At 32.8% G+C, this 103787-nt stretch carries 86 protein-coding genes (1 of these 86 only partly in view); 50 read left to right on the forward strand and 36 right to left on the reverse strand.

Annotation, left to right across the window (positions count from 1 at the left end; all coding sequences use genetic code 11):
- The 3 genes from ABD816_RS11490 to ABD816_RS11500 form a co-directional block, all read right to left on the reverse strand.
- Positions 1–454: the beginning of an Nramp family divalent metal transporter gene (locus ABD816_RS11490; RefSeq protein WP_344927473.1), read on the reverse strand. It extends 764 nt beyond the left edge of the window; 454 of the gene's 1218 nt are visible here — the first part of the coding sequence; its start codon is at positions 452–454; its stop codon lies beyond the left edge, outside the window.
- On the reverse strand, positions 451–1587 hold the full coding sequence (locus tag ABD816_RS11495; protein ID WP_344927475.1) for a DUF2891 domain-containing protein: 1137 nt from the start codon (positions 1585–1587) through the stop codon (positions 451–453). The genes ABD816_RS11490 and ABD816_RS11495 overlap by 4 nt, the downstream gene beginning before the upstream one ends.
- A 236-nt stretch (positions 1588–1823) precedes the next feature.
- Positions 1824–2642 (reverse strand): peptidoglycan-binding protein, encoded by an 819-nt coding sequence (locus tag ABD816_RS11500; RefSeq protein ID WP_344927476.1) that lies wholly within the window; start codon positions 2640–2642, stop codon positions 1824–1826.
- A gap of 178 nt (positions 2643–2820) precedes the next feature.
- On the opposite strand from ABD816_RS11500, the gene ABD816_RS11505 reads away from it, so the two are divergent.
- From ABD816_RS11505 to ABD816_RS11515, 3 genes are all read left to right on the forward strand, one after another.
- On the forward strand, positions 2821–3885 hold the full coding sequence (locus ABD816_RS11505; RefSeq protein WP_344927477.1) for a hypothetical protein: 1065 nt from the start codon (positions 2821–2823) through the stop codon (positions 3883–3885).
- 241 nt (positions 3886–4126) lie between these two features.
- Positions 4127–4699 (forward strand): toxin-antitoxin system YwqK family antitoxin, encoded by a 573-nt coding sequence (locus tag ABD816_RS11510; RefSeq protein ID WP_344927478.1) that lies wholly within the window; start codon positions 4127–4129, stop codon positions 4697–4699.
- Positions 4700–4777: 78 nt separating this feature from the next.
- Positions 4778–5326: a pyridoxamine 5'-phosphate oxidase family protein gene (locus ABD816_RS11515; protein WP_344927480.1), complete on the forward strand. Its 549-nt coding sequence runs from the start codon at positions 4778–4780 to the stop codon at positions 5324–5326.
- A gap of 52 nt (positions 5327–5378) precedes the next feature.
- Here ABD816_RS11515 and ABD816_RS11520 read toward each other — a convergent pair whose 3' ends face one another.
- From ABD816_RS11520 to ABD816_RS11535, 4 genes are all read right to left on the reverse strand, one after another.
- Positions 5379–6005 (reverse strand): DUF6702 family protein, encoded by a 627-nt coding sequence (locus tag ABD816_RS11520; RefSeq protein WP_344927482.1) that lies wholly within the window; start codon positions 6003–6005, stop codon positions 5379–5381.
- Between the two features lie 216 nt (positions 6006–6221).
- Complete coding sequence (locus ABD816_RS11525; RefSeq protein WP_344927483.1) at positions 6222–7223, reverse strand: YHYH protein; 1002 nt, start codon at positions 7221–7223, stop codon at positions 6222–6224.
- A 220-nt stretch (positions 7224–7443) separates the two neighbouring features.
- Positions 7444–8982 carry a YifB family Mg chelatase-like AAA ATPase gene (locus ABD816_RS11530; RefSeq protein WP_344927485.1) on the reverse strand — a complete coding sequence of 513 codons (1539 nt, stop codon included), beginning with the start codon at positions 8980–8982 and terminating at the stop codon, positions 7444–7446.
- A gap of 269 nt (positions 8983–9251) precedes the next feature.
- Positions 9252–10586 carry an aspartate kinase gene (locus tag ABD816_RS11535; RefSeq protein ID WP_344927487.1) on the reverse strand — a complete coding sequence of 445 codons (1335 nt, stop codon included), beginning with the start codon at positions 10584–10586 and terminating at the stop codon, positions 9252–9254.
- Between the two features lie 104 nt (positions 10587–10690).
- Here ABD816_RS11535 and ABD816_RS11540 point away from each other — a divergent pair, with 104 nt between their 5' ends.
- Entirely contained in the window at positions 10691–11335 is a 645-nt protein-coding gene (locus ABD816_RS11540) for a hypothetical protein (RefSeq protein ID WP_344927489.1), read from the forward strand.
- Between the two features lie 76 nt (positions 11336–11411).
- Here ABD816_RS11540 and ABD816_RS11545 read toward each other — a convergent pair whose 3' ends face one another.
- From ABD816_RS11545 to ABD816_RS11565, 5 genes are all read right to left on the reverse strand, one after another.
- Positions 11412–15722, reverse strand: a complete 4311-nt coding sequence (locus tag ABD816_RS11545; protein WP_344927490.1) for a reprolysin-like metallopeptidase — start codon at positions 15720–15722, stop codon at positions 11412–11414.
- 273 nt (positions 15723–15995) lie between these two features.
- Positions 15996–18074 (reverse strand): M13 family metallopeptidase, encoded by a 2079-nt coding sequence (locus ABD816_RS11550; protein ID WP_344927491.1) that lies wholly within the window; start codon positions 18072–18074, stop codon positions 15996–15998.
- 218 nt (positions 18075–18292) lie between these two features.
- Entirely contained in the window at positions 18293–18748 is a 456-nt protein-coding gene (locus tag ABD816_RS11555; RefSeq protein ID WP_344927492.1) for an RES family NAD+ phosphorylase, read from the reverse strand.
- On the reverse strand, positions 18748–19200 hold the full coding sequence (parS, locus tag ABD816_RS11560) for a type II RES/Xre toxin-antitoxin system antitoxin (protein WP_344927493.1): 453 nt from the start codon (positions 19198–19200) through the stop codon (positions 18748–18750). Before parS ends, ABD816_RS11555 begins: the two co-directional genes overlap by 1 nt.
- Before the next feature lie 50 nt (positions 19201–19250).
- Positions 19251–21569, reverse strand: a complete 2319-nt coding sequence (locus tag ABD816_RS11565) for a patatin-like phospholipase family protein (RefSeq protein WP_344927495.1) — start codon at positions 21567–21569, stop codon at positions 19251–19253.
- A 332-nt stretch (positions 21570–21901) separates the two neighbouring features.
- Between ABD816_RS11565 and ABD816_RS11570 the strand changes: the two genes are divergently transcribed.
- The 13 genes from ABD816_RS11570 (at position 21902) to ABD816_RS11630 (ending at position 33376) form a co-directional block, all read left to right on the forward strand.
- Complete coding sequence (locus tag ABD816_RS11570; RefSeq protein WP_344927497.1) at positions 21902–22435, forward strand: hypothetical protein; 534 nt, start codon at positions 21902–21904, stop codon at positions 22433–22435.
- Positions 22436–22825: 390 nt separating this feature from the next.
- Positions 22826–23362: a hypothetical protein gene (locus ABD816_RS11575; RefSeq protein WP_344927499.1), complete on the forward strand. Its 537-nt coding sequence runs from the start codon at positions 22826–22828 to the stop codon at positions 23360–23362.
- A 181-nt stretch (positions 23363–23543) separates the two neighbouring features.
- Positions 23544–24716: a molybdopterin molybdotransferase MoeA gene (locus tag ABD816_RS11580; protein ID WP_344927501.1), complete on the forward strand. Its 1173-nt coding sequence runs from the start codon at positions 23544–23546 to the stop codon at positions 24714–24716.
- 145 nt (positions 24717–24861) lie between these two features.
- The gene (locus tag ABD816_RS11585) at positions 24862–25194 is read left to right on the forward strand and encodes a winged helix-turn-helix domain-containing protein (protein WP_344927502.1); all 333 of its coding nucleotides are present in this window, start codon (positions 24862–24864) and stop codon (positions 25192–25194) included.
- Complete coding sequence (gene mobA / locus ABD816_RS11590) at positions 25191–25763, forward strand: molybdenum cofactor guanylyltransferase (protein WP_344927504.1); 573 nt, start codon at positions 25191–25193, stop codon at positions 25761–25763. Before ABD816_RS11585 ends, mobA begins: the two co-directional genes overlap by 4 nt.
- Positions 25754–25993 (forward strand): MoaD/ThiS family protein, encoded by a 240-nt coding sequence (locus tag ABD816_RS11595; protein ID WP_344927505.1) that lies wholly within the window; start codon positions 25754–25756, stop codon positions 25991–25993. Before mobA ends, ABD816_RS11595 begins: the two co-directional genes overlap by 10 nt.
- 10 nt (positions 25994–26003) lie before the next feature.
- A complete protein-coding gene (locus tag ABD816_RS11600; protein WP_344927506.1) occupies positions 26004–26441 on the forward strand; it encodes a molybdenum cofactor biosynthesis protein MoaE in 438 nt (145 codons plus the stop codon).
- An 83-nt stretch (positions 26442–26524) separates the two neighbouring features.
- Positions 26525–27439 (forward strand): bifunctional molybdenum cofactor biosynthesis protein MoaC/MoaB, encoded by a 915-nt coding sequence (gene moaCB, locus ABD816_RS11605; RefSeq protein ID WP_344927509.1) that lies wholly within the window; start codon positions 26525–26527, stop codon positions 27437–27439.
- 51 nt (positions 27440–27490) lie between these two features.
- On the forward strand, positions 27491–28498 hold the full coding sequence (gene moaA, locus ABD816_RS11610) for a GTP 3',8-cyclase MoaA (RefSeq protein ID WP_344927512.1): 1008 nt from the start codon (positions 27491–27493) through the stop codon (positions 28496–28498).
- A gap of 115 nt (positions 28499–28613) precedes the next feature.
- Positions 28614–30017, forward strand: coding sequence for a response regulator (locus ABD816_RS11615; RefSeq protein ID WP_344927514.1), 1404 nt, complete (start codon positions 28614–28616; stop codon positions 30015–30017).
- A gap of 134 nt (positions 30018–30151) precedes the next feature.
- The gene (locus ABD816_RS11620) at positions 30152–31468 is read left to right on the forward strand and encodes a carboxypeptidase-like regulatory domain-containing protein (protein WP_344927515.1); all 1317 of its coding nucleotides are present in this window, start codon (positions 30152–30154) and stop codon (positions 31466–31468) included.
- Positions 31469–31476: 8 nt separating this feature from the next.
- On the forward strand, positions 31477–31749 hold the full coding sequence (locus tag ABD816_RS11625; protein ID WP_344927516.1) for an immunity 17 family protein: 273 nt from the start codon (positions 31477–31479) through the stop codon (positions 31747–31749).
- 157 nt (positions 31750–31906) lie between these two features.
- Positions 31907–33376, forward strand: a complete 1470-nt coding sequence (locus ABD816_RS11630) for a S41 family peptidase (protein WP_344927517.1) — start codon at positions 31907–31909, stop codon at positions 33374–33376.
- A gap of 52 nt (positions 33377–33428) precedes the next feature.
- Here ABD816_RS11630 and ABD816_RS11635 read toward each other — a convergent pair whose 3' ends face one another.
- A complete protein-coding gene (locus ABD816_RS11635; RefSeq protein WP_344927518.1) occupies positions 33429–33902 on the reverse strand; it encodes a hypothetical protein in 474 nt (157 codons plus the stop codon).
- A 64-nt stretch (positions 33903–33966) separates the two neighbouring features.
- Positions 33967–34185 (reverse strand): VF530 family protein, encoded by a 219-nt coding sequence (locus ABD816_RS11640; protein WP_344927519.1) that lies wholly within the window; start codon positions 34183–34185, stop codon positions 33967–33969.
- 558 nt (positions 34186–34743) lie between these two features.
- Between ABD816_RS11640 and ABD816_RS11645 the strand changes: the two genes are divergently transcribed.
- The 3 genes from ABD816_RS11645 (at position 34744) to ABD816_RS11655 (ending at position 36203) form a co-directional block, all read left to right on the forward strand.
- Positions 34744–35469, forward strand: a complete 726-nt coding sequence (locus tag ABD816_RS11645) for a pirin family protein (RefSeq protein WP_344927521.1) — start codon at positions 34744–34746, stop codon at positions 35467–35469.
- A gap of 118 nt (positions 35470–35587) precedes the next feature.
- Positions 35588–35893: a phosphoribosylpyrophosphate synthetase gene (locus ABD816_RS11650; protein ID WP_344927522.1), complete on the forward strand. Its 306-nt coding sequence runs from the start codon at positions 35588–35590 to the stop codon at positions 35891–35893.
- A 28-nt stretch (positions 35894–35921) separates the two neighbouring features.
- Positions 35922–36203 (forward strand): GNAT family N-acetyltransferase, encoded by a 282-nt coding sequence (locus ABD816_RS11655; protein WP_344927524.1) that lies wholly within the window; start codon positions 35922–35924, stop codon positions 36201–36203.
- A 370-nt stretch (positions 36204–36573) separates the two neighbouring features.
- Here ABD816_RS11655 and ABD816_RS11660 read toward each other — a convergent pair whose 3' ends face one another.
- The 3 genes from ABD816_RS11660 to ABD816_RS11670 all read right to left on the reverse strand — a co-directional run bounded on the left by ABD816_RS11660 (position 36574) and on the right by ABD816_RS11670 (position 42524).
- Positions 36574–37188, reverse strand: a complete 615-nt coding sequence (locus ABD816_RS11660) for a fumarylacetoacetate hydrolase family protein (protein WP_344927525.1) — start codon at positions 37186–37188, stop codon at positions 36574–36576.
- A gap of 378 nt (positions 37189–37566) precedes the next feature.
- On the reverse strand, positions 37567–39003 hold the full coding sequence (locus ABD816_RS11665) for a rubredoxin (RefSeq protein WP_344927527.1): 1437 nt from the start codon (positions 39001–39003) through the stop codon (positions 37567–37569).
- A 2-nt stretch (positions 39004–39005) separates the two neighbouring features.
- Positions 39006–42524, reverse strand: coding sequence for a molybdopterin-dependent oxidoreductase (locus ABD816_RS11670; RefSeq protein WP_344927529.1), 3519 nt, complete (start codon positions 42522–42524; stop codon positions 39006–39008).
- 570 nt (positions 42525–43094) lie between these two features.
- Here ABD816_RS11670 and ABD816_RS11675 point away from each other — a divergent pair.
- The 8 genes from ABD816_RS11675 to ABD816_RS11710 all read left to right on the forward strand — a co-directional run bounded on the left by ABD816_RS11675 (position 43095) and on the right by ABD816_RS11710 (position 50360).
- Positions 43095–43523: a globin family protein gene (locus ABD816_RS11675; protein WP_344927531.1), complete on the forward strand. Its 429-nt coding sequence runs from the start codon at positions 43095–43097 to the stop codon at positions 43521–43523.
- A 41-nt stretch (positions 43524–43564) separates the two neighbouring features.
- On the forward strand, positions 43565–44425 hold the full coding sequence (locus ABD816_RS11680) for a c-type heme family protein (RefSeq protein WP_344927533.1): 861 nt from the start codon (positions 43565–43567) through the stop codon (positions 44423–44425).
- A gap of 19 nt (positions 44426–44444) precedes the next feature.
- Positions 44445–44924 carry a hypothetical protein gene (locus tag ABD816_RS11685; RefSeq protein WP_344927534.1) on the forward strand — a complete coding sequence of 160 codons (480 nt, stop codon included), beginning with the start codon at positions 44445–44447 and terminating at the stop codon, positions 44922–44924.
- Positions 44925–44937: 13 nt separating this feature from the next.
- Complete coding sequence (locus ABD816_RS11690; RefSeq protein WP_344927536.1) at positions 44938–45978, forward strand: 2Fe-2S iron-sulfur cluster-binding protein; 1041 nt, start codon at positions 44938–44940, stop codon at positions 45976–45978.
- Between the two features lie 3 nt (positions 45979–45981).
- A complete protein-coding gene (locus ABD816_RS11695; RefSeq protein ID WP_344927538.1) occupies positions 45982–46704 on the forward strand; it encodes a cytochrome c3 family protein in 723 nt (240 codons plus the stop codon).
- Positions 46705–46743: 39 nt separating this feature from the next.
- A complete protein-coding gene (locus tag ABD816_RS11700; RefSeq protein ID WP_344927540.1) occupies positions 46744–47106 on the forward strand; it encodes a hypothetical protein in 363 nt (120 codons plus the stop codon).
- A 99-nt stretch (positions 47107–47205) separates the two neighbouring features.
- Positions 47206–48591: a cytochrome c biogenesis ResB family protein gene (locus tag ABD816_RS11705; RefSeq protein ID WP_344927542.1), complete on the forward strand. Its 1386-nt coding sequence runs from the start codon at positions 47206–47208 to the stop codon at positions 48589–48591.
- Positions 48588–50360, forward strand: a complete 1773-nt coding sequence (locus ABD816_RS11710) for a cytochrome c biogenesis protein (protein ID WP_344927543.1) — start codon at positions 48588–48590, stop codon at positions 50358–50360. Before ABD816_RS11705 ends, ABD816_RS11710 begins: the two co-directional genes overlap by 4 nt.
- Positions 50361–50441: 81 nt before the next feature.
- On the opposite strand, the gene ABD816_RS11715 is transcribed toward ABD816_RS11710, so the two are convergent.
- From ABD816_RS11715 to ABD816_RS11745, 7 genes are all read right to left on the reverse strand, one after another.
- Entirely contained in the window at positions 50442–51842 is a 1401-nt protein-coding gene (locus tag ABD816_RS11715) for an MFS transporter (RefSeq protein WP_344927546.1), read from the reverse strand.
- A gap of 557 nt (positions 51843–52399) precedes the next feature.
- Entirely contained in the window at positions 52400–52726 is a 327-nt protein-coding gene (locus ABD816_RS11720) for a hypothetical protein (protein WP_344927548.1), read from the reverse strand.
- Between the two features lie 131 nt (positions 52727–52857).
- Entirely contained in the window at positions 52858–53181 is a 324-nt protein-coding gene (locus tag ABD816_RS11725) for a hypothetical protein (protein WP_344927550.1), read from the reverse strand.
- Positions 53182–53669: 488 nt separating this feature from the next.
- Positions 53670–54491 carry an ABC transporter ATP-binding protein gene (locus ABD816_RS11730; protein WP_344927552.1) on the reverse strand — a complete coding sequence of 274 codons (822 nt, stop codon included), beginning with the start codon at positions 54489–54491 and terminating at the stop codon, positions 53670–53672.
- 13 nt (positions 54492–54504) lie between these two features.
- Positions 54505–55368 (reverse strand): ABC transporter ATP-binding protein, encoded by an 864-nt coding sequence (locus ABD816_RS11735; protein WP_344927555.1) that lies wholly within the window; start codon positions 55366–55368, stop codon positions 54505–54507.
- 11 nt (positions 55369–55379) lie between these two features.
- Complete coding sequence (locus ABD816_RS11740) at positions 55380–56474, reverse strand: ABC transporter permease (RefSeq protein ID WP_344927558.1); 1095 nt, start codon at positions 56472–56474, stop codon at positions 55380–55382.
- A gap of 251 nt (positions 56475–56725) precedes the next feature.
- The gene (locus ABD816_RS11745) at positions 56726–58132 is read right to left on the reverse strand and encodes a CmpA/NrtA family ABC transporter substrate-binding protein (RefSeq protein WP_344927560.1); all 1407 of its coding nucleotides are present in this window, start codon (positions 58130–58132) and stop codon (positions 56726–56728) included.
- A gap of 560 nt (positions 58133–58692) precedes the next feature.
- On the opposite strand from ABD816_RS11745, the gene ABD816_RS11750 reads away from it, so the two are divergent.
- Positions 58693–59541, forward strand: coding sequence for a type IV pili methyl-accepting chemotaxis transducer N-terminal domain-containing protein (locus ABD816_RS11750; RefSeq protein ID WP_344927563.1), 849 nt, complete (start codon positions 58693–58695; stop codon positions 59539–59541).
- A gap of 95 nt (positions 59542–59636) precedes the next feature.
- Here the strand turns inward: ABD816_RS11750 and ABD816_RS11755 are convergent, their stop codons facing one another.
- Together ABD816_RS11755 and ABD816_RS11760 are read right to left on the reverse strand one after the other, a co-directional pair.
- The gene (locus ABD816_RS11755) at positions 59637–60434 is read right to left on the reverse strand and encodes a glycosyltransferase family A protein (RefSeq protein WP_344927565.1); all 798 of its coding nucleotides are present in this window, start codon (positions 60432–60434) and stop codon (positions 59637–59639) included.
- Positions 60435–60756: 322 nt separating this feature from the next.
- The gene (locus tag ABD816_RS11760; RefSeq protein ID WP_344927566.1) at positions 60757–61446 is read right to left on the reverse strand and encodes a response regulator; all 690 of its coding nucleotides are present in this window, start codon (positions 61444–61446) and stop codon (positions 60757–60759) included.
- Positions 61447–61714: 268 nt separating this feature from the next.
- Here ABD816_RS11760 and ABD816_RS11765 point away from each other — a divergent pair, with 268 nt between their 5' ends.
- The 8 genes from ABD816_RS11765 to ABD816_RS11800 all read left to right on the forward strand — a co-directional run bounded on the left by ABD816_RS11765 (position 61715) and on the right by ABD816_RS11800 (position 73095).
- Positions 61715–63022: an alginate export family protein gene (locus ABD816_RS11765; RefSeq protein ID WP_344927568.1), complete on the forward strand. Its 1308-nt coding sequence runs from the start codon at positions 61715–61717 to the stop codon at positions 63020–63022.
- A gap of 183 nt (positions 63023–63205) precedes the next feature.
- Positions 63206–65725, forward strand: coding sequence for a nitrite reductase large subunit NirB (nirB, locus tag ABD816_RS11770; protein ID WP_344927570.1), 2520 nt, complete (start codon positions 63206–63208; stop codon positions 65723–65725).
- A gap of 94 nt (positions 65726–65819) precedes the next feature.
- Positions 65820–66197 carry a nitrite reductase small subunit NirD gene (gene nirD / locus ABD816_RS11775; protein ID WP_344927571.1) on the forward strand — a complete coding sequence of 126 codons (378 nt, stop codon included), beginning with the start codon at positions 65820–65822 and terminating at the stop codon, positions 66195–66197.
- Between the two features lie 269 nt (positions 66198–66466).
- A complete protein-coding gene (locus ABD816_RS11780) occupies positions 66467–68335 on the forward strand; it encodes a type VI secretion system Vgr family protein (protein WP_344927573.1) in 1869 nt (622 codons plus the stop codon).
- 2 nt (positions 68336–68337) lie between these two features.
- Complete coding sequence (locus tag ABD816_RS11785; protein ID WP_344927575.1) at positions 68338–69189, forward strand: hypothetical protein; 852 nt, start codon at positions 68338–68340, stop codon at positions 69187–69189.
- A 1-nt stretch (position 69190) separates the two neighbouring features.
- Complete coding sequence (locus ABD816_RS11790; protein WP_344927577.1) at positions 69191–70858, forward strand: PAAR-like protein; 1668 nt, start codon at positions 69191–69193, stop codon at positions 70856–70858.
- A 29-nt stretch (positions 70859–70887) separates the two neighbouring features.
- Positions 70888–72231 carry a hypothetical protein gene (locus ABD816_RS11795; RefSeq protein ID WP_344927579.1) on the forward strand — a complete coding sequence of 448 codons (1344 nt, stop codon included), beginning with the start codon at positions 70888–70890 and terminating at the stop codon, positions 72229–72231.
- A gap of 45 nt (positions 72232–72276) precedes the next feature.
- Positions 72277–73095: a hypothetical protein gene (locus ABD816_RS11800; RefSeq protein ID WP_344927581.1), complete on the forward strand. Its 819-nt coding sequence runs from the start codon at positions 72277–72279 to the stop codon at positions 73093–73095.
- A gap of 276 nt (positions 73096–73371) precedes the next feature.
- Here the strand turns inward: ABD816_RS11800 and ABD816_RS11805 are convergent, their stop codons facing one another.
- Positions 73372–75399, reverse strand: a complete 2028-nt coding sequence (locus ABD816_RS11805) for an immunoglobulin-like domain-containing protein (RefSeq protein WP_344927583.1) — start codon at positions 75397–75399, stop codon at positions 73372–73374.
- 360 nt (positions 75400–75759) lie between these two features.
- On the opposite strand from ABD816_RS11805, the gene ABD816_RS11810 reads away from it, so the two are divergent.
- The 3 genes from ABD816_RS11810 to ABD816_RS11820 all read left to right on the forward strand — a co-directional run bounded on the left by ABD816_RS11810 (position 75760) and on the right by ABD816_RS11820 (position 78622).
- Positions 75760–76344: a DUF4202 domain-containing protein gene (locus ABD816_RS11810; protein WP_344927584.1), complete on the forward strand. Its 585-nt coding sequence runs from the start codon at positions 75760–75762 to the stop codon at positions 76342–76344.
- A gap of 11 nt (positions 76345–76355) precedes the next feature.
- Entirely contained in the window at positions 76356–78170 is a 1815-nt protein-coding gene (locus ABD816_RS11815) for an ATP-binding protein (protein WP_344927586.1), read from the forward strand.
- 77 nt (positions 78171–78247) lie between these two features.
- Positions 78248–78622, forward strand: a complete 375-nt coding sequence (locus ABD816_RS11820; protein ID WP_344927587.1) for a hypothetical protein — start codon at positions 78248–78250, stop codon at positions 78620–78622.
- On the opposite strand, the gene ABD816_RS11825 is transcribed toward ABD816_RS11820, so the two are convergent.
- The 3 genes from ABD816_RS11825 to pfkA all read right to left on the reverse strand — a co-directional run bounded on the left by ABD816_RS11825 (position 78619) and on the right by pfkA (position 81607).
- Positions 78619–79491, reverse strand: coding sequence for a BadF/BadG/BcrA/BcrD ATPase family protein (locus ABD816_RS11825; protein ID WP_344927588.1), 873 nt, complete (start codon positions 79489–79491; stop codon positions 78619–78621). The genes ABD816_RS11820 and ABD816_RS11825 overlap by 4 nt on opposite strands.
- 89 nt (positions 79492–79580) lie before the next feature.
- Complete coding sequence (gene gap, locus ABD816_RS11830) at positions 79581–80582, reverse strand: type I glyceraldehyde-3-phosphate dehydrogenase (protein WP_344927590.1); 1002 nt, start codon at positions 80580–80582, stop codon at positions 79581–79583.
- Between the two features lie 38 nt (positions 80583–80620).
- Positions 80621–81607, reverse strand: a complete 987-nt coding sequence (gene pfkA, locus ABD816_RS11835; RefSeq protein ID WP_344927621.1) for a 6-phosphofructokinase — start codon at positions 81605–81607, stop codon at positions 80621–80623.
- Between the two features lie 269 nt (positions 81608–81876).
- On the opposite strand from pfkA, the gene ABD816_RS11840 reads away from it, so the two are divergent.
- The 3 genes from ABD816_RS11840 to ABD816_RS11850 all read left to right on the forward strand — a co-directional run bounded on the left by ABD816_RS11840 (position 81877) and on the right by ABD816_RS11850 (position 88382).
- Positions 81877–82344: an energy transducer TonB gene (locus ABD816_RS11840; RefSeq protein ID WP_344927592.1), complete on the forward strand. Its 468-nt coding sequence runs from the start codon at positions 81877–81879 to the stop codon at positions 82342–82344.
- A 912-nt stretch (positions 82345–83256) separates the two neighbouring features.
- Positions 83257–85881, forward strand: a complete 2625-nt coding sequence (locus ABD816_RS11845) for a beta-1,3-glucanase family protein (protein WP_344927593.1) — start codon at positions 83257–83259, stop codon at positions 85879–85881.
- A gap of 284 nt (positions 85882–86165) precedes the next feature.
- Positions 86166–88382, forward strand: coding sequence for a ricin-type beta-trefoil lectin domain protein (locus ABD816_RS11850; RefSeq protein WP_344927595.1), 2217 nt, complete (start codon positions 86166–86168; stop codon positions 88380–88382).
- Positions 88383–88453: 71 nt separating this feature from the next.
- Here ABD816_RS11850 and ABD816_RS11855 read toward each other — a convergent pair whose 3' ends face one another.
- The 4 genes from ABD816_RS11855 to tilS all read right to left on the reverse strand — a co-directional run bounded on the left by ABD816_RS11855 (position 88454) and on the right by tilS (position 95670).
- The gene (locus tag ABD816_RS11855) at positions 88454–90298 is read right to left on the reverse strand and encodes a DUF885 domain-containing protein (RefSeq protein WP_344927596.1); all 1845 of its coding nucleotides are present in this window, start codon (positions 90296–90298) and stop codon (positions 88454–88456) included.
- Positions 90299–90400: 102 nt separating this feature from the next.
- Positions 90401–92251 (reverse strand): CocE/NonD family hydrolase, encoded by a 1851-nt coding sequence (locus ABD816_RS11860; protein ID WP_344927598.1) that lies wholly within the window; start codon positions 92249–92251, stop codon positions 90401–90403.
- An 84-nt stretch (positions 92252–92335) separates the two neighbouring features.
- Positions 92336–94357: a protein-disulfide reductase DsbD family protein gene (locus ABD816_RS11865; RefSeq protein WP_344927600.1), complete on the reverse strand. Its 2022-nt coding sequence runs from the start codon at positions 94355–94357 to the stop codon at positions 92336–92338.
- Positions 94357–95670, reverse strand: coding sequence for a tRNA lysidine(34) synthetase TilS (gene tilS, locus ABD816_RS11870; RefSeq protein WP_344927602.1), 1314 nt, complete (start codon positions 95668–95670; stop codon positions 94357–94359). The genes ABD816_RS11865 and tilS overlap by 1 nt, the downstream gene beginning before the upstream one ends.
- A gap of 158 nt (positions 95671–95828) precedes the next feature.
- Here tilS and ABD816_RS11875 point away from each other — a divergent pair, with 158 nt between their 5' ends.
- Positions 95829–96533 carry a hypothetical protein gene (locus ABD816_RS11875; protein ID WP_344927604.1) on the forward strand — a complete coding sequence of 235 codons (705 nt, stop codon included), beginning with the start codon at positions 95829–95831 and terminating at the stop codon, positions 96531–96533.
- Between the two features lie 91 nt (positions 96534–96624).
- Here ABD816_RS11875 and ABD816_RS11880 read toward each other — a convergent pair whose 3' ends face one another.
- Positions 96625–97938, reverse strand: coding sequence for an anthranilate synthase component I family protein (locus ABD816_RS11880; RefSeq protein ID WP_344927624.1), 1314 nt, complete (start codon positions 97936–97938; stop codon positions 96625–96627).
- Positions 97939–98478, reverse strand: coding sequence for an NADPH-dependent FMN reductase (locus ABD816_RS11885; RefSeq protein WP_344927606.1), 540 nt, complete (start codon positions 98476–98478; stop codon positions 97939–97941). It abuts the gene before it with no gap.
- 85 nt (positions 98479–98563) lie between these two features.
- On the opposite strand from ABD816_RS11885, the gene ABD816_RS11890 reads away from it, so the two are divergent.
- From ABD816_RS11890 to ABD816_RS11915, 6 genes are all read left to right on the forward strand, one after another.
- Complete coding sequence (locus ABD816_RS11890) at positions 98564–99922, forward strand: DEAD/DEAH box helicase (protein ID WP_344927607.1); 1359 nt, start codon at positions 98564–98566, stop codon at positions 99920–99922.
- Between the two features lie 97 nt (positions 99923–100019).
- A complete protein-coding gene (locus tag ABD816_RS11895; protein WP_344927609.1) occupies positions 100020–100382 on the forward strand; it encodes a hypothetical protein in 363 nt (120 codons plus the stop codon).
- A gap of 38 nt (positions 100383–100420) precedes the next feature.
- Positions 100421–100963, forward strand: a complete 543-nt coding sequence (locus ABD816_RS11900) for a metal-dependent hydrolase (protein ID WP_344927611.1) — start codon at positions 100421–100423, stop codon at positions 100961–100963.
- Positions 100950–101291 (forward strand): avidin-fold protein, encoded by a 342-nt coding sequence (locus ABD816_RS11905; protein WP_344927612.1) that lies wholly within the window; start codon positions 100950–100952, stop codon positions 101289–101291. The genes ABD816_RS11900 and ABD816_RS11905 overlap by 14 nt, the downstream gene beginning before the upstream one ends.
- Before the next feature lie 24 nt (positions 101292–101315).
- Positions 101316–103091 (forward strand): ABC transporter ATP-binding protein, encoded by a 1776-nt coding sequence (locus ABD816_RS11910; protein ID WP_344927614.1) that lies wholly within the window; start codon positions 101316–101318, stop codon positions 103089–103091.
- Positions 103092–103256: 165 nt separating this feature from the next.
- Positions 103257–103493: a CDGSH iron-sulfur domain-containing protein gene (locus ABD816_RS11915; protein ID WP_344927616.1), complete on the forward strand. Its 237-nt coding sequence runs from the start codon at positions 103257–103259 to the stop codon at positions 103491–103493.
- The last annotated feature ends 294 nt before the right edge of the window (positions 103494–103787 follow it).

A 103787-nucleotide genomic window follows, 5' to 3' on the forward strand; every position in this document is an offset into this window, starting at 1 on the left:
TACGTTCTAACACTTTATAACTCCCTATATATAAGAGAAAAAATGCAATCAAGCCTATACAAAGAGGTACATAATTGACAGACATACCTCCCACATGAATCTGGGTAGCCCCTAATATGGTTGACAATCCCAATGCACCTCCACTTATGTTTCCTGCTTCATATGCTGCATTGCCAATAAAAATTGCTGATAAAATGATGACTATCAAAAAACGCCTCACAACTCGATTAGAAATTTGTGAAGTGATGACTTCACTAAGGCCTTTTTGGGTTACTACACCTAATCGAGCCGCCATTTCCTGTAATACTATACAAATTAATATAGATAATACCATAGCCCATAATAGGGTATATCCAAAAGTTACTCCCGCCATTGTGCAAACTGTAACAGTTCCTGGACCTATAAATGCAGCAGCGACGAGTGTACCTGGACCTATACGTAGTATTTTTTTCATGATTCCGGACTACTATCAAGTGCGTAGATAGCAAAAGACCCTAACCAATGTCCACCTTCATAACCATCTCCAATCAAATTAGGTAATGAATAATTAATATGTGTATTACCCACATTAAACAGATGTTCGAATTCAGGATATTGATTCGCTAAACCATATAACACCCATGCCCTACTAAAATTGAGTCCATCCAGATGTACTAATTTACCATCTGTGCGATCAGAAACCTCACCTACGGCTATAGTAAACTGTTTTGTTTGTAATGTTGGTAGAAAATTAGTGACCCAAGCCATGAACTCTTTTTTAGGTAATATTCTTCGCATTAGATCAACCTCTTCTAAGCAAGGTGATAAAAAATCATACCCACTAGGCTCCCAGTTAATAGGACACTGCTCATCATTTATATAAAAGTCTCTCGCTCGTTTTTCGATTGCAATTTTTAACTCATCTTGTTGCACCGCTTTCGCATAATCCCAGGCAAATGATAATCCAAATGCCGTATTAGTATGCTCTCCTACCCTGATTGGATAGTTTAATCTTGGCAAAAAATCAATATATCGTTTTACAATTAAATCTGTTAAAGGCCGTAAGTTTTCTTCTAACTCTCTTGCCATCGGATCCTCCCAGGTATGTAATTCTTCTGATAGTTTCAGTAACCATGCCCAACCGTAGGTGCGCTCATACGATTGATTATATCTCTTTTCAAAATAACTAACCTCTTCTACTATATTTTCTTTAGTTATATGAGTTAATAAAACAGTTCTTGCCAGCGTTGCTTTTTCTAAGGAAGGAAATTTCTTAAGCAACTTAACCATTGACCAATATCCATGTACAGAAGAATGCCAGTCAAAACACCCATAAAAAGCAGGATGTAATTCTTTTGGGGTTCCGATATCGTCTGCCCCACCTATCGTTTGACCTAATTTATTAGGGTATTCGGTTTGAAGACAGTGTAATGGTAATGTTAACAGACGATTGGCTTCTTCTATACTTAAAGCCAATGGCTTTTCTACGGTGTTTCCCTGCTGTACCGTTTTTGTAATATCTGAGTTATTTTCTTTTTCTGTAGCTGTATAGTTAGTACAACTTATACTACTTATAGAAAGTATGATTACTATAAAAAATCTGTTCATCATCAATAGTTAAATAAGTAAACTGTTTATGTTTTCTATTTAAAAATATTGATTTCTACAGGTATAGCTACATCTTTGTTGATAACACTAACAAATAGTTTATAAGTTTGAAATACCTAAAAACGTACTTCAGAAATTACTTTGCAGATATTACTCTTGAACCAAGAAGCTATATTCATCAAAAAACAACTCTGGTTTTTATTTTAAATATCTCTTTTGATAGTTAATAACATATATCAAACCAAGGGTTCAATGGAAAAAACATCTATTTTAGACTTCATAAGATTACGTGTTCTTTTCATCACTGCAATTCCGTTTCTTGATCCCTGAAAGTTCGTATTTCCTTCTATTGTTTCTATCACTCCTTGATCAACTGCTGTTACAATGCCAGTATGTGTCCAATCAAAAGTGGATTTCTGAATTAAAAAAAAATCTCCTTTCTTAACAATAGAGGGGTCTTTTCTTATTTTTTGATACCTGGTAAGCAAACCTTTTTGTAAACCAATTGTACCTACGGTATCACAGCTATACGTCAATGGCATTAACGTTTCAAATTTTTTACCCAAAACACTTACAGCCTGATCTAATATCATCTGAACGAATCCCATACACCAAAACCAGATAGCACCATCTTTTCCATCCATATAACTACGCACCCAAGGACCACTATTAGACTGCGTATTAATCGTTAACTCAAAAGGATGATTATCTAAGTGATTCTGTGCAACCTCCACGATCAAGTCACGTACATTTGTGGATTGTAATGGTTTTTCAAATGCTTCTTTTAAATTAAAAGAGAGTGCATCAAAAACAGTTTTATCAACAATCCCATCTTCAGGAAGCTTCTTTATTTTTTGAAAATTTCTTATAGCACGCTCTGTTGCAGGTCCAAAATCTCCATCGATCTTGATTGCTGTTCCACTGTTAGGATTCCAAATCGAAAATAATACTAACCATGATTGAATTTTGATTACATCTTTTTTAATATTTGCAGCTCCTTTTCTTTTTTGTGTTGTCCTTATGGTTAATTCTTTTTTATATGCAGTTTTTCTCATGACGCTTATAGGTTTAATTAGCTTCTTAAAGTTACTAATACTCTCTTGGGTTTTAGAGGGGAAAAAGACTATTTTTAAAAACCACACCCTGTTTTCAGTGTAATCATTTTCACTGTTTCTTGTGTATTTCTAAAAACACACTTTATCGAGTTTTACAAGCTATTTAAAAAATCATTTAATGAAAAAATATATCACTCTATTAATATGCACTTTATTTATAAGTACCAGTACTTTTAGTCAAAACTTAAGTAATATTACATCTGAGGAATTAGAGCAGGTTGAAAGCTTTATGTATAAAATGAATCATGAAGTTTTTAAAAAATCGCCACTTTTATCTAAAACAATAAAAGATTATAAAACTCCGTGGGAGTACCACATACCTAAAACTAAAGAAGAACTGTCCATAATTTTAGACACTATCACAGACTCTCATCAAAAAAAAGTAGGCAGTTTTTTTTCTAATGTAGAAATTGATGTAATTGTTCCTTTTCCTGCAATTAAAAATTATGATAACAAATTCAAAATAGAATTAGTATCCAGTAATGTTATCAACTCAGATGGTAATGTAGTAGAAATAGCCGCAAAAGGAACTACATATTTCGACACCGTAAAAACCAGCGTGGATAATGTTTCTTTAGAAAAAATAATCGCAAAAACTTCCTTCAAAACAGTATCAGAAGAAAAGGAAGATCAACTTAAGGGATCTATACGATTGATCGCTAAATTTATTACAGATTATAAAATCATAAAAATTGCACCTGATGATATTGGAAAGAAATTTATATTCAAAAATTTTAACTGTGAAATTATTGATATTTTTCGTAATAAAATATTCATAAAAACAGATGCTCCAACTTCTATTAACCCGTTTGACCTTGATAACTTTGTCAACCTTAATGATTCAGGTGAAAAACTAGATATGTTAGCTCAGTCAGAATTGATTGCATTACAAAAGGAAGATGAGACCATCGATCTTTATCATAGTTCAGCTATAGAGACTTCGGGAATACAAGAAAAATTGTATACTTTATTCAAAGCTAATCCTACAATATCTGAACCCGTTTTTAAAGCAATTCTACATAATGACCTTATTAGCATCTTAAACTCTGAAGATAAAGAGGCTGGAATTAAGAAATATTTTGAAAACAATTATGATATCATAAGAACAGCTGTAGAAATTCAGAACTTTTATCTTTTTGAACCAATTTATGGCGCAGAAAAAGAATTTGAGGTAAAGTTATAAATGATCGTGAGGTATGATCAATACTTTATGGTTCTATTTACTATGCCGACTACTAAGAAAAAACTGCACTTTACAATCTAGTTTTTAGTCGGTAAAATTTGATGAATTACAGCTATCTAATGAACTAATTTATTTTCTACAATCAATAACCCTGAAAACAGGGATATCAATTTCACTGGATTAGGGATACCGAAAATTATTTCGTATCTTATCTTTGTATTGCACTAAAGCACAAACTATTATGAAAACTATCCAACTCTCTATTTTTATCTCTTTATATTTAATCTCAATAAGTAATCTTACATCACAAGAAACTCATACCATTCTGGTAAACACGATAGAAGCTACTATTAAATCTGACAACTCTCATCCTCAAAATATAATTGAAAAACTATACTATAAAAATGGAGAACTTAAAGAAGTAAGAACATCTCGAGAAGGGGTATTAGATGGTGCGTGGAAATTGTATTATATGAATGGTAATCTGAAAAAAGAAGGTTTTTTTAGTAAAAACAAAGTACAAGGAACCTGGAAGATATATGATGCACAACAAAACCTTTCTCGCATTGAAAACTATCACAATGGTATCGAACATGGTGTGTGGAAAGAATATTATGCTAACGGAATACTTAAAACCGAAGGAGAATTTATCGATGGAAAACGACAAGGAACCTGGAAAATATATGAAAACTCTGGAAAACTGTCACAGATCCTGGCTTTTGAAGATGATTTGAAAACTAATGAAACATTTCTAAATCAAGAGATGACCCAACCAGAAAAATTTTCTACAACAAAATCATTAAGTGATTTTTAAGATATTCATCAATTAAATCACCATCTTCATACTTTGGAAAATTAAAGTTTACAATATTATTTTAAATATTAAACAGAGATGGCAAAAAAGATACCAGAATTAACATCAGAATTGACTGATTTTATTCGTAGTCAACACGTATTTTTTGTAGGAACGGCAGCAAACGAAGGACGTGTGAATATTTCTCCAAAAGGGATGGATACTTTTCGGGTGGTTAGTCCTACTAAAATTATTTGGTTGAATTTAACAGGTAGTGGAAATGAAACAGCCGCCCATTTACTTAGAAATAACAGAATGACGATTATGTTCTGTGCTTTTGAAAATAAACCAATGATTTTGCGTTTATATGGAGAGGCAAAAATTTTTCATAATCAGGATACAGAGTTTCATGATCACATACATCTGTTTCCGAATATCCCGGGATCTCGTCAGATCATAGAAATGGATCTCGATTTAGTACAGACATCCTGCGGATATGCAGTACCTTTTATGGATTTTAATGAAGAAAGAACAGAATTGAAATCTTGGGCTGAAAAACAAGGAGAAAAGCGATTGATAGCATATCGACAAGAAAAGAATGCAATAAGTATTGATAATTATGATACTGGAATACACAAAGCCAATTAATCAATTCATTTTAGTCCCAATTTTCATTATTAAATTTTTATAAAAACTTTCTTCAACTGAATCTCACCTTTTTTACGCTTGTTAATTTATAATAAATAAGAATACTAATAACTCCTATCACAACTACCAAAATACCAAAATAATAAAGAATACCTCCACCTTGTCTCGCAGTAGATTGTAAGAAAAGTTTATTACCTTCAATATATAATTCTGCTGTGTGCGTGTTCGCATTATTAAGAACAAATTGCTTTTTATTTAGTCCATCTTTCAATATGATTAGTGCATTTTGATTCCTGCCAATATCCTTAAAAGAACTATTTTTTACAACGATACTTTTGATTTCTTCCGGAACCCCGGAAATTTCAAAAATAACGTGAGTCTCATGTCCAAGCTGTACATAAGCTTTATTAATAATAGCAGGATAATCTTCATTAAAAATAATACTCACATTTTTTTTAACGTGAGTAATTACCATTTCTTTAAATTCTTCTGGAGTAGTATACTCAGGAAAATTTGTTTTTATCTCATGCTGAAATGCTGTGAGAGAAGTTTTTATTTGCACCATCCAGGAACCATCTTCCTGCTCCCATATCATGGTTGTTGAAATATCTGTCTGATGAGCTTTTACACATATCGAGAAGAGTAGTACAGTTAAAAAAATAAAACTTCGATATATCATACTATTATATTTCTAAAAATATTGTATTTGTAATTAATAACATCCATCATTATTTTAGGATCCCCAGATGCTATGTGATCGAAAAGTATAAACTACACATATGGGTACTTAGCATAAGCTTGATATCTCAACCTATGAATCAGATTCAAATAAGATATATCAATTCTAATTCCTTTTCAGGATTACTATAACCTATAGCAAGAACTTTAACTATTTTTAATTCATAACTGCATAAGCACCTGCCAGACAATTGATGAAATTATTATTCCCGGGATTATCTACGTGATAATGATATCCTCTGGTATCATCAGCATGTCCTCTACATTCATCTAAATCATCAGGTTCTGATCCATCTGTATCCAACTGGGAATAAATTCCATGACCATCCATTGCATATCCTATCATAGCAGCATGTCCATCATCCTGTGACAGCTGGGTTGATACTCCAGTAGCAGCGTGATAATGATATCCTGCACCTGTATTAATATGTCCACCAGCATCATCAAATGGTGCTATAGTATACGCCCCTAAGATTGCATCTGTAGGTGCTGGAGCATCAAAAATTACCCCATTAAATGCTAGACCCCTTTGTGAAGGAGCTCCATCTCCCCCTCCTGGTCCCATACCACCAAAACTAATTGAAGTATCTAATTTAACAGGAGTAACAGGAATGAAATACGTTTGCGTAAGATCTGTTACATAAGATGGCAGACATTCCACACAGAAATTTTTATACTCTTCTCCAACGTTTGGATTTGCCGCATTTATGCAATCCTCTAATGTTTCTGTTTTAAAGATATCCCCATTATCATCATACATTAACCACTCTTCATCTCCATAAAAGGCAGCCATATTCTGTATAAATTCTCCGGAGACATCATATACATTTCCATTTTCTAACCATATCCCTCCTTTTTCGTCTCCATCTGTAATATTATCCGGGCACCAAGGCCCTTGTTCATGATCAGAAGGAATACTAGAAGTAAGGATCTCCCAGCAATCCGTTTCTGTACCATCAGATAATGTGCAAGGAACCATTGTAATGGTAAGATCCCCTTGAGAAAACAAGCTGGCATCTACACTTACTACTATATCTTCGCTATCACCTCCATTGCTACCATCATCTCCATCATCATCACTATTACAAGAAAAACACATCATCGCTCCTAATGACATTAGCAACAATGCCTTTAAACTAAATTTTAGATCATTTTTCATTTTATTAGATATTTAAGATTATTTTCAGTTATACAAGGCCTTCAGATTTTTCTTTATCAAGATTGCTTTAATCCACTAACCTACCTTGGAAACAATAAAACTAATTAATTAGTATACAGTAAATTTAGGTTTTCAACTAATGCCTTAGACTTTTCTGTGAATAGTATATTCTGAACTAAAGATTCATTCACTGAATACAAAAATATCTTTGTGAAAAATTTTACCCTAACCATCCATCACGATCCAGACTTCGATATTGAATCGCTTCAGAGATGTGATTACCCTGTATAGATACCGCTCCTTCTAAATCTGCAATGGTTCTGGATACTTTTAGAATTCTGTCATAGGCTCTGGCAGAAAGATTTAATCTCTCCATGGCGGTTTTCAACAATTCCTTTGAAGCATCTTCTAATGTACAATATTCGCGAATTTGTTGTACTCCCATTTGTGCATTGTAATGTATCTTATCTAAAGATTCAAATCGCTTAGTCTGAATATCTCTGGCTTCAATCACCCTATTTCTTATATCCACACTGGATTCTCCTCTTTGTTCATCGCTTAATTTATCAAAAGGAACAGGAGTTACCTCAATATGAATATCGATTCGGTCCAGTAGAGGACCGGATATTTTACTCAGATATCGTTGCATTTCTGCGGGTGACGATGTTACGGGAGCATCGGGATCATTAAAATACCCTCCAGGACTGGGATTCATACTTGCGACCAACATAAAACTGGAAGGATAGGTTACTGTAAATTTAGCTCGTGAAATTGTAACTTCTCTATCCTCTAGTGGTTGGCGCATTACTTCTAATACATCTCTCTTAAATTCTGGCAATTCATCTAAAAAAAGTACTCCATTATGAGATAATGAAATTTCTCCAGGCTGCGGATAACTTCCACCTCCTACCAGAGCAACATTACTAATCGTATGGTGAGGGCTACGAAAAGGACGTTGTGCCATTAACCCTATATTCTCTTTAATACGACCTACTACACTATGAATTTTTGTCGTTTCTAAAGCTTCTTGTAAAGACATAGGTGGTAAAATACTAGGTAATCGTTTACTTAACATGGTTTTACCGCTACCCGGTGGTCCTACCAAAATAATATTGTGACCGCCTGCAGCTGCAATCTCCATGCATCTTTTAATACTCTCCTGCCCTTTAACGTCTGCAAAATCAAACTCAGGGTTATCTAATTCTTTATAGAATTCCTCTCGGGTATCTACAATGGTTTGTTCCAATTCGCCTTTCCCATCAAAAAAATCAATAACTTCTTTTATGTTCTCTACGCCATATACCTGAAGATCATTTACAATAGCAGCTTCTTTTGCATTTTGTTTTGGTAAGATAAACCCTTTAAACCCTTCTTCTCTGGCTTTAATCGCAATAGGTAATGCTCCTTTTATTGGCTGAAGACTTCCGTCTAATGAAATTTCACCCATAATCAGGTAGTCTGATATATTTTCTCCTTTAATCTGAGAACTCGCTGCCAGAATCCCTAATGCCAACGTAAGGTCATACGCTGAACCTTCTTTGCGTAGATCTGCTGGCGCCATATTGATGGTAATTTTTTTTCCGGGAAGTTTATATCCATTATTCTGTAAAGCGGCAGCGATACGAAAACTACTTTCTTTTATAGCGTTATCTGGTAATCCTACCAGATGATACCCTATCCCTTTATCTATATTTACTTCTACTGTAATGGTGGTAGCTTCAACACCAAAAACAGCGCTCCCAAAAACTTTAATAAGCATATTTTGTATTTTTTCTAAATGTAGAAGAAATATGTTAAAATGGGGAGAAAATTTTTTGAAATATTATTAATTTATGGAGTATTACTCTTAGTGTGAATCCAAATAAACAGATATTTATAACAAATATTTTGTTATGTTAATTATGATTACAAATAACCAATCGACTAATTGTAAAAAATAAAATCCCAACCGGGTTAGGTGCTGGGATTTTATAAACAATAATTATATAAAAATAGTTGGTTTACAATATATCTAGTATTCAAACAATCTTATACAACTGCATGAGATGGTGTTAAAAATAATTTCTTATTTAAAAACTGAAGGGTTGGTATCTTATCATTAGTATCTACGAGAATAGAAATATTATTATTACTTCCTCCGTAAGAAATCATACGAACAGGGATATGATTTAAAATTTCAAAAAGTTTATATGAATTCTTATCATCAATAACAGATTCTCCAACTATACAAATAATACTATGATTCTCTTCTATAGTTACATCAGCATATCCTTCCAATTCTTTTAAAATTTGTTCCAGATTACGGGTGTCATCAATTGTTAGTGATATTGCAACCTCAGAAGTAGTAATCATATCAATAGAAGTATGATAATTATCAAAAACCTCAAAAATTCTTCTTAAGTACCCATGAGCCATGAGCATTCTATTTGACTTTATCTTGATAGCTGTAATACCGTCTTTTGCAGAAATTGCCTTTAATCCTTTATTATGAATTCTATTAGAAATAACTGTACCGGTAGCTTCAGGATCAAATGTATTCTTTAACAAAACAGGAATATCCTTATCTACGATAGGAGAAACTGTTTGTGGATGCAGAATTTTAGCTCCAAAATATGCTAATTCTGCTGCTTCATTATATGTAAGGTGTGCTATTGGATTTGTTCCTTCAACATATCGAGGATCATTATTATGTAATCCATCAATATCTGTCCAAATCTGTACTTCTTGTGCATCAATTGCAGATCCAATAATCGTTGCTGTATAATCACTTCCTCCTCTCTTCAATGTACTGATTTGACCTAAATGATTTTTACAAACAAATCCCTGAGTTATGTACAGGTTAGTCTGTGCTCTATTTTCTTTCACCTCATTCAATTTTATTCCGACTTTTTGAATGTTAGGATTATCTGTATTATCTACATGCATAAATTCCTTAGCATCAAGCAATTCATTATATACTCCAACAGTATTTAAAAAATTAGAAAAAATATACGTTAATAAGGTTTCTCCATAGGTTACAATTTTAGCATCCACAATCTCAGAGTAAGATTGGTTACATAGGTCGAACATTTCTGTCATCATAAAAGATAATCTTTCCTTAAGCTCGCCTTTCAACTTCTGATCATCAATCAATTCATCAATCACAATACTATGCTTATTTTCAAGCTGATGAAGAATTCCGTTAATTGCATCTGCATCCTTTAGTTTTACAGATCCTATTAGCTTCACCAATTGATTAGTAACTCCTGACATCGCAGAGCATACAACAATCTTTTCCTCAGTATCTTTAGTAAGGATTTCTTTAACCTTATGCAAATTCTCAACAGATCCAACGGAGGTACCTCCAAACTTTAAAATTTTCATGGTATTATAATTTTTAACGTTGCATAATTAATCAATCAAAAAGAAAAATTAAAGATTTTAATCAAAAAAGTGTATATTTACACAATGTGTTAAATATATAACAAATGAAAACCATCACTGATTGTGTTCACAATATATTAAGGCATCAGCCTTTTCTGGAAGATGCTTTATCCAGAGATATTATTAATTTTAGTTCACTAGCTACCGACTTGTTACCTCAGGTAGAACGAGAAATGAGAAAACCTGTAAAACCTGGTTCTATTGTCATGGCACTTAGAAGATATCACCCCAGACGGATTAAACATTCTGACAATCTTGGTAATCTGGGTGATATCGTTGTACGGTCAGGAATCACTGAATATTCATTTCTGAATTCTAATACTATCCTGACTAGTCAAACTAATTTATTAGAAACCGTAAAGGAGAAGGCTAATACCTATTTCACTTTTTCCAGTAATTTTCAGGAAAGTAATATTCTAGTATCTTCTCCTTTAAAAGAAATTGTAGAAGATCATTTTAGAGATGAAACCTGTCTTTCTATTACCGACAACTTATCATCTATGTCTATTGCCCTGCCTGATGACAGCTCAAAAACTATAGGACTATACTTTTACATTTTTAAACTTTTAGCATATGAAGGCATTCCAATTTTTGAAATCATCTCGACTTCTAATTATTTTACCTTATTTCTGGAAAAAGAATATGTAAATGATGCCTTTTTATTAATGAATGAAATTAAAGAAAATTAAATTAGACGGGCTTTTAAAAATAAAAGCCTGCTTAGAGAAACTAAGCAAGCTTTATTACGCTGGTTTTACTTCTGTTTTATTTGACACTAATCTTTTTAGTAACCGATCCTTTAGAAGAAATAAAGTTTACAAAATATATCCCAGCTTCAGGATCAAGTAATCCAATTTGTTGCTGTTTATTAAGTGGGGATAATTCTATATTTTGAATTAATTTACCAGTAATATCATAGACTAAAGCTTGTTTCAATTGATTTTCTCCCTGGTACGTAAGCATAAAACTTCCGTTATTAGGATTAGGAGCTATAACTATGTTATCTTCTAATAGCTTATTATCCTCTGTAGAGAGTACTAAAACTTCTTCAATAGTTAAAGATACATTATCTAACATCGCACTAGCTGGTCCTGTATAGGATTCTGGAATATATGCTGCAAATCGTATGGTAATTAACTCACCAGCATATGCTATAATCTCTTGACTTACATCTGAAGTAATAGTCAAATCCAGTGTTCCTTCATTATTTTCTAATCCAAATGATTGAACATCTATAACTTTTATTGTATTATTATCTGAATCTACTAACGATGCTGTAAAAGTTCTATCTGCATTGACATCAGCAAGACCCATATTATATGAAACCTTAAAATCATAAGATATCATAGCTAATATGTTATTAGAAACCTCATCAGGTACACTAATGCTTTGTTCTATCGTAAATTCGTCGCCAGCGTTTCCATCAAATGAAGTATATGCGGCATAAGCTCCATCAGAAGGAAGTATTTCATTAGTAAAACAAGTCTGAGATGAATCTTCGTAAACGTCAAAATTGGATGGACATAATGAATTATCAGGACCATTGATTCTCCATGCACCTATATCTCCACATTCAAAACTTTGGTTTATCAAATATTCATTAGGGTTATCAGATACTAGATTACAAGCTGTCATAAATCTTAATGGTCCTCTAACATTGCTAAATCCTCCTTCATCGCAAACTGTTTTAATATAAACATCATAAGATGTACTTGATTCTAGATTAATTAAATTATAAGAATTGGACGATATTGTATTTACAATTCCAGTACCCAATGTAAAGCCTCTTACACCATATTCTAACTCCCATACGGACGCATCTGGTTGCTGCCACGAAACTGTAGCTTCATCAGTTGTTATTTCAGACACCAAAAACTGCTCAGGCTCTTCACAATTTGGTTTAGACTCACATATCACCTGCGCGTCCCATCCGGAACTTGTAACTGAAATATCTGAAAAAAACATAAAAGTCAAGCTACCCGAAACATCTGTTGATGTAAAAGTAGTTGGTATATCAGACCCCGTATAACCATTACCCACAAATAACTGAGGATATGTATTATCCGGACCATCAAAAACCTGCAAAAAATCGTATCCAGATTCTACATTAAAAGAATTAAAAACTACACGTACTCGTTCTCCTAAAACATCTGGACTAATTACTGTAGTTGAAACCGTATTATTTGGATAATCACCATCGGGTCCTCCTTGATCATAAAAATAATCTCCAGCGCAATAATCCGGTGTAGTTGTAATAGATAATGGACCTATCCAAATACCAGCACCTCCTATGGAACAATTAGATTTTAAGTAAAAATCATACGTTGTAGATGAGTCCAATCCGGTAACTTCGGTAGGACTTTCTGTTGTCGAAATTGATATTCCTTTTCCTAGCTCAAAGCCTGTTAGTCCATATTCTATATCCCATGAAGATGAAAATTCATCAACCCAACTCAATGCTACCGTGGATGACCTTACTAAAACTGATTGAAAATCTAACGGATCTGCACATTGTGTACTAAATGTTGATACTTCAGAATACAGGTCTACTCCACAAGGGTTTTTACTATTAATTCTCCAAAAATAAGTTGTATTATACTCTAAATTAGATGCAGTATATTGGTTTTCTTGAATGGTAGCTGACTCTATTAGTGTCATAAAAAATTCATCTGTAGCTATTTCTATCGTAAAATCCTCAACATTTGGATCTTCTGACCACTCAAAAGAACCATTGATATTAACTCCGGTTTCTGTATCTGCTGGTATTGACAAAGTTGATAAATTAACTGTATCTTCATAAATTTCTAATGTTAGATTCAACACTTTTTCTACTCCGGAAGCACTATTTCCTTTAACAATAAATTCATAAGAACCGGATGTAAGGTTTTCTGTTCCGCTGATCTCTAAGGTAACGGCTATACCGTCAGTTTGAGAACCTGATACAGATACCGGGTCAAAATCAGCTTGTAGATTTAATGGTAAGTTTTCTGTAGAAAACGTAGTTTCATCATCAAAATCTAAAAACGTTTTATAATCGATATTATAAATCACATTATCAGATTGACAAACTGATATTGCACTGTTAGCAGTTGTAATAATAAACTCTGATTGTTGTATTTGTAAGTTTGCACTATTCACAGCAAAGAAAATATTATCAGAAGCTTTTACCATAATTCTAGCAGCAACTGTGGTTTCTATATTTGGCAAAATAAAAGTTTCTGTGCCATCGTTTGTTGTATTATCCTGTAATACAACTGGATATGTATATCCTCCATCTAGTGAAAGTAAAATATCAACGGTTGAACAATTGATTGGAGCTATATCTGTATTCGCAACATCCCAACTAATGGTTACTAATTCTCCTACATTCAAAGTTTCACTAGTATTTTGTGAAATCATTACAAAAGGACCCGCATTATTATTTACTGTTATATCAATTCCATCTGTATTAGATTGACCCCCATTTAGTGTATTATCTCTTACGGTTAGTTCAAAACGCATCGATCGATCTACAGCAGGTAAGACCTCCCAGGTAGGTGTTAAATTACCTGTCAACACATCTTCCAATTGAGGCATATATCTCTTATTCGATGAGGTTGGCAGCTTAGATCTGAATAGTGGTCCAAATCTCCAATCAGATTGAGGAGAATTAGAAGAACCCGGATTCTCTGGGTCATTTTGCTCCCAGCAATAGGTCAAGGAAGAATCACCATTAATATCTGATGCATTTCCTTCTAAAACAAAAGGAGTGGATACAGGAATAATATAATCATTACCCGCATCTACCTGAGGAGCAGTATTACCTGTATCAAGTATCTCTGCACAATCACTATTATCAATGGTCCATATTGAGATATCTCTGATATCAACATAATTAAAATAATCATCCGGACTGTTCTGAACATTTGTTGGACAAATACCAGCATATCCCATTATAGAACTTCCACTGCCAGGTTCTACTTCGCTATTAAATCCACTTCTACAATTAGAACTACTTTGTACGTGATAACCACCAAATTGATGCCCAAATTCATGAGCTACAATCATATTAAAGTTATCAGAACTAGGATCTACGTGTGCAGTAAATGCACTTCCCTTTGCCCCATCAATACATACACACGCTATACATCCGGCATTACCAAAGGTAGAACTTTCCTTTTGAAACAAATGTCCTACATCATATGCATCAGATCCTACAAGCGGATCATTATCTATGGTTGACTGCAGTTCACTATTTAGTGATTGACTGCCCGTAGCATACGGATCCGTATTCTGATCTAAAAAAATAAGAGAATCATTTTCTGGAATTATCTGCATAGTAACAGAAAAATCTCTCTCAAAAATTCCATTAACTCTATTGATAGATGCTACCATGGCTGTCATTATTTTTGTTCTTCTTTCTTCATCATTCGCTTCTGTACCATCAAGAAAATACTGAGAATACTCTCCAGTTACTGATAAAGCCAATCGATACCTTCTTAAATTACCATCATTTGCATTCTCAAACAGGAAAGAGTTTTTGGACTTGACACTTTTACGACCAGTCTCCTCTAGCTGACATTCAAATGCTGATAAAGCTACTTCTGATTCAGTATTATACATTCCGAAAGATGTAGTTCCAGAAGGCTTAATGATAACGGTATGACTCCCTGATTTTACAATACTACCTTGCAATCCAACCTGTTGGCTATACGTAATATGTATAATCTCTGATGGATCGTCTTCAGCATATCCTATATATGAAAAAATACCTTGATATTTTGCCGCAAGATATGGATGCATTACTGCGGTTCTTTTTAACACATAGTTTTTATACTTATTTTTTTTATCAGGAAAATTGATTATATGTTTACTTTCTTGTCCAGAAAACCTAAAAGGAACTTCTTTTAATAAGTCTTTAAGATCATTTGTATTAAAATGATACACCGAATAATCTCCTGTTATTTCGGTTTTAATATTAGTAGATTCTTCATAAGAATTGCTCCACCAGAAATTTTGATCCTGTGCCCGAACATTCTTACTACATACTAACATAAGAAAAATGATACAAATAAGTGATAATGTAATTTTACTCATACTCAAGTTGAATTAGTGTTTAAAAAATAATGTTAAAAGCAGTTGTATGAATATTCAAGAAAATTATTGACTTAACTAAGCTCCCAAAAAATCTAAATGAATAAACAAGATATGCTTACTTAATAGTATCATAACGTTAGCAAATGTTACCCCATAAAATTCGAAAATTATTGTTTTTTTAAGATTTTATATATAAACACCTATAAATCAAAAGCATAAAAAAACTGCCTAAAAATAAATTCTCAGACAGTTTTTATGTAACTATATTATTTCTTACCAGATTTGCACGCGTTCTTCTTCCGGTAAATACATCTTATCATTTTCCTTTATATCAAACGCATCATAAAACGCTTGAATATTTAGTAAAGGTTGTATAGCCCTAATAGCTCCGGGCGAATGAGGATCCGTTTTGATTTGAGATCTTAAAGCATCTTCCCTCATTTTAGTTCTCCAAACTGTTGCCCAAGACATAAAAAATCGTTGTTCTGCTGTAAATCCATCAATATCCTCTGGTCTTCCGTTCTCTTTTATATGCATTTGTAACCCATCATAACCAGCAAGAACACCTCCTAGATCTCCAATATTCTCTCCTAGTGTAAATTTACCATTAACAAACACACTATCTAGTACTTCAATAGCATCATACTGTTCTGCTAATGCTCCTCCTCTTTCTGTAAATTTGGCTAAATCATCTTCTGTCCACCAATTAGCAAGGTTACCATTAGCATCATATCGAGCCCCAGAATCATCAAATGCGTGTGAAATCTCATGCCCAATTACAGCTCCTATTCCTCCATAATTTACAGCCTCATCAGCAGTATAGTTATAAAAAGGAGGTTGTAAGATAGCTGCAGGAAAAACGATTTCATTATTTAATGGATTAAAATAAGCGTTAACCGTTTGTGGTGACATTCCCCATTCTGTTTTATCAACGGGTTCTTTAATTTCTGACATATTCTTTTTAAAATTCCATTGATCAACAGCGGTTACATTGTCAAAAAGTGAATTTCCTTCCTTTACTGCTAATGTTGAATAATCTTCCCAAGTATCAGGATACCCTATTTTTACAGTAAATTTATCTAATTTCTCAATAGCCTTAACCTTGGTACTATCGCTCATCCAGTCTAATACTTCAATTCTTTTTTGATATGCCTTAATGATATTTGCAATCATTTTTTCAGCTTTTTCTTTTGCTTCCGGAGGAAATTTAGCGTCCACATATAGTTGTCCTATTGCTTCTCCTACAGATCTGTTAACTCTGGCAAGTGCGCGCTCTTCTATAGGTCGCTGTTTGATAGCACCATCTAAGGTTTTACTATAAAAATCCCAATCTGCTTTTTCTATTTCCATAGATAATCTTCCTGCAGCACTATTAAAAGTATCCCAGCGCATTACCGTCTTAAGATCTTCAATACTCGTTTCCTTCATTATTTTCTGTAAAGCTTTCATATATGCAGGCTGCATAACAGTAACGGTATCTAATTGTTTTGTAACCCCTACATCTTTTATGAATTTACTCCAATCTACAATAGAAGTCATTGCTGAAAGTTCTTTTATCGATCTTGGATTGTTAAAGTTTCTACTATCTCTTCGTTGTACTTTATCCAATCTTGGAGATGCTAATTTTGTTTCAATTGCTAAAATTGTTTTAGCACTTTTACGAGCTTCTTCTTCTGAATCTCCCAGATATTGAAGCATTCTTACAATATGATCTACATACTGCTGTCTTATTTCTACCGACTTCTTATCCGTATCCAGGTAATAATCTCTTTCTGGAAGTCCTAGTCCACTAGGGGCTATATATGCAGCATTCATCGCACTATTACCAAAATCTGCAAAGGAAACTATACTAAAAAAGGGAGAAGAAACAGCAGTTTCTTTAGCCAGTACTGTCTGTAGATCTTCTATATTTTTAATCCCTGCTATTTTCTCTAAAGAAGGCATTAATGGAGTGATCCCTGCCTCATTTCTTGCCACTGTATCTAATATAGACTCATAAATTAATATAGCTTTATGCTGGTCAGTTCCAGCAGCGTATTTACCATTTGCTTTAGCTTCTGCAATAATATCCAGAACATCCTTATCTGTTGTTTTTCTTAAAACGCTAAAACCTCCCCAACGTGTTCGATCTTCAGGGATTTCAGTAGTTTTCATCCAGCTACCGTTTACATAATTATAGAAGTCTTCTTTTGGACTGATACTTTTATCCATATTCTCCAAAATAATCCCCGGTATTTTTTCTACCGTTGCTACTGGCTCTGAAGTTTCTGTTTTCTTTACTTCTTTTTTACAACTTGATAACAGGATACAAGAAGCTGTTATCGCATATACTAATTTTAATTTCACTTTCATTTTATTACACGTTTATGATGATTGATTTTATTGTATTTTTTAGATCTAAACAAACAAATGTTCTCACTAACAAATGTTAGCAAGATATATAAAATGAAAATATGTAAGAAATTTCGTGGTAAAATTTAACGTAACACAAAAATAAACAAGAATAAGTTACTGAAAATCAATTATTTGAAATCAAATCAAACAAACACTAATTAACATATCATTAGTAGTTATTTTAACAATCTTGTATCAAAACTAAAAGGTGTTATTTCAGTTAATTTTACAGAATTAAAATCAGGATGTAATGGATTAATTAGAAGATTATATTCTGTGGGAACTATAATACTGGGAACTTTTAATCCTAAAGACGTATTTTCTGAAATCCAATTCATTGCGAAATGTTGAATTCCTGTAGATGGAGGAATTTTATCCCAATCTCTGGGTAGCTCACTCGTGTCTATAAAAGAAATCAATTCATCTGGAATTTCTATGGATGCCTTTGCCATATTATCTGGAAAATAAGCAGCGGGTAAATGTGCTAATACTTCTAAGACGGAAAGCGCAGCAGAAGTACTTGTATATAAAACGGCAACACCTTTAGGATTCCATCGACCACCTACAGTTTTTGCTCCAATTCCGGTAAGATCTTTAATGTATTTTTGTTTGGCTATTCTATACACCTGCATTATGCAAAAATTCCGTGTTCAATGCGTACCAATTCTTCTACTAATAATTGAAAACCAAATGTTGTATCTAAAAGTTCTTTTGGTTTTTTTGTTGCTAAAGCCATGTTAGGGTGTTCCATCCAATTTTTAAAACGATCCAAATCTCCAAAAATATTTTCACCTTTAGCGTATAGTTTAGCTAATTGTAAAGCCTTTGCACTGGCTTCAGTACTCAATTTTTTATTTAATTCATAACGCTGAATAGTACGCTCTGATAAATGAAGTACATGTGCAAGTTCATTTAAATCAAAATCAATAGTTTTTGCTAGGTGCAATAATGATTTTTTATCAATACCATTTCTGGACAGCTCGATAAAATCATACATATTGCGCAGAGGAATATCTATATTAAGGTATCGTAAAAGTCCTTTATTTTCAAAATCATCAAAATCCAAGGGGGTTACTGCACTCATAACTATATCTTTTGCTTTTGACAAAAATACAAAAAATAATGACAAATGTCTTAATTTATATTTAAAATTGCATCTAATTCTGAACTCACTTCTTTCAATCTCGCCTCCATAGACCTTATTGCAATCGTAGATAAATACCTCCCCAGGGGTAAAACAGGTTTAATCATTAATTCTTCATTTTTATTTTTAGTATTGATTAAGGATGAAGGAACTATAATAGAAGTTCTTTTTAATGTGATTTTGTCTTTCTCTCCCAATCTGCCCATTACTTCTTTCGTATGACCATATCGTACATTTCTTAATGTAGTCAGCGGTGCCAACAACTGTGTTGCTGTTTTTGTAATTTTTCTATTATCTTCATTAGCAATAATCAAATGTTTGATCTCTATTTTTTCTTTTAGAGAAGGAAATGAATCATTTAATACTTTTTTAAAAGCTTCTTCTATACCAATAGATACCCTCCCTCCTACATTATCATAATATCCAGCATCGGCATATTGGTCAGTCTTTATTTTGACAGCGTCCTTTATTGTTGAAACCTCTCCTACAGGAGTTATAAAAGGAAAACTAGCATTAATACGTATTGCTGTCGCTAAACTTATTGATGAACCGGGGTGATTAACCTGTAATGTATCCAGAAAATCATTCATTCCTACCAGTGGTCTTACATTAGCATAACTAACCGGACTGATCATATTATAATTACCAGTTTGAGTATGAGTTGTATTTACTAATAGCAAGGGCGGTAACCATTGATTTTCTAACTTTTTATCTGTTGCGCTTCTGTAATGAGATAAAAACTCTTTATGTAGCATACGCTCTCCTTTTATATTAGAAAAATATTTTCTATGAGCATCACTCCATTGTTCTTCTAATAATTGTCCTCTATTCTTAAAGTCAAAAAAACCTGTTATCTCTTTAAACAAATCTCTACCCAATAATGACAATAATGCTACTGACAAATAATTTTCTTTATAAATAACACTTGCTTTATATTGCAAATCAGGAAATTCAGAGTTCTGAGGCATTGTAAACTTTGATATCCTGTTTTCTACATTTGCATTTTGTGCCTCGGCAAAAAACATTCCATTACCTACTCCTCCACCAGAAGCTCCTGTAATGGATAATAAATTTTCTTTAAAGTAGGCTCCATTAGATTTTTCATAGAGATAACTATGAACCAAAAATGACCAAAGTCCTGCACGCGACCCGCCTCCTTCTGCAGAAACCAGAATTACAGGAAAGGCAACACCTTTATTATTTATAATTGTTTCCCTCTCTTTTATCCAATCATATATATATTCATCTAACGACAACCTATTTATCTTAGCAGGCTCTAAATTAAGAAGATAATGATCAGAAGCATCAGAAGTGCATCTGGCCATAAAAATACAGCCTATTGTTACGATTGTTAAGATGGGTAATCTTATTTTTTTACCTATAAGGATCAGTATAAAACAAATCATAAAAAGACTAAGCAGAGAAAAAATCAATATGGACAATGGATTGATCTTACTAGTTATTTCTGGAACAAAATTTACTATTAAAAACGTGATCAATATGATAAATCCAGAAGATAGAATAGTTCCATAAAACATTTTTTTTGGAAATTCTTTTAAAAACTTATAACTATTAAAAGATAAAGTAAAAAACAAAAAAACTAATGAACAATTAGATAAGAATAATTTACCTAAATCTTTTTCTGCCTGTGTATTAAGTGTTCCTAAAGATATAATCAAAAACAATAACCCAAATGCGATCCCAAAGAGAATAGTATTGAGCTTAGTAGTGCGATGTAAAAAAGTACTGAGTACTTTATAAAACTTAGGTTCAGACAACAACAATAAAAAAAACACCACCTTAAAAAAAACTCCTGATGGACTTAACAATCGGGTATAGATATTGTCTAACCCAAATAATTCCATTGCATTTAATATACTGAGGGCAGATATCGTTAATAAAAGTACTCCCAAGATTCTTGGCACTGTCTTTCTCATGTGAATTTTTGTCATATGAGCATATGAAGCAGTCTGGCTTCTATCCTGAAATTTATAATGTTGATTAGGAATAAAACCGATAAGATTAGAGAACTTAATATCTTTATAATTGTGAAAGTAAAAATATTTAGGAGCATTCCATATAATAAATGCCGATATCATAAGCACACTAAAATATAAAGGCACTTCCAGAAAAAAGGTATCCGCTTGATTAAGTATTAACAATAAATCTAGAGTCTGCGGAAAATGCCAAAGAGCCAGATACACGAAAAAAATAAAAAATAAACTAATTACATTATTCACTAATTCTCTGGCCAAGGTTTTAAACCAAATACCGAAACGGTAAGAAAATAAGAGTAGTTTATTGCGCATTAGTACCAAATTTAAAACTAAATATCTTTAAACAAATAAGGAAATCAAAAAAAGCCAATATACCCAGTACTATAAGCTTTTCGTAATAATGATACAAATTAGACCATACATATTAATAAAATCATAAAAATTAACATTTATGGTTACACTAGTATTTACGAGGGTAATGACATTATTGGACAATAATCATCAAAAAAACAACAACTAAAAGCATTGTTTTATTATATAATAATTGTATCTTGTCGATGATTATAAGTTTTATATCGATAAAACAACCAAAAAAGTAAGTTAAAACTTACTTTGTTTACAGTTTAATTTTAAAGCTGACTATTATGAAAACAACTTTACACGTATTAGCATTTCTTTTTACTACTATGGCATTTGCCAATGTAAAAATTGATATTTCAAGCAAATTAATGTCTGTGACAGAAAATACTGTCATTAACGGTTTGGATGAAAACACTGAGGAAGGTGTCATTTTTATTACAGAAAGTTTACACATAGAGAATGGAGTTCGTATTATGGTACGGAATGCTTGCCTAATTATTCTTGGAGACATTTCAGGATCTGGAATTCTTGATGTAGATGATACTGCTACGGTTACTTTAGAAGGAGAAAAGAAAGGGCGTATCACATTTATAAATAATTTATTGGCTGACGCTACCTGTCAACAATCAATGGGTCTTCAAACTTTTAAAGACATTAAGGATGTTCCATTAGGACTCAACTATAGTTTATACACTTTAACAGGAAGATTATTAGATAAAAGTAAAGTAGATGAGTATATCCATAACTATATGGATCCTAAAACTTACTTAATAAAAATCGAAGGATATAAATTAAGAAAAATTCAGTTTAAAGGTTAATTCAATCATAAAAAGTAAGGTTTATTATGATAGCCACGACATGTATTTGTCGTGGTTTTTTTTATTATTAATACTACCAAAAAATCAAATATTCTTAAGTGTCTTAAGAATTCAAAAACAAGGTTGCAAAATCTCAAGATAGGTGCATACTACATTATTTTATATAAACAACACATCGTTTGTTAAATAAATTTTAAAATTTAACACATCTCTCTCATAACACTATTTATAAGGCTTCCCATACTGTTCATATGCATAATAAAAAAAAGTAAACATTATATTTACGGTAAAACCGTAAATTAATATGTATATTGCCGATGATTTCATAGATTACATCGATAAAAAATCAAATGAAATGAAGAATTTACTTTTAAAATTAACCTATTTATTATGAAAATAACTTTACAAATATTGATGTGTTTTTTTTCGATTACAGCATTTGCTAATGTTAAAATTGACATCTCAAACAGGTTGACCTCTGTAACAGAAAATATAGTTATCAATGGCCTGGACGAAAACACCGAGGAAGGTGTTATTTTTATTACTGAAAGTCTACATTTAGAAGGTGGAGCAAGAATTATGTTGAGAAATGCCTGCCTTATTATTCTTGGAGATATTTCTGGCACAGGAATAATTGATGTAGATGATACAGCCACGGTTACACTAGAAGGTGAAAAAAGAGGACGAATAACTTTTACCACAAATTTATTGGCAGATGCTACTTGTCAGCAATCTCTGGGTGTTGAAACTTTTAAAGATATTACGGATGTACCAGAAGGGCTTACCTATAGTTTATATACATTATCCGGAAGATTATTAGATAAAAGCAAAGTAGATGATTATATTAAGTACAACTTTATAGATTCTAAAACATACCTTATAAAGATTGAAGGTTATAAATTAAGAAAAATTCAATTTAAAGATTGATTCAATCATAAAAAGTCAGATTATTGTAATATCCACGGCATTCATATGTTGTGGATATTAGTTTTATAGACATCCTACTTTAAAATTATTCTGAAAAAAATAGTTTTTTTAGCAATTTCAAAATACAATTGAATTAGGTTTCTTCATATCAAAGCAATATTTTTGGGTAAAATAATCACACATGATTTCTGTATCTGAAGCACTATCTATTATTTCTAAAATCTCTTATATTCCAGAACAAAAAATAATATTACTAAAAGATGCACATGAATTAATTCTTAGCGAAGACATCTTTTCTCCTATTGATATGCCTCCTTTTAGGCAATCTGCCATGGATGGTTATGCTTTATGTATGAACTCAGGTAATTCCTATGAAATTATTGAAGAAATTCAGGCTGGCACAGATAAAAACCCCAAATTACTTCCAGGGCAGGGAGCTAGAATATTTACAGGAGCAAGAGTACCTGATGCTGCTGATACTATCGTAATTCAAGAAAAAGTAACACGAATAGAAAATAACATTACCATACTTGATACTATAAGTGCTAATCAAAATATCCGACCAACTAGTGAACAAATCCAAAAAGGACAAGTAGCGCTTACCGAAGGAACAAAACTGACTCCGGCTGCTATAGGATTTATTGCAGGGCTAGGTATTGATAAGGTTGCCGTATATACTCCTCCAAAGATTGCAGTAATTACAACAGGAAATGAGTTACTAAAACCTGGAACAAAATTAACTGATGGTAAAGTGTACGAAAGTAATTCTATTCAACTAGATGCTGCATTACAACAATTACAGATTAAAGAAATCACACATTATAAAGTGCAGGATGAATATCAAAGTACTAAGAATATAATAAACCAAGCAATACAAAATCATGACATAGTACTTATTAGTGGTGGAATTTCTGTGGGTGATTATGATTTTGTACAACAAGCTTTATCAGAATTAGGGACAGAGCAATTATTTTATAAAATCAAACAAAAACCCGGCAAACCTTTATTCTTTGGTAAAAATAAAAAAACATTCATTTTTGCCCTTCCGGGTAATCCAGCCTCTTCATTAACTTGCTTTTATATCTACGTATTACCTTTTGTATTAAAGACTATGGGAGCTAGAAGTAATGGATTGAGAAGAACAACTAAACTCTTGACCACCACCTTCACAAAAAAAGGAGATCGAGCACAATTTCTAAAGGCAAACGTATCAGATGATGCAGTAACAATTCTAGAAGGACAAAGTTCTTCAATGTTATATACCTATGCCATTGCTAATGCATTAGTATATGTTCCAGAAAACAAAAATACTATTTCTCCCGGAGAGAAAGTAGAAACTATTTTACTTCCTTAAAACTGATACACATCTCGTAATAATAGTACGCTTCTTTTTGAATCCCAATAGTCTAATCCTTTGTTTTTTGAAAAAATCATAAAAGTTCTTAAAAGAGTTTATTATTTATTTTTTTCGTTATATCTTTCAGGAAATAACGAGAGCTATGTATACTATAAAAAGTAGAATCTGGATCGAAGGAGAAGAAGGCGTTTTTCTTGGAGAAGGAAGGATAAAAATCTTAAAAGCTATCATAAAAGAAGGCTCGTTATCTAAAGCCGCTAAAAAAGCTGGAATGTCTTATAAAAAAGCTTGGAATTTAGTTAACTCTATAAATAAAAATGCCGCTCAACCTATTATCATTACCAATACCGGAGGTACAGGAGGAGGAGGTACTGTTATTACAGAGTATGGTATGAACATGATTACTGCTTTTGAAAAAATAAATAAAAATTGCTGGAATTTCCTGGATCAACAATTAAAAGAAAATCAGTTATGAGCTCAATAAAAAGATCAGATATCACCGGTATTATATTAGCTGGAGGCAAAAGTAGCAGGATGGGACAAGAAAAAGGGCTGGTAAAACATAATGGCATTCCGTTTATTGAGCATATTATACGAGCAATGGAAACAGTTACTGATCAGATCTTAATCATTACAAGTCAAAAAGCATATCAAAAATACGGATACAAGTGTATCCCAGATATTTTCACAGAATGTGGTCCTATAGGTGGTATATACTCTGGGTTATCAAAAACCTCAACAACTCATAATTTAATACTTAGCTGTGATATCCCTTTTATTACTTCTTTTGTATTAGAAAACCTGATCCATAAACATCGTATTAAATATGATATTACTTACTACGATAACAATCCGCTTATAGGCTTATATAATCAATCAGTAACCCACAAGTTCCTACAAAGTATAGAACAAAAACAGTTACGACTCATGCAGTTACTATTTAACCTGAAAGTACAGGTATTAGAAGTTACAGAGCAAATTACACCTTTAGTAAGAAATATAAATACGCCAGAGCAATATAATAAAGCAAACATATGGATATAAAAGTGCGTTACTTTGGGATGATTGCAGAAACCGCAAATTGTACAGAAGAAATACTTTCTGTTGATAAAGAATGTAATGTAGATGAATTAAAAAAAATCTTAAAAAGTAAATATCAAAAATTACAAAACTCATCCTTTACGATAGCAATTGATAAACAAATTGCGTCAGATACTAATAAACTAAACAGCAATCATGAGATTGCATTATTACCTCCTTTTTCCGGAGGATAAAAAAAATTTTATGAAAAAAAGAAAAACTGTATTTCAAGAAGGTCCAATACGCCCTGCATTTATCGCCAATGCTATTGAAAAACATCAAACCAAAACCACCATTGGTGCACATGATATATTTCTAGGTCAGGTACGCGCCGATGAAATAGATGGTAAGGTTGTAAAATCAATAGAGTATACGGCATACGAGGAAATGGCAGAAAATAAGTTTCAAGAAATCAGAGAAGCTACCTTTTCTAAATTCGAACTTACCTGCATGCATATTTATCATAGTTTGGGTAATGTAAACGCAGGAGAGATTTGTCTTTTTGTTTTTGTCTCTGCCCCTCATAGAAAAACTGCTTTTAATGCTTTAGAATTTTTAGTAGAAGAAATAAAAAAAGAAGTTCCTGTGTTTGGAAAAGAAATTTTTGAAGATGAAACACATATTTGGAAAGTTAATAATTAAAAAACTTTTGTAAGGCTATGGTTAAAAAAACAAATCAAAAGAAATAATAGTTACATAAATAATCTAATAGGCATAGAACAAAAATGGTAGACATCACACATAAAAATAATACGCTGCGTACTGCCACTGCACAAGCAATAGTGCAAGTAGGTACTAAGGAAACTATAGAGGCGATTATTACTAAAAATATTCCTAAAGGAGATGTTTTTGAAATGGCAAAGACAGCAGGACTTTTTGCCGCAAAAAGAACTAGTGATATGATTCCGGATTGTCATCCGCTTCCTATTGAATATACCAGTGTTAATTATGCAATTAACAATTTGGAAATCACCATTGAGATGACAGTAAAAACCATTTATAAAACCGGTGTAGAAGTAGAAGCGATGCATGGCGCTTCTGTCGTGGCGCTAACCATGTATGACATGCTCAAACCTATTGATAAAAATGTAGAAATTAAGCATATAAAACTTCTGAATAAAAGAGGCGGAAAATCTACATATAAGGACAATGGTGCTCCATATACTGCTGGAGTTATTGTATGCTCTGATTCTATATCTGCTGGTCATAAAAAAGATAAGGCGGGTAAAGAAATCGTAAAAAAACTCGAAACTTGTGCTGTTAAAGTTAACAGGTATACCATAATTCCGGATGAAAAGGATCAAATCAGGAATCAAGTAAAAGAACTTATAAAAGAGGGTAATGATTTAGTAATTTTTACAGGAGGAACTGGATTATCTCCAAGAGATAATACTCCAGAAGCTTTATTACCCTTAATAGATCGTCGTATCCCGGGAATTGAAGAAACAATTCGGGCGTATGGACAAGACAGGATGCCTTATGCTATGCTATCCAGAAGTGTTGCAGGAGTTATAGGAGATACGCTTGTATTAGCATTACCTGGCTCCACTAATGGAGCTAAGGAATCCATGGAAGCTATTTTTCCTTCTGTACTACACGTCTTTAGGATTTTACAAGGAGGTAAACATGATGGTAAATAAATATAAATATTCCGGAATTGAAAAAACTAATCTTTAGATTAAAATAATAGTTTGAAAAATACAGACCAAAACATATTAACTGACACATTTGGACGCACTCATACGTATCTTAGAGTTTCTTTGACGGAGCGATGCAATCTGCGGTGTACCTATTGTATGCCTGCTAACGGAATCCCTTTAAGTCCTAAAGAAAGTTTGATGACTGCAGATGAGATCTTTACCATTTCTCAAGAGTTTGTAGCTCTGGGAGTTACTAAAATAAGGCTCACCGGTGGCGAACCCATGGTTCGAAAAGATTTCCCTCAAATTTTAGAGAAATTAGCAAGTTTACCTATAGAAATCGGAATTACTACAAATGGTATTTTGGCAGATCGTTATCTTTTACTTCTACAAAAAAATAACATTAAAACCATTACGATTAGTATTGATTCCATGCAACAAGATAAATTCGAGCAAATAACTAGACGAGATGAATTTAAACGTGTTTGGAAAACAATTCAGCTTTATCAGGATAACGGTTTTTTAGTAAAATTAAATATTGTATTGATTAAGGGATTTAATGATAATGAGATTATTAATTTCATACAACTTACGCAACATCGTAATCTAACCATTCGTTTTATAGAATTCATGCCTTTTGATGGAAATCAATGGAATATGGATAAGCTTGTAACACAACAAGAAATTTTGGATAAAGTAAACTACACTTTCCCCCTACAGGTAAAACGCATGAAAGATGCACCTCATGATACATCCAGAAATTACAAAATAGAGGGGTTCTCTGGCAGTTTTTCTATCATTAGCTCCGTTACCAATCCTTTTTGTGATACTTGTAACAGGATACGTCTTACCGCAGATGGTAAATTAAAAAATTGTTTATTTTCTGGTCATGAATTTTCTCTTTTAAAACCATTACGAGAGAGCCAATCTATACAAACTGTAATTAAAAAAGCATTACAAAGTAAATTTGCTACCAGGGGTGGAATGGATACTCCAGAAAAAATACAGAATCCAAATCTTCATTCCAGAAATCGTAGTATGATTGCTATTGGTGGTTAGTTAAAAAAAAGGTTTTTATTTATCAAAAAAATAGTACTTTAGTCGCATTCTTATAAGACCCCGATTACTTATCAGATGATTCGCTATTTGTAAAAAAGATATAGAAACATTATTAATGACTAAAGAATCGTGGTTACAATCCGAAGCAGCCAAATATACACTATACGGAATTCTATTTGGATCCATATTTCCGATAATTGCCACAAGTCTGGATATAGTGAGACTCAATAGGGAGTTTTCCTGGGCATCAGTCGTGATAACTCAAAAGGAGCATCCGATTCATTACATTATTGATACAGCTCCTGTATTTCTTGGTTTATTTGCCTGGTTAGGTGGTCGCACCTTAGATAAATTAAAAGAAACAAATAGACAAATCATAAAAACTTCAAAATTTAAACAAGATTTCCTAGCCAATATGAGCCATGAAATCAGAACCCCTATGGTTGGTGTTATTGGTATGATTGATTTACTTTTTAAAAACACAAAATTAGATGAGTTACAAAAAGAATATGTAACTATAGTTCATCAATCTTCCTTAAATTTATTAAATATCTTAAATCAGGTTCTTGATATTTCAAAAATAGAATCAGGTCAGTATACCTTAACCCCTAAACCATTAAATCTAAATAATATAATTAATCAAAATATTGATTTATTTCTTGCCAATAGTAAAGCTAAAGAAATCCAACTAATTAATGAATATGCTGATGATCTGCCTGAATATATTTATGCTGACAAGAATAGACTTACTCAAATATTATCTAACCTCATAGGGAATGCGATAAAATTCACCGATCATGGATCCATTACTGTAAAATCCACGTTGGTATCCCAAAAAAACACCAACCTCCTCATAAAAATAGAAGTAATCGACACCGGAATAGGCATTTCTACTATTGATCAAAAAGCATTATTTAATAGATTTACACAAATTCATACTGATCATATCTCTTTTAAAAAAGGAAGTGGGCTTGGATTACCCATTTGTAAAAAGCTCGTTGATTTAATGCAGGGGCAGCTAGGAGTTCAGAGTGAGTTGAATAAAGGAAGTAATTTTTGGTTCACATTTACATCTCAATTATCTGATGAACCCGCTCTTACTAACACTAAAGTATTACATCAAAACGACAAAGAAGAATACAATCTTCATGTTTTATTAGTCGAAGATTCTGAAATCAACATTATTGTTCTTAAACAAATTCTCAAATATCTGGGATGTTCATCAAAGGTTGCTAAAACAGGCAAAGAAGCAATAGAAATGTTTGCAGAAGGTACATACGATCTTATTTTAATGGATATCAATCTCCCTGATATAGACGGAGTAAAAACCATGAAAGAAATCCGAAAAAAACATAAAAACCCACCTCCTATTATTGCTATTACCTCTAATGCATTGCCTGGTGATGCAGAGCGATATATAGCGACAGGCATGGATGATTATATTACAAAACCATTTACAACAGAAATCTTAAATATTAAATTAAAAAACTGGTTTGGTGATTATGATATACAACATTAATTAGTAGCTCCCATTTGTCCTCCTCCTGATTATTTAACGATTAAAAAGCATATTTCTTCATTAAATTTAACTATATTGTTTGTACACATATAAACGAATAAAAAATTGTATAATACACTACTAAACAAAACATTATGCATAAAAAAAACAGCACTTCATATTATAAAAAACTGACTTTTCTATTATACGTATTTTTAATTGCAGGATATCACAATAGTGCATCTGCTTTTTTTCAGGATACACAAATTCAAAGTGATTCGACGTATAATGAATATAAAGGAACGGTAGTTGATATCGCTACAAATACTCCTTTAGCTCCAGCGACTATATCATTAGATGGCACCAATATTTCTACAATTACAAATGATGATGGAAAGTTTCTTATCAAAGTACCTACATCAATTAAAGATGGAAAACTAACTGTTTCATTTCTGGGATATTCTGATAAGACAATTTCACTTTCTTCTTTTGGTGATACTACTTCCAAAAATGGTAACATAAAAATAAAGCTGGAGCTGTCAGTTACAGAGTTATCAGAAATAACCATTGACCCTACGAATCCTGAAACCATTATAAAAGCGGTAATGAAAAATCGTGGAGCAAACTATCTAGACGATCATACTATCATGACTGCCTTCTATAGGGAGACCATAAAAAAACGTAGAACCTATGTCTCTTTATCCGAAGCGGTAGTAGATGTTTATAAAAACCCGTATATTTCTAGTAAAAATGATGTAATTAAGCTTTATAGAGCAAGGAAAAGTACTGACTATAAAAAACTGGACACATTGACATTAAAATTGCAAGGAGGACCATCAAGCACCTTGTATATTGATGTAATGAAAAATCCAGAACTACTGTTCACAGAAAATATGTTAAAAACATATCAATTTAGTTTTGCTAAATCCACTAGGATTAATGACCGCTATATTTATGTTTTAGATTTTAAACAACGTCCATTTATAGATGAGCTTCTATATTATGGTAAAGTATATATTGATTCAGAAACATTAGCTATGACAAAGGCTGTTTTTAGTCTCAATTTAACCAATAAGGAAAAAGCCAGCAAATTATTCGTTCGTAAAAAACCAGCAAGAGCAACAGTATATCCCACGGTAGCTACTTACAACATAGATTACAGAGAAAAAAATGGTAAATGGTATTATGGATATGGGAGAATTGATTTGGCTTTCAAAGTAAACTGGAAAAAGAAATTGTTTAACTCTACCTATAAGCTTAATATCGAAATGGCAGTTACTGATTGGAAAAAGAATATAGAAGACAGTAATCTTAAGTTCAGAGATCAGTTAAAATCATCCGTTGTAATTAGTGATGAAGCTTCCGGATTTTCTGACCCTTCATTTTGGGGACAGTACAATGTAATTGAGCCAGAAAAATCTATAGAATCTGCTATACAAAAAATACAGAAACAGTTAAAGAAGATGAATTAAATCAACGCATGCTAGATACTATATTTGAGCAATTTAACACTTTTATTGAACTTAATCCTCATTACGGAAATTTAATAGGGGTTGTCCTTTTTGGCCTTCTTTTGATAGGATATATTAAAAATTGGGATTGGGTTATGGAGCCCGTGGGTGGATGGATGAATATTGCTTATTGGGAAAACAGATTAGGTAATAAAACCGTCCGATGGTTTATGGGGTCTTTGTGTTTTTTAGGTATGCTTTCTTCCTTCAGTCTTTTCTTATTTTATGAATATTCTATATAGAAAAAAAATTGTAACGACACAGAGGTAATAACTATGACATTTATGAACCTAAAACCATATACAAAATCGGGTATCTTCTAAAAAAAATCTAAATTTGCACTTTGATTGTAGTTATCGCAACAGTAAATTATTTTACACGTCTTTTAAAGAAAATTTTATGACCAAACGGATACTGTTTATAGTATTTCTTTTTGTTTCTTCCATTTCTGTTTTTGCACAAAAATTCTTGGACGTCAGTAAAGCTTCTGAAGACTTTAAAATTTTTGAAAAAATCTTAAAAGACGGGCACCCTTCTCTTTATGATTATATAGATAAAGAAGAATTAGATACTGCTTTTAATATGGCAAGAGCATCCCTTATAGAAGACACCTTAGATATCAGTTTATTTAAAAAAATGCAAAAAATTACTGAACGTGTTAAAGATGGGCATTTATTACTATTCCCTCCCTCTACTCTTAATACTAATCAATACTATTTTCCACTTATTCTAAAAATTATTAAAACAGATTTTTTTATAGATACTGATGACTTTGGAATACCTATCGGATCAAAGATATTGGCTGTCAATGGAAAAGAAATCTCTCACATACTCGAAGCTTTAAAAAAATATGCTGTAAGTGATGGATACAATCTCACCAGAAAATATCGTGATATAGAATTAAAATTTGGCTTGTATTACGCCTGTGAATATGGTGTTACCAAAGAATTTGACATAAAATATAGCACTCCAGAAGGAATAGAAAAAACAATAGTCTTACCTTCAGAATCTTTTGTCATCGTAAAACACCGCAACACCAAACGAAATTCTTATTTTGCTAAATATCATTCACAAAAAGATGGGATTGATTTTTTTGCTGAACACATAAATAAAAAAGAACCTTTTATTTATTATAAACACCATTTAAAAACTGCTGTACTAGTGGTCAACTCTTTTAGCGGAGATATCAATGCCTTTAAATCATCTTTAATCAGATTATTTAAAGAAATACGAAAAAACAAAATAAAACATCTTGTCATTGATATACGCTATAATGATGGAGGCTATAGGCCTAATGCTATCAACTTATTTTCATTTGTAACCGATACCATTTTCAAGCAGAGAACGAGCTCATTTGTATCTTCATTAACTATTCCTGAAAAAGAATATAGTACTCGTTCTTATGATGAAAAACAATTCTTGAAAGATAAATTTTATAACCATCCTGTCTACGACGGATGGAAACTTAATTTTGACGACCTTGAGACGATGATGATTCCTAATAGAGAGCGGTTTACAGGTAATGTATATGTTTTAGCTGGTGGAGCAACGTTTTCTGCTGGTTCTTCTTTTGCTTTATTAGCTAAAAATGATCCTGATATACTTTTAGTAGGTGAAGAAACCGGAGGAGGTTATTATACTCATACAGGACAATTTCCTGTGCATTACAAGCTCCCTAACTCTAAAATTATTATGGTAATGTCTATGGAAAAAATCCTTCATTATGTAAAAGACACATCCATACCTAAAGGATCTGGTGTGTCTCCAGATAGAACAGTATCTTTAACAAAAGAGGACCTTATTAAAGGAAAAGATACGCAACTGGATTATATTTTTAAAGTCATTCACGGTCATACAAAAAGTAAATAAATAAATGCACTAATCATTTTTGATTCAAACCAAAGTCATTTTTTAGCTATTATCATTGCATTTCTTGCAATTCCATCTCAAAATCATATTGCAGGTCTTCGTGTAATGTTGAGATCGCTTTCCTGATTCCACCTATTTGTCGTATATATAAATTCTGTAGTGTAGTATTCCTCTGTATAGAAGGTCTCATCTTTTTTAATGCTTTACAGAAATAGATAAGCAAAACTGCTTCTGTTTCTTTACTTCCAGAATAACGAATATACTTTTTAGTAATCCTCAGAATTTTACGGACACTCTTTTTAATATAATAATAACTACTGGTATTAATCTGCAAAAACTCTTTATCTATTTCTTGTTTTACCTGCTCAATATATGCATCCTCACTAGAAGCATTATATAGAAGATAAGTTAACAATTCTTTGTTTTCTTTTTTAAACTTAGACAATCGTAAACAGAGTGTTATCAATTCCTGATGCGTACAATCATTTAATTCTTGTTTCAATTCTTTAACGGTAGCAGCTTTCATAATAAAGTTGATGATTTACAACCGTATTTATTGTTACAAAATACAAATTGGAAATAGATTCATTTTATTTTTTGATCGAACGTAAGTATAGTTTCTCTACCTTTTCTCTAGCCCATGGCGTCCTTCTCAAAAATTTAAGACTCGACTTTATAGAAGGGTCATTCTTAAAACACTTAATCTGTATTTTATCTCCTAATTGATCCCAATCATATTCTGTTACCAGATACTCTAAAATATCTGCAAGTTTTACTCCGTGAAGTGGATTATTAGATTGTTCTTTCATATTATAAAACTCAATTATTCTCAAATAAGGCAAGTTAAAAAATCTTCTAGTTTTAAACAGTCTTTAGCTAAGGAAATATAATAAATACATAACCTACTCTATGTAAGTACTTACAAAATTAATTTTTTATAGCAATCCCTATTTATCCGTCTTTAGTATATAAATTAAAAGGACTGGATACCCGCACCTATCGTATATTTTAGCTCTGATTCTTATAATACCAATTATAAGACCTCTAAAACTTTCATTTAATTATAGCCCTTTTATTCTCTTTAATTTAATAAAAGTATAAGAAAAAGATGCTTTTTATAATAATGAATTTTCAATATCTTTATAGCTAATGGTTAAAAAGAGAATTAATGCAACATATTGAAAATATGGGCTAAACTCTTTTTTTAATCTTTGAGAAAATTTCTCAAAAAAATAATTCAAAATTTTAAAGAATCCCCTTTAGTATTTGTGATCAATTACCTTAGTGATTTAGTTTAAAATATTCTTGTAAACAATTACAATCAAGGTGGCATATTTACACCTAATACTATTTAATATATTAATAAAATGAATATAAATACAAGAACAACAGTATTACACAAGGCAGAAACGAGAGGAAATGCAAACCATGGTTGGTTACATTCGAGACATACTTTTAGTTTTGCGAACTATCATAACCCAGAAAGAATGGCATTTGGTGTCTTACGTGTATTAAACGATGATATTGTTGCAGGAGGCAGAGGCTTCGGTCAACATCCTCATCAAAATATGGAAATTATATCGATTCCATTATCCGGTGACCTCAAACATATGGATAGTACAGGTCGAAGCGAAATTATTAAAGAAGGTGATATACAAGTAATGAGTGCAGGATCAGGCTTAATGCATAGCGAAATGAATGCTAACGCTAATAAGGAAGTTAAATTTCTTCAGATCTGGATAATTCCAAATGCTACCAATGTAACACCTAGATATGATCAAATTACACTAAAAGCAGAAGATAGAATCAATAGATTACAACAAATTGTTTCTCCCAATAGAGAGGATGATGGTGTATGGATACATCAAGATGCTTGGTTTCACTTAGGTACCATACAAGAAAATACTGAACTTTCTTATAGGTTAAAAAACACAAATAATGGAGTATATGCTTTTGTAATCAAAGGTACTATTACGATTAATGGTCAGGAATTAAATCATCGGGATGGACTCGGTATTTGGGATATTGATATTCTGAATATCAAAGCGAATAAAGATGCTGAATTACTAATTATGGAGGTTCCTATGAAATGAAAAAAGTATTGAATATTAAAAAAACAACAAGTAGTAATTAACTGTTATTACTATGTAATGAGTTAACTTTCATAAAGTATAAATCCTAAACATTATTAATTGCATATACATTCCACACATGAAATCTTACGACACTTTATCACAAGCTATAACTGGTCTACAAAAGGAAGGGTATACTGAAGATTTAAACCTTCAAAAAAATCATATAGAGTGTAAATCTCTGGAATATCAAATTTTGCCAAATGAATTTGAAGTTGACCTCATATATCGTTTTGAAGGAGACTCTAATCCAGATGACTCTTCTATTCTTTTTGCTATTTCTTCTAAAAAATACAAGATCAAAGGAATTCTTATAGATGCCTATGGTCTATATTCTGATCCGTTAAATGCAGAAATGATAAACAAATTAAAATATAAACCTTGATACTAACTTACTTATTGAACTCAAGATAATGGAAATAACACTTAAAGAATTAAATAACAAAGGATATGCAATTGCCAAAGATGATGGTAACAAAATGGGCATGATGACCTATTCTACACCTGGGAAAGATTTTATTATCATAGACCATACAGAAGTTGAAGAAGCCGGAAAAGGAAAGGGTATCGGAAAACTTCTACTCTACAAGATTGTAGAGATGGCAAGAGATAAAAATATTAAAATTCTACCTCTATGTCCTTTTGCAAAAGCTATGTTCAAAAAAATTGAAGAGATTAGAGACGTGCTTAAGTAATGTATATCTTATTATTTGATACTCACAAAAATATTAAAAAGATTACTTTAGATATCTCCAGATATCATCTAAATTTTGAATATCGTATCGTAAAATTTTTATTTCTGTTTTAGATAAACCGACGAGGATTGTAGTTTTTGAAACTAAAAACAATACAATGGAAAAATATTATATTCTAAATTAATTAAGAAGTAAAAATTTGAGTAAACAATACAAAGCTTTAAGATAAATGAGAATATCCTCTAAAAGCTATATTCTATATATATTTGTTTATAAAAAATCCTGACAGCTTATTAAAACTATCAGGATTTTTACTTTCGATCAGATAAAATATATGATCTAAATCTGATTGTATTTTGTATTACAGTATTTATATCATCTTAAAATCTAACAATAGTTCACCTTCAATAGAGGCTTGTAGATGATCCCCTTTAAAAATTTGACCTACACCACTCGCTGGTGTACCGGTAAAAATTAAATCTCCTGGTTCTAATGTCATAAAAGTAGAAATATAAGCAATGATTTCACTAAAATTATAAATCATCAGATCCGTATTACCTTCTTGTTTCTGCGTTCCATTTATTTTTAGATCAAAATTAATGTTAGCAAGATTGGTAAATTCTGAAATATTTTTAAACCCTGAAATGGGTGCTGCACCATCAAATCCTTTTGCTAAATCCCAAGGTCCTTTTGTTTCTCTATATTTTGTTAAAATATCTTTTGCCGTATAATCGATACCTACTGCAATCTCAGCAATGTAAGAAGATGCTTCATTCTCTGCTATATCTTTACCTTCTTTGCCTATCTTAATGACCAATTCTACTTCATAAGCTACATTATCCGAACATGCAGGAAAGACAACATCTTTACTATCGGTTACCAAACTGGATTCAGGTTTAGAAAAAATTACTTGCTTTCCATCTTTGATAGCAGCTATTTCTTCTTTGTTATTTACATAATTTTTACCTATCCCTAGTATTTTCATGGTGTATTATTTAGTTTCTGTATTTATTTAAAATTAAAGAATCAAAAGTACTATTTTTAAAAAAATTAAGAGAATTAATGTCTGTAAAATATCTTTTGTTTTTCAGTGAAGGTTTTTCATCAAAGAGTTAGAAAAAACAAAACAAATACGGTTTACTTTTATTTCATTTTACTTTATTTTGACATAAAAAGATCTCTCCAAATAAACTTGTTAGCCTTCAACCAATACTTTCAATGATTATTAAATAACCATCAATAAATAAGAAATGAAAGGTGAATTTTTTTTGTAGAAGTTCACAAGAAAAATAGCCTTCAAAAAGTAAAGTTTTTCTAATCCTTCGATGAATTTTGATTTAACACTAATCAATTAAATATGCAGCTAGATTACTTCTAAGATCATTTTCTCAAAACTATCTTTTGGTGATTCGCATAATGGACATTGATAATCTTCTGGGATATCAGTAAACTCTGTACCTGCTTCAATCTCTGCTACAACATCACCTACTGATGGATCATAAATCGTTTGACATTCAGCACACTGGAATACCTCGATCTCGGTAATTTCTTTTTTACTTGGAGTTCCTTCATAATTTTCAGTATCGCCTTCTCCTAAATTCTGAAAATATGTTTTAGTAAGCTCTAATAAAACACCTGGTAAATCCATTTGATCAATATCTTGCGCATACACAATGTAACTGCGTGTATTGGGGTCAAACGTCTTAGCATATAACACATTATAGGTAGGCCTAACTACAAAATCCTTTACCGCTTCCGGTATTTTATTTTCCTCTATAACCACTGATGTGAAATATCGTTTTTGATCACGTCTCATACTGATGGTAAAAGTCATCCCGTATGTACTAATATCATTCTGATCAAAATTCATGACCAAAAACTTTTTTAAGTCTAAAGCTCTTTGATTTCCTACTGGCAAATGCCAGTTTAGTTCTAATGCAGAATGACGTACATTAATCCCGAATTGACCTAATAACTTTTCTAATGCCAGTTTACAATCCTGTGGAATACCTTTTATAATAAAAGATTTCCAAGGGGTGAGACAGATTTTACCAATCCTATATTCTATACAAAACTCACACAATGCTTTTAGAAAAACCAAATCGTATTGATTATTACGCCAATAGAGACCTAACCAATATTGATTGATTCCCATTTTATTCATTCCTTCATAGTATGGAAAGGGTTTAAAGGGAACCTTTAAAGGTTTTTCAATAACCCGATTATTTGTATCAATGCTATCATTCAGATAGTGAAAAAGTTCATCTACATTGTTTACTTTTTTATAAATTTTCTCTATTTCCTCTGCAACTTTAGAGATATCCCAAGTAAATATTAGTACTGGATAAAAAACCTCATCCCAACCTGGTAATTTTAAAAATAAATACCAATAATCTTCATGAGAAGATGCTATAAAATTAATATCTCCAGAAAATAAGGATACCATTTGTTGCTTAGGATCGGTGATATTAATTTTTAATTGTGGTTCATATCTAAATTGTTCCAGAATATATAAATAAGTAGTTCCACGAAGCCATACGGTAGAATTAAAGATATCTATAGAAACATAAGAGCAACTTATATTTTGTTGTGTCCTTGGTGCAAAAAATGAAGGATCAAAAGATTCATGAGTATCCAGAAGAGTTCCTTTGGCATTCTTAGCAGGAAAAATAATATCCTGTCTCGATCCAAAATGAAAAGCTTCTAACCCTAATTCTTCTGCTTTTACAATAATACTTTGTAATTCACTTGGAGATAAAATACCTCCTTTTAAATTGACACTATGCATTAATTCTTCCATAACTACGCTAATTGCAAGACACTATTCAACACCTCTTTTACTTCTGGTTTACAGCTACCACAACCTAAGCCAGCTCCCGTCTTAGTACAAAGCTCTGAGAAATCGTCACATCCTGATTTAATTGCTTCTATTAGATTACCTTCTCCTACCTGACTACAAGAGCAAATAAGTTTTCCTATCACTGGCTCATCTGGTTGAGATGATCTTAGCAGCTCTTCTCTACGCTCAGACAACTCAATTTTTTCTTCTATCAATCGTTTAAAATCAGCAAACTCACTTTTATCTCCCATCAAAATAGCACCTACGAGCCAATCATTTTTCACAATACACTTTTTATAAAAACGTTTGCCTACATCCATAAAAACAACTTCTTCGTAAGATGGATCATTTTGTGGCATATCAATATTACCAATACTACAGAGATCTAAATCTTCAAATTTTAGAATATTCATAAACACAGATCCTTTATAAATTGCACTAAAATCTCCTAAAATATACTTTGCTACAATATCCGCTTGTTGCTCTGCAGCAGCGGTGATGCCAAACAAGTTACCCTCAAATTCTGCAATTTCACCTACCGCAAATATGGAAGGATCACTCGATTGTAAGTACTGATTCACTACGATACCTCTTCTACAAGTAATCCCTATTACTTTAGCTAAATCTATATTAGGAATCGTTCCGATAGAATACACAATAGCATTACAATTAAACGATTTCCCAGATTTCAAATTAACCAATAATGAACCGCTATCCTGATTGAATACAGTATCCACTTCATTATCAAAATGAATTTGTATTCCTTTTTCGCGAACATCATCCGCTAATAAACGACTGGCAATTGGATCTAGCTGACGTTCCATCAATCGATTACCTCGTTGGATAATCGTTATTTTCACATCTTTTTTACGCAATGCAGCTGCAAGTTCTAAGCCTAGCAACCCACCTCCTACAATAGTGACATGTTGCTCGTGATCTGCTAAACCAGTCTCTGTAAGATACGTTTTTAGTTTATCAGCATCTCCCCGATCTCTCATAGTAAATCTTCCTGGCAGATGAATAGGTACTTCTTTTGGCACAAAAGCACGACTTCCAGTTGCCATTAAGACAATATCATACTCATGTCGCTCTCCTTTACTATCTATTATATATTTTTCTTCTCTGTTTATTTCTTCAATTGGATTACTAGTAGACAATGTAACCCTCAGAGATTCCATACTACCTTCTCGCATCTTCTGTAATTGTTCCCAAGTCAATTCTTCACTCACATATTCTGGTAGTAATACTCTGTTATAAAATGGATAAGGCTCTTTAGAAAAAACAATAATATCATCTTCTATATTGTGTTCTCTATATGTTTGTATAAATCTATATGCAGCCGTTCCTGCTCCGATAATACATATCTTTTGCTTAGGTTTAACGAATTTTGTTACTTCTACAGCAGAAAACTTAAAATCAGGTTCTTTAGAAATAGGATCCACAATACTGGTGGTTAGATTATTTGCTCTCCCATAGTCATTTCCTAATACTTTACCCCAATGCATTGGTAGAAATACAACACCCTTACCAATAGTATCGCTTACCTTTACCTTAACCTGTACTTTTCCTCGTTTACTTTTAATAACGGCAATATCTCCATCTTTTATTTTCCGTAGAAAAGCATCTACTTGATTCATCTCTAAAAAAGGATGTGGAATATGCGTTAATAAACGATTTACTTTTCCTGTTTTTGTTCTGGTATGCCATTGATCTCTAACTCTACCAGTAGTAAGAATTAACGGATGTTTTTCTGTTACTAATTCTGAAGTAGGCTTGGTAAACTTTGGAATTATAAATTTAGCATTTCCTGTATCTGTATAAAACTTCTTATCTTCAAACAAACGAGCTGTTCCTGAATGACCATTCTCCGGGACTGGCCATTGAAAACTACCTTCCGTCTTCAGACGATCATAATTTAATCCAGTGATATCAATATTAGTACCCTTTGTCATTTGACAATATTCTTTATAAACTTCTTCTGCAGAGGTAAAATTAAATCCCTGATACCCCATTCGTTGTGCAAATTTCCATATGATCTCTGCATCTGGCAATGCTTCTCCGGGTGGAGCTACAACTTTATTAAGATATGTGATGCGTCGCTCACTATTTGTCATAGTACCATCTTTTTCAGCCCAACCTGCAGCAGGTAAAACTAAATCAGCATATTCTAAAGTCTCTGAACGGTGGGAAATATCCTGTACGATAACAAATTTGGCATTTTTTAAAGCTTTTTCTACTTTATTGACATTGGGCAAACTCACCAATGGATTAGTACAAATAATCCAAACTGCTTTTAGTTGACCACTCTCTAATGCATCAAACATTTCTGTTGCTGTTAGTCCTGGTTTTGGAGAAATTTCTTTTCCACCCCAGAAATTAGCAACTTCTCTTCTGTGCTCTTCATTTCCTAAATCCCGATGTGTTGCCAGTAGATTAGCCATCCCTCCTACTTCTCTGCCTCCCATAGCATTAGGCTGCCCTGTTAATGAAAACGGTCCAGACCCGGGTTTACCAATATGTCCTGTTAATAATGATAAATTGAGTAATGCATTATTTTTGTTTACACCTATAGAACTTTGATTTAGCCCCATTGCCCATAATGTAAGAAAGCCTTTTGCATTGCTTATAAACAATGCTGCTTTCTTAATATCTGCAACAGTGACTCCACAAATCTTTGCTGACTCTGTAAGAGAAGTTTTACTTAACACCTCTTTGAGTGATTCATAATTATCAGTATGATTAGCTATAAAGTTTTTATCAATCTTTTTTCTATCAATTAAACGTTTCGCTATAGCGTTATATAACACTACATCTGTACCAGGAATAATTTGTAAATGTAAATCTGCAATATCACAAGACTGGGTTCTTCTTGGGTCTACTACAATGATTTTAACATCTGGATTTTGTTCTTTATGCGCTTCAATTCTTCTATATAAAATTGGATGACACCAAGCTGGATTAGCACCAGCAATCATAAAACAATCAGCCAATTCGATATCCTCATATGCAATAGGAACACTATCTTCTCCCAATGCCTGCTTGTATCCAACAACTGCAGAACTCATACACAATCTAGAATTCGTATCTATATTATTAGTACCTATAAACCCTTTCGTTAATTTATTAACCAAATAATATTCTTCTGTTAAACACTGACCTGACACATAAAAACCTACACTATCAGGTCCATGCTTTTTAATAATCGTATTAAAAACTGCAGCTGCTCTGTCAAAAGCCTGATCCCAGGATACACGTTGACGTTCATGACCTTTACTCCATCTCATTTCTGGGTATAATATCCGATCACTTTTATCTTGTACAACGTGATGAAGGTTCATGCCTTTAGAACATAAAAGCCCCTTATTGACAGGGTGGTCCTGATCTCCTTCTACAGTTATCACCCCTTTTGCATTCTTTCTTGCTATGATTCCGCAACCAACACCACAGTAAGAACACGTCGTTTTATAAGATTTAGATGCCATAAAAGAATTTTATTAAAATTAAATCAAACAACAAAATTAAGTATAATTACGTAAATAGAGATCAAAAATACGTAAGAAGTAACAAAACAAGCTTGTTAATTATCATATCCATAAAAGAATAGTTGTAAAAAATGATTTTAAAAAAAATGCAGGAGTTTGATTCATCAATATTCAAAAACAAAATTAACAATGAAGCTATTAACGACATTACACAAGAGATTCAATGGTATAATAAAAAGAAAAGGATACTAATTCTTATCATCATACTCAATTATTAGTTTCTTAAAAAAAATTGAAAATATTATCAGAATGGCAAAATCTACTAATTAGAGTCAAATACTTATTTTTACGACCTTGATATTTATCAAATTCTTAATTTACAATATCCTTACTAAATAAGTTAAAAATAAAAATATACATCAAAATATATCAAATTTACATCATTTAAAATGTTAAAAAAACATGATAAATTGAATATTTCGCATTTGTGGTTTACAAGTAATTAAAATATATTTGAATCAAAATTAAGTATTAATACTTAATAAATGTTTCACATTTAAAAATTGTAATATGGAAAAAAGGACAATCGAATTGGTACAAGCTTCTTTTAGTAAAGTTGCTCCTATAGCAGAAACAGCTGCTGAAATTTTTTATAATAAACTTTTTGAATTAGATCCGGAACTAAAAAAAATATTTCCTTCTGACAATGCTGAGGCGATGAAAGGACAGGGAAATAAATTAATGACTATGCTTTCCTCTGCTGTAGCTGGTCTTAATAACCTAGATAAACTAGTACCTATATTACAAGATTTAGGAAAAAGACATGTGGCATATAAAGTTACACCCTCTCATTATGACACGGTAGGTGCTGCATTACTAAGCACACTTGCTGCCGGATTAGGAGATGATTTTACCTCAGAAGTGGAAACGGCTTGGACAGATACATATGGTATTATGGCATCCGTCATGAAGACCGCTGCATACGGTGAGGCAGCTTAGCATGCAATAAAACACAAATTAGTAACAAAAAACTATATCAAATGAATTATCTAAAAATAAAAGGAATATGTGTATCACTGGTTCTTATTGGTATACAATCCTGTGGTGGGGTTCCTGAAGAAACTTCTGCAAGTAGCACTTCTGACAAAGTTTTTGCAGTTGCAGATATCATGACATTAGTTGCCGAAGAAAATGATATTACCAGAACACTCTACACAAAAGGAATTGTTGGTGCTGGAAAGAAACAAGGATTAAAATTTGATGAAGACTGGCAAGATGATGATGTAGAAGCAGGGCCACTTCCTGCGCTATTCTTAAGAGGTGTTTCTGCTGATATCAGAAAAAGTGATGTACCATTAGGTTTATATCTTGGTTCTGATTTCCCCATTAATGCTTCTAACAAATTTCAGGGAAAACAAGCTGATCTGTTTAAAAAAATAAAAACAGATCAGAAGCCTCAACATTTCTATGAAGAAGATCAGAAATTATACACCTCTATGTTTGCAGATCTAGCTGTAGCCGCCCCTTGTGTGAATTGTCATAATGATCACGAAAGCACTACAAAAACAGATTGGAAACTAGGCGATGTTATGGGAGCAACAACATGGCAATACCCATCAGACTCTCTTTCTTATAAAGAGGCAATAGGAGTTATTAATGCTTATAGAAATGGCACAAAAGCAGTATATAACTCATATTTGGAAGAAATCGCAGCTTTCAAAATAGACAGTACAAAACCAACTATAGGTAAAGCCTGGCCTTCATCAGGGTTCTATTTACCAACTGCTGAAGTTTTTATTGATAGTGTCAGAAAATTAGCATCTTACCATAGTCTGGAAAAATTATTATTAGCCGACAATCATAAGAAAGTAAAAGAGACAACAGACTTAGCTTCTAACTAAAATAAACAGTGCTAGTATAGTGAAGAAATCATATAGCTTTTTATGTATTGGATTAGGATTATTCACGGCATATATCTTACAATACATACTGGATCTAAAATGGCAATGGCTCTATAACCTACAATTAGATGAGGAGTACAAAAGATGGTCAGGAGTATTTGTTGGAATATTCATACTATTTCAATGGATACTCACATTGACCAGAGTTTCTAAAAAGCTAAGGAAACATACAATGCTTTTTACCAGGCTGCATAAATGGATTGGTATTATATCTCCATTATTTTTTTACATACATGCTATGGAGTTTGGCTATGGATATCTAGCATTACTATCATATATATTTTTCATCAACATGATTTTAGGAACCATCAATCTGGATATTTTAAAAAGTAAAAAAGAATGGGTTTTTCAATCCTGGATGATTACTCATGTAGCGTTATCTATAGTCATTACTTTTTTAGCCATTTTTCATATTGGAATTGTATTTTATTATAAATAAAACTAAGTATCTAATGCTATTAACTGTCAAAGAAATAATTAACGAAACCGAAGATGCTGTAAGCATTGTACTTAATAAAGGTGGATTTTTTAATCCTGTAAAATATAAAGCTGGTCAATTTCTAATTGTCAAAATTCTTGTAAAAAACAAAATTCAAAAAAGGGCATACTCATTTAGCAGTAGCCCTGTCAAAGATAAATTTTTAAGAATTACAGTAAAAAAAGTAGAAAAGGGACTAGTGTCTAATTACTTGTGTGATTCCCTAAAAGTTGGGGATAAGCTAGAAATTGAAAAGCCTGCCGGTAGTTTTTTTGTAGTTCCAGATAAAAAAGTCAAATCAACATATGTATTATTTGCAGGCGGAAGTGGTATCACACCAATATTCTCTATAATCAGAACTGTTTTAGACAAAGAACCTTTATCTAAAATCTTATTAATCTATGCTAACAGAAATAAAGCTTCTATAATTTTTAAAGACGAAATTGAAAAATTGGAAACCGTCTATCCTACTGCTTTTTCTGTGGAGCATCTTTTAGAAAAGACTCAGGAAGACAAAGCAAATTATCATCAGGATTTACTTCATGAAGATCTGATAGCCGAAATTTTCCAAAAACACCAAATTACCTATGATAATCACTCTTACATGATGTGTGGGCCTGCAGGATTTATGGAAAAAGCTAAAGAGATATTAGCCAAAAACGGAGTTTCCAGAGAAAAGATCAAGCTAGAGGCTTTTACTACTGATGTAATATCTTCTGATGAGGCAAAGGATTTAATAAGTACTTTAACTATTTATCAGGAAGATAAAAAACTTACACTGGATGTCCCCGGAGACAAAACCATCCTGCAAACTGCTATGAAAAATAATATTATACTTCCTTACTCATGTAGAGCAGGCATGTGTAGCAGCTGTAAAGCAAGATGTATATCTGGCAAAATACATATGACTGATGGACATTTTTTGTCAGAAGAAGAAGTAGCTCAAGGAAATATTCTTACCTGCATAAGTTACCCAAAGAGTGACACAGTTAGTATTAGTTTTCTAAACGACTAGCGTATGTTTAATAAAAACCCATTGCGGAGAAGGCAATATATTGGCTCCCTAATTGGAATAGCTATAGGAATTATTACTTATATCGTACTCCCTTTAAAGCAAACTGAAAGTTTTCTTAGTTTAGGACCACTTAATACCGGACATGAAGGATTATCCTGTAATGCTTGTCATACCGATGCTAAAGGTAATTTGTTACAACAACTTCAATCCAATATTTCGTATACATTTGGGTTTAGAAAAACAAAAGTTGATTTTGGAACAGAGAATGTGGATAACAAAAAATGCTTAGAATGCCATGACAGACCCAATGACAGACATCCCACACATCGTTTCCTAGAGCCTAGATTTAAGGATGCTATTGCAAAAATCAACACAACAGCTTGCGAGACATGCCATAGGGAACATAACGACACCAGAGTAGTTCTTAAAGACGCTACGTTTTGTATAAACTGTCATTATGATCTTGAAGTAAAGAATGATCCTATTGATGTACCACACGATAAACTAATCGCAAACAAGCAATGGAGCACTTGTTTACAATGTCACGATTTTCATGGAAATCACATCTATCAGGTAGCTGAGAAAATAGAAGATACTATTCCGTTAAAAAAAATACAAGCATATCTAAAAGGTGGTGAAGATCCTTTTTCGTCAAAAAAGAAACACCTCCCTCTTAGTGAAGAAGAATGGATAAAAATGAAAAAAAAGTATAAAAACGCGAAATAAAAGTTTTCATTTTAAAGTAATTCTAAAAAGTATGATACTATGAATCAGATAACTAAACTTACTGTAATTCTATTTTCCTTATTTATTGTTCTTTCGTGTAAAGACAATACTAAAGAAATCTGTAATATCACTGACGATGTTAACTATACAAATCATATAGCCTCCCTTGTAGAAACCCATTGTTTTACCTGCCACGCTCCAGATGTATATAAGAAAAAGGCTTCTCGAAATAAAATTTTTGACTATGCCAGCTTAAAAAAAATGGCAGAAAGCGGACAATTAATTGGATCAATTACACATGCTCCGGGATTTATTGCTATGCCCTATCGTAAGGGAGTAAAAATAGACAGTTGCGCAATTGAAGTTATGAAAAAATGGGTAGTCACAGGAATGAAAGAATAAGATAAGTCAAAAACCAAAAAAACAAGAGTTTCTGAAATGTAAGCAGCTAATTACGCAGGAAAGTGAATCATTAATCTTTTTAATTAAAATATAGTACAATTGCACTATTTACTACAAATTATTTTTTCTAACCGTACCAGCGGATTGTTGTTACTCATTTTCGCTACTGCTATGGCAATTGCCACATTTATTGAGAATGATTATGGTACTGAAACTGCAAAAGCACTGGTTTATGGTGCAAAATGGTTTGAAATCGTTATCCTACTCCTCGGAATTAATTTTGCTGGAAATATCGCTAAATACAACCTTATAAGTTGGGAAAAAGCACCTGTTTTTTTATTCCATATCGCATTTATCATCATCATTCTAGGTGCAGGAGTTACCAGATATAGAGGATATGAAGCACTAATGACTATAAAAGAAAATGAAGCCAGCGATAGAATGATCTCTATTGATAGTTATTTACAAGTTAGAGCGGGCAACGGCGCTACACAAGAAAATTTCATTAGTGACAGGCTCTTGATGAGTCAACTAGGATTCAACTATATTAATGAAGCGGTAGATTTTGAAAATACTGAAATCAACCTTAAATTAAAACGTTATATTCCTCGGGCTCAATTTATTTTAACCGACTCTATAGGAGGAAAAACTTACCTTCAGGTAGTAATTGCCGATAATGATGAACGAAAAGATTTCTATATTGAAAAAGGAACAAGAGAGAATATATACGGCATCTCTATAGCTTTTGACACAGCTAATAAACTAAAGAATGATGTATTCATTACTAAGAAGAATGAGACTTGGTCGGTATCTTTCCCTGAGGTGACTGACTACTTTTCTATGATTCTAAATAAAGCAGGATCATATCCTAAGGATAGTTTGGTTCCCCTAAAACTTAAAGCTTTGAGTCAGATTCGTAATATTCCTGTAGTTTTTAATGAGATCCATGAGGACAAATACAAGGAAATCGTTTCTACAGAAAAAAAAACTGACAAGAAAAATGAGGAGTCTGCTATTATCCTCGAAGTAACTTCTGGTGATGAAATCAAAGAAATCACCTTGTTTGGTGGACCTGGATACATGAACCCTTACAGCACCTTATTCATAAACAATATTCATTTAGATATACGTTATGGATCTAAACCGATTCAACTCCCTTTTTCTTTATTTTTAAAAGACTTTATCTTAGAAAGGTATCCTGGCTCTGAGAGTCCCTCTGCCTTCTATAGCAAGCTACAAGTACAAGAGAAAAACAACTTTTTTAACTACACTATTTTCATGAATAATGTAATGAATCATAAAGGATACCGTTTTTTTCAATCTGCCTATCTTCCTGATGAAAGCGGCACCATCCTTTCTGTAAATCGAGATTTTTGGGGTACTACAATTACATATATAGGGTATGCACTATTGGCTTTAGGAATGTTGTTAAGCTTATTTTGGAAAACATCTCATTTTGGAATCTTATTAAAATCATTGAAATGAGAATAAAAAAAATACGATATAGCTTCTTTTTTTTTCTAATCATATGTGTTCCTTCTATAGAAGCACAACAGCTACATCACCTCAAAACTCATGAACTTATAGAAAGGCAATGGATAGATCCTGATCACGCAGAAAATTTTGCAACCATCCAAGTACAGGATTTTCAAGGTAGGATTAAACCTATCCACACCTTAGCAATAGACTTACTGCGTAAAATACATGGAAAAAGCACTTTTAAGTATTTAGACAAAAATAACGAAGACAAAATCCTCTCTGCTACTCAGGTTTTCCTTGGAATGCAATATAGACCAGATTCATGGCAGTTGTTAGAGTTCATTAAAATTGAAAAAAAGGCAATCCCAGAATTACAGAAATATATATCTATTAATGCACTGGGCTATACGAGTGCTGCTCAATTTTTCGACTTTCAGGGAAATTACAAATTAAAAGAAATTGTTGCTGCCGCCTTTGCTAAAGCACCCGGTAAAAGAACCGTCTTTGACAAAGATATTATCAAAATCGATGAGCGTATTAACATTGTCTGGAGTATATTTAATGGACAATTTCTTAAAATATTTCCAAAAACAGGAGATCAAAACCAGACATGGTATACTCCTGCTCAGGTTGATATAAAATTTGTTGGTGATGATCAACTTCTTTTTAATAAAATTATACCTACATATCTGGAGCAGTTAGAAAAAGGGCAAAAATCAAAAAACTGGACTACAGCAAATGAAACTGTTTCAATTATAAAAAATTTCCAATTGAAACAGGGAGGTGCCATCGTTTTATCTACAAAAAAAGTACGTTGGGAGATCTGGTTCAACAAGAATATGGTTTTTCTTAAAACCTTGATCGCGTACACATTATTAGGTATTATCCTATTAATTTTCAACTTTATAAAAGTTTTTACTAAAGTAAATTTTTATGTTTCAAAAATTATAATTGTTACCATCATACTACTATCCTTAGTTTTTCTTTTCCATGGATTTGGTATTGTCATGCGCTGGTATATCTCAGGACATGCCCCTTGGAGTAACGGATATGAAGCAACTATATTTATTAGTTGGGTAGGCATGTTTGCAGGATTACTTTTTTCCAAAAAAAACACATTCACACCTGCTGTAGCTGCTATATTAGCCATGTGCTTACTTGGCATTGCTCAAGGCAGCCTTATGAACCCAGAAATTACCAATCTGGTTCCTGTACTAAAATCATATTGGTTATTAATTCATGTAGCCATCATAACCGGAAGCTATGGCTTTTTGGCATTAGGGTCATTACTGGCTTTAATCGTTTTGATTCTCATGTCTACAAATACTTATAGCAAAACAACCAAAACACATAATACTATACAGGAATTAACTAATATCAACCAATTAACCAGTACTATTGGGTTATTTATGCTTACTATAGGAACTTTTCTGGGTGGTATTTGGGCAAATGAATCCTGGGGTCGATATTGGGGATGGGACCCTAAAGAAACATGGGCATTGATCAGCATCATCATATACTCTTTTGTATTGCATATAAGAATTATCTTGCCTAAAAACTATATGTACTTCTATAATGTATGTAGCTTTTTCTCATTAGGAAGCCTGATTATGACATTTTTTGGCGTAAACTATTATCTATCAGGATTACATTCATATGCAAAAGGTGATCCTTTTCCCATACCAACCTGGATTTACATAGCTATTCCGATTGCAGTTATCATTAGTATTTTTCCTAAAATCAAACAAAAAAACAAAACTTTGAATACATTTTAATAACAAAAAACCGGCTACAAAAAATTGTAACCGGCAAACAAATAAACAATATATACTTACTTATGTATAAACAATTTTGATTTAACTATAAGAAGGAATATTTTTCATTTCGCTGGCAACTGCTTGTTCATCTTCTGTTGAGAATTTAATCGCTAACGATACAATTGCTGTAAAAATCACAAATATTCCAATTAATAAATATCCACTAGACACTGCTTCTGCAGATGCTAAAGCCTGTGCTGTTTCTACTGCTTCTTGTCCTAAATGTTGGTTCTCTGCAATTGCTATTTTTTCAGCTACTGCAGATTTTGATTTTAAGACCATTGCCGCAACAAAGGCGCCGACATTACCTCCTGCTCCTACAATTCCTGAAATAGATCCGATTGCTTTTTTATTAATAAAAGGCACTACAGAGAACGTTGCCCCTTCTGCCATCTGGACAGAAAGACTAAATCCTACCAGAAATACAATGCCAAAAGCAAGTCCTGTCATACCAGAAAATGTTGCCAGCATAATCCCCTGTACTCCCAGAATAACAGCTAAGAACAATACTCTACCTCGTAATCCCTTTAACTTTCCAAATTTATCTCCAAAAAAACCACCGAGCGTTCTAGCAAAAATATTCATTAATGCAAAAGACAAAACTAGATTACCTGCCGTACTTCTCTCCAGTTGAAATGCATTCTGAAGATAATCATCCATGGTACCATATACAGTAAGTTCCATCCCAAAACAAGCTGCATATACTAAGAAAAGAATCCAAACTCTATAATCCTTTATAGCATTTACAAAACTTATTTCATCTTTTTTTGCTACCGGTAATTCTCCCGTTGCTTTTAATTCCGCATAATTTCCGTTTGGCGTATCCTTTGTAAAAAAGAAATATACAATACCCATTAAAAAACAAACTACTCCAGCAACAATCATACTATATCTCCAGGCTTCTGTTTCTGCAACTCCAAAACTAATGACTGCAGCTGCTATTAAAGGCATACCCAATCTATTAGCTCCCCCACCTAGATTTCCCCATCCAGCAGAGGTAGCATTAGCGGTTCCCACAATATTAGGTGCAAACATGATTGAGGTGTGAAACTGCGTAATAACAAAAGAAGCACCGATAAATCCTATAAATAATCTACATATAATAAACTGCATAGGTGTCTGTACAAATCCGAGTAATATCACTGGGATAGCTCCTAATGTTAACAACCAGGTATAACATATACGAGGTCCATATTTATCACACAATTTTCCTATTAATAATCTGGCAAATACAGTTCCTGAAACTGCAACGATAATAGAGTTCCATTTCTGATCTGGTGATAATCCTAAATCTTTTACAACATCTGGCATAAAAGGTACGATACCAAACCAAGCAAAAAAGCAAAGAAAAAAGGCGATAGATGTAATCCAAAATGTTCTGATTGGAAGACTTTTAAAATTTAATAAACTTAAAGTTGTTGCTTTACCAGAAGTATTCATAAGTACTTATTTTTTATTTTTTGAATTTTTAGCATTAAAAACACAAAATGCTTAATTTTTTGTCAAAACTAAGTATAAATACCTAAAAAATACGTACTTCAGAATCCTTAATTACGTATTTTTACTCATTATTACGATATTCCTAAAATTCAACCATTTTACTTCTCATAATGTTATTTTTTCCTTTATTTCATTTATTATTTAACAAATGAAATAAAGGAAAAAATGACAAACGACTACATATCAAACATTTATCAAGAAATCCTATGAAAAAGCTCAAGAAAAATAGCACATAACAAACTATCCCGAACCAAGAGTACGAGGTATAAAAAATAGAACCACTCTGCTATAATAATCTGGAAACAACATTCTTTTATGCTGATTCTATATGTTGCACTTCAGGCAAAACCTCGAAGAATTATATTAATTAAAAAACCTGATAAGATTAAAAGAAATCTCATCAGGTTTAAAAATGAATTAGCCTATATTTATTATTCTCTTACAACAATCATTACAAAATTGTGGTATGCGACTCGATATAACTTACGTTTGTTAGTTTAAGCAGCCGTCGATCTTTCAATTTTTCTTAATAATCCAATCTTCACATACTCATCAATCTTATCAGCCTTCTCAATTTTTGCAGTATCAATAGGTAGCCATCCATCAATTTTAATCATATCATTGGGGTTGCTACTAAAAAACATTTCATATTCAAAGGTATTAGATTCCATACCATAGAAATCAGAATTCTTTTTAACCTTATCCATCATTCTTTTTTGAACAATATTGATTTTGGAAAAAAAATCTAATTCTCCGGTATCTCCATGGATTTCAACATCTAAAAATTCTGTAATTGCTTCAGTAATTAACTCATCTACTTTCATAACTTTCTTTTTTTATTTTGAGTTTGTGTTAGTAATTTATTTTAAAAATATATCTGAATAATTATATATCATTTCACTATTAAATTCTTAGCAAAGAATAAGCGTTATTCAATTATTAATCGCCAGTAATTCTATGAAATCCCAATTTTTCTCAATAATCCGATATCTATATATTCATTTATCTTATCTGCTTCTTCTATTCTTTTTGTATCTATCGGAATCCAACCATCGATTTTAATCATATCATTAGGATTACTACTAAAAAACATTTCATATTCATAACCGTTTACATCTTTTATCATTCCATAAGAATCAGGGCTGTTCTTAACTTTGCTTGTAATTCTTTTTTTTACGATTTCTATTTTAGATGAAAAATCTAAATTTCCAGTATCTCTATGTACCTCAACATCCAAAAACTCAGTTATTGCTACAGTAATTAATTCTTCTATATCCATAAATATGTTTTTACAATTTTAAATCAGCAAGAAAACCCAAATAATTTAATTTTCGAATGTACCCCTAATTTTTTAGGGGGTATTACTTATAAAAAGTAAATAAAAACATTTTAACCCTACCAATTTAAGCAAATTTATATATAAAAAATATAAAAATAAACAACACACCCCCTAAAACACAATATTTGAACTCATATTTATACTATACTCAAAAATGATTTAATAAAATTTAATTTTTTTCAATTTGAAGAAAAAAAATATAGATGAACTCTAATTTTTTAACATTTATTATTTTTAAATAAAAATGAATCTATCTTAAAAAAGTGCTAAAAACTGTATTTACAACATAATACCAGGCAGAAGAATTCTATTTCATAAGGATTTTAATTAACAACCAACGTACTTTCGTCGTGAACAATTGATAACTGGATATAAAAAAAACCTCAAAGTAAGATTCTTTGAGGTTTACATGTATTGATTCAATTATATTAATGTTCGAGGAAATTAATTAAATGTTCTCTATATTTATAATAATCCGGATGATCTAAAACATCTTTACGTAATCTTGGTCGTTCAAAATCAATTTCTAATATATCTCCCACTTTTGCCCTGGGTCCACTAGTCATCATAATAACCCTATCTGCTAAAAAGATAGATTCATCCACATCATGTGTAATCATTATAGCAGTAATTTTTTCCTGATTCCATACCTCTATCAGCACATCTTGTAATTCCCCTCTTGTTAAAGAATCTAACATCCCAAATGGCTCATCTAATAGTAAAACTTTTGGTTTAAGCGCAAATGCTCTGGCAATACCAACTCGCTGTTGCATGCCCTGCGATAATTCTTTCGCTTTCTTATACATTGCATCCTCCAGACCTACTTTAGACAAATAGTATTTCACAATATCATCCCTGTCTTTTTTTGTTCCATGAGCAAATACCTGTTTTACCCCCAACATCACATTATCATACGCAGTCATCCAAGGTAGTAAACTAGGAGACTGAAAGATAACCCCCCGATCCGGCCCCGGACCTTTAATTGTTTGATTACCAACTACAATAGTTCCTCTGGAAATTGGGTTAAGTCCTGCTATCATAGTAAGCAAAGTAGATTTACCACATCCTGAATGCCCTATAATTGATATGAATTCTTCATGTTTTACATTAAGATCTAGATCATCTAATACCACATAATCACCCTTTGGCGTTGGATAAATTTTAGTTAACTGAGAGATTTCCATCATATACTTATCCTCAAACAAACCATTATCTGATCTACGCACTTTTGTTTCCTCTATTGTTTTCATATTTATATGCCTTTTAGCTAAAACTTACTCCTTTAAAATACCTTTGTTTAAATTGAGGTTTAATATCTGGTAATGTATAAGTCATCTCTTTTTGAGATGCTCTCTGCTCCCCTATCTGAATTAAATACTCAATAATGGTATTGCGCAATTTTTTATATTCATCATTGTGATTCAGTGCTGTTTTATCACGAGGTCTTTCTAAATTTATTTTGTACTCTGGTCCTAATGTTGCTTTGGGACCAGGTTTCAAAGCAATAATACGATCTGCCATTAAAATCCCCTCGTCCACATCATTAGTGATAAGCAACGCTGTTTTTTTATCTTTATTCCAGATTTTTAGAATCTCCTGTTGTAGGTTACCTCTTGTTAAAGCGTCTAATGCACTAAGTGGCTCATCCATCAAAATCACCTCTGGACTCATGGATAAAGCTCTTGTTACAGAAACCCGCTGACGCATCCCTCCAGAAAGTTCTTTTGGTAATTTACCGATTGCCGGAGATAGATTCACCATTTCTACATACTCCTCTACCCTATTTCTTCGTTGCTTTTTTGTAAATTTTTTAAATGCTTCTTTTACAGCCATTCCTACATTATTACCTACGTTTAACCATGGTAACAAAGAATAATTCTGAAAAATAACACCCCGCTCGTGACTAGGACCAGTAACAGGCATTCCTTTAAATAAAACCTCTCCTTCGTCAGGCATGATTAGTCCAGATATCAAATTAATCAATGTAGTCTTACCGCTTCCTGTAAACCCAACAATTGCTACAAACTCTCCTTCTTCTATAGTAAGATTAATATTAGACAAAACCTCTGTTCGATCGCTCCCTGTCCCAAAAGATTTAGATACATTTTTTAACTCTATATAAGCCATATTTTATACTTTTAAGTTTCTTCAGTAAACGTTACAAATTTTTGTACAGTAAGCATCATTCGGTCTAATAAAAACCCAATAATACCTATTACAAACATTGCTACTATAATCTTAGCATTAGAATCATTTGCTCCATTCTGGAATTCTTCCCACACAAACAGCCCCAAACCTGGACTTTGTGCTAATAGCTCTATAGCTATGAGTACCATCCATGCAACAGAAAGCGTTATTCTTAATCCAGTAAATATCAATGGGAAAGAAGACGGCAAAATAATCTTAAAAACTTTTTGCCCTACACTCAATTGTAATACTTTAGCTACATTAATATAATCTTTATCCACAGAAGAAACACCCATACTAGTATTGACTAAGGTAGCCCACATTGAACATAATCCTACACTTATAAATGAAATTACAAATGCACTATCGCTATCAGAATTTTTACTTAACGTATTTACAATCATGGAAACTAGCAACAACCAAACAACTGGTGAAACTGGCTTAAAAATCTGAATCAACCAATTGACTGATGATCTCAATGTCTCACTAAGACCAAGCATAATACCTATAGGTACCGCAATAAATAATGCCAATAAAAAACCAGCAAAAACTGTTTTTAAACTTGTAAATATTTGATCTACAAAAGAGGGTCGACCTGTATATTCTATTGGTGGTAAATCATTTTCTTTAAGTTCTGCATTCTTTGAAGCTAATCGTTCTTCAAAGGCTCGTTTCTTTTCACTAATCAGGTAATGATCTGCTAACAAGGACTTATACCCCAACCATACTTGTGTAGGCGATGGCAGTGTAGTAATCTGACAACTTACATTTCCGGATTCTATACATTTTTTTTCCTCTTGTGCTGCTGCTTCCCCTCTTTCCTTAAAAGCTTTTTCTATTCTAAAATCTTTTTCAATATTATATAAGTAACTGGATCCAGCACTCCATAACATTAGGAAAAAAAATATAGAAAATATAGGCAAAAGCACTTTTCTAAACAATGCTGTTACATTCTTTTTAACTTCTTCTCCACTAGCCAATCTTATTGCAGGTTCAAAAAAACCTAATCCAATAAAATTGAGAATATGTATTGATCTATCTTTCATGATGATTATTTTTAATTTCCAACATCATGCCTGTAGATGTCGGAGAGAATTGTAGTCTGATTCTTTTTTGAGTATTAAACAACCTAATCCATTGTATCAATACATTAAAAATGATACATAATATTATTGCCATTATCAGACCTGAATGATTTTAGAAACCTATCAGGCCTGTCTAACGATACACTAAGATTAACATTATTGATGATGGCAACTTCTTATCAGATAAGAGTATAAATAATAACTCTTTATTTTTATTTACCAGTGCTTGGTAAAGCCTCAACACTTTCTTTATTACCAATCTTGAAACTATTTATATACCCTAATGGATCTTTAGCATCATATTTATTACCATCTATAAAATCAGTAGTTGCAGGCTTATAACCATCCGTTTTTGGTAAATCAGAATCTTCAAGATGTCCTTCTTCTACTAATAAGTTAGCAGCTTTTGTCCAGATATCAGGACGATAAATTTCCTTAATTGTTTCATCATACCAAGCTGCTGGTTTGCTTTCAGGAATTTGTCCCCATCTTCTCATCTGAGTTAAAAACCAGATTCCATCTGAATAAAAAGGATATGTTGCATTATACTTAAAGAATACATTAAAGTCTGGCATTTCCCTTTTATCTCCTTTTTCATATTCAAAAGTACCTGTCATAGAATTTGCTAATACAACTTCATCTGCACCCACATATTCTGGCATAGATAGAATTTTTACCGCCTCTTTTCTATTTCCCGGAGTATCTAACCATTTACCCGCTCTAATCAATGCCTTCGTCACTGCAACAGCAGTATTTGGGTTCTCTTCTATAAACTTCTTAGTCATTACAAACACTTTTTCAGGATTGTTTTTCCATATATCATAATTAGTAACTACAGGAACACCTATCCCTCTAAAAACAGCTTGCTGATTCCATGGCTCACCTACACAATATCCGAAAATCGATCCTGATTCTAAGGTAGAAGGCATTTGAGGTGGAGGAGTTACTGACAACAAAACATCTGCATCAATTTGTCCTTGTATATTATCTTTAGAATACATTCCCGGACTGATTCCAGCTGCAGCTAACCAGTATCTGATTTCATAATTATGCGTAGAAACAGGAAATACCATACCCATTTTAAAAGCATCACCTTTATTTTTATATTCTGCAATAACTGGTTTTAATGCATCCGCCTTTATTGGATGAATAGGCTTGCCCTCACTATCTTTCGGAAGATTAGGTTTCATTTTAGCCCATACGTCATTAGACACTGTAATTCCATTACCATTAAGATCCATAGAAAATGGAGTTACTAACTCTGCCTGTCTTCCAAAACCTGCCCCGGCAGCAATTGGTTGTCCCGCTAGCATATGTGAACCATCTAATTGACCATCTATAACTCGATCTAATACATTTTTCCAATTAGATTGCGCCTCTACTGATACAAACAAGCCTTCCTCTTCGAAAAAACCTTTTTCCTTTGCAATTGCTAAAGGAGCCATATCTGTTAATTTTATGAATCCAAAAGTTAGTTGTGCCTTTTCAATAGCTAATTTTGATTCATCAACCTTAGTATCTATATCTGATGATACCGCTTGCTTTTTCTTTTCACCTCCACAAGACACCATAATTAAAGTGACTAATGCCAAGCTTATTTTTAAATGTAGTTTTTTCATAATTCAATTCGTTTTTATATTCAGCTAATAGAACAGAACAAAACTAAGTATTAATACTTAAAATACTTAGTTTTTAATATATAAAATACGTAGCTAAAATGTTAATTACGAAAAAGACGTTTTTTTTATTTGAATTATAAAAAGTAAACAATTATAGGGATTCAATTATATCAAAAATTGATATCAAATCTCCATCGATATTTTTTTATCAATAAATAAGCTTTATATTGTGTATTATTCTTATTTAAATTGTTAAAAAAATATATATTATATTTTTTACATGATTTTGATTTTACAACTTGAAGATTTAACGATCCTTCATCATTGATTCTCATAAGCCATAAAAATTAAATACCAAGATTTTAAAAAACTGACAACCATTTAGTTAAGCTAAAAAATATTAATCAAACCAAAATTAAAAATTGACCTATTTCAATTAAAGAGGGAGAAAATCATTATTTTCTTTGTATAGTAAGGTTTAATTATTATTTTGTTATGTATTAAGTAGAGCCTATATAATGACGATTATTAATATGTTCTATTGATTTTAAAATAAAAATATGCAGTTATCATTACTCTGTAGATCTATTTTCTGTATACTATTCTTAATCTTTCTCTCTTCTTGTGAGGCTGACGCACAACCTGCCAATTTTGGCAACATTAGCTATGCTGAAGCCATAAATATTTCTGGTAGACAACGGATGCTTACCCAAAAAACTGCTAAGCTTTATCTAATGATGGTTTCAGGTGTTGCTAATCCTGAATTAAAAAAGGATTTAACAGCCAATATCGCCCTATTTACCAAACAATTAAATTTATTATCTGAAAATGCTAAAAGTAATGTCATTAAATCTTCATTAAATCAGGTATCAGAACACTGGAAAGAGTATGAAGCACTTCTTATTTCTCATCCTAATCTCAAAAATGCTGAATTACTTTTAGAAAAGAACACCCCGCTTCTTCAACTATGTGATCAAGTAGTTACTAATATTGAACAAAATTTTAAAAATCCAAAAACTAAAGCAAATCAATTCGAAGATTTACTTCATATAATTAATATATCTGGTAAGCAGAGAATGTTAAGTCAACGATTTTGCCTATATTATTTAGGTATGACTTTATTTGATAATAAGAGTGAACAATACAAGTTGCTTTTAAGACAAATTTTTGAAGAATTTGAAACTACTATTTTCACTTTACTTAATAGCCCTTATAATGATGACATTGTAAGAGCAGATATTATGAAATTACTCTACTTCTGGGAAAAAATAAAAAGTGATCAAAATTTATTATATAACTCTAAATTTGAAATAGAACGAATCTACAACACAACAACCAGATTAACTGATACTTTTGATAATCTAACAGCCATTTACGAAGAAATATATAAAGCCAGGCAAAAAATGTAATTACCTCCTATTAATAATGCTTTTCACAAATTAAAATAAGATAGATTCTTAAACACCAATAGACAAAGCATAATAGAAAAGATCTAACGAAAGCATTAATCACTCTCCCTGTAAGCTTTAATTCCCTGAAACGAAATAAGCACCTTACTTATCAATTCTTTCGGTTTAATATATGAATGTCTCATAAGAAAAAACATATATTTTGGGATCCATAAATATACAAAGAAGCTTAGTATTTTGTAATTTAATGCTGCTCGTGCATATACAATGTCATCATTTCCCAGTGCCATCCCCGAATTAAATTGTGGATGTGAAACGATAAATTCGTTATAAAATTTACCGATTAACCCTTTATTAATAATATCCCTGGAAAATAAATACTCTTCTGCAGTAGGGAATTCACTTCCTAACCCAAAACGTGTATCAAATTTAATATCAAAAGCTTTAATTTTCTCACTATTAAATGCAACTTCTAATGACATTATATCCTTTATAGTCTGTTGTGTATGTTTTGTGTTCTGATTATCATATTCCCTATAACTGGTTCCTTTAAGATTTTTAGCCTTAAAGGTTATAAGAGTACTTGATGGATTTTTTTTGAATGCATTTAAGATTGTATTATAAAAGTCCTTTTCGTACACAGCGTCATCATCTGCTATTAGACAAATATCACCTATGGTATGCTCGATCGCCAGATTCCTGCTTTTAGAAAGCCCATATTCAAAACTATTAATTACACGAATATTTACAGCATCAGACTTCAAAAGAGTTTTAGAGTCTGTTTGATTAATAATTAAAATATTTAAATCACTCAAATTATTATTAATAAACATATGGTTAAGAAAAGAAATATCTTTTCTATCCATTGTACTAATAAGAACCTCTAAAATCATATTATCGATTAATTTTGGCTTTATCAAAGAGCATATTATTATGTGTTTTATGAATTAATAAATTCATCTACTTTGGTTAAATCATAGACTATAATACCGTAGATATGGTCATGAACACTATATTAGTTGATCTTGAAAACACCCGCTATTTTCAAAAACCGCTGTAACTAACAAATTTGCATACACCCTATTCTTATGTCATTTCTATAGTGCTCAACTGTATATTAGCCTATTAAGACATTGCAAAAATCACGATCTAATAAAACGACTATAGAAATCCATTCCACCCAGAATAAATAAAGGATGACTTAATAATTTTATTTTAAGGAATCATCCCATACTCTCTTGCCTTATTACTAAGCTCTAATACATTCTTTACCCCCATTTTTTTCATTAAATTAAATCGATGCACTTCTGTAGTTCGCTTGCTAATATCTAATTCAGTCGCAATATCCTTATTAGTCATTCCTGAAACAGCTAATTTTAATATTTGGCGTTCCCTTTTTGTTAGATCAAAATGATCAGAAGAAACGGTTATGGATTTTGTAGTATTAGCTACATCGCTATCCACCTTTGAGGATATTGAGTTTTCATCTTTTAGCAATCTTCTTACTAGTATAGAAGAAACATCTCCACTAAAATACTTGTCACCTTTACTTACCGTTGATAACGCTTTAAGAAATTCCTCTTTACTAGCATCCTTTAATAGATATCCATCAGCACCAGCATTAATTGATTGTAAAATATATTCATCTGAGTCATGCATAGATAACATAATCATTTTAGAGGTTACTTTTAATGACGTAAGTTGTTCTACAGTTTCTATACCTGACATCTCTGGCATCCTTATATCACAAATTACAATATCTGGTTTCAATGACTGAATGACGCTAATCGCCTCCTTTCCATCAGATGCTTCTCCAATTACTTTATATTGTTCCTCATCTTCTAACAAAGAACGAATACCATCTCTTACAAGAAAATGATCGTCTACCAATACTATACTTACCATATACTTACTTTTAGTATTATGAAATGTTCAATCTAATCTCAAAATTAATGCTTTTACATCAAAAATATGAATATTTCAAAAATAGCTTTCAAAAGTTATGAAATTCAAAACAAAAACTACGTATAATTGCTTAAAATAACGCATTAAAAATAAGTATTAATACTTATATTTGTACCGTATTAATTAATCTATCAGCTAATAGAATTAATTATTTAAAACATAATATAGGATCTGTATATTTACAATATCTTAACAAAAAAAGTAAAAGATGAAAAAAAAACTAACATTCACTTTATTAGTAGTACTATTAGCAATATTTCAAGGAAAAGCTCAAGAATTAAGTATTGATGCAGATGTAAGACCTCGTCTAGAGTACTCTAATGGTTTTGGCAATCTATTACCGGATGGTACAGATGCAGGGTTATTTGTACAACAACGGTCACGTTTAAAATTTGGTTATAAGGAAGAGAAATTCTCTACCTTACTTAGTTTTCAAGATGTTAGTGTTTGGGGAGACACTCCCCAGATCGCAGCAGGAGATGGCAACAATAGTTTTTCTATTGCACAAGCTTGGATTGATTTTAAATTAGGAAGTGGCTGGTCTACAAAACTGGGTAGACAAGCACTATCTTATGATGATCAAAGAATATTTGGTGGATTAGATTGGGCAATGCAAGGTCGTTTTCATGATGCAGCTTTGGTAAAATATGCCAAAGAAGGATTTAAACTTGATGTAGGTGTAGCTTTTAATCAAAATGGAACAAGTCGTCAAACTACATTGTTTAATCCCAATAATGATGGTAATGCAAGAGCAGTATTTGATTACAAAGGAATGATATTCGCTTGGTTACATAAAGATTGGGAAAAATTTTCAGCAAGTTTACTGGTTGCTAATAATTCATACCAAACTCTTGGTGATGATGGTCAAACTCCTGTAGATGGTAATGCCAACAGACAAACTTTTGGAACACATTTAGTGGCTAAACCTGCAAAAGGTCTTTCTATTAATGCCAATATCTATGCTCAAACCGGTGAATTTACAGAAACAGTAGATTTATCCGCTTATAACGCGATGTTAGAAGTGAACTATAAACCTGGCAAAACATTATTTGGTCTTGGTTTCGAAACGCTAAGTGGAGATGAAGATGGTGGTGCAGATGGTAAAATAGAATCCTTTTTTCCTATTTTTGGAACCAACCATAAATTTAATGGTTATATGGATTATTTCTATGTTGGTAACCACGCTAATAATGTAGGATTAAATGATTTTTATGCTAAAACTATTATCAAAACAGGCGAAAAATCAAGCTTACTTATTAAAGGTCATTATTTCTCTTCTGCCGTTGATATAGGAGAAGATTTAGATAATGGATTAGGAACAGAAATAGATCTAGTATATACACAAAAATTATTGCCTTTTGCGACTCTAAAAATAGGATATTCCCATATGTTCGCATCAGAAAGTATGGAAGTGCTCAAAGGTGTTGACGATCCTGCTAGTATGCAAAACTGGGGATGGGCTATGCTAGTTGTAAAACCAAACCTTTTAAAATGGCGTCCCGCACCAAAAGAATAATTAATATTAATTAGGTAGTTTGTTAATGGGTTAACAAACATATTGGGAAACCTGCGGAAATCATTTTCGCAGGTTTTTTTATATATTATTTTGAAATTCTCAGTTTCCAGCACTCATATTTACGTAATTCTTACTCAATGAATACGTATTTATACTTAATTTTGTAGTCTAAATACGTAACTTATGAAGAAGGTAGTAGTTATTGGTAACGGTATGGTAGGATATAAGTTTTGCGAAAAACTTGTAGCTTCAGAAAAATATAGTGATTTTAAAGTAACCGTTTTTGGAGAAGAACCAAGAAGAGCGTACGATCGTGTACATCTAAGTGAGTTTTATGATGGTAAAACTGCTGAAGACTTAAGTATGTCATCAGCAACTTGGTATGAAGAAAATAATATTGATCTACATACTTCAGAAATGATTACCGAAATAAATAGAGAAAACAAAACGGTAGCAAATCATCGTGGAGATACGTATTCTTATGACTATCTGATATTAGCTACGGGATCATCAGCTTTTGTACCACCTATTCCAGGGGTAGAAAAAGAAGGAGTATTCGTATATAGAACCATAGAAGACCTTGAAGCTACTGAAACGTATGCTAAAAAATTAAAAGCTGCTGGTAAAACGGAAGCTGCTGTACTGGGTGGTGGACTATTAGGTTTAGAAGCTGCAAACGCAGTAAAAAACTTAGGATTGAATGCACACGTTGTCGAATTTGCTCCTCGTCTTATGCCGAGACAATTAGATACTGGTGCTAGTGATATGCTACAAGCAAAAATTGAAAACTTAGGCTTAAAAGTGCACCTTTCTAAACAAACACAATTTATCCAGGGTGACAAAGCTATTGAAGGGCTTCAATATGTGGATGATACAGAACTAAAAGTAGATATGCTCGTCGTTTCTGCGGGTATTCGTCCTCGTGATGAAGTAGCACGCGAATGTGGTCTTGATGTTGGAACACGTGGTGGTATATTGGTTAATCAACAAATGCAAACCTCTGATGCCAGTATCTATGCTATTGGAGAATGTGCATTATTAAACAGTATGATTTACGGTTTAGTAGCACCTGGTTACGACATGGCAGAAGTTGCAGTTGATCAAATTACTGGTGGAGAAAAATCTATGCCAGTATCTATAGATATGTCTACTCAATTAAAACTAATTGGAACTGAAGTAGCTAGTTTTGGCGATGCTTTAAATGATGCTAAAGAAGAAATTGATGAAATTACCTACGTAAATAAACGAAGTGGTATTTATAAAAAAATAAACGTTTCTAAAAACGGCAAAAAACTGTTAGGAGGAATATTAATAGGTGATTCTTCTGATTACAACTCTTTATTCCAAATTTATATTAATGGAATGAAACTACCTGAAGAACCTGAGGATCTGATTTTGGGCAGCCGTGGTGGAGATGGCGGTGGGTTACTAGGTGATGTAATGGACCTGCCGGATGATGCTCAAATTTGCTCTTGTGAAAGCGTAAGCAAAGGTCAAATTTGTAGTGCTATCGAGAATGGTGAGGCAAATGATCTGGGGGATGTAGTAACCTGTACAAAAGCTGGAACTGGTTGTGGTGGTTGTAAGCCTATGGTTAAGGATTTAGTCGATGCTACCTTAAAATCATTAGGTCGTGTAGTTAAAGATACAGTTTGCGAACATTTTGATTATAACCGTCAGGAATTATATGATCTAATACAGGTTAAGGAACTTAAAACTTTTGATGAAGTATTAGACACTCATGGTAATGGAGGTCACGGATGCGAATTATGTAAACCATTAGTGGCATCCTTAATGGCAACTATTTATGCTGATACAGCAAATGTAGAATATGCTATACAAGATTCTAATGACCGTTTCTTAGCTAATATTCAGCGTAACGGGACGTATTCTGTCGTACCCAGAGTTCCGGGCGGAGAAATTACACCTCAACAATTGATTGACTTAGGTGAGATTGGAAAAAAATATGACTTATATACTAAAATAACCGGAGGTGTTCGTATTGATTTTTTTGGTGCTACCTTAAATCAATTACCATTAATATGGAAAGAATTAATCGATAAAGGTTTTGAAAGTGGCCATGCATATGGAAAATCATTACGTACTGTAAAAAGTTGTGTAGGTTCTACCTGGTGTCGTTATGGAATGGATGAGAGTGTATCTTTTGCTATTGAATTAGAAAATCGATATCGTGGAATGCGCTCACCACACAAGATCAAAGGTGGAGTTTCTGGTTGTATCCGAGAATGCGCAGAGGCTCGTGGAAAAGATTTTGGACTAATTGCAGTAGATGGCGGTTGGAACCTGTATGTAGGTGGAAATGGTGGTGCTACTCCTCGTCATGCGGAGTTATTGGCAGAGCAAATCGATAATGATACAGTCATTAAGTATTTAGACCGTTATTTAATGTTCTATATGCGTACCGCAAAACCTTTGCAACGAACTGCTGCATGGCAGGACAGACTAGAAGGAGGAATGGAGTATCTTAAAGGAGTTATTATTGAAGACAAATTAGGTATTGCCGATGATCTTGAAAGGGAAATGCAAACATTAGTTAACAAGTTCGAATGCGAGTGGAAACAAGCTATCGAAGATCCCGAAATGATGAAAAGATTTAGTCATTTTGTTAATAGTGATGACAATGATGATAATCTGGTATTTGTTCCTTTACGCGAACAAAAAATGCCAAAACACTGGCAATAAGCTATAATTAAAATCTAGAAAAGAGCTGAAAAACAGTTTCGTTATCGTTTACCTATAATGAGTTGACTTTTCAGGAATAAAAATAGAAGTAATAATGAATGAGATTTTGGATATATATAAAAGCACATCAATAGAAGAAGTAACCGTTTGGTTTAAAGCAGCAAAAGTGAGTGATTTTCCAAAAAATGGCGGTGCGTGCGTTAAATACAAGGAAAAGCAAATTGCCGTATTTAATTTTGAAAGAAAGAATACTTGGTACGCCTGCCAAAATGTATGTCCTCACAAAATGGAGATGGTTCTGAGTAGAGGTATGATTGGAGATCAAGCAGGAGTACCTAAAGTCGCTTGTCCATTACATAAAAAAACATTTTCATTAGAAAGCGGTGAAAATCTAAATGGAGATATTGCTCCAATAGCAACATATCCTGTAAGAATAGAGGGTGATATTGTTTATATTGGTTTTTCTGAATAGTATATTCATCCCGAATAAATATCATTCTTTTTACGATATATTAAAATCACTTTTGGAAATATAATCATGCTATCCTATCCTGGTAGCATGATTTTTTATATATACTAATGTGGTACTAACTGGTTCTCATTTCCCGACATTCATCCACAAATAATCCCCCTTCATCCACTTTCCTTAATATAAAACGTTAATTTTTAGTTTATTTAGTTTATTAAGTAGCTTATACATAGCTTATATACTTAATAAACTAATTCATAAATCTACGTTCTATGGCAACGGATACAAACATACAGATATATATCGGCAGTGAGCAAATCCCTGCTTTTCATAGTTTATCCTTACATCAGGAAATCGATGCACATCATAATTTTGAGCTTGTCTGTAGAAAGGATGTATTAGATGTTAATTCTGATGATATATCAGGCAACAGTGTTAATTTTCTGGGAGAGATTTTTATTATAAAAATTCAATCCCTTAATAGTTTCTCTGATGACGAAATACTAGAATTCAAAGGGATTGTAACAAATGTAAATACCGTCAAGGGTTTTTATCACAAAACCGGAGATTTGATCCATATCATAGGAAAAAGCTGTAGTATTATTGCAGATGACGGGCCACATTATACTTCTCATCAAGATCTTGCAATATCAGAAATTTTAGAAAGAACATTTACAGGCTATGATAAAGGAGTATTACAGTTTCAATTTTCACCTAAAAAACTGACACCTATACATTATACGGTACAACAAGAAGAAAGTTCGTTTGCTTATGCCAGTAGATTAGCAGCGCAGTATGGAGAATGGTTCTATTACAATGGAAAAAAATTAGTTTTTGGTAAACCAGAAAGCAAAGACCCAGTCACTTTACGATATGGATATGATCTGTTAGAACTCTCTATGAATTTAGAAGCCATTCCTAACAGCTTTAAATATTTCACCAATGATTACCTTAATGATTCTTTTCATGAGGTAAAGACTAAAGAAGTGTCTTCTAACATCAATGGATTTGCTGCGGTAGTAAATCAAAAGAGTAATCAAATTTACCAAAAAGAAACACAGGTTTTTGTTAGCGCTCATGATGATCCTCAAATGAAATCCAGAATTGATGATCAGGCCGCTATGTTAAAACAGGCAAATGAGGTAAATCAGGTAAAAGTTAAAGGAAAAAGCAGTAATCCCTCTATTGCAATAGGTAGTGTGGTACAAATAGAAGGAGAAACCTCCTCATATGGAGGATACAGAATTACTAAAATATCGCATCAGTGCAGTGAAAATGGCAGATACGAAAATATTTTTGAAGGGATAACAGCAGATACAGAAGTGTATCCTAAAACTTCGCTTAAGGCATTTCCAAAAAGTAAATCACAGACTGCCGTGGTAGTAGATAATGTAGACCCAGAAGGCATGGGGCGTGTAAAAATACAATATGCCTGGCAAAAAGAAACCGGAGAGACTTCTCCATGGATCAGACAAGCCAGTCTTGCCGGAGGGCCAGGGCAAGGAATGTATTTTGTTCCGGAAAAAGGAGATGAAGTGATCATAAGCCATGAAGGTGACAATGCAGAAGCTCCTATTGTACAGGGTAGTGTTACTAATGCATCCTCTATACCAGAAAGTTTTAAGAGTGGTAATAATCATCTGAAAGCAATCAAGACCAGAAGTGGCAATCAAGTTACTCTGAATGATGCAGATGGTAGTGTTACAATTGCAGACCCCAGCGGCAATACCATTGTGATGGGTGGCAATGGTGAAATTACTATCAATGCACCTAATAAAATCACCTTCTCCTCTACCGATATTGCCATAGAAGCCAGTAATGATCTTACGGTAAATGCAGGAAATAATATTACATCTACAGCCGCAACGGATATTAGTGCTAAAGCAGGTGCCAACCTAAGTATGGATGCAGGTAATGATCTAAAAGCAAGTGCCAGTGCCAAAACATCTATAAAAGGGTCAAAAAGTGTTTCTGTATTTGGTAAACGAGTATCGATTACAGGGTCTGTAATGACCAATATACAGAGTGGAACTATTTTAACAGTGATTACTGTCGGAGTTTTAAACTTGACAGGTGCTGCCAGTAGTCTTTTAAACGGAGCAAGGGTTAAAGTTTTGGGAGGTAAAGTAAATATCAACTAAATATGGCGATCGAAGTACAGCATAAAGATATTTTTATTCCTACTAATGAAGATTCGATTATATATAACATTGATACCTTCAGGTATATAAAATCTCCAGAAGAACCAGTAGAGAACAGAATTCAGTTAAAAATTAAGAAAACATATATTAAAAAAGATCAGATGGGATTTCTTTTTTCTGTGGAAGTATTAGAACGAGAACAAAGTAATAAAGAAGGTGTTTTTGGTATTGAAGATCAACTCAACCAATTACAAAATAAATTAATCCTATATACAGATGTGCATGGAGAAATTACCTCCATCATTAATTGTGGACAAATCTCTGAACAGTGGTATGATCAAAAAGCGTCTTTTAAAAAAGCTTATAAAGATGAATTAGATACTATTGATGATTTTATTGTAGGTGTAGATGCTATGATCAATGATCATTTTGAATTTTTGAATCTGGTAAAAAAATCAGAAGTGGCTACATTACTATTTCCTCCGATATATGATCATAATTTAGTAACAACAGCATCTGTTGATCAACAGCGGGTATGGTATGATTTTTTTGATACCACTGCCCTGCCCTTTAAAATAAACACAAAAATAACTGCCATTAATCAAAATACAAATGGGTATCAATTAGCAAGAGCTGGCTCACTTGATACAGCCCGATTTGATGAAAACAAAGCTACAGCATTAATGAGTACTCTTTTTGATGTCCATAAGTACAATATAAAAATAGATCTTAATTCTTTTGAAGCCTATGATTTAAATAAGGATCACACGATAGCAGCTGCTACCTTGCTAATGAATGTAGAAATCCCGGGAGTTTATAGTTACAGACAGATCAGTAAATTAAAAGCGAACTAATATGTCACAGCAACCTACATCATCTCCAGAAGCAGAAGAACCAGCAATGGTAGAGAAACGCATTTCTTATGAAGGGTTTCAGATCAAATGTGATAAGTGCAAAGCTGGTAAAGAATTGATTTCTATGAAGTCAACGACCAAAACAGTGACCATAGATGGCAAACCAATGGTTACCAAGATAGATATGGTGCCTATGGTTAATATTCCACCATTTTCGACATGTGATAATCCTATGATTAGTAAATGTGTCCCTGCGTTAACGGGATGGCTTGATATTGCAGAAGAAACCGTAAATACTGAAAAATTTACTCCCTTGGTTGAGCACAGTGAATTCACTTGTACTCTGGGCGGTGGTATCGTAACCTTTGCACCTCCTACAGCGCAATCCGCAATTATGGGACCTAAAAAACCTAATATTGTTGATCAGGCAAAAGCTAAAATAAATGGCATGGTCAATAAGGTTGCTGACATGGCAAAAAAAGTAACGGATGGTATCGCCTCAGAAGTAGGCGGTATGATAGAAGGAATGCGACCCATAGGACAGCTATTTGATAATCCTACGATGCAAAATATGATCACCGGAGCAACGGGAGCATTAGAGCAAGCAAATCTTTCTAAAGAACAATTAGATACTCAATTAGCATCGTTAGAACAAAAAGTTCCCGAAATTAAATCTAAAATTTCTGACACCATCAATGGTATAGAGGTTCCTTCGTTAGAAGATATGGGAATATTTGGATCAGAACTATCTACTGAAGAAGCGCTGGTGCTACAGCAAGGAATTATGGATTCTACCAGTGAGCTAGAAGGGTATTTTAATAATGAAATCAATTCGGCTAGCCTTATTAATTTGGATGGGAATTCTAGTGGAGACTTTACTATTCCTACACTTTCTGATAAAGGTCCTTTAGAAAACTGGTTAGATCAAAAAAAGCAAGAACAAGCAAATCTTGATAACATCGCCGCTGCAGAATATGGTAGTATGACCGAGCAGATTACAACCATTAATAAAGATGCCACTTTTGATAATGGAGATGACAGCAAAGAAGCGTTATCCTTATTATACAGTTTATACATTCCATCACAAGCAGGACCTATTCCCATTCCCGGAGATGGAGAAGTATCTGATTTATTAACAAATAAAGCCAAGGACGAAGCACAAAATTATGTTGACAATAAAATAAATACGTCTAAAGCTACTTTAAATGCTACCATCCAAAACGAATTAGATGAAGAACTAAAAGAACTGGGGTACGATAAAGCGCAGAAGGAAATTGATGAATTACAGCAAAAGTCCGGCGATTTACAAAAAGATATGGATAAAGCCGAGAAATGGTTGGGTAGAATGGATAACTACGATGATTTTATAGATGGCTTAAAAACCAAATATACTGATAAAATTACCGGTGCTTATGGTGAAGCTGCTAAGAAAGCAGGAGCCAATCTTGGGCTTTTAAATGTTTCGTTGGATGGGATGAGTTTTATCGTAGATGGTTTACCTCCCGGGGATGTGGTTACTATGGTAAAAGCAAAACAAGAGAAAAACAAAAAGGATGAGGAGGATGATAGTAACAAAAACAAGGATGGCGATGCAAAAGGTGGAGCCTTATCAAGAAGTGACAAAGAGCCTAGTCTAAAAGCTTATTGGGGAAGTCCTCAAACTATATAATAATTTTGATTTGAAATTTAATCCAACTTATGCTAAATATTCACAATCTAATAGAATCTCCAAATCCAACCTATTTAGAAGTAGGTAAGATTGCTTTTCTTTATTGCGACTTAAAAAATTTCCCTACAGATAACTGTACTTTTTATATATATAGGATAGACGATCCTGATAAAAAAATAGGGAATTATAAAGAAATTATAATAAAGGGGGCTATTCAACAAAATAGTTCTTCTTTAGATGAGACTATTACGGAATTAAGATCAATCCAACCAGTAGCACCAAAACTTTCTTGGTTTGAAGAAAAAGAGGAAGAAATTAGAGCTGCCTTTGATGTAGAAGTGGATGGTATTAGAATCAAATCAAGTGATCATATAATAATTATTAAAAAAGGGAACATTACGATTAATCTTTATTGGGGTGACGAATACAAAGAATCTAATAAGCAGAAGGTTAGAGTTTATGCTGAATATTTACGAAATGGATCTGACGTATCTTATTACTCTAAATTCAAATTCAAATTAAAGAGAACATCTCATGCTTTATTTTATGGTCAAAAGTTAAATAAATATAAAGAAGTTTCAGAAGAATCTAGGAGATCAAGAAAGAAAGTGAATGAAATTATTGTCGCAGAAAGTGACCCTATAGAAATCGATTATTTCCTAAAGTACTTTTGCGAAGTAAATATTTTACCAGAACTTTTAAATACTGATTATGAAATGCAAGATAGAAATTTTCGAGCTGATAAAGAAGAATTGAAGATATTCAAGAGGGATCATCTTAAAGGAGGTGAAGAAATTATATCCTTTTTAAGAAGCAAAGAATTAATTCCCGACCTTTTCTATGACAATCTGGTTACTAAAAATGAATTCAAAGCATACCTTAAAAAGATGGAAGAAATTAGATCTGCTATTAGTGACGTAAAAGATATAATGAAAAAAAGAAGCCTACATGGATTTGCTTTAAGTCGTCTACAAGATTTTGCTAATTTATTGATTAAAAATTGGGAAGGCAGCAAATATATCCACAAATTTTTTAAAAATGAATATGAAATAGCAATTCGTTATATTCATCGCACCAAAGATAAAAGAAAGCAATTATTTGAAAACTGGTTGGAAATTGAAATGGGAATGCTTCCGGGAAGTTCAATTTTTAATGAAAGACGCCTTGAGATTCAAGATCAACTAAATGATTTTAATGCATTACCACATCTCTTAAAAGACAGCAGCTATGGTCTATATTTAAATACAAGAGTTCATTCTTTTAATGAAATGATAGATAATTTTGATAAGTTTCAAAAAATGTTTGATACAATTGAACAATCAACGATTAATTTTTTGAAAGAGGCAGCAGAAAAAACAAATTTTACTTTTTAAAACAAATTCTTTTTAAAATTATAGTAATTAAACGATTTCTTGAAAATGAAAGTATTTGTGAACGATGCAGTAAACAACATCAATATATTGGATGAAAGAATAGATTTAGAATTTATTCTAGATATTATTAATATATTATCGAATCATCGTGATTCTCAAATCAAAATATATGATCGATTAAAATCACATTATTTACTGATGATCAATCCTAATGGTCCAGAAGAATGGAAAATAGACCATCCCATAGAACAAAACAAAATCCATAAACAATGCTACGCAACAAAAGAGCAATGCATTGCTATTATCAAAGAACTGTTTAAAAAAGGGCATATTGATGATATCCCGGGATTTATAGAAGTTCCTATTCGCCATTTCACCCTAGATGAAATGTTAGCATTTAAAAAAGAAGATGACATGATGCTTAGAGGTGAAGATCCTGATCTGTACAAACCTACTCCAACTCTATCTATGCAATCAGAGGTACTAAAACAAAAAGAAACTCAGAAAAAAAAGCCACAGCATTCTTTTGTCGTAGGAGAAAAGCCTACTATTACAAAAGAACCTACGAAATCGACTCCGGTTCTTCCTGTTTTTGAGCAAAACAAACCAAAAACCTCTCCATTACAAGAGTTTAAAAAAGAAACAACACCTAAAGAAGATATCCCTCTTATCTCCAAAACAGCAACTCAAACTCCTGTCAAAAAGGAAAATACCCCTGAACCACCTAAAACAAAGATTGCTAGTTCTACTAACGCAGAAAAAATAGTAGGTGCTAAAAAAGAAACTTCTAAAACACCTCTTCAATCAGAACCAAAAATAGCAACACCTAAAAAATCAGATGACAATAGCTTTTTTAGTATTTAAATTATTACTAAGAAACTCTTTTTATGAACTGCCTCAACCCAAGGGTACATAGTTTTAGAAACAAGACTGGCTTTCTTCTTGGTTCATACGTCTACATATCCTGATTCTTTGTGCTACACTATAGGCAGAGCCATGAGGATTCTATTGATTAAAATCAGTCGCTAATTTAAAAGTATCTATAATGATTATGGCGATCAAGGCTACATTACGACCTTTAAAATTCTATATTTTTAAGCATTACCTTTTTAATTGGAATTGTTAAGAAAGAAGTGTTGTCTATTCTACAACAGTGATCAACCTTATTTCTAAATCTGAAATATTACCAGCAGTATCTTCAATAATATAATCTAATGTGTAAAGTCCAGGGGTATTTGTATCTAAGTCTTGTAGTCCTAATATTTCCACATCATCAAATGTAAAATTATCTACATTATCGGTCACTGTTCCTCCTGGATCTACATAAACACTACCTTTTTTGATTTGAAATCCTATTGATGACAATGTAACTACTGGCTTCTCCGTGTCATTAATCTCGATATTTCTAACCTTGCTAACCGTCTGATCATAGGAGTCCGTAACTGTATAGGTTACTTTGTAGTCACCAGGAGTAGTTAGTTTAACTTCATTATTAACTTTTATCTGAGACGTAATATCGCCATCGAGATCATCCGTAGCTGTAGCTCCTGGATCAACATATACCCCACCTCTAACTGCATTAAATACAGAAGGACCATTTTTTAATGTAATTATTGGTGGATTATCTCGTATAACGATAACTTTTCTTATAGCCGTTCCTATATTCATTGAAGAATCAGTAACGGTGTATGTAATACTATATTCACCAATTTTATCTTGATCAACAGAATCTGTCACAATAATAGCATCCGTTAGATTACCATCTACATTGTCAATCGCAGTTGCATTAGGATATTGTAGCGTACTTCCTATTTTAAACACTAACGGATCATCTCCGGCTATAGTTATAACGGGAAGTTCTTTATCTACAACAATCACTGTTCTTGTAACAGATGCTTCATTCTCAGAAGTATCTGCTACTGTATATTTAATACTATAAGTTTTAGGGCTATTTATATCAACTGTGCCATCTATAGAAATTACTAAATCTTCAACAGCATCGATGTTATCAGAAACTGTAACTCCAGGATCAATAAATGCTTCTCCTGCATTTATAATGATTTCACTATTTCCATTTAATTCAATTACAGGAGCTTCAAAATCAGGTTCTTTATAATTTAGATTAACCGTGGCGTTGTTCTGAACTGGTATAGTATTGATATTAATCACAGCAAATTCTATTGTATGTTCTGCGATATCAATACCGGTATAATTACCGGTCGTCTGGCCCGCTTCTATCTCAATGTCATCTCCGGGTTCATACACAATACCATTGTATTCTAAACTACCCTCATTTGAGGTTATATAATTCATAATATATGTGGATGCTCCTACCGTTTCTGTAATAATAAAATCAATAGTAACACCTTCATTAATTAGTGCTGTTGAAGCCATAGCATTCGCTTTAAACGTGAAGTCTGGAGTTTCTGTCACTGCAATTTCTACATCCTTATGTATTTCTACTCCCAAGTTGTTCTTGACAGTAAAAATCATTTTTACAGGTCCTAAACGTTCACCCGCAAATTGCCAAGAAAAATCTTCAGCTGGTGTAGTTACGTATGTATCTGTAGCTAGTGCTTCTCCATCAATAAGTACGATACCCAAACCTGTTATATCGGTAGCACCAGATACGCTATATTTAGTTTCATAAGTAATATTATTACTTGCGCTAGTTATTGTCATGTCAATATCTAATGCAATCGTACCTCCTATATATCCTGATACCGGAGTAGGAATCACTTTAAAATTAAATCCTGGATCTTCTACATTGTATGTCAATTCGATAGTTACCTCTCTGTCATTTCTATCCTTGATGGTAACTAATATAGTATTACTCCCAGATGAAGCACCTTTATAGTAAATTTTATTGACTAAACTTTCTAATCTAATATAAGTATTCTCTTCAAAGGTCTCAGTATCTCCAATAGTAACTGTTCCACTTCCGTTTGTGATTTCATATTTTAAATCAAAGTCTCCTATCACAAATGCTTTATCTGCAGCAATGGTCAGTTCTATAGCTTTAGGTATCTCTAAAAAAGAATCAACTATGGTTTCACTTGTCTCAATAGTAAAAATTTCTATTACATCATCTGATATTTCTTTAGAACAAGCAATCAATAATGTTACTAGTAATAAAACTCCTAAAATAAATTTGTTGTGTTTTTTCATAAGCTTATTAAGAATAATTTAAATCCAGTCGTTTTTGCCAGCTTATAGCTAATGAAATAGCAATACTTACCATAAAAATTATTGGTTCTAAGAGTTTAAAAATGACTATTCGTTATAAATAAACAGATTTAATAACCTATTTTAAGGGAGCAGTGGGCAAACGAAAGGAATTTATGGATGAATGTTCTAATTCTGATGACTTCTGTCATTCACAATTCTTAACATCAATTATATATAAGATAGAGTCTACAAGAAAAAAAGCTAAGCTTGTTATGTAGAATTATTTTGAGCAACATTACTTTTAGTTTCAGTTATATTATTCTATAGTTTCTATTAACTTTGCCATAAACCATACATCCTATGTCAACAGAAAAATTAGCCAAAGCATTTCTCCTTTTTGACCAAGCCAATGCGTTAGACCCTAATAAAGAAAATGTAGCTGATAAATCAATTGCCAAAGAATTAATCTATAGTCTGCGAATGACTGAAACATTGGGCAATTTTGCTCCAAATGCATCTGTAGCTTTGCAACTCGCTGCACGTTCACAACACATTTGCCGATGGGAAATACCAAGAGACAGTTATGCAATGGATCGTATTGGTTATTTAACGTGGAGAGCAGAATTAAAAAAGTTTCATGCAGCAAAAGCTTCAGAAATCCTTACAGAAGTTGGTTATGATACAGAAACTATAGAAAGAGTGTCTTTTTTAATACAGAAGAAAAAACTAAAGAAAGATGATGGCACCCAAACATTAGAAGATGTAATTTGTCTTGTTTTTCTCCAGTTTTATTACGAAGATTTTTTAGAAAAGCATCCTGAAGAAAAAGTAATAGATATTTTACAAAAGACCTGGAAAAAGATGTCAAAAGAAGGACATGAAGCAGCTTTAGAATTAACATACTCAGAAACAGGGCTTGCTCTAATACAACGAGCACTCGCATAACACACTTCCCTTTGAATAAACGAGAATCATTAGACCACCAGACATTCAATCGACTCAGTAAGATGTATATCATTGCACTGGGAGCGATTGCATTATTTAGTTTTGGTGGGCAATTTTTTATTCAAAGGTATCTGAATTCTCAAATTGATGACTCTGAAATTATAAATATTTCTGGTAGGCAACGTATGCTCAGTCAGAAGTTATCAAAAGAAATACTACTCCTTTCGTATCTTCAAAATCACACATTAAAAGAGCAATATATAAAAGAATTAAGCACAACCATTGATCTTTGGAAAGAATCACACGAAAAACTAAAGCTTTATAATAACTCTATTCCTAAAGGAAAAAATGATAGCACAGAGATAAAAAAAATGTTTCTGGTACTGCAACCTTATTTTGAAACTATATATGAAAATAGCACACACATATTGGCGCTTGCAAAAAAGGATACTATAGACTCAGAACTTCTTAAATCACATCTCAATACGGTTATTTTTAATGAACCCCTATTTCTAAAACAAATGGATGCGATTGTTTTTCGATATGAAAAAGAAGCAAAAGAAAAAGTATCACGTCTTAAAAAAATTGAATATATTTTATTCGGCTTAATTACAATCATTCTAATTTTTGAATTCTTTCTTCTTTTTAGACCGGTTGCGCTTAGCATCAAAAAAACAATATCCAATCTTTTAATATCTAGAAAAGAAGCTACTACAATGGCTGCTAATGCCGAAAAATTCAGGAAAATTCAGAATAAAAATGTTCAAGAACTCATAGCACTTACTAAAGCGCTGGATCAAACGCTATTGTATGCAAGAGTAGATGAACAGGGTGTTATTCAAAGCCTAGGTCAACGATTTAGCAAATTATTACAATCTGATCACGGAGTTAATCAAAAAAATCTTGCTGAATTAATGCAATTAGGAGAAGTTCAAAAAAACCGGTTACTACAACTAATTGCACAAAATAAAGGTGGGGTTTTTAATGAGGAATTTGATTTTATAACCGCATCTGGTCAAAAAATATGGCTAGACATTTCTATCCTAAGTGTTTTTAAAGAATCCGGAAATAGCGAGCGACTTGTGCTTTGCTCTGATATTTCTAAGCGTAAAGAAGCTCAAGAAGAAGTGGAAAGATTAAACGAAGTAAAATATCAAGAGAAAGAAGAGTTACAAAAATCTAATGCTAGTCAGATTGTAGAAGCTCAAGAAGAAGAACGTAAACGAATAGCAAAAGAAATTCACGATAGTATTGGTCAAATGCTTACCGCACTAAAATTTAATATTGAGTCTATTAATACAGAAAATATTGAAAAAACAAATCAAAAAATAGCCGGACTCAAAAAACTATCTAAAGATCTTATTGTAGGCATTAGAGTTGCAACCTTTAATCTTACACCTCCTGAGTTAAAAGATTATGGAATAAGTACTGCATTGCAAAAAATGACAAGGGAACTTTCTAAATTAACAGGTAAGAATATTATTTTCGAAAACACATCTGATCCTGAATTACGATTTGAATCTCTTGTAGAAACCAATCTTTACCGCGTAACTCAGGAAGCTATTAATAATGCTATCAAGTATGCGCAGTCTGAGACAATAATTATAACCATAAAAAACTCAGAATCTATGCTTAGTATAACTATTGATGATGATGGTAAAGGATTCGATCTGGATAAGATCCCAACCAAACCCAAAAATAATGCAGAAGGTGGTATGGGACTCTTTTTTATGAAAGAACGCATGAATTATATCAACGGTAGAATCTTTATTAGTTCAGTTATCGGTCAAGGTACTAGAATTACACTTAATTACGTTATCGAATAGTCATCAATAACGAATCTGGAATACTCGTCTTATATTTATATTACCGAGCCTCTTTAAGAAATATGAACATAACCCTAATGAAAAAAAATAAACAAAAAACTATGTATACTATTGATTGGGCCTCTCAGGAAATATGGAAAAAAGAGGTTATCAGTAAAGAGTTTATTAAACATCTTACAGAAATTGAAGTACAGGAGTTGGTAGAAAACGATAACACTCAACTAGGTATCATTTCTGAAAGAGATCGTATTGAATGGATACAAAAGGAAGAGAGTTTCACGTTTTGGGATTCAAAAATAAAAAATCACATCTGTGAAAAAATCACTAAGGATGAAGATGACTATTTTGTAGGGTGTGACTATGAAGAGTTTAAGGGTGAATATTTCTTTGTAGCCAGCTTATGGAAAATGATAAAAGGAAAAGAGTTTATTATCTTAGAACATTATCATTAAACATTATTCATTCTATTTTTAATAACATCATTTCTATAATAATCGATGATACCATCTATTGGTCTTCTTACAATATTACCTACGGTTAGGTGATAAGGCCATACTGCAGCTCTAATTATATCTTCACTAAAATGAGCTATTGATCCAATAAAATGCACCGGAACATTCTGAGCTTCTGGAAAACACAACACACGAGTTTCTACAAACTCTTGAATTCCTTCTGTAATAATTTTATAGAAGTATCCGTTACGTTCACTTGTAAAAATGAATTCAGCAAAAGATGCTAAATAAGTATTAGGATTCTCTTTTTTGTATAAATTTTCTTTAATCGTATCAGAAGAAAGATCAAAACGTTTTTCAAACTCGGCTGCTACTGGTGGTGGCATTCTTTTATAATAATAATCACGTATCAATCTTTTACCAAAATAGTTACCACTAGCCTCATCCATGAGAATATATCCTAAAGAATCTACTCGCATTTTTATTTCATCACCATCAAAATAGCAACTATTAGAACCTGTACCCAAAATACAAACGATGCCTGGTTCTGTAGTGGCAGCATATACAGCTGCAACCATATCTTCCTTAACTATAACCTCAGTTGCTTTTACAAAAAAATCTTCAAAAATTTTCTTCAGCATTGCTGTGGGCTTATCTGTGCCACAACCTGCACCATAAAAATGAACAGCTTCAATAATATCAATACTCGACGCTAATTCTGCATTAGCACGTAGCCTTTCCTCTAGTAAATTTTTACCAAATACTGCAGGATTTAAACCTTCTGTGCGTGTTTTAAATACTACTTCTCCTACATCGTTGAGAAGGATCCAATCACATTTTGTAGAACCACCGTCTGCTATTAATATCATATAAAGATTGTTTAAAATTCTTGCATTACTATAAAAAGAAATAAAAGCCCCGAAAACTTAATAGATCGGGGCTGTTTTTTATAAATCACTTATAGATTACCTACATATGATGATAAATCAACTAACTTAGAAGAATATCCATATTCATTATCATACCAAGAAACCAGCTTAAAGAAGTTATCATTAAGAGCGATACTTGCATCTGCATCAAAAGTGGACGTATTTGTCTCTCCTACAAAATCTTGAGAAACTACATCTTCATCTGTATAAGCAAGTACTCCTTTTAGTTCATTTTCTGAAGCTTTTTTAATCACAGCCTTAAGATCTTCATAAGACACAGATTTTTCAGTTCTTACTGTCAGATCCACTACAGAAACGTCTGCTGTAGGAACTCTAAACGCCATCCCTGTAAGCTTACCATTTAATTCTGGAATTACTTTTCCTACTGCTTTTGCAGCTCCTGTAGAAGCTGGAATAATATTTAATAATGCAGAACGACCTCCTCTATAATTCTTTTTAGACGGAGCATCTACAATAGCCTGTGTAGCTGTAGCTGCATGTACTGTTGTCATTAATCCTTCTACAATTCCAAAATTATCATTAATAACTTTAGCTAAAGGTGCTAAACAGTTTGTAGTACAAGATGCATTAGAAACTATGGTATCAGATGGTTTAGCTTGTGTGTGATTAACTCCCATAACAAACATAGGAGCATCTGCAGATGGTGCAGAGATTACAACTTTTTTAGCTCCTGCTTTTAAGTGTGCATCTGCCTTGTCCAATGTAGTAAAGATACCAGTACAGTCCATTACCACATCAACACCAACTGCGTCCCATTTAAGATCTTCAGGATTACGCTCTGCAGTGATACGGATTTTTTTTCCATTTACAACAAGACTTCCATCTTTTACTTCAATCGTTCCATTAAATTTTCCGTGAACCGAATCATACTCCAATAAATATGCAAGATGCTCTACATCTAGCAAATCATTGATAGCAACTATTTCTACATTATCACGTTCAGAAGCAATTCTAAAAGCAATTCTACCAATTCTACCAAAACCGTTAATTCCAATTTTTAACGCACTCATATGTTATAATTTATTTGTTTTAATTTAAAAATTCTTGTTTATACTGATGTGATATCAGCAACTTTAATTAATCTATCGTGTTTATGTATTCTTTTTGACAATGCAGTTTTGAGCGGTACAGTCGTTACATTTTTATGTACAATACCAATCATTACATCTTGTAATCCCTCTAGCAAAGCTTCGACAGCACCAACGCCTAATTTACTCGCTAACACCCTATCAAAACAGCTAGGAGAACCTCCTCGCTGGATATGTCCTAGTACGGATACCCTAACATCATACCCATCCAGCTTTTCTTTAACATATTCTCCTAATTCAAAAATATTTTTACCGGATTTATCACCTTCTGCTACCACAATTATACTGGAGGTCTTACCTGATTTTTCACTTTTCTTAAGAGAATCGATCAATCGGTCTACCCCCATATCTTCTTCAGGTATTAAAATTTCTTCAGCCCCTGCTCCAATACCAGAATTCAATGCAATATCACCAGCATCTCTACCCATAACCTCAATGAGAAATAAACGGTTATGTGAACTTGCCGTATCTCTTATTTTATCAATAGCTTCTACTACAGTATTTAATGCAGTATCATATCCAATAGTATAATCGGTGCCATTAATATCATTATCAATAGTTCCCGGAATCCCTACAACAGGAAAATCAAATTCTTCTGATAATTTTAATGCGCCGGTAAAACTACCATCTCCTCCTATAACAATAAGAGCATCAATACTATTTTCTTTTAAATTAACATATGCTTTTTGTCTACCATCTTTAGTACGAAACTCTTTAGAACGAGCTGATTTTAAAAAAGTACCTCCTTTATTGATTATATTTCGTACTGAACGTGCATTTAATTGTGTAAAATCGTTATCGATAAGGCCTTCGTAGCCCTTATAAACACCAAAACAATTTACTTCATAGTAACTACAAGCACGAACTACCGCACGGATAGCTGCATTCATTCCCGGAGCATCTCCTCCGGATGTTAACACAGCAATATTTTTAACCCTTTTAGCCATATAGATATCAAAGCTATCGTTATTGATCACAATAACCTAATTTGTTTAAAATCTAAAACGTTTTCGGTTGATAAATACGGCAATTACTCACAGATTTTATAGTATTTTAACAAAAATTCAAATGTAATTTTAAGATATAGGCAAAAAAAATTGTGATAAACTAAGAATCAAATGAGCCAAAAGGTTAATTACTCCATTATCACAAGTATTTTTTTTACTTTTATACGGTAAAGAAAAAAATTAGCATAATAAGTCTAAGCTAAACACGTATGAAAAACAATTTGAAAATACTTTACCTATTCCTTATTACATTATCAAACATCTATGGACAAGAAGGAATTATTGAAATAGAAGAAGTTAGTGTAGAAGAAGAACCAGGAACTAACCCTATTCCATTTGCTGTAGTCGAAGATGCTCCCCGATTTATAGGTTGTGATGGATCATCAAACAGCGAAATCAAACGTTGTACTTCTGATAGTATTCATAAATTCGTTAAAGATCATCTTATCGATTTAGAAAAAACTTTGGGAGAAGAAGGTAAAAAACGTGTTTATGGTCAATTCATTATAACTAAAGAAGGAAAAATAAAAGATGTAAAGACCAGAGGTCCTAGTCCGGAATTAGAAAAAGAAGCTAAGAGAATTTTAGAATTATTGCCTAACATGATTCCAGGAAAACAAAGAGGTAAAGCTGTCGAAGTATCCTATTCTATTCCTATCACCTTTTCAGAAAATTAAGGATATAATTTTTATTCAAAAAACCTAATGAACTACTTTTACTCAAGGGTAAAAGGTATCGGAAACAAGATCATTTTACCCATCTGAACAAAGAAGCAAGATTCCTTTCATTCTGATTTATGGAGTTTGAATATCTTGATTCTAAGTATTATGCACGGAACAGAATCAAAGGAAATTCTCTTGATTAAATATAAAAATCAATTCTTAATTTCCTTCATCAGTAGGAAGCTCCCCTTCTCCTGGTGGTATATCATCAGGAGGAAGACAATCCTATGTTAACATATCATAAGCATCTGCATAAGCATCTTCCTCAACGCATTCACTCGCTCTTAGCGCTTCTATAGCTGTTTTTAAAGTTTGACAATCCTCTTTGGTCCCGCATTGAATGCTACCAAAAGCTTCCACTACAATGGTGTCTAATTCTTCTGCTATTGTTTCACAAGAAGCCCATTATAATCAGATCCACATGAGATCCGTGTACAGATGAAAGCAATCGAAAACATAAATTTAATTAGTTTCATTATTGTTTTTATACCAGTAAAACTATATAACTATGGTCATTTTATAGCTTAATAAAGCTGATAATTCAGCACATGCAAGCTAATATTAAGTATAAGATATTGGTCTTCAATAAAATCAATTCATCTTATCTGTTTAGTTAATTAGAATATTCCTATTATGTATAATTACTAAACCCAAATTGGTCAACCAGTACGATATCGGATACTAGCCACATACTAACGAATTCTATTTTTAACACACCATATAATTAGTATCCATAATAACAGAGTAGGTTTTATAGTATTTTCGAGTTTAACAAATTGCTAGAATACGAGAATCTAACTTTTACAATCAGCACCTATCTATTTGATTATAAAATAGATATAACCCAATAACAGAATTCAGAATATTATGAAAAAGACCTATTTGCATCAATTATTAATCAAACGTATCGTAATGTTTCTTTGTATCATAGGTAGTTCCATAACGTATGCACAATCATTGCCATTACCTTATGAGATTATCAACTCATCAGAGTATGCAGATTCAGAAATTTTTATAGGATTAGTAGGAAAAATAAATGATGGAGAAAATGTCTGGATGGATTGTTCAACAAGTACCTTATATCCGATGCAAAAATCAGATAATACCATACAAGGTCCTATATATAATGGTAATGGTGGACCGGGATTAGAAGGTAAATATGCAGACTGCTTCACACGATTAAGTGAAATCCCTAATAACACAATAGATCTTCCTCAGATTTATGCGGTTCGTATATTTATTGCTTTTGAAGAACAGCTATACCTTTACTTCTTTGGTGAAGATGGAGGTTACTCTGCTCCCGCCCTTGCTAATAATGCAGATCCTAATCAGGATATACGATTTGAAATGATAGAGTTAACGTATGGTCCTTATGGCTTATGGACCAATACCACTCGTGTAGATGCTTATCAATACCCAATGGGCTTAGAAGTATGGGGTACTGATGGATTTTATAAAAAAGTAGGAGAAATACAATCTCACCAGGAAATTTTAGCTGCTTGGGAAAACCGCGTCCCCAGCGCTTTTCAGGGATGCTATGATCGTGAATTAGGAATCATTGAGGCTCCATCTAAAACAGCCGATTTTCAGGAAGGTGGTGCTCAAAGTAATTATTTTGAAGAATATGTTGATGCTGTATGGGATCGTTATAGTAATGAAGACTTAAACCTGAGTATAGGTGAAGCCGGACAATGGCAAGGACGTGTATATGGTGATCGATTTATTTTTACCAATCAAGACGGAGTCGAAGGAATTATTAATGGCAGACCCAATACACAGGAAATTCTAGAGGCAAAGGGAGTACTCGCAGAGGATGTATTGTCTACTCCGGATATTCATGCTGATCAAAATATCCAGAAACATTTTAGTGCAGCGTTTAATCGTGGTGTAATTGACGTAAATGCACCCGTTGGAGCTAATGTAGAATGGTCTAATGAAAATGAGTTTTTTACACAAACTCCTTTTAATGAGTATGTAAAATTTTGGCATTCTACCGATATTAGTTTTGAAGGAGAAACCTATGCATTTGCTTATGATGATGTGTTTGATTTTTCATCTACCATACACACTACTGTGCCAAACAATGTAAAAATAACAATAGGTGGTTTTAGTGGCGCTCCTTCTTGTCCATCAACTGTAATTACTCCCTATATAAATGCTAATAATGAAGGATGGGTAAGTACATCAAACGGGATAATTACATCAGGACAAACAATCAAATTAGGACCACAACCCAACTCTGGTGGATCTTGGAGTTGGACTGGACCTAATGGATTTACTGAATCTTCCAGAGAGGTTTCTCTTACAAATATTCAATCCAATCAATCAGGAAATTATACAGCAACATATACGAATACTTGCGGAACAAAAAGTACTCAGATATTTACCTTAACAGTAAATACCGATACGACAGGTGGTGAATTCATCCCAGATCCAACCAAAAGTTATTATATCGATAATCCATATCACAACCTAAGAATTGGAGCTAATGGTGGAGAAGAACCTTTTAGCACATCTACCTCTACTACAGGTGCAAACGTAGAGTGGAAAATAACGATTTCTCCTACCAATGGTCATTATTATATCGATTGTAATGGTGGTGATGAAAAGCCAAGAATACGAACAAATAACAGCGCATATACTGATATGCAACGTACTACATCTAAAGGAAGTTGGACTAAATGGAGTTTTATTCCTGCTGGCGATAACACCTATTTTCTGACAACCTTAGGTAGCGAATTACAAAGGTTACAGATGAATAATCTAGGAGAATTAAAACAAGTAACCACTGCTTCCGCAGATACTTGGGAACGCTTTACTTTAACAGAAGTGCTATTCTCATCATCTCTTGCATCCTTTCATATTGAAGCAGAAGATTATAGCACAATGAGCGGAATCCAAACAGAGACTACCATAGATACTAATGGTGGATTAAATGTAGGATATGTAGACGCTACAGATTGGATGGAATACACTGTAAACATTCCAACTGATGGAACATATACTGTAGATTATAGGGTTGCAAGTATTCCTGGAGACGGAGCTATTCAATTTCAAGTTGATGGAAATATATTAGCAACAACTAATATTCCGGAAACTAATGGATGGCAAAATTGGGATACTATAAGTACAACTGTAACGCTAAGCGCAGGGTCACAGACCATTCGTCTATATGCCCCAGAAGGAGGTTGGAATCTTAATTGGTTAGATATTTATAGTACGTCAGCAAAAACTTCTGAAAGTATAAACGAAAAGGAAATCGTTAGTATTTATCCTGTTCCGGTTACCAATCAATTAAATATATCAATACCGCAGTATGAAGCATATCATAGTCTGGAAATTAAAGATATTAATGGAAGAACTGTATTATCAGAATATAATATAGATAGTACCAATATTACCATAAACACAGGTAGACTGTCTAATGGAATGTACTTACTAATTATGAGAAGACAAGGGGAATCAGCAGAAATTATAAAGTTCATGAAATAAACACGAATTTATAATATCGAACTCATTAGAGTTCAAAATCAAAAAGCAATTAAAAAAAATAGGTAAATGATGCATTTTCATTTACCTATTTTTTTATATAAATCATTCTATACAAAATTTAAAAACGAAATAGAAACAAAAAGAAACATTAAAATTTTAAAAAGCAACCTTTTGAAAAAAAATAACTTTCTTTTTATTTTTTTTATAATAAAAAACCTATCTTTATATTATAATTGACAGTTTACCAATTAATTACACAAATATTCATTAAAAACCTCACAAAAATGAAAACATTAGTATTCACATTATTATGTAGCTTATTCACTATAAGCATGATCGCAAGAACTATTTATGTCACTCCAGATGGAGAAGCAGCTTTTGGTGTAGGCACCCAAGCCGTTCCTATGAATCTCGCCTTTGGTTTAAATAGCGCATCCCCTGGTGATACCGTCTTATTAAATGGAACGTTTACTCTATCTACTAACATTTATTTACAAGATAAGAGCGATATTACAATTGGCGAATGGGGTACCGGAGCCATTCTTGAGGGAAGCACCGATGTTAACAGTTTTGGTTTTCCCTTAATAGTGTTGATTAATCCAACGAATGTAACTGTAGAGAACATTACATTTCGTCAAAATTTTGGAAATACTTCAAAGGGTATATGGGTTCAGGGCCAGGGAGACAATATCAATATAAGAAATTGTGTTTTTACCAATATAGGATGGACAACTTCATCAACAGCTATTGCTGCAAATGCAGAAGGTGCTCATGCAATCTTAGTAATAGGCAATCAAAATGAAGGTAGCTTAACTAACGTCAATATTACAGGGAACTCTGTAACCAATATGATCACAGGAACCAGTGAGAGTATCACACTAATTGGTAATGTAGATGGATTTTTAATCGCAGACAATTATATAGGTGATGTTACTAATATAGGAATTGATGTCGCAGGTCATTTTAGTTGGGTAGTTGATCCGGATACCGGACAGCAACTTACAGATGGACTTAATCAAGCGAGAAATGGTCGTATTAGAAATAATACTGTTACAAATGCTGTGTCACCCATAGCCACTTCTGCAGGTATTTATTGTGATGGATGTAGAGATGTAATTATCGAGCGAAATATTGTCAGTTCCAGTGGCGCAGGTATTTCTATTGGATGCGAAGTTGGCGGTGGTAAAACAGCATCTGGTGTTACAGTAATGAACAATATCTTTAGAGATAATAATGAATCCGGAATGTTTTTAGGTAGTAGCCTGTCTGAAGGAACAGCTGCTGGTCCCAGTTCTGTAGACAATTGTGTCATAAAGAATAATACCTTCTACAATAATGGGGTTGCTAACACCTCTAATGATTATGAGGTATTCCTTCAAAACAGTAAAAACAATCAATTTTATAATAATATAGTTTATATAGGTGCTAATGCCAGAGGTATTGTTTCTGCAGTAGATAAGGTCGTTGAAAATTTCACTATGGATTACAATCTCTTCTATAGAGCTGATGGTACCAGAACAGATTTAGTAATCTCTGCAGGCAGTGCTCTTTCTGGCAATACTAATTCTCAATTTGGTGACCCCGGTTTTAGTGGAGAGTTGAATATATCAAATAGCTCAAGAGCTGCCAATACAGGAAATCCAGCTACTACTATTTTATCAGGAGAGTTAGACAGAAATGGTGGTATCAGAAAACAATCATCAAGGGTAGATATTGGTGCCCAGGAATCAAATTCAACGCAATCGTCTCCTACTCCTAATTTTAATGGTGACACTATCGAAAGTGATATTGTGGTAACAATGAGAAAAGGAAATGCAACTGGTTTTGGCATTGATGGAAACAATGGAGGTGCTAATGGTCAAAATATGTACTTATGGAGTTATGATGCTAATAATATGAATCAGCAATGGATAGAAATTGATCGTGGTAGTGGATATTATTCCTATCAAAAACAAAACACTAATTACTGTATTGATGGTGGTAATGGTGGTGGTAATGGTCAAAATGTATATTTATGGACTTGTAGTGCTAATAATCAAAATCAGCATTGGAGAAAAGTAGATATAGGAAACGGAACTTATAGATTAGAAAAACGAAATGCTCCTGGATTCTCTATTGATGGTGGACAAGGTGGTACAAATCGTCAAAACGTATATTTATGGAGTTCTAATAGTGCAAATCAGAATCAACAATGGCAGTTTACCGCTACTACTACAGCAAAAAACCTTGAAAGCGTGGATGATACTAAAGCAACAACTGAAGCTTTATCTATTGAAATTTACCCCGTTCCTGCACAAGATATTCTTTATGTTTCTTTTCCTGAAGAATCAACGTTTGCAAAAATGGAAATCATCGATGCAACAGGAAAAGTATCAATGACTAAAAAGGAGATTTCCGGAAATAATATTCCACTGGACATAAGTAATTTTGCTAAAGGAATCTATTTCCTAAAAGTATTTAAAGATGATGCCTCTACTGAAACACTTCGTTTTTTAAAATAATGATTTAAAATCCAGTTCATAAAATTATTTCACCCTGCATCAAAAATGCAGGGTGATTTTTTTTAAACGCCTTAAGCATCTGTTTTACTAGCTACCCAGTCGTTTACCAATTCTTCTAAAATAGTAAGTGGAACGGCTCCATTGGTCAATACTACATCGTGAAACTCTCTGATATCAAATTTATCTCCTAATTTTGATTTAGCATTTTCACGCAATTCTAATATCTTGTTCATTCCTATCTTGTACGCTGTTGCCTGACTTGGCATCACGATATGTCTTTCTACCATCTTTATAGCATCAGACTCTGCATTTGGTGTATTGTCTATATAATACTTTATTCCTTCTTCTCTTGTCCATTTTTTAGCATGGATACCTGTATCGACCACCAATCTGCAAGCTCTCCATAACTCCATCGCTAACCTGCCAAAATCAGAATATGGGTCGCTATACATACCTATCTCTTTCGGTAAAAATTCATTATATAATCCCCAGCCTTCTATATAGGCAGTATATCCGCCATGTTTTCGAAATTTAGGAATTCCTTCTAACTCTTGAGCTATTGACAATTGCATGTGATGTCCAGGAATTCCCTCATGATATGCCAATGCTTCCATTTGGTATTTTGGCATAGCTTTCATATCATATAAATTAGCATAATATTTTCCTGGTCTAGTTCCATCGGGAGTACCTCTTTGATAAAAGGCTTTACCTGCACTTTTTTCTCTAAATGCTTCTACAGCTTTTACCTCTAGATCTGCTTTTGGTTTGGTAAGAAATAAGGTATCTAATTTAGATTTCATAGCATCTATCAAAACTATAGCCTCTTTAAGATATGTTTCTTTTCCTTCTTTATCATTTTTGAAATAAAATTGTGGATCATCTCTCATAAAAGCAAAGAAATTCTGAAGAGTACCCTCAAATGCTACTTTTTTCATAATATCTTTCATCTCTTGGTGAATTCTATCTACTTCTTTTAATCCTAACTGATGAATTTCTGTTGCCGTCATGTTTGTGGTAGTAGTACGTTTTAATGCATTGTTATAATATGCATCTCCTTTTGGGAATTTCCATGCTCCGTCATCACTGGTAGCTCTCCCCTTTTGCTGCTCTAGCATATTGATCAAACGCTCATAAGCAGGTTTTGTACTTTCTATTAATGCTTTTTCTGCGTGAGCAATCAATGTTGTAGTAACTTCTTCTGTTAATTCTAATTCAGAAATCTTACTTTTAAAATCTGCCAGCAACGTACTTTCTTTATTAGAATCATCAAAAGGCTTACCCGTAATTACATTTCGGCTATCCTCTAAAACCATTGAAAAAACAAACTTAGGTAGGATAATACCATTTTTTTCTCTAATTGTAATATTTTCCTGTAATTGTCTGAACAAGGTATCGATCCCGTGAAGCCTAGAAATATACGCTTCTGCATCTTTTTTGTTGTCAATTTTATGCATATTAATCAGAAATGCAGGAACTCTGGATTGCATCCCATGCATTTGGTTGACAGGATATGTATAAAAACGATATTGATAATCCTCTATATGCTGTTGTAATTTTTGTTTCATCAACTTATAGCTAAGTAATGTTTCTTTATCTAATTTAGAAACATCCACAGAATCATTAAGATATCCTAATCGCTTTTTACTTTTCTCTAAGCGCTCTGCACCTTTTTTAGAAGAAATATCATTCCATTTACCATAATCTTTAGTTTTTATTCCTAATCTGGTTTGTTTCTCCGGTAAATCAGCAACATCTTCTTCAAATTGTTTTTCAAACCAATAATTCATTTTTTCAGAATGCTCCTTTATCAACTGCTCCTCAGAAAGAGCTGGTTCTGTTTTATTAATTTCCTTTTTACAACTGACACAGATAAAAAGGAGAGAAAAAAATAAGATGGTGAGTTGTGGTTTGCTCATTTTGTTTAATGTTTGAATGTATTAGTTTAGTGTTATCAATTGAATCTAAAATACTAAAAAACGGTTTCTTTTTTCACAAATTCAAAACGATAATGAATACAATTATTTCAAAATATACACTTCTATGCATGAATCTTCATAAACCGTATGTGTTTGTTTCTTAAAATCTTCTTCTTTTGCTTTGAAAATATTAGGTACAAATGTCTGAGGATTAAGATCAATATAAGGAAACCAGGTACTCTGAATCTGGACTTGGATTTTATGTCCTTTCAAAAACGTGTGATGTACATCCTGTAGCTTTATCTGAACATCTGTTTTTTGATTTGGAATAAAAGCCTCAGGCGTACTAAAATCATTTCTAAATCGCCCTCTCAATACTTCGCTTCTCACCATCATATGGTAATTTGACATTTTCAAATGATCCTGAGTTTCTTCTGTATCTTTAGTCTCTGGGGGATATACGTCAATCAATTTAACTACCCAATCGGCATCTGTACCTGTAGTAGCAACCTTTAATTTTGCTGCGATTTCTCCAGAAAGTGTCATATCTTCAGTTAAAACCGGAGTTTCATATACTAAAACATCAGGGCGACGTGCTGCAAAACGCTGATCATCGGTCATATATTTTCTTGGTGTAAAAACCATCTTGATATCTTCAGAATATGGAACAGGCTTTTTAGGATCACTATTAAACGCCAACGATTCTTTACCCATATTATCAGACAAACTGTTCTCTGATAAATAAAATACTTTTTTCTGAGCATTTGCCGGTGGCCAGGTATCATATGAATTCCATTCCTTTTTTCCGGTATCAAAAATTTTAATCTCTGATAAACCTGTATTTTTATCTCCAGTTCCTTTTAAGAAATGATTAAAAAATGGAGTTTCTATATTTTTCTGATAATTAAGAGAAATATCATCTCCAAAATATACATTACCAATAGCTTGCCTCTTTTTACTTCTCGCCCAGTCCCCGTGACTCCAAGGTCCAAAAACCATCGTATTGTAAGTATCACTATTTGCTTCTATTTTTTTATACGTCTCTAGTGGACCATATAGATCTTCTGCATCAAATAATCCACCTACTACCATCACAGCAGGTTTAATATCTTTAAGATGCTGAATGATGCCTCTTTTTTGCCAAAACTCATCATAGTTAGGATGTTCTTTGAGTTGAGTCCAGAAAACATTATCTTCTTTATAATATTGATCCAAATTACTTAACGGTCCGGCATCCAGAAAAAACTGATATTGATCTTCTGTGTTAAGTTCCGGAAACGAATACCAGTTTTCTTTTACCGGTTTTGATTTTTCATACCCAAAAACGGCCGTTGCTCTCCAATAACTTAATAAATAGGCACCATTGTGATGAAAATCATCAAAAAAGAAATCTCCTATACAAGCTTGGGGAGAGACTGCTTTTAATGCAGGATGTGCATCCAATAATGAATAGGTTGCATAAAACCCTGGATATGATATTCCCCAGATCCCTACCTTTCCATTATTATTTGACACATTGTTAACCAACCATTCTATAGTATCGTATGTGTCACTGGCTTCATCAAATTGTTTTCCTTTCTTATTAGGGATATAGGCACGCATATTGTCATATACACCTTCACTCATCCAGCGCCCTCGCACATCTTGATAAACAATTATATTTCCTTCTTTAGCAAGAATATCATTAGGTCCTATTTTAGTTCTAAATTCATTCTCCCCATATGGTTTAGAACTATAAGGAGTACGCTGCATCAGTATTGGATATGTTTTACTCGTATCTTTAGGACTATAGATAGTAGTGTGTAATTTTATTCCATCCCGCATCTCAATATCAACTTCTTGTTTTGTATACTGATTTTTTACAATAAGCGTATCGAGAGCTTCCTGAGCTGATCCAATAATTCCTACTAAAAGACATAGTGTAGGTAAAAGAGTGCGTCTAATAAATTGCATGAGTTTAATTTTATCGATCAAGATAAAAAAACGTAATAGCGAGACTTCTATTTTTAAGGAGATTTTAACTAAATAGGATTGAAATCATTTATTAAAATTCTCTAATCCCTTTTGTAACCAAGTAAGATATTCTTTGGCATCCGGAGTGTAAGCAATCGGATCAATTACATTTTTCTCATCCAGGTCAATCATTACATAGTATGGCTGTGCATTTGCCTTATAGCGTGTAATCTGAAAGTCACTCCACTTATTACCGATGGTTTTTATTTTTTTACCAGTAGTTTTAGAGATATATTGTTCCTCTACAGGAAGCTCTTTTTTATAATCAACGTAGAGAGATATTAACACGACATCATTTTTTAATAACTTTAATACATCTGGTTGAGACCAGACATTCTCTTCCATTTTACGACAATTCACACAAGCATATCCTGTAAAATCTATTAAAACGGGCTTGTTAACTTCTTTAGCATACGCAATGCCTTGTTGATAATCAACAAATGACACAATATCGTGTTCACCATACTTGGCTCCTTCAGGCAATTCTTCATTTAGAGAAACCATTCCTTTAGTGTTACCTACTCCATGCGGAGATTCACTATAACTCATTGGCGGAGGAAAGCCACTAATCAATTTTAAAGGAGCTCCCCAAAGTCCAGGGATTAGATATATTGTAAATGAAATCGTTAAAAGTGCTAATAATAATCTGCCTACAGAAATATGATCTATTGCAGAATCATGAGGGAGCTTAATCTTACCTAGCAGATAAAGTCCTAAAGTACCAAAAACAGCTATCCAGATCGCTAAAAACACTTCTCTTTCTAACCAATGTAGTTGTAAAACGAGATCAGCCTGAGATAAGAATTTAAATGCGAATGCCAGTTCTAAAAATCCTAAAACTACTTTGACTGTATTAAGCCACCCACCACTTTTTGGTAAAGAATTTAACCATCCCGGAAACATTGCAAAAAGCGCAAATGGCAGTGCTATTGCCAAGGAAAATCCAAACATACCAACAACAGGGGCTATTCCTCCCTTTAGTGCAGACTCTACTAAGATAGTACCGACTATAGGACCTGTACAACTAAAAGAAATAATTGCCAAAGCTAATGCCATAAAAAAGATACCAAGCACCCCTCCTCTGTCTGCTTGTCTATCCACTTTATTGGCCCAAGAGTTAGGCAACATAATCTCAAAAGCTCCTAAAAATGAAGTAGCAAATAAAAGAAGTAGCGTAAAAAAGACAAGGTTAAACCAAACACTTGTGGAAAGCTCATTCATCGCATCTGCTCCAAAAATAGCGGTAATTACAGACCCTAACCCTACATAAATTACAATAATAAATACACCATAAATAATTGCATTTTTGATACCAGCTGCCTTTGTTTTACTTTGTTTTGTAAAAAAACTAACAGTCATAGGTATCATAGGAAACACACACGGTGTTAGTAATGCTGCAAATCCTGATAAAAAAGCAATCAAAAAAATAGCAAATAAACCTTTTTTGTCACTGCTCTTTTGATCAAGGTCTTCTTCTTTAACGTCAGAAGAAGCTAATTCATTTACATTTTTCTTTATCTCAGGAATTATCTGCGCACTTTCAGTATTCTCTGAGTCACCATCTGTCTGTATATTTGCCGTTAATTTATCGAGATCAAACACAAATTCTATAACTTCTGGAGCTAAACATTTTTCATCATCACAGACTCCATAAAAAACCTCAGCTTTTATAACTTTTACTGATTTATCTATATGTTTGATTTTTTGGATAAACACAACCTCATCTTCAAAATACTTGATATCCATTTCAAATACTTTATCAAACTTCTCAATACCCTTTGGTTCTATGGTCTCACCAACTAATTCAAAAGCTTTATCTTCATTGGTAAAAGTAAACTCAGTAGCTGTTGGTGCTATCTCATCAGTTTCCACAACCCGCTGCGAGTACACATGCCAACCTTTATCAAGTGTAGCCTCAAAATACAATAAGTAAACATCATCGGATTCCTTTTCTATCTTACTGGTCCATTTGATAGGCTCAAAAACCTGAGAAAACAAAATGTTTGAAAATAAAATTGCAATTGCTATTACTATACTATTCCTCATCAGGTGATTGTTATTTTTACAATTTGATCTGTGGTTGGTGTGATTTTAAATCTATTATCCGCTCTATAATTGATAACCCATACAACATCTTCTTCTGAACATAATAAGAAAACTCTTTCTTTAGCTAATACGGACAATTTTTCATCTTTACAGTATTTGCTTACCTTTTTTTTTCCTTTCATTCCTATGGGATAAAAATAGTCGCCTTCTTTCCATTTTCTTACGATCAAAGGGTATTTTAACGTTTTTTTATCAACATAAATCGTTTTTAAATCAATCTCAGACATTTCTGTTACTTCTTTAAATTTGAGTATGCCAGACGGAATCATAATCATATGTTCATCCTCAGGGATTTTATAAGATTGTTTCGTAACTATCTTATTTAATGGACTTAGTATAATAAAAGTTCTGTCTTTTATCAATCTGTGTGTAGAAGAGAAAATCTGTTTTCCGGATTGTGCAGTCAATAAATCCAATATATCATCCCAGGCCGTAAAACCATATTCTTTTAATAGTAGAAACAAATATCCTTTTGGATTCTCAAATCCTAGTAAACTGTCAATACTTATTTTTATAGTTTCGGTACCGGAATATTCAAAAAGTTCCTGCTTAAGACGACCTACTTGTTCATTAATAAAACTATGGGTTGTTCGTAAATTTTCTATTGTAGTTTCAAAATTTTGTAAAAATGTATGATTTACGGATAATAGTTCTGGTATCACCAGATGCCTGAGTTTATTTCTGACATATTTTGTACTCTTATTACTACTATCTTCACGCCATTGCAACTTATGCTCTGTAGCATATTGTAGAATTTGATCTCGTGAGAATGGCAATAACGGACGTACATATATATCATTAACTTCGGGAATACCCAATAATCCCTCGATACCTGTACCTCGTGATAAATTAATTAAAAAAGTTTCCAAACTATCATCCAGATGATGTGCTGTCAAGACATAATCAAAGTCATGCTGGTTCAGCAATTCTCTAAACCAATCATATCTTAATTTTCTCGCTGCCATCTGTGTAGATAGCGCATACTCTTTTGCATAGTTATTAGTTTCAAAACTTGTTACAAAAAAAGGAATGTCCAGATGATTGGCTAAATTTTCAGTAAAAATTTGGTCTCCATCACTTTCTTCTGCTCTCAGCTTAAAATTACAATGAGCAATAGAACAAAACATATCCAGTGAATGACAAAGTATCGTGAGAACCACACTATCAAGTCCTCCACTACAAGCTATCAACACTTTTTTCTTACTTAAGAATGATAAATTAGTATCAATATGACTTTTAAATTCTTTTAGCAAATATTTCGTTTTAGGTTGTTTGAAATTATTCAAATATACGATTTTGTATTCCTGACACAATTTTTATCAAAACTATCTTTACATTTTGATTATCAGTATTTTAACACTATAGTCCAGCTATTTTTATTATTTTTAAGCAACTCCTAACAATTATTTATATGAACCACGTCGCAGAAATACCTAAAAACCACAAAAACAGTCTTAAAAATGAGTTCAACAGAAAGATATTATCAGTCGTACCTCATTTACATCCTTATGTAAAACACCGCTTATATATTGCAGAAAGTACGGGAGTTTTACCCCGAAACATGTATTGTTCTAATGGAATCATTGACGATGCTATCATAAAATTATATAATGATGCCCCCATTAATATTGATATGGATACTTTATCATTAGAGCTAAAACTCTTTAAGATCGCAGATCTTTTAATTGATCAATTATATAGTAATGAAGGCTGGCATCAAAAAAGTATTAGTACTAATTTCTTTTTAGAAGAAGAACTTAACAGACTAAAAGAAAACTATACTTCTGATGCAGACAACGAATTGATTATGAATGAAGAATTAAATGACATCTCATACCATCAAAATCCTGAAAGAAAACACCAATTTATTTATAACAGTAAGGATGCTAGAATTTTACAAATTATGGAATCCGAAGGTTCTTCTGAAACTAAAAAACAAAAACTTCTGGGCAAGTTCTATAGTTGGTTACCATTAGAAACTTCAAAAATTGTAGATTTATTTATTTTTGGTAAACTAAATTTTGAAGAAATAGCAAAAATTAAAAATATAACGGCATTAGAAGTAAAAGAAACCATTATTAAGGTGAGAAAAAGTTTTAGAAAGAATCTGATATAAATCTATAATTGACGGTTAATTGTTTATGTTTCTTAATTCTCCTAATGACTAATTATTAGAATTTTTGCATCTTACATATTCACTTATATATTTATAGTCCCTCTAATACCTCTCTCATCGCTTTTGCTTTGATCAGGCACTCTTCATATTCTTTATCCGGATCAGACTGAGCAGTGATTGCGCCACCTACCGTATACGAAACATATTGTTTTTCTTCGTTATATAAAATACTCCTGATTACAACATTAAAATCAAAATCATTTTCTGGAGTAAAGTAGCCCACAGCACCACTATAGAGACCTCGTTTAGATTCTTCTAAATCTTCTATAATTTTCATAGCAGATATTTTTGGTGCACCAGTCATACTCCCCATAGGAAAGGTAGTTCTAATTACATCCACCGGAGAGATTAGGTGATCAATTTCTGAAACTACCGTAGATATCATTTGATGGACTTGCTTAAATGAATGTACCTCACATAATTCTTCAACTTTAACGGTTCCTTTAGAGGCAGTTTTAGACAAATCATTTCTCACCAAATCTACAATCATCACATTCTCAGATCGCTCTTTGGGATCTTTTTCTAAATTCACAATTAGCATTCTGTCTTCTTCTTCTATTGTTGACCTTTTTGCAGTTCCTTTTATTGGTTGAGATATAATTTTATTACCTTCTTTTTTTAAATATCGCTCAGGAGATGCAGATAACAAATACTTTTGATTCATTTTTAAATATACAGCAAAAGGAGGAGCAGATATCTGGTTAAGATGATGATATGTTTGTAGCGGATTTAAACAACTATTTTCGGCATAAAATTCCTGACAAAAATTAGCTTCATAAATATCTCCTCTATAAATATGATGTAACATCTTCTGCACTTTCTCCTTATACACGTCTTTTGTAATCCGTAAACTTATTTTAATCTTACCACAATCCGTCTCTTTATTATCGTCTGCTAAAGATGCTGCGGTATTGAAAGAAATTTGATTAAAATCTTCTGATATTTCGTCGTCAACCATAGTAAGATACTGCATCTCTACTACCGATCCTTTTAAAAGAAAAATCTTCTTAGGCTGAAAAAAAAATAAGTCTGGAAAATCCAAGGAGTCTATATTAGCAGAAACCAAAGCTTCTGTGTCATTTTTAAGATCATAGGATAGGTATCCAAAAATCCAATCGTTTGCTTTCTCCTGATATTCTTTTAATTTATCAAATCCCGAGGCATAGTCTGTCTTTATCGATGTAAATGCGTCTACCGCTAATATCACATCATAACTAGAGTATTTTTGGGAATATGTATTAGAATCTAACCAAATTATTTCCTCAAATTGTTGAGCCCAATGAAGTAAATGTTCTTTAAATTTTGCAGGGTGATCCAGTATATATTTTTTACTCTTACGCACAATTTATTTAATTTGTTGAGAAAATGTACTAAGTACCTCACTTAACCCCAGAAATAAGGTTTCATCTGTAACCTCATTGGTTTCTTGAGAAAAATTAGTGTAAAAAGAAGGGAAACTAAAGCTTTGCACAATTTCGCCTCCAAATCTGGGTAGCACCTTTTTTGCAAATTCTAATGCACTTAATCCTCCTCTTTGTCCCGGAGCTGTGCTCATAAGTAATATCTTTTTTCCTTCTAAAAAATTACGATCTAACCGAGATAACCAATCAATACTATTTTTAAAAAATGCACTCCAACTACCATTATGTTCATTTACAGAAATAACCAATGCATCGGCCTCAGAAATCTCTTGCTTTAATCCAAGTGTCATTCCTGGAAACCCATTATTCTTTTCTTCATCTTCACTATAGATCGGCATAGAATAACTAGACAACTTCAGCACTTTTACCTGATGATCTGATATATGTGTAGCTACATATTCTACAAGCGTATGGTTGATAGATGTACTGCTATTAGAACCTGCAAAAGCTAGAATATTCTTCATAGAATTTTGTGTTTAACATCAAATGTAAGTAAAATGGTAACAGTCGCAAAATAAGGCTACCTTTGCACCACAAAAAATAGTACAGGTGATTTTTAGAGATTTAAACCTAAGCACACAGCTTATCAATGCATTAGATGATCTGGGATTTGCAACCCCTACTCCCATACAGGAACAAGCTTTTTCTGTAGTCATGTCTGGTAGAGATGTCGTAGGTATTGCACAAACCGGAACAGGCAAAACTTATGCTTATATGCTTCCTATCTTACGTATGCTAAAATATTCTAAGCAAGAAAACCCAAGAGTGCTTGTATTAGTTCCTACACGTGAACTAGTCGTACAGGTAGTGGATGAGATCGAAAAACTATCTACGTATATTAATGTACGTATTGCCGGAGTATATGGAGGCACCAATATAAATACACAAAAACAAGCAGTTGCTGCGGGACTGGATATTATTGTAGCTACTCCCGGTCGTTTATATGATCTGGCAGTAAGTAGGGTATTACAACTAAAATCTATACAGAAGGTTGTAATTGACGAAGTGGATGTTATGTTAGACCTCGGATTCAGGCATCAATTGATGAATATTTTTGATATTCTACCACAGCAACGGCAAAATATTATGTTTTCTGCTACGATGACAGAAGAAGTAGATCAAATGATTACTGAAACCTTTATCAAACCAGAAAAAATATCAGTCGCTAAAAGTGGTACTCCACTAGAAAACATAAAGCAGTATGGATATAAAGTTCCTAATTTTTATACAAAGGTAAACCTGCTGAAACACTTACTATCCGATAAAGAAAACTTTCATAAAACGTTAATCTTTGTTGGATACAAAAAGATTGCGGATCGTCTATTTGAAAAGTTGCAAGATTCTTATGCAGATGAAATTTGTATCATCCATTCTAATAAAACGCAGAATTATCGATTACGGAGTATAGAGCAATTCAGAAAAGGAGAAAACCGTATTCTAATTGCCACAGATGTCATGGCGCGAGGACTGGACATAGAGCATGTAAGTCAGGTAATCAACCTGGATACTCCGGATTACCCAGAGAATTATATGCATCGTATAGGTAGAACGGGGCGTGCAGAAAGAGAAGGTGTTTCTTATGTATTGACCACAGAAAAAGAGCTGGATGCATTAGCTTCTATTGAAAATTTAATGGACATGGAAATCGAGCAACTGGAGCTACCGGATGCCGTAGAAATCTCAGAGCTTTTAACTCCAGAAGAGCAACCAATTGTAAAAGAGATAAATAATCCTCACAAACGTCCTAATGACGAAGATGCTGGTGCCGCGTTTCATGAAAAATCGGCTAAGAATAGTAAGGTGAATCTGGGAGGATCTTATAGCCGTGAAATCAAAAAGAAATATAAAAAACCTAAAACCAGAGGAGATAAAACCTATAATCTAAAGAACAAGAAAAAGAAGCGGTAAAACTACTGAATACAAGGGGTACCTATATACTACAAACAGTGTATTTTATGAAGCTCACAGTGCATAATTTAGTCATAGATTAGTAGAGCATCATATTATGAAACTTACCGAAGTCCAAATTTCCTATATCGCCATTATCGCTGGCCTCATTTTAAGTGGTATTTGTCTTAGTATCCCAAAAATGACTTTATCAGCAATTGCAATCAGAGGTCTATTAAGTGCTATTGCGGGCATTTCATTTATAATGATTCTCATAGGTCTAAATGCCTGGTTGGTACGCCATAATACGTTGGATGGACTTAGAATACTATTTTTTAGTGCAATCATAATGCTAACCTTAATTTTCTGGATGTATGATCCTCAAAATATATGGACATTTCTAGGCGCATCTATAGGCTTTAGCTCATTTTTTTGCGGATGGTTTCTTTATATATTACAAAATGTCAGTTTTATGTTTTAGAGATTATGTACTTTTAGGTCTGTAAATTACTAAATAATATGGCTTCCATCTTTGGTCACGCTTTTGCGGCATTTGCTTTAAGCACCTCCTTTTCAAAAGAAATTGCTACTCCAAAATTCTGGATACTTGGCATTATATGTGCCATCATTCCAGATGCAGATGTGATTGGGTTTAGATTTAATATTGCCTATGAAAGCTTCTGGGGACATCGGGGATTTTCACACTCGTTAGTTTTTGCCTTATTACTTGGCATCCTCGTTACCCTCATTTTCTATAGTCATAAAATAAGGAACAAGACAGGTATTCTATTAATATTATATTTTACCTTATGTACTGCCTCTCATGGTATATTAGATGCGCTCACATCAGGTGGAAAAGGGGTTGCTTTTTTTTCTCCACTTGATACGACTCGCTATTTTTTTCCGTGGCGTCCTATTAAAGTCTCTCCGATTGGTGCTAGCAGGTTTTTTAGCATGCGAGGAGTTAACGTATTACTCAGTGAATTTATCTGGATTGCCATTCCGGCGATTATCTATATCTTAGTAGCTTCCCTATTAAGAAAGAAGAATGATAAGCATTGATTTTAATAATAAAAAGTTTGTCTTAGTTGAAAATTCAGAAAAGGGTGAAGTAAACAGCGACACTATTTTTGAGTACAAACAAGACGGTGACCTGATTACCGCAGAATACCACGGAGGTACCATACGATATGGCAAAATTATTGCTATTCTAAAAGACAAACAATTACATATGCACTACCAATGTGTTACCAACTCAAATGAACTAAAAGCAGGAAAAGCAATGGCAGCTATTACACTAAACCCGGATAATAAAATAAGGTTGACGCTCCATTGGGAGTGGTTAGATGGTTCCAATGAAAAAGGAATTTCTGAATATATTGAATGCTAATTACACCTTTCTAAAAATTAAAAAATGAGATCATTTGCTGCTGACACGCCGTCAGATCACAAGAAAAAATCAAAAGTTTCTATAGTTACTGCCTTTAAGACCATTATCTGGCCCAGGCGTAACCTGGTATTTATTGGATTAATCTTAATTGTAATAGGTAGACTTGCTGGTTTTATATTACCTTGGAAAAGTAAAGTCTTATTGGATGAAGTGGTTCCTAATAAAGACTTTAATCAATTATACAGTCTTTTACTAATCGTAGGAGTTGCTATATTTGTTCAATCAATAACTTCTTTTTTACTTACAAGGATTCTGAGTGTACAAGCACAATACTTAATTTCAGAGCTACGGGTACAAGTTCAAAAAAAGGTACTATCCTTACCAATTAGTTTTTTTGACAATACAAAATCAGGTGCCCTAGTATCCAGGGTCATGAGTGATGTAGAAGGAGTACGCAATTTAATTGGAACTGGTTTAGTACAGCTCGTTGGTGGCTCTCTTACAGCAACTGTATCTTTGGTCATTCTTATTTATATCAATCCTTTAATGACCCTATTTGTACTAGTTCCTATATCCATTTTTGGTATTGTAGTATTAAAAGCTTTTAAATATATCCGTCCCATTTTTAGAAAAAGAGGGGTTATTAATGCCGAGGTAAAAGGGAGACTTACAGAAACATTAGCCGGTGTACGTGTCATTAAAGGGTTCAATGCAGAGGCTCAGGAAAGTATTGTGTTTGAAAAGGGAGTAGATCGTCTATTTCAAAATGTAAAAAAGAGTTTAACTGCAACAGCATTAATGAGTAGTTCTTCTACTTTTTTGTTAGCAGGCATTGCCTCTACAGGAATTATGGGAATCGGTGGATATTATATGATTGAAGGTTCTATGACCGCAGGTGACTTTTTATTTTTCACCATGGTACTTGCCTTTATGATTGCTCCTATTGTACAGATGAGTAATATAGGAAGTCAATTAACAGAGGCGCTTGCAGGATTAGATAGAACCGAAGAATTGATGAACTTAGATCCTGAAGAAGATCCAGATAATAGAACAATCTATTTGGAAGACATTCATGGACATATCACTTTTAAGGATGTATCATTTGCTTATGAAGAAGGTAAAGATGTATTACATACTATTAATTTTGAGGCTCCCCCAGGTTCTGTTACTGCTCTGGTAGGAAGTTCCGGATCTGGTAAATCTACGATCGCCGGACTATCAGCTTCCTTCTTAACTCCAAAATCAGGAAGTATCACTATAGATGGAAATGATATTACTAAGGTAAACCTAAATAGTTATCGTCGTAACCTGGGAGTCGTATTACAAGATGAGTTTTTATTTGAGGGGAGTATCCGAGAGAATATTCTGTTCCCAAAGCCTGATGCTACAGAAGATGAATTACAAAAAGCGGTAAAAGCGGCTTATGTTAATGAATTTACAGACCGCTTTGATGATGGATTAGAAACTTTAATTGGGGAACGTGGTGTTAAATTATCAGGAGGTCAGCGACAACGTATTGCCATTGCAAGAGCGATTCTTGCAGATCCAAAAATTATTATTCTGGATGAAGCTACTTCTAATCTCGATAACGAAAGTGAAGGTTTTATCCAAAAAAGTCTTGCTGAATTAATGAAAGGAAGAACTACTTTTGTTATCGCGCACCGATTGAGTACTATCAAGAAAGCAGATCAAATTCTAGTCATAGAATCAGGTAAAATTGCCGAATACGGAAACCACGAAACCTTATTTGCAGCAAAAGGTAGATATTTTGATTTGTATACATATCAAGCAAGGATTTAATGTATATTTTTAAGCATTGAGTACTAAATAGTAAATCACATTGTACACTCTACTTTTCAAAATTTTGTAAACTAAAAACTCAATACACGGTATTAGACTCCATTCTTATTTAAACTCGATCTTAACTTGATATTTAATAATTTAGAGTATACAAAATCAAAAGTTATGGACAATAATATTAGAGGAGGGGATGCTCCAATTGCATGTCAATTAGAAGCCAATAAAAACTATGCCTGGTGTAGTTGCGGACATAGTAAGGATCAACCTTTTTGTGATGGAACTCATAGAAAAGAGGGAGGCACACCCCCTAAGATTTTCACAGTTGAAGAAAACCAAAAGGCATATATATGTAGTTGCAAGCTGACTAAAAACCCACCATTTTGTGATGGATCACATTCATAAGCTATTTAATGTGACACTATGATAAAAAAGTTTTTATTCGTAGTAAAGCTATGTAGTATATTTTATTTAAAAATTATTTTCAAAATAATATATATACGGATATGAAGAATGTTTTATGTTTAAAATGTTATTGCTCGTACCAACTAGAATTTAAATTTGTATTAAAAAAAGAGGCTGTCTAAAAAGTAATTTAGGCAGTCTTTTTATTTTGTATATTTTCAGATTTTAATTGTTGATTGTAAATTTTAGCGAAGATTTATGGGATTTTATAAAAGCAAGTTAGCTTTTATCAGG

Source organism: Aquimarina addita (assembly GCF_039539305.1).
In the GTDB taxonomy this organism is placed as follows: Bacteria; Bacteroidota; Bacteroidia; order Flavobacteriales; family Flavobacteriaceae; genus Aquimarina; species Aquimarina addita.

Bases quoted from the DNA above. Each gene is read 5' to 3' on its own strand.
- parS (WP_344927493.1), bottom strand. From the start codon at position 19,200: ATGAGTGCAGTAACCCCCTTGGATTTTGATGATTTTGAAAATAAAGGA.
- ABD816_RS11910 (WP_344927614.1), top strand. From the start codon at position 101,316: ATGAGATCATTTGCTGCTGACACGCCGTCAGATCACAAGAAAAAATCA.
- ABD816_RS11655 (WP_344927524.1), top strand. From the start codon at position 35,922: ATGGAAATAACACTTAAAGAATTAAATAACAAAGGATATGCAATTGCC.
- ABD816_RS11810 (WP_344927584.1), top strand. From the start codon at position 75,760: ATGTCAACAGAAAAATTAGCCAAAGCATTTCTCCTTTTTGACCAAGCC.
- mobA (WP_344927504.1), top strand. From the start codon at position 25,191: ATGAGCTCAATAAAAAGATCAGATATCACCGGTATTATATTAGCTGGA.
- ABD816_RS11840 (WP_344927592.1), top strand. From the start codon at position 81,877: ATGAAAAACAATTTGAAAATACTTTACCTATTCCTTATTACATTATCA.
- ABD816_RS11625 (WP_344927516.1), top strand. From the start codon at position 31,477: ATGCTAGATACTATATTTGAGCAATTTAACACTTTTATTGAACTTAAT.
- ABD816_RS11635 (WP_344927518.1), bottom strand. From the start codon at position 33,902: ATGAAAGCTGCTACCGTTAAAGAATTGAAACAAGAATTAAATGATTGT.
- ABD816_RS11510 (WP_344927478.1), top strand. From the start codon at position 4,127: ATGAAAACTATCCAACTCTCTATTTTTATCTCTTTATATTTAATCTCA.
- ABD816_RS11525 (WP_344927483.1), bottom strand. From the start codon at position 7,223: ATGAAAAATGATCTAAAATTTAGTTTAAAGGCATTGTTGCTAATGTCA.
- ABD816_RS11820 (WP_344927587.1), top strand. From the start codon at position 78,248: ATGAAAAAAAATAAACAAAAAACTATGTATACTATTGATTGGGCCTCT.
- ABD816_RS11750 (WP_344927563.1), top strand. From the start codon at position 58,693: ATGCAGTTATCATTACTCTGTAGATCTATTTTCTGTATACTATTCTTA.
- ABD816_RS11690 (WP_344927536.1), top strand. From the start codon at position 44,938: ATGCTATTAACTGTCAAAGAAATAATTAACGAAACCGAAGATGCTGTA.
- ABD816_RS11895 (WP_344927609.1), top strand. From the start codon at position 100,020: ATGAAACTTACCGAAGTCCAAATTTCCTATATCGCCATTATCGCTGGC.
- ABD816_RS11740 (WP_344927558.1), bottom strand. From the start codon at position 56,474: ATGAAAGATAGATCAATACATATTCTCAATTTTATTGGATTAGGTTTT.
- ABD816_RS11515 (WP_344927480.1), top strand. From the start codon at position 4,778: ATGGCAAAAAAGATACCAGAATTAACATCAGAATTGACTGATTTTATT.
- ABD816_RS11615 (WP_344927514.1), top strand. From the start codon at position 28,614: ATGACTAAAGAATCGTGGTTACAATCCGAAGCAGCCAAATATACACTA.
- ABD816_RS11915 (WP_344927616.1), top strand. From the start codon at position 103,257: ATGGACAATAATATTAGAGGAGGGGATGCTCCAATTGCATGTCAATTA.
- ABD816_RS11790 (WP_344927577.1), top strand. From the start codon at position 69,191: ATGTCACAGCAACCTACATCATCTCCAGAAGCAGAAGAACCAGCAATG.
- ABD816_RS11700 (WP_344927540.1), top strand. From the start codon at position 46,744: ATGAATCAGATAACTAAACTTACTGTAATTCTATTTTCCTTATTTATT.
- ABD816_RS11645 (WP_344927521.1), top strand. From the start codon at position 34,744: ATGAATATAAATACAAGAACAACAGTATTACACAAGGCAGAAACGAGA.
- ABD816_RS11875 (WP_344927604.1), top strand. From the start codon at position 95,829: ATGAACCACGTCGCAGAAATACCTAAAAACCACAAAAACAGTCTTAAA.
- ABD816_RS11585 (WP_344927502.1), top strand. From the start codon at position 24,862: ATGTATACTATAAAAAGTAGAATCTGGATCGAAGGAGAAGAAGGCGTT.
- ABD816_RS11640 (WP_344927519.1), bottom strand. From the start codon at position 34,185: ATGAAAGAACAATCTAATAATCCACTTCACGGAGTAAAACTTGCAGAT.
- ABD816_RS11500 (WP_344927476.1), bottom strand. From the start codon at position 2,642: ATGAGAAAAACTGCATATAAAAAAGAATTAACCATAAGGACAACACAA.
- ABD816_RS11755 (WP_344927565.1), bottom strand. From the start codon at position 60,434: ATGATTTTAGAGGTTCTTATTAGTACAATGGATAGAAAAGATATTTCT.
- ABD816_RS11720 (WP_344927548.1), bottom strand. From the start codon at position 52,726: ATGAAAGTAGATGAGTTAATTACTGAAGCAATTACAGAATTTTTAGAT.
- ABD816_RS11710 (WP_344927543.1), top strand. From the start codon at position 48,588: ATGAGAATAAAAAAAATACGATATAGCTTCTTTTTTTTTCTAATCATA.
- ABD816_RS11650 (WP_344927522.1), top strand. From the start codon at position 35,588: ATGAAATCTTACGACACTTTATCACAAGCTATAACTGGTCTACAAAAG.
- ABD816_RS11715 (WP_344927546.1), bottom strand. From the start codon at position 51,842: ATGAATACTTCTGGTAAAGCAACAACTTTAAGTTTATTAAATTTTAAA.
- moaCB (WP_344927509.1), top strand. From the start codon at position 26,525: ATGGTAGACATCACACATAAAAATAATACGCTGCGTACTGCCACTGCA.
- ABD816_RS11540 (WP_344927489.1), top strand. From the start codon at position 10,691: ATGAAAACCATCACTGATTGTGTTCACAATATATTAAGGCATCAGCCT.
- ABD816_RS11865 (WP_344927600.1), bottom strand. From the start codon at position 94,357: ATGAGGAATAGTATAGTAATAGCAATTGCAATTTTATTTTCAAACATT.
- nirB (WP_344927570.1), top strand. From the start codon at position 63,206: ATGAAGAAGGTAGTAGTTATTGGTAACGGTATGGTAGGATATAAGTTT.
- ABD816_RS11780 (WP_344927573.1), top strand. From the start codon at position 66,467: ATGGCAACGGATACAAACATACAGATATATATCGGCAGTGAGCAAATC.
- ABD816_RS11555 (WP_344927492.1), bottom strand. From the start codon at position 18,748: ATGCAGGTGTATAGAATAGCCAAACAAAAATACATTAAAGATCTTACC.
- ABD816_RS11695 (WP_344927538.1), top strand. From the start codon at position 45,982: ATGTTTAATAAAAACCCATTGCGGAGAAGGCAATATATTGGCTCCCTA.
- ABD816_RS11595 (WP_344927505.1), top strand. From the start codon at position 25,754: ATGGATATAAAAGTGCGTTACTTTGGGATGATTGCAGAAACCGCAAAT.
- ABD816_RS11855 (WP_344927596.1), bottom strand. From the start codon at position 90,298: ATGAGCAAACCACAACTCACCATCTTATTTTTTTCTCTCCTTTTTATC.
- ABD816_RS11580 (WP_344927501.1), top strand. From the start codon at position 23,544: ATGATTTCTGTATCTGAAGCACTATCTATTATTTCTAAAATCTCTTAT.
- ABD816_RS11800 (WP_344927581.1), top strand. From the start codon at position 72,277: ATGAAAGTATTTGTGAACGATGCAGTAAACAACATCAATATATTGGAT.
- ABD816_RS11885 (WP_344927606.1), bottom strand. From the start codon at position 98,478: ATGAAGAATATTCTAGCTTTTGCAGGTTCTAATAGCAGTACATCTATC.
- ABD816_RS11665 (WP_344927527.1), bottom strand. From the start codon at position 39,003: ATGGAAGAATTAATGCATAGTGTCAATTTAAAAGGAGGTATTTTATCT.
- ABD816_RS11900 (WP_344927611.1), top strand. From the start codon at position 100,421: ATGGCTTCCATCTTTGGTCACGCTTTTGCGGCATTTGCTTTAAGCACC.
- ABD816_RS11675 (WP_344927531.1), top strand. From the start codon at position 43,095: ATGGAAAAAAGGACAATCGAATTGGTACAAGCTTCTTTTAGTAAAGTT.
- ABD816_RS11565 (WP_344927495.1), bottom strand. From the start codon at position 21,569: ATGCGCAATAAACTACTCTTATTTTCTTACCGTTTCGGTATTTGGTTT.
- ABD816_RS11845 (WP_344927593.1), top strand. From the start codon at position 83,257: ATGAAAAAGACCTATTTGCATCAATTATTAATCAAACGTATCGTAATG.
- ABD816_RS11600 (WP_344927506.1), top strand. From the start codon at position 26,004: ATGAAAAAAAGAAAAACTGTATTTCAAGAAGGTCCAATACGCCCTGCA.
- ABD816_RS11765 (WP_344927568.1), top strand. From the start codon at position 61,715: ATGAAAAAAAAACTAACATTCACTTTATTAGTAGTACTATTAGCAATA.
- ABD816_RS11620 (WP_344927515.1), top strand. From the start codon at position 30,152: ATGCATAAAAAAAACAGCACTTCATATTATAAAAAACTGACTTTTCTA.
- ABD816_RS11630 (WP_344927517.1), top strand. From the start codon at position 31,907: ATGACCAAACGGATACTGTTTATAGTATTTCTTTTTGTTTCTTCCATT.
- ABD816_RS11825 (WP_344927588.1), bottom strand. From the start codon at position 79,491: ATGATATTAATAGCAGACGGTGGTTCTACAAAATGTGATTGGATCCTT.
- ABD816_RS11850 (WP_344927595.1), top strand. From the start codon at position 86,166: ATGAAAACATTAGTATTCACATTATTATGTAGCTTATTCACTATAAGC.
- ABD816_RS11795 (WP_344927579.1), top strand. From the start codon at position 70,888: ATGCTAAATATTCACAATCTAATAGAATCTCCAAATCCAACCTATTTA.
- ABD816_RS11730 (WP_344927552.1), bottom strand. From the start codon at position 54,491: ATGAAAACAATAGAGGAAACAAAAGTGCGTAGATCAGATAATGGTTTG.
- ABD816_RS11735 (WP_344927555.1), bottom strand. From the start codon at position 55,368: ATGGCTTATATAGAGTTAAAAAATGTATCTAAATCTTTTGGGACAGGG.
- gap (WP_344927590.1), bottom strand. From the start codon at position 80,582: ATGAGTGCGTTAAAAATTGGAATTAACGGTTTTGGTAGAATTGGTAGA.
- ABD816_RS11550 (WP_344927491.1), bottom strand. From the start codon at position 18,074: ATGAAAGTGAAATTAAAATTAGTATATGCGATAACAGCTTCTTGTATC.
- ABD816_RS11745 (WP_344927560.1), bottom strand. From the start codon at position 58,132: ATGAAAAAACTACATTTAAAAATAAGCTTGGCATTAGTCACTTTAATT.
- ABD816_RS11660 (WP_344927525.1), bottom strand. From the start codon at position 37,188: ATGAAAATACTAGGGATAGGTAAAAATTATGTAAATAACAAAGAAGAA.
- ABD816_RS11520 (WP_344927482.1), bottom strand. From the start codon at position 6,005: ATGATATATCGAAGTTTTATTTTTTTAACTGTACTACTCTTCTCGATA.
- ABD816_RS11670 (WP_344927529.1), bottom strand. From the start codon at position 42,524: ATGGCATCTAAATCTTATAAAACGACGTGTTCTTACTGTGGTGTTGGT.
- ABD816_RS11575 (WP_344927499.1), top strand. From the start codon at position 22,826: ATGAAAATAACTTTACAAATATTGATGTGTTTTTTTTCGATTACAGCA.
- ABD816_RS11530 (WP_344927485.1), bottom strand. From the start codon at position 8,982: ATGCTTATTAAAGTTTTTGGGAGCGCTGTTTTTGGTGTTGAAGCTACC.
- ABD816_RS11785 (WP_344927575.1), top strand. From the start codon at position 68,338: ATGGCGATCGAAGTACAGCATAAAGATATTTTTATTCCTACTAATGAA.
- ABD816_RS11570 (WP_344927497.1), top strand. From the start codon at position 21,902: ATGAAAACAACTTTACACGTATTAGCATTTCTTTTTACTACTATGGCA.
- ABD816_RS11680 (WP_344927533.1), top strand. From the start codon at position 43,565: ATGAATTATCTAAAAATAAAAGGAATATGTGTATCACTGGTTCTTATT.
- ABD816_RS11505 (WP_344927477.1), top strand. From the start codon at position 2,821: ATGAAAAAATATATCACTCTATTAATATGCACTTTATTTATAAGTACC.
- ABD816_RS11725 (WP_344927550.1), bottom strand. From the start codon at position 53,181: ATGGATATAGAAGAATTAATTACTGTAGCAATAACTGAGTTTTTGGAT.
- ABD816_RS11495 (WP_344927475.1), bottom strand. From the start codon at position 1,587: ATGAACAGATTTTTTATAGTAATCATACTTTCTATAAGTAGTATAAGT.
- ABD816_RS11760 (WP_344927566.1), bottom strand. From the start codon at position 61,446: ATGGTAAGTATAGTATTGGTAGACGATCATTTTCTTGTAAGAGATGGT.
- ABD816_RS11905 (WP_344927612.1), top strand. From the start codon at position 100,950: ATGATAAGCATTGATTTTAATAATAAAAAGTTTGTCTTAGTTGAAAAT.
- ABD816_RS11805 (WP_344927583.1), bottom strand. From the start codon at position 75,399: ATGAAAAAACACAACAAATTTATTTTAGGAGTTTTATTACTAGTAACA.
- nirD (WP_344927571.1), top strand. From the start codon at position 65,820: ATGAATGAGATTTTGGATATATATAAAAGCACATCAATAGAAGAAGTA.
- pfkA (WP_344927621.1), bottom strand. From the start codon at position 81,607: ATGGCTAAAAGGGTTAAAAATATTGCTGTGTTAACATCCGGAGGAGAT.
- ABD816_RS11860 (WP_344927598.1), bottom strand. From the start codon at position 92,251: ATGCAATTTATTAGACGCACTCTTTTACCTACACTATGTCTTTTAGTA.
- ABD816_RS11535 (WP_344927487.1), bottom strand. From the start codon at position 10,586: ATGAAAATTTTAAAGTTTGGAGGTACCTCCGTTGGATCTGTTGAGAAT.
- ABD816_RS11545 (WP_344927490.1), bottom strand. From the start codon at position 15,722: ATGAGTAAAATTACATTATCACTTATTTGTATCATTTTTCTTATGTTA.